Raw genomic sequence first — 115,343 nt, 5'->3', positions numbered from 1 at the left:
GTCCAACAGGAGCATTCCCTACAGTAGTTGATGGGGGAACAACGCGGGAAGTAACGTCCATCACTCCGGAAGAGGAAGATCTAACGATTGCTTCTTATAATATTGAAAACTTCTATGCCGGAATTGAAGAAAGTAAAGTTGAGAAGATTGCTGACTCAATTGTTTCGAATATGAAAACGCCGGATATCATTGGTCTGGTCGAGGTTCAGGATAACAATGGACCTACAGATGATGGTACGACAGATGCAAGTGCATCATATGAGACAATCATCAAGGCCATTGAAGAAGCAGGCGGACCAACGTATGAGTTCACCGATATCGCTCCTGTCGATAAAACAGATGGCGGGCAGCCGGGTGGAAACATCCGTGTAGGTTTCATCTACAACCCTGAACGTGTCCAATTGACTGATAAAGAAGCCGGGGATGCGGTGACTTCCGTAGGGGTAAATGAAAATGGACTTACTCATAACCCGGGACGCATCGATCCAACAAACGAAGCATTTGACGATTCCCGTAAAGCCCTTGCAGCTGAATTCATGTTTAACGGTGAAAAAATCATCGTCGTCGCTAACCACTTTAACTCAAAAGGTGGAGACGGAGCTTTATTCGGTGCAGATCATCCGGTTGTGCTTGGTAGTGAGGTACAGCGACTGAAACAAGCTGAGGTACTAAATGATTTTGTAAATGATGTGAACGAAAAGGTCGAAGGTGCAAACGTTGTGGTTCTTGGTGACCTGAACGACTTCGAATTTTCTGCTCCAATCAATACTCTAGAAGGGGACGTCTTGACCAATATGATGGAAAAGCTCCCTGCAGAGGAACGCTACACGTATATTTATCAAGGAAACTCTCAAGTGCTTGATCATATTCTAGTGACGAATAATCTGGCAAAGACAACGATGATCGATAGTATCAACATCAACTCTGATTTTAGTGAAGAAGATGGACGTGCGAGTGACCACGATCCTGTCCTGGCCAAGATTCAGTTTGAAAATAAGGTAGAACGTATTTCTGGTGACGACCGTTACCACACAGCTATTGAAATATCGAAAAAAGGCTGGGAGTCCGCAGACACAGTGGTCATTGCCAGAGGCGATCAATTCCCTGATGCCCTTGCAGGAGCTCCACTTGCATACAAACATGATGCGCCGATCTTATTGACACAGCAGGACAGTTTGAATGCTGAAGTACAAGAAGAAATCAAACGTTTAGGTGCGAAAAAAGCGATCATCCTTGGTGGTGAAGGTGCTGTATCCAAGTATGTTCAATATCAGCTTAAAGGATTAGGTTTGAAAACAGACCGTATTTCTGGTGACGATCGATTTGAAACAGCGGCCAATATCGCTGCTAAATTGGATGGTGATCCTGAAAAGGCGATCGTGGCAAATGCATACCAATTCGCTGATGCTCTTTCCGTTGCTTCTTATGCAGCACAGAATGGATATCCGATTGTACTATCTGCTCAAGACAAATTGTCAAAAGCATCAAATAAAGTATTAAAAGACATTGACGAAAAAATCGTCGTTGGTGGCAAAAATGCGATCAGCACTGAGATTTTCGACAGTTTTGAAGAAGCGACTCGCTATAGTGGCTTGAACCGTTACGAAACATCAGCTGAAATTGCGAAACACTTAACTCCTCAAACTAATAAGGCAATTGTGGCAACTGGTACTAATTTTGCCGATGCTCTTGCAGGTTCTGTCCTTGCAGCAAAAGAAGGTGCTGAAATTCTTCTTGTGAAAAAAGAGGAAGTACCAGAAGATATTATGGAAGCAATTGAAATGGATGATATTTACAACTTCCGTGTTATTGGTGGGGAAAATGCAGTTAGTCAAGAAGTTGTAAAGCAATTAAAGAAATAGAGTGTAGAAAAAGGCAGGGGATTTCCTCCCCTGCCCTGGTATGTAAAAAGAACCAGATTTGTTTTAATATTTAGTAAAATTATCACATTTTGTCATAAAATTACTATATAATGGGTTTTGTGGATGAAGTTCCGACAAAAACCTATATAAGAAAGGGAAGGGATTAACCAAATGAATATTAAAAAACCTTTATACGGTGTATTATCAACTGCAGCTCTGGCCGCTGCGATTTTTGCAGTATCCCCTGCAACTTCGGCTTCAGCAGAAGGGGAAGAGTTTGATTTAACGATTATGCATACCAACGATACGCATGCCCATGTGGAAGGCTATCCACGTTTAGTGACGGCAGTAAACGAGCTGCGCACTGAAAAAGCGAATTCTTTACTGGTAGACGCCGGTGACGTATTCTCGGGAACTCTGTATTTCCGACAATACCTTGGACAAGCAGACCTGCACTTTATGAACGAGCTTGAATTCGATGCAATGACTCTTGGTAACCATGAATTCGATAAAGACTCTAAAACTCTTGCAGACTTTATTAAAAATATGGAGTTCCCAATGGTTTCATCCAATGTGACTGTGACAGGTGACAAGGATTTAGAGCCACTTTTCAAAAATGAAATCGGCCAACCTGGTGACGGCGGGAATGTCTACCCTGCAATGATCAAAGAAGTAGATGGAGAGAAAGTGGGAATCTACGGATTGACGACTCCAGATACAGAATTCATCTCTAATCCTGGTGAAAATGTCGTCTTTGAAGATGCAGTTGATAAATCAAAGGCTACGATAAAAATGCTTAAGGATAAAGGTGTCAACAAAATCATCGTCCTTTCTCACCTTGGATATGCAAATGACTTAGAATTGGCTGAGAAAGTGGATGGACTTGATATCATCGTTGGTGGTCATTCCCATACAGTTCTTGAAGAGCCTGTAGTCATTGACAAAGAAGAACCGACCCTGATTGTTCAAGCTGGTGAGTATCTGAACCTGCTTGGATTATTGGATGTAACATTCGATGATGAAGGTGTCGTAACAAGTCATAACGGAGAAGTGCTGGACCTTGAAAACTATGAAGAAGATGCTGATGCCCTCGCGAAGGTTCAAGAGTACAAAGCCCCTCTTGAGGATATGAAAAAAGAAGTTGTTGGGAACACCAAGGTAGCTCTTGATGGAGAACGTGCCGATGTACGTCGAAAAGAAACAAACCTAGGAAACTTAATCGCGGACGGTATGGTTGCTAAAGCGAATGAATTCGTGGAAACGCATATTGGTCTTCAAAATGGTGGCGGGATCCGTGCTTCAATCGATGCCGGTGAAATCACACTTGGGGAAGTATTAACCACCATGCCATTTGGAAACAACCTGGTCACTCTTGATTTAACGGGACAAGAAATTATGGATGCCCTTGAGCACAGTGTAGCCAGAGTTGAAGGGGAAGACGCACCGGGTGAATTCCTTCAAGTTTCAGGGATTAACTTCAAGTATGATGTAAGCATGCCTGCCGGGGAGCGAGTATGGTCCGTAGAAGTGAAGACAGACAACGGATTTGAAGAGATTGACCCTGAAATGATGTACTCTGTGGCAACAAACGCCTTTACTGCAGATGGAGGAGACGGTTATTCAATGTTCAAGGAAGCGAAAGAAGATGGGCGCCTGACAGAATTATTCGTGGTCGATTTTGAGGTGTTCACGTCTTATCTTGAGAAGAACAGCCCTATTTCACCAGCTGTTGAGGATCGAATCGTTCAAGAAGAAGCACCTGAAGTAACACGCCTGACTGGTGATACTCGTTACGAGACAGCCGTTGAAATTTCGAAAAAAGGTTGGGAAACGTCAGATACAGTTATCCTTGCCCGCGGTGATTCATTCCCTGACGCACTTGCAGGAGCACCTCTTGCATACAAACATGATGCGCCGATTTTGTTAACTGAAAATGGTACGTTAAATGCTTCTGCAAAAGCAGAAATCGAGCGTCTTGGTGCAAAGAATGTCATTATTCTAGGTGGAAAAGGTGCTGTGAGTAACTATGTGAAATATCAGCTTGAAGGAATGGGTCTTGATGTTGATCGTATCGGCGGAGATGATCGCTGGGAAACGGCTGTGAACATCGCTGCTAGTCTTGGAGGGGCACCGGAGAAAGCAGTAGTAGCGAACGGCAAGAACTTCCCTGATGCTCTTGCTATCGCTTCATATGCAGCGAGCAAAGGATATCCAATTCTATTGACGGATTCTGATAAGCTTCCAGCTGAAACAAAGAAAGCTTTAAAAGGAATCGACAGCACGATTGTAGTCGGTGGAGAAGCTGTAGTAAGCAAGGACGTAATGGAATCACTTCCTGAAGCGACTCGTTACTTCGGTCAAGACCGTTACGGCACGGCAGCAAAAATCGCGACAGACCTTTATCCATCAACACAAGTATACGTGGCAACTGGAAAGAATTTCGCAGATGCATTAGCCGGTTCTGTACTTGCAGCAAAAGATAATGCTTCTATGCTATTAGTACATCCTAATGACCTGCCTTCTGTCACTTCTGATGCAATTGATGAATTAAAAGCGAAGGATTTCCATATTCTTGGCGGTGAAAATGCTGTAAGTGAGACAGTAGCAGAAAAATTAATGAAATAATTTAATTCAAGAGAAGAGCCATCGATTTTTTCGATGGCTTTTTCTTTTTCATAAATGATGTTAAAACAGCTTTAGATGGTCAACGCTAAACACATGGGGAGTGATTAGCGTTGCGTTTACTATTGGCTTTAATCTATTCTTTTTTTGTATTTATCCTGACTTGTACTCAGAATATCACCAAACTTGCCGTTGAGGGACCATCCTTTCAATGGAATCCTGATCCGGATATTATGAGATTCTTTGATTTTCATTCATATCCATTTCATACCCAAGCTTATTTAGTCCAGAAGTCAGGGCATTTCATCGCCTTTTACTTTCTTGCATTCATGATTCATTTTACTATCAGGAAGGGTTCTAGAGGATTTAGTCTTTCAGTCGCTTTTGCGTTGTTTACTGAAATCGCACAACTTTATTTCTCAAGGACAGATTGTTTGCTTGATGTAGGATATGATGTACTTGGAATTTCACTATATTTCATTTTATATACGGTTAATCAAAAAATCATGTTCCTTTCCTCAAAAGCACAAAGTGGATGAAAGGCAATCTAAAAAAGACCTGGCTGATTTCAGCCAGGTCTTATCAGGTATTCATTAGATTTTCGCTGTTTCCTTCTCGTTTTCAATCACTGCCAAACGCTTGGATACTTCTTCCTCCGTCAAACCATGCTCTTTAATGTAGCGGTTTTCGGGGCTATTGCGGCATTCATCCGAGCAGCTTCTCATATACTTATGCTCGTTTTCTTCAGAGCAAAGAATTTTTCGGTTACAAGGCGGGTGGGCACAGTTTACGTAGCGCTCACAAGGTTCACCTGTGTAGTAGTCTTTTCCGACAACGACATGCTCTGTCTGGTTGACCGGAACACCGATACGCTCGTCGAATACATAAAGCTGACCGTCCCATAGCTGACCTTTCACTTCAGGGTCTTGCCCGTAAGTGACGATTCCACCATGAAGCTGTGCTACATCCTCGAAGCCTTCTTTCACTAACCAGCCTGAGAATTTTTCACAGCGGATACCACCTGTACAATACGTGATGATTTTCTTGCCTTCCAGTTTATCTTTATTATCACGGACCCAATTCGGAAGATCACGGAAGTTTTTGATATCCGGCTTCACGGCTCCTCTGAAGTGTCCCAATTCATATTCATAGTCATTACGTGCATCAAGAAGAATCGTATCTTCCTGCTGGATTTGTTCAAAGAAATCCTTTGGCTCAAGGTATTTACCTGTGAGTTCATTCGGATTCACATCATCTTCAAGACGAAGTGTTACGAGCTCTGGACGGTGCTTTACTTTCAATTTCTTGAAGGCATGACCATCAGTTTCGTCAATTTTGAACACAGTGTCCGAGAAGTGAGGATCCTTTCTCATCGCTTCCATATAAGCATCTGTCTGTTCAATCGTACCGGAACATGTTCCGTTGATTCCTTCAGATGAAATCAGGATACGTCCCATAAGGCCAAGCTCCTCGCACAATTGTTTATGCTGGGCCGTAACCTCCTCGGGATTCTCAATGGCTACATAGTTGTAATACAGTAGTACTCGGTAATTTTTCATGTTTATTTCCACCTATCGATATATATTTGCAAGATATAATCTTAGGATTCTGTTCCTTATTACTCTTACGATGTACTATTATAACAAATTTTTAAAGAAATGCATTATGTATGGGTGAGAAAAGCTGGGGATTGTGAGGAAAAGGTGGTGGATATTGGGTATTAGGCTGGGAGATTGGTGCTCATACCGGCTTTGGCGGAGTCTTATGTGCCATATTTGAGATTTATCTGCCGTGTTTCGGATTTGCTTGCCATTTTATGAACTTATCTGCCAAATATCAAATATATCTGCCACCATTCAAAATACGACAAATTTCGCCAGCTTTTCAGGTCATCATCATAACCTAGAAATACAAGCATATAGATACATTAAATTTGAAAATATTTGTTATTTTTGAAAGAATTAGAAGTGAGATGAAAAGTCTAATATAGGGGTTGTCGGTACATATGTTTAGAAAAGTCATGTTGGTTTGTCTCTTTGTCACTTTCAGTCTGTTGGTTGCCGGATGTCAAGAAAAGCCAAAGCCTGATGATCGCTTGCAGGAGTATGTCGATCTTTGGAATAAAGAAAAGTTTGATAGCATGTTCAACGAGTATCTAAACTCGTCAACTAAAGAGTCGTTTAAGAAAGAAGGTTTCGTCACAAGATACAAGGACATTTATGAAGATTTAGAAGTGAAGGATGTAAAGGTAACTTTTAAAAAGCCGGAAAAAGATGTGGACTGGGACAAGGAAACAAAAGCGGGATTTCCTTTGACTATTTCATTCAACACGTTGGCTGGTGAGGTGTCCTACGATAAAGAAATCACTTTAACCAAAGAAAAACAAGGTGAAGATGAAAATTGGTTTGTAGACTGGCAGCCTTCTTTTATCCTGCCGGAAATGGAAAAGGGAGATAAAGTAGGTGTGGAAAGTATATCCGCTAAGCGTGGGGATATACTTGACCGGAATCAACAGCCCCTTGCGATGAATGGAGAGGCATTTGAATTGGGGATTGTACCGAAAGAGTTTAAGGAGAGTGACTTAAAGAAGCTTTCATCCCTGCTTGATATGTCAGCGGAATCGATTCAGGGTAAGCTTGATCAGAGCTGGGTGAAACCGGAATTTTTTGTGCCGATTAAAAAAATTGCCCTCAGCGAACGACCTTTAGCTCTGGAAGTTATTGAATTAGGAGGTCTGTACTCTAAACGGGTGCCTGCAAGGGAATACCCATATGGGGAAGCGACCGCCCACCTGACCGGTTATATTGGAAAACTCACAGCAGAAAAGCTGGAGAAGCTAAAAGGTGAAGGCTATACAGCTCAATCATTGATGGGGCTCAGCGGTGCTGAAGAAGTATATGAAGACCAATTAAGAGGAAACGATGGACAGCGGATTTATTTGAAGAAAGAAGAGTCTGAAGAAGTCGTGACCGTTGCAGAGCAACCGGTGGAAGATGGCGAAAACATCACCTTGACCATCGACGCCGAAATGCAAAAGAAATTATATGAACAAATGAAGAGTGAAGCAGGGACAGCGGCAGCCCTAAATCCTCAAACGGGTGAAGCATTGGCCCTGGTCAGTACGCCCGCCTATGATCCGAATGATTTTGTATTGGGCATGTCCTCTGAAGCATATAAAAAGTTGGCGGACGACCCCAAAAAGCCATTACGTAATCGTTTTCCCATTGCGTATTCACCTGGATCAACCATGAAGGGAATCACTGCTTCCGTTGGATTGAAATCCGGAAAGCTAGATCCAAATAAGATTTATGATATTACGGGGAAGAAGTGGCAAAAGGATGATTCGTGGGGGAAATACAAGGTCGTCCGTGTCTTTGATAATGAAAGTAAGGTGGACTTGGAAAGTGCGTTGAAATTCTCGGATAACATCTATTTTGCCAGAGTGGGATTAGAGATGGGGGCAGATACCTTTATCGCAGGATTAAAGGACTTTGGATTTGGAGAGGAAATTCCATCTTCCTATCCAATTTACAAGTCGCAAATCTCCAATGACGGAACCATCTCCAAAGAAGTCCAACTGGCTGATTCAGCCTTTGGTCAAGGGGAAGTTCTCATGAGCATCGTTCACCTGGCCAGCGCCTATGGAGGAATCATCAACGATGGAAAAATGATGAAGCCAAGACTCTTAATGGACGAAGAACATGAAGTGTGGAAAGAAAAGTTACTGACGAAAGAGCAAGCAGATATGCTAAAAACCGATCTGCGAAAAGTAGTCACTGAAGGAATTGCCGGAAAAGCCAGTGTTAAAGGGAAAGCCATCGCCGGAAAAACCGGTACGGCAGAGATCAAGGCCGAACAGGGAACAACCGGGACTGAAAATGGATTATTTGTATCCTATGACCAGAATGACCCGACGATGTTGCTCGCCGTGCTTCTTGAAGACGTAGAAGAAGCGGGAGGCAGTACGCATACGGTAGAAGTGACGAAAAGATTTTATGATAGCTGGTAAAAAGAAGAAAATAAGAATCAAAACGGTGAGCAGGAAGAGCTCATCGTTTTTTTCTATATAAGGTCCGAAATAAGAGAGGGACGGACCTCTAGAATCAGGAATAGGAGGTCCGTCCCTCTCTTTCATTTTGACATCATGTTCCAACTCTCTCATTAACCACGATTCCGCTTTCAATATGTGCTATGATAGACAAAATGGCCCTAGAGGTTGAAATTCAACAGGAGTGATCAATTTGAATTTGTTTTTAACGGGATCGACAGGTTTTCTTGGTGGGAGGCTCATCAAGAACCTTTTACAACATAAACGTAACGAAGTCTATATTCTAGTAAGAAATGTAGAGAAGGCTGAAAGATTAAGAGACTCCTTTCAAGTGGATGAACAAAAGAGAATTCATATTTTCCAAGGGGATATTACCATTCCCAATGCCGGCTTGAGCAGGGATGATCTTGAATGGTTAACAGGGAAGATCGATGCGATTTATCACCTCGCTGCTCTTGTGAAGTTTGATTTGGAATTACGTGATGAGTTGTTTGCTGCTAATTACGATGGGACTAAGCATATTCTTGAATTGGCTTCACTCCTGCAAGTGAAGAAATTTTATTATGTGAGTACGGCTTACACGGTCGGGAAGCTTAACAAAGGGGTGGAGGAGCTCTATCCGGCTGAGGGAGAATTCCATAACCCATACGAGGAAAGCAAAGTGAAATCGGAGCATCTTGTTTTTTCTTATCGAGACAAAATGGATGTGTCCATTTTCCGCCCAGCTATTATTGTAGGAGATTCTAAAACGGGGGAAGCGGACTCTCAATTCACACTGTACGGATTCATGCGCGCTCTCGGGGTGTTTAAACGTAAGACTGCAAGACGCCGGGGGGAAGAACGGACCTACAGACTCGTTGCGGCGAAAAACGGTACTTCCAATCTTGTACCCGTGGATTATGTGGCGGACATTCTAAGCCTGGCTCCAGAAAAAGCCCAAGCGAACAAAATCTATCATATTACGAATCCGAATCCTCCTGAGAACATCGAGCTTTTGAAAATGTTAAAAGAAGCACTTCAATTTGAAAACTTATCGGTCGTCGAAAACACGGGGGAGTATGAGTTAGATGAAGAGGAAGTAAAGCTTAATAGCTTAATAGATGTGTTCAAAGTGTATTTGGCAGGGGCGTTGACGTTTGATGATCGCAATACTAAAGAGTTGATAGAAAGTACCGGGGTATCTCATTTGGATATGTCGAATGAGACGATTGAGATGATCATACGGACGGGTTGCGAGCCTAACGGTGGAAAAGTTACGGTATAAACAGAATAAGCAAAGCCCCAATGGTACGAGCCATTGGGGCTTTGTATTTTTATAGTGCGGTAACCAATCCGCCATCAACGACAAGGGATTGACCGGTTAAATAAGTGTTGGCGTCTGAAACTAAGAAGGTAATGGCCCGGGCAAATTCTTCAGGCTCGCCGTACCTTCCCATCGGAATAGCTTTTTCACTTTGCTTCTTAAATTCCTCAAGAGAAACATTATGTTTCTCTGCGTTTAATTGATCCAACTGAGCCACTCGTTCTGTTGCGATCCTACCAGGGCCTACCGTGTTGATGAGAATGTGATCCTGGGCCAGTTCCCTTGATAAGCTCTTCGATAACCCGACAATTCCTGTTCTGAAGGTGTTTGATAGTATCAGACCATCAATTGCCTGCTTCGTGGAGGAAGAAGCGATATTGACGATCCGTCCGCCCTTATTCTTTTTCATATGGGGAATAACCTCTCTGATGGTACGGATATAGCTAAGCAGGTTAAGCTCAAAGGCATATTGCCAGTCCTCATCATCGAATTGCTGGAAGCCTCCTGCAGGTGGACCTCCTGTGTTATTGACGAGAATGTCGACTCCTCCAAGTTTATTTACCGCTGTTTCAACGAGTGCTCGAATGTCTGCTGGTTTCGTCATGTCACATGTTGCAAAATAGACTTGGTGATTCCCTGACAGTTCAATGATCTCTTTTGCAGTAGATTGAAGCTCTTCTTCATTTCGACTGGAGATAAGCACGTGAGCCCCTTCTTTTGCAAGCTCAAGTGCCGTTGCTTTACCTAATCCTTTACTGGAAGCAGTGACAATCACTGCTTTATTTTTTAAACCAAAATCCATTAAAGTCCACCTCGTTTAATTGGGAATATTGATCTCCTTCTTCATCGGTTTACCCTTTCCTTGGTAATTCCAAAACAGAACAAAGACGAAGACGGTGAAGCCGATGATATCCGTCATCCAGCCAGGATAGATCAGGAGAAAAGCGGCTGCTGCACTTATCAATCTCATACTGACAGGGATTTTCTTCTTGAAATATCCCTCGATGGAAACCGACAACAGGAACACTCCGATAACAGATGTGACGGTCAGGACTAGAATACTCGTAACAGATGCGTCCACCATCAGCATTTCATGGGAAAACACAAACATAAACGGTACGATAAATCCTGCAATGGCAAGCCTCATCGCCTGGAATCCGGTCTTAGTCGGATCACCGCCACTGATGCCTGCTCCGGCAAAGGCTGCCAGTGCGACAGGCGGAGTGATATTTGCAAAGATCCCAAAGTAGAAGACAAACATGTGAGCAACAAAAACCGCCGTTTCCGTCGACCCGGCCAATTCACGGAACAGTGGCAGCTGTAAAAGGATCGGTGCAGCCATGGTACTCGTGATGATATAGGTTGGGATACTTGGTAAACCCATTCCCAACACGATGGAAGTAACCATTGTCAGCAGTAACGTAATGACGAGCTGAAGGAGCGGGCTGTCGATCATTTCACCAATTCCGACAATGCTGTTGGCGAGCTCCAGTGCAACTCCGGTCAGTGAGGCAACTCCGACGACGATTCCAACAGCACCGCAGGCGACTGCCACCGGAATCGTCGTTTTCGCTCCTTCTTCCAGTGCTTGTACGCAATCCTTTAAGCCAATTTCTTCAGCTTCCAGATCCATTGTTTTTCTAACGAGATTGATGACCAATGGTATCACCACGATCAACAGTAGTTCCCACCATCCGCTTTTAAGAGGAGGGATGCTTCCTCCTGAAAGGACGCCATTCACCTGTGGTTGGAAAATGAAAAATACTCCGAGAAGGGTTGATAACGTCAGAACCTGCTTCGAACCGGAAATGATAATCGTTGCCAAAATCGACCAGAAAGCGGCATAGAACGGTGTTTTTCCTGAGAATAATAAATACAGGAGAATTACCATCGGGATGATTAAATGTCCTCTTTCGGCCAGCACTGCTTTCACCGACGGCAACTCTGATTTTGGTACTCCGTGCAATCCGCGTTTGGATGCTCTAAAGTGCACCTGAAGCAGGATACCGATGTAGAATAGCAGTGCAGGGATGATACCTGCCATGATCACTTTGGTATAAGGAATATTCAGATTCTCTGCCATAATGAAGGCGGCTGCACCCATGATGGGAGGGAGGATCTGCCCACCGACACTTGCCGCTGATTCGACGGCCCCTGCAAATTCTTTCTTATAGCCGATTTTTTTCATCAATGGAATGGTGAAAGCCCCTGTTGTCACGACATTGGCAACAGCCGAACCATTTATGGAACCTAGAAATCCACTGGCAATCACCGCAACTTTAGCAGGCCCGCCTTTTGTGTGTCCTGCAACTGCCAGTGCCAGGTCATTAAATAATTTCCCCATTCCTGAGCGGCTAAGGAATGCCCCGAATAAGATAAAGAGAATGATGTAGCTTGCTGACACGCCGATCGCTGTACCAAGGATCCCCTCAGTAATATATACAAGCTGTGAAATCATTTTCTTTGTCACTGTCAATGTGATTTGAGAATTCAATTCCGGATAGATGGCCAGCTTTACATAGAGACCATAGATTAAAAATCCAAGGGCAAGGAGGGTCAGTCCCCAGCCGGTGACACGCCTTGTCAGTTCGAGAAGAAGGACAATGACGAGTATTCCGACGATGAAATCGGTATCGTTGATCTGTCCCCCCATTTTAATGATTCGCTCCGCACTGAATAACATATAAATACCTACGAATAAGGACAAACCGCTTAAGATATAGTCATAAAAAGGAACAGGGAGGCCTTTCTTTTTACTAATAATAGGGTACAGAATAAATCCAATGGCCATCAATCCATATAAGTGGATGCTTCGCTGCTTTACATCGACTAACGCACCTGCATAAGACGTGTATAAATGGAAGAGAGAAATCCCTGCTGCCAATACTAAAATAAATAGACCGATCACTTTGGGAAACCCGCTTCTCGTATTTCCCTCCCGATCCAACTCTTCCACAGATGTGTTCTTTTGTTTTCTCATCATGAGTCACCTCGCTTAATCATTAACAATCATATAAATCAGTTCATACATAGGGACGGACCCCACGGTTAGTTGGTAGGACCGCTGAGAATCGAGTACTAGAGTTCGTTCGTTTAATGAAATACGATGATTCGTATTCTTACCTGTCTGGAAGCGCAATGTGTCTCCAACCGGTTGATGGATATTCGTCATATACACCCAGCCATCTTTGATATAGGTGTCCTCGCCTGCGTTATCCGGGACACCGGCACCAAACGTTTTGAAACGGGTGGAGGTCAAGTTGATGGTATGATCTTTTATGTGGAAAAATTCTTCCCAATCTTCTTTTTCAACAGAATGTGTCCAGCGGATGGAAAATTCCTTTTGGTTGAAAACAGGCTGCACTACTATATTTTTATTCTCATAGGATAAGACCATCGTGTTCATCGGGAAAATGGCGAGAAGGGTAAGAAGGAGCAAGGCAGAGGCACCCAGGATCCTTTTTCTCATAGATAGAATGAAAAGGGCACCAGGATTGATGCCCTTTCTCTATTATTCCAGTAACCCTTTTTCTTCATAAAACTTCTTCGCTCCCGGGTGCAGGGGAGCAATGAGGCCCTTCGCCATTTCATCCCGGTTCACTTCTTTAAGCGGTGCAACCGCCACTGCGTCTGTTCCTAAGTAGTCGTAGTAGCGTTTTGTTAAGTCGTATACTGTGTCTTCACTTACGTCCTTCGATACAATCAGCATATTCTGGATCCCGACGGTTTCAACTTTCGAAGCCAGGTTATATTTTGCCTCGTCACCTGACTCAATCGTAAATGTTTTATAGAACGGATATTTTTCCATTAGCTTATCAGCAAGATCTCCTTTGATTTCAACAAACGATACATCATTTTGCTGCATTAGGTCAGTAATATTACTGTTCGGTACACCTGAAGTGAAGAATGCAGCATCAAGTGTGCCATTTTTCATTTCCTGTACAGAATCCGCGTACCCTGTGTGAGTGACTTTTTCAAGGTCATCATACGTTAAACCGGCCGCTTCCAAAACTTTCTTCGCGCTTTGTTCCACGCCGGAACCTACCTGACCGACTCCCACTTTCTTACCCTTTAAATCTTCAATACTTTTAATTCCACTATCAGACATAGCGACTACCTGTACAACGTTTTGGTACATGCCTGCAAGAGCCTGAACCTCTACTTTATTGCCTTCGAACTGACCTTTTCCTTCTGCCGCATCATAGGCAACATCGCTCATGACGATCGCCATTTGATTAAGACCATCTGTAATGTTCTGGATATTGGCAACAGAAGCTCCTGTCGATTCTACTGTTACATTCCCGATCGAATCACTTTCCTCGAAAATCGGTTTTAATGATCCGCCAATCGCATAATAAGCACCGGACGTTCCACCTGTCCCGAATACGATTGATTGGCTTGAAGAATCATCGCCACTGCTTGAATCACCACCGCTTGCGCCATCACTGCCACATGCCGCTAGTAGTAATGAAATGATGGCCACCATCGAGATCCATTTTAATTTTTTCATCGTTTCGTCCTCCTTTACGTTACCTATTAAATATGGTAACGCTTACATATTGAAATGAGAATATTTAGAACTTAAAGGACGTTTTGGTCTTTTTGGTCCGGGATTGCGGTTGAGGATAATAAAAAAAGAATGAGGTGTGTCCTCATTCATCCTTACTGCCATTGATATCGATTGATCGGGCGTCCAATACCACCATATTCGATCATGATTTGAACCTGTCCTGATTTCTGTAAGTAGTCTAAATATCTTCGGGCTGTTACACGGGCAATGCCGATTCCTTCAGCGGTTTCTTCTGCTGATAAGGGGCTTTTCTGGTCTTTTATAAATTGTATGATCTGCTGTAACGTTTGCTGGTTCAACCCCTTTGGTAATTCTTCCTTCACCGAGGGGGATTTAATGGTAGAGGGAACAGCCTGAAGCTGATCTAAATCCTGCTGTCCAACCGATCCCTCCCCAGTCATTTGATGTTTAAACAATCGGTATTTCTCAAGAGCTTGTTTCAATCGTTCAAACTTAAAAGGCTTAATGATGTAATCGAATACTCCCAGTCTCATCATCTTCTTGATGGTTTCTTTATCCTGTGCCGCTGATATGACAATTACATCTACGTCTGTATCGTGGTTTCGGAAGCCTTGTAAGGTTTCAAGGCCATTTTGTTTAGGCATAAAGTTATCCAAGAGGACAAGGTCGGGTTGATAGGAAGCAGCCTTTTCCGCTCCTTCCTTTCCATTTCCTGCAACGGCACACACTTTAAAGCCGGGTACCCGTTCTATGAACATTCGATTGACTTCCTGAACCATGGGATCGTCTTCAATAAGTAGTACGTTAATCGGTTCCTTCATGATTGTTCCCTCCATTCATTGGAAAAGTAAGTTGGAACAACGTCCCTTCACCCGGGGTTGACTCCACTTTAATATGACCGTCTGCTTTTTCTATAATGCTATGAATCAAGTAGAGACCGATTCCTGACCCATCATTCCCTTTGGTCGTGTATCCTTTTTGAAATAAGTGGGGAAGCTGTTCTTTCGTCATCCCTGTTCCATTATCTTCTATTTCAATATGAAAAGTGTCAGGGTCTTCTTTTAAATAGACAGTAATGACTTTGGTATATTCTCCGGAATCTTTTAGGGCATAAAAGCTATTTTCAATCAAGTTACCCAAGATGATGACAAAATCATGTTCATCGAGAAGAGGGGGGAGGGTTGATAGGTAGCTATCGGGGTCTATCATTACTTCAATCCCCATTTCATTTCCTCTCCTGATCTTGCCTAATAGTAATCCTGTCAAACTATCAAGCTTGATCTGCCGCGCCAGGGAGGCGGTGAGATGTTCCTCTTCTTGACTGGATTGAAAGATATAATCGAGAGCTTTCTCTCCTTCTTCTAATTGAATCAGACCGGCAACGGTATGTAATTTATTCTGGTGTTCGTGGTTTTGGACCCTCAATGCCTCAACGAATTCTTTCACTCCAGTCAGCTCTTCTGCCAGTTGAGTCATCTCTGTTCGATCCTGAAACACGGCAACGGCCCCGATAATGTTTCCGTTTACCAAGATGGGGACCCTGGAGCTTAGTACAATTTTGTTCTCTAATCTCATTTCTTCATGATAAATCGGTTCCTTCTTGTGTAACACATCCGGTAATTTTGAAGAAGGAAGTACCTCTTGAATGGATTTTCCGGTGGGGTCTCCGTTTAACACCAATATGTCTTTGGCTTTCTCATTAAAGACGGTGATCCTTTTTAAATTATCAATGGCAATGATGCCTTCATTCATGGCTTGAAAAGTAGCGGTCCTTTCCACCAGGAGTTTTCCAATTTGGTGTGGTTCCAGCTGAAAGGTATCTTTCTTTATTTGTCTTGCTAATAACCATGAACCCATGATGCCGAAGAGGAGAGTGATCGCACCTATAATGATAAGTTCATTTTGAAGATTCCTCATTATATCGAGTGTAGAGGGGAGCAGGATGCCTACAATGACCACACCGATTTGTTGGTGCTGTTCGTTCATGATCGGAACAAATCCCCTGACCGCCGTACCGATTTCTCCCTTGGCTGTCGTCACATAACTATGCTCGGCAAAAGCAGGGCCTTCATCCTTTCCGGCAGAGATGGTCCCAAGCTGCTCATCGGACGGGTGTGAGTAACGGATCCGGTTCATATTGAGGACGACGATGTAGTCAGAGCCATTTACAGTCCTGATATTTTCTACAATGGGCTGGATTTCACCCCATCCCCCGGAATCCTCGAGATGGCTCTGAACGGTAGGAAGATTCGCTACCGTCCTGGCTGTTATAAGTGCCTGGTTTCCCAACTCTTCTTTCTTCATTTCAATCGCTTTTCCTACAAATATAATAAATCCAATGATGAGCGCAAACAGGACTACACCAAAGGATAATATCGTCATTTTCCAACGAATGGGCATTTGTTTTCGATTCATTCTGAATATTCCTTCCTCTTCATTCAAAGTTATTGTACCATTTTTAGTAGAACGGAGAGAGGGGAGGTCCAATTATTGAGAACATTTTTCTTTATAGGGTTGTTCATTTTAACAGGGATTGCTACAGCCTATTTTGTTGGATTTCATTCTCAGGCCGGCTTTACCTCGGAATATGATGACGATCAAGAGAAGCTGAAAGATGCCATTGTCATTAAAGTCAGTCATGTTGTTTCCGAAAACACACCGAAAGGAAAAGCAATCAGGCGTTTTAAAGCACTGGTAGAAAAGAATACCAAGGGAAAAGTGAAGGTTGAGATCTACCCGAACGGCTCGCTCTATTCGGATATCAGTGAATGGGATGCTCTTAAAAATAATAATGTTCAAATGATTATCCCCTCCACGTCTAAAGTCTCTGCTTATGTTCCAGCGTATAGTGTATTCGATTTACCCTTTGCGTTTGATAGCTATGACGATGTTCAACGGGCATTTGAGGGGAATATAGGAGAGATATTACTTAAAAAGGTAGAAAAACAAGAAAACGTGAAAGGACTTACTTTTTGGTATAACGGATTTAAACAAATCACCAATAGTCAGCGACCCTTGATCAGGCCAGGTGATTTCAATCGGCTCCACTTCCGTACAATGCCGGGTGAAGTGATAAAGGATCAATATCAAAGGATGGGGGCTGCCGTAAGTCACCTGCCTTTTAATAAAACATACGAGAACTTAGAAGTAGGATTTATAGATGGACAGGAAAATACCATTTCGAATATTTACTCGAAGAAGCTTTATGACCATCAATCCTATCTTACAGTCAGCAATCATACATACTTAGGCTATGTTGTCTTAATGAACGAAGAGTTTTGGGATGAGTTGCCTGAAGAATACCGGGTAGAAATTGAAGAAGCGATGAAGCAAACGACGGAGTGGATTCGCAGGCATTCGATTGAAATCAACGATGATCATATGCGTGAATTAAAGAGAAATACTGATTTGGATATCCACATTCTGTTGAATTCGGAAAAAGAAGAATGGATGAAGAAGCTTGATCCTCTGTATGAAGAATATGAAGATGAAATTGGGAAGGAATTAATGAGGGAGATAAGTGAAAGAAACGGCAGACCTCAGTAAAGGTCTGCCGTATTGTATTCAAAATCGAACTCTTTTAACATTTCATTGGTTTCTTCCAAATCGAATTCTTCAGGATCATGATCACCAAACCGTTCTCTGAAGAACTGGGCGTCCTCGTCCATTTTTTCAGTATTTAATAGAACCTTTAAAGCATGTTGATAGCGATCAATGCCTCCGCTGTCTTCTAAGGGGCAATTTCGCTTTCCTTTTATACAAACGGGGAAGGTCAGTCTTTGGTCCCTTGTGATTTTCTCTAGGAGAATCTGATGTTGCCAATAGTCTCCGAAATCATAGGTATAAGAGATCGTATCTTTCTCACTCACTAAAAAGTTTCCAATGATGGCTATTTTGGAATCACGTGCTAAATCTGAACGAAATTCATATTCTTCGTCAGGGTATTCAAAAACTCCCTGTATTCCCTCGAATGAGTATAAATGTGAATTTGTCCAGCCCATCGATGTTTGGATTACTTCATGAAGCTGATGAAAGGATAATGTATTAGGTATGAGCACCCGTCTCCAGATGGGTGGTTTTGCACCCTTTATCGAAATTTTTAATTGAAAGGTTTTTTTCTCTAAAATCGTGAATTTTTCATCTTCATCAATTTCCTGATACGTTTCCTCATGAAGAATTTGGTTTACATCCGGGGCGAGGAATTGCTCATTTAAGGCAGATTCAAGTCTGTTCTGGTCTTGAGCGGAAAGGTGATTGAATTCATCAGTGGTCTTTACTTTATTGATGAGACGATGCAGGAGATCGTTGCGGTTTAGCATGGGTATCCTCCTTTGGTTTGGGGAAAATAAATGGATACATAAGATTTTATAGTTGGGATGCATCTTGAGGTAGTGTTCACAGAAGAGAAAAGAGTGGGAGTGAAAGGTTCTGAGGCTATTGCTCCATCCCCACCCGTCGTTTTACTTTATGGAGATCTTTTTTGTGATCCCAATTTTCTTTTACCAGAATCGTGATGTTATCCTGGGTATCTTGTTGATTTTCTTCGAGGACGGTCATCCTGGATTCGAGCTTGTCCATACGAGTTTCTAATTTCGCCATATGTGCATTCATATTGTCTTCAAAACGTGTCATTTGCCCTTGCAACTCCCTAATGGCCTGTAAAACTTGATCCATACTATTTGTCACCTCCTTTTCCCATAGTATATCACAGAATCTGGGAATATTGCCTTCATAATCATTGGAAAAAATCTTAACGAACGGATACGGTTTTGCTTTTAAATATGGTAATATAAGAAAATGTAAAGAGAGAAATCAATGATGACCATTACATAGAGTTAGGAGAATGAATATGAGTAAAACACTTATTTTCGGACACAAAAATCCAGATACAGATACGATTACATCTGCACTTGTATATGCTGATTTGAAGACAAAAATTGGGATGGACGTTGAGCCTGTTCGCTTAGGTGACGTGAACGGTGAAACGCAATATGCCCTTGATTACTTTAACGTTGACGCACCACGCTTGGTTGAGAAGGTTGCCGGTGAAACGGATACGGTTATCCTTGTTGACCATAATGAGCGCCAGCAAAGCGCGGTAGACATCGAGGAAGTACGCGTTCTTGAAGTGATCGACCACCACCGCATCGCCAACTTTGAGACGGCAGATCCATTATACTACCGTGCAGAGCCGGTTGGATGTACGGCAACGATCTTAAATAAGATTTACAAGGAAAAAGGAGTAGAGGTAACGAAGGAAATGGCTGGATTGATGCTGTCAGCAATTATTTCGGATTCCCTTTTATTCAAATCTCCAACTTGCACAGATGAAGACGTAGTAGCAGCGAATGAACTGGCTGAAATTGCTGGCGTTGATGCTCAAGTGTACGGTCTGGAAATGTTGAAAGCCGGTGCGAACATGAGCACGAAATCAGTTGCTGAGCTTGTAACCCTTGATGCGAAAGAATTCTCCATGGGTAACGCGAAAGTTGAAGTAGCGCAAATTAACGTTGTGGACACGAATGACGTATTCGGACGCCAGGCAGAAGTGGAAGCTGCGATGGAAACAATGATCAAAGAAAAAGGATTGGATCTTTTCCTACTGGTTGTGACTGACATTCTGGAAAATGACTCAACGGCATTGGCTCTTGGAAGTAAGGCTGCTGAAGTGGAAAAGGCATTTAATGTAACCCTTCAAAACAATACAGCCCTATTAAAAGGCGTTGTATCACGTAAGAAACAAATCGTACCTGTGTTGACGGATGCGATGAAATAATAGGTAACGAAGAGGAAGCAGTTTATGTGACTGCTTCTTTTTCATTTTTATAAAATACAGGAGGTACCTGTCACCATATGAACTTTAGAAAAATACATCACATTGCTATCATCTGCTCTGATTATAATAGATCAAAAAACTTCTATGTCAACAAACTGGGCTTTGAGGTCATACAAGAGGTTTACAGAGAAGAGAGGAATTCTTACAAGCTAGACCTCGCGTTAGATGGGGAATATGTTATCGAGCTATTCTCCTTTCCCGATGCTCCAGCACGTCCAAGTTATCCGGAAGCGCGAGGGTTACGTCATTTAGCATTGGAAGTAGAGGATATTGAAGAGACTGTAAGACTTCTTAAAAAAGAAGGTATTGAAACGGAGGAAATAAGAATAGACCCTTATACTTACAAACGATTTACTTTTTTTGAAGATCCGGATGGACTCCCCTTAGAACTCTATGAAAGCAAGTAGAGGTCCGTCCCTAAAAAAAGAGCACTTCCCATAAAGAGAAGTGCTGTCCAAAGGTATTGTAATTTGTCGTTAAGATCATTAAAACATAAATAGAATAACTATGAATTATGGATGTAGAACGATTCTCCTTGAAAAATGGAGGAGTTCCTTACGAATATCTTCTTTTTCTATATTAATATAAAAATATTAATATTTTTGCTTGTCGCTAAGTGTCTAAAAAAAAGAGCACTTCCCACAAGGAGAAGTGCCATCAAAAGGTATTGTAATTTGTCGTTAAATCTATTAAAACATAGATTTTAAATGCATGTATTGGCGATTTTTAACCTTAAGAGGGAATATAAGCGGATATCCCTAAAAAATTTGCATGTTTCCTGTTAAAATATAAAAATATTAATATTTTCGGGAGGTGGGTTTTTTGGACTATTCTGTCATCGGTAAAAAAATTAAAGAGTTGAGAAAAGTCGTGGGTTTGACTCAGGGTGAACTAGCAGACGGAATTTGTACTCAAGCCCTGATTAGTCGAATTGAAAAAGGGGATATTTATCCGAGCGCTACGTCTCTTTATCAAATTTCCAAGAAACTTGGTGTTGATGTGAATTACTTTTTCGAGATTGGTACGACTCCCCGCCTAGAATATGTAAAAGAAGTTGAACGTCAACTAAAGAAGTTAAGAGTGAAATTGAAATATGATGAAATCATCGAGATTGTTCGAACAGAAGAGAAGAATCCCTTATTTTTAAAAGATGAAACAAATCTTCAGCTTCTCTACTGGCATAGGGGAATATATGTGAATGAGGTCGAGCAAAACAAAGAGGAAGCATTGATCATTTTAGAGAAGGCACTCTCCCTGACCTATAATCAGAAAAAGGCCATGTCTGAGCGTGAAATGAATATTTTCATCAGTATGGGGATACTGGAATTCAGTCGTCATAATTATGATCGGGCAATAGAAATTTATCAAGGTGTAAATGATGCTTTAACATATAACGACCAACTTCACGACAAGTCCATTAAAACGAGGCTCTTATATAATATCGCCAGGGTATTGACGAGGCTCGGAAACTATCAAGAGTCTATCCAGTATTGTGAAGAAGGTATCCGGTGGATTATTCAAGAAGAAACTTTATATGGATTCGCGCAATTAAATTATCATATTGGGTATAACCTGGAGTTGCAAGAGAGGTATCAGGAAGCGCTGCCTTATCTGGATAAAGCAGCGATGCTTTTTGATATACAATACAACCCGAAGTTATCCAATTTCATTAAAGGGAATATAGAAAAAATAAAAGAAAAGATAGATGAAAATGATGAAATTCAGGCTTAATCACTTTTTTACTAAATAGTACTTCTAGGGAGGAAGACTTGTGGATTACTCCATCATTGGTAAAAAGATAAAGGAGCTGCGTCAGGTTGTTGGTATAACTCAAGGAGAATTAGGAGATGGGATATGCACACAGGCACTTATCAGTCGGATTGAAAAGGGAGACATCTATCCCAATGCCACTTCGCTTTATCAAATTTCCAAAAAGCTTGGGGTGGATGTGAATTATTTCTTTGAGATTGGAACAACCCCCCGTCTGGACTATATAAAGGAAGTTGAGCGCCAATTGCGTCACTTAAGAAAAAAACATAGATATAAAGAAATGATTGAATTGGTGAGAGCAGAAGAAAACAATCCACTTTTTAAGGAAAGGGAAAACCTTCAACTCCTTTATTGGCACAAGGGAATCTATATATTTGAGATAGAAAATAATCAGGATGAAGCTTTTCAACTGTTAAATGAAGCCTTTTCTCTTACGGGAGACAGTAAAAAAGCGTATTCGGAAAGGGAAATGGAGATTCTCCTAACCATCGGAGGTTTTTATGTAGGGACAGAGGACTATGTCAAAGCTCTTCAATATTATGATCAAGTTAGGGATGCTATCCATACTACTGGACAACTAAGCGATAAATCAATTAAAACCCGATTGCTTTATAATAAAGCAAGGGCGTTAACAAGATTAGGAAATTACAGTGAGTCGATTGATCATTGCAGGGAAGCAATCAAATGGTGCATAGAAGAGGAACACTTATATGGTTTAGCACAACTACATTATCATATTGGTTATAATTCTGAGCTGGAGGAGAACTACGAACAAGCATTATCGTATATAGAAAAATCCATATTGATGTTTGAGATGCTTGGAAATGATGAGCATAAGACCTTTCTAACTGATAAGAAAGAGCAATTATACGTCAAAACGCTGTCATAATATTTCGGTTTCATACATTCAACATGTCCTTCATAAGCATGATTATAGATGAGGAGTGTTGGATGTATGAGAAGGAAAAGCCCGGTTCCTCTATTTATCGGAGCGGTTGTTACCATTCTGCTTGTTGTGGCTCTATTTATGTTTATTGGAAAAACCCAGGAACCAGATTCACCAGAAGAAGTGATCGAGGAATTTTATAATTTTGAAAAAGACGGTGACTTCGGTAACGCATGGGAGCTGTTCCATTCAGAAATGCAAAATAAGTTCCCAAAATCCTCCTATATCCAAACGAAAAACCATGTATTCATGGGACATATGGGGGTTGATGAGTTTGAGGTGGAGGTCGGCAGTATTGAAAAGGAGAATGAGTTTACGTTTAACGAAGAAGGGCTTCAATTTAAAAATGTCCGAAAAGCGGAAGTGAACTTGTATTTTGATAGTCAGTTTGGTGAACTAATGATCACACAAACCTGTTTTGTAGCAATCGAAGAAGGAGAATGGAGGATACTATGGAACTATAACTTCTAAAGTAAATGAAATTTTTCACTGAATTTGGTTTTATCTAGAATTTTTCGGGTAAAAAGAAACTAATATTTTTACAAAGGAGGGCATTAGCTGTGTCGCTACTCTATTTTAAGGCTCGTGAAGCCTATGAACTGGATGCGAAGGTATCTCAATCCCAAATCACAAGATTGAGAGAGTTTCGCAGAACCAAGCCCGCCCCTGTTGCCAAAAAGAGATAGCGAATGATTCTTTGAAAATGGAAATTAAGCCCCTGCTCAGTCTAAATTCGTTTAGACTGTTTTTTTATGTTTTACATTTACGCATAAAAAAGTCAGGAATCCAATGATTCCTGACTTTTTATTCCAAATCTTCTCCGATGATGCGTACTTCCCGTTCAAGTTCCACATCAAATTTTTCTTTCACTGTTTTTTGAACGTGTTCAATGAGTGAAATATAATCAGAGGCTGTCGCATTGTCTTTATTCACGATGAAACCGGCATGCTTCGTGGAGACTTCAGCGCCGCCAAAGTTCGTTCCTTGAAGCTCACTGTCCTGAATAAGCTTACCTGCAAAATATCCTGGTGGTCGTTTGAAGACACTTCCGCAAGATGGGTATTCTAGTGGCTGCTTGGATTCCCGTTTATCTGTCAGATCATCCATAACGGCCTTGATCTCTTCGTAGTCGCCAGGCTTTAAGCTAAAGGTTGCTTCCAGTACAATATCGCCTTTTTCAGAAATATTGCTGTGACGGTAATCAAGCTCTAATTCTGCGGCTGTACGTTTTACCAGGTTCCCTTCGCGGTCGACGACATGGCAATAATCCAGAACATCTTTAACCTCACCGCCATAAGCTCCGGCATTCATGAATAGAGCACCACCAACGGTACCTGGAATCCCACAGGCGAATTCGAGTCCTGATAACTTTTCAGCTAACGCGCGTCTCGATACATCGATGATTGCTGCACCACTTTGAGCGACGATCAGTTGATCCGTCGTTTTGATGTCTTTAAAGTTTTTCAGATGAAGAACAATTCCACGAATTCCACCATCTTTTACAATCAAATTCGATCCGTTACCTAACAAGGTAAATGGGACATCCACTTCATTTGACAGCTTCACGATATTTTGAACTTCTTCATAAGTGGTTGGCGTTAAGAAGAAATCAGCTCTTCCGCCTAACTTCGTATACAGATGCTCTCGTAACAATTCATCACGTTTGATATTGTCAGAATGCATGACCTTTGATAATTCTTCAAATACTTTTTCCTTATTGTACATTCTATATCAGTCCTATAAAGTAATTTTCGTCTTCTCTAAGTTAAATCCTACCCCACCATTATATGATGAAAACTCATGAAAGTTAAATGGTTTCAGTTGGCAGTTGTGAATCCCCTTCGAATGAACCTCATTAATTGGAAAAGAATGCTTTATTATAGGTCAAAAATATGAAAAAAGAATGTTCCCATCTTAAGAAAAGTAAGATAGGATAGAACTAACAAAATATGTTATAACGTCTATTTAACTATTAAATTATACAATCTAGGGAGGAGGAAGCGAAATGGCGAGATTATATGTAGCCTTAATTGGTTTAAGTCTCATTTGGGGGATGTCGTTCGTTTTTATCAAGTGGCTGGTGGATCCTGTTGGTGTGTGGGGGACGGTATTTTTACGGTGTTTAGCCGGGGCGCTTGTGCTTCTTCCGATCTTTTTCATACAGAGGAGAAAAGGGGAGAGGAAATCGCTCCCTATTTGGAAACTGATCGTTGTTGGGATTGGTAATGCGGCGTTACCATGGACCCTGATCGCTTTAAGTGAAACACAGATTAATAGTAATACAGCCTCCATTTTAAACGCAACGACTCCCATTTGGACGGGGCTTGCAGGATTTTTGTTTTTCTCTGTCATACTCACCGGGTATCAATGGATTGGAATTGTCGTTGGGTTTATGGGGATTCTTGTCCTGATGAATTTCGAGGTGAGCGGGATCTTTACTTCTGATTTTGTAGGGGTGGGGACGATGGTGCTTGCCACCATGAGTTATGCGTTTGCTTCTCAGTTCACCAAAAAGTATCTGGCCGGAACGAGTGTGGTTGTCATTTCTACATTCCAGTTGTTGATAGGGGCAGCGGTAGGTTTTGCGGGGATGATGTTGACCAATCCGATCTCTTTTGGAGACTTATTAACAGGAGAGGTGATCTTGGGGATAGTAGGGTTAGGTTGTTTAGGTTCTGGTGTAGCAACGCTTCTTTATTTCTATATCATGACGAATGGAAGTCCGGAATTTGCTTCGACAGTGACATACTTGATTCCGGGTACCGCGATGATTTGGGGATTCGTTCTTTTGAGGGAGCCTGTCACGCATAACCTGATCTTAGGCTTACTCATTATTTTTGCAGGAGTATTCCTATCGTCAAGAAAATCGAAAAAACTGATCACCTCGCTGCCTGTTGGCACGAGGTAAGACCTTTAAACAAACGTTTGATTAGGACATGGAATCCCTTGTACCATATGGGCTCAGAGTCTTAAACAAACGTTTGTTTCATTTTGTGGAAACGAAACTCCCGAGAAACTAATGCAAACCAATTTGTTTTCATATAAAATGAAAAGGATACATAAGGTAGACTAGACAAGCTCGCAGCACGGGCTATAAAAATAAACAATAAGGATGGTAATTCTATGAAAACGGCAATTGTAACGGATAGTACCGCCTACATCCCGAAAGAATTGCGTGATCAACTGAACATACATATGATTCCTCTCAGCGTCATTTTCGGAGGAGAAACCTATCAAGAAGAAGTTGATATTACGGCAAGTGAATTTTATGAAGAGGTCAGCACCCAGGAAAAGCTTCCAACCACTTCACAACCTCCAGTCGGAAAATTCGTCGAGCTATTCGAAAAGCTTTCAAAGGACTACGATGCCGTCATTTCCATCCACTTATCAAGTGGAATCAGCGGGACGTATCAAGGTGCCGTTCAAGCAGGGGAAATGGTCAAAGGTATTAAAGTATATCCCTATGATTCGGAAATTAGCTGCATGATCCAGGGCTTCTATGCCATTGAAGGGGCCAAACTTGGCCGTGAAGGGAAAACGGCTGAACAAATCGTTGCGTTATTGGATGAAATGAAGCAATCGGTACAGGCATATTTCATGGTAGATGACCTGGCTCACTTGCAGCGCGGAGGCAGGCTATCACAAGCTCAGGCGATCATCGGAAGCCTTTTGCAGGTGAAACCATTGCTTCATTTTGTTGATAAAGTGATTGTTCCGTTTGAAAAAATCCGTACGAAGAAGAAAGCCTTGAAGCGGGTGGAGTCTTTACTTGAAGAAGCTGTGGCTTCCGGAGAAGAGTTTCAAGCTTCGATTATCCATGCGAATCGTGAAGAAGATGCGATTGAGTGGAAGAATGAGCTTCAAGAGAAGTATCCGAATGTGGAGTTTAATGTTAGTATTTTCGGTCCTGTGATCGGTACTCATTTAGGTGAGGGCTCGATGGGAATGGGTTGGGCTCGGAAGATGAGTCGGTAGTTTTTATTGTACCTGGTACAAATTGGGCTTTTTGTACCTGGTACATTTCCCACGATTTGTACCAGGTACAATTTAGTCATCACGTACCAGGTACAATCACGAACTCCCAGGTGCCAGGCACAAAACAACGTTTTTGTGCCTGGTACCTTTTTTATATCAGGCAGGATTTTCACCCCTTTATGTAGAATACATCACTATCCAAAAAAGGAGTGATGTGTTTGCGCTTTGCTTTTGCAGATAATGGATTAATACCAGAACCCCTTATAGAACACGAAACCCCGGTTCTACAAAGGATATCAGAATTCCCTCTCCTTCCACCTCAACCTCTCAACAAGTCATTTCGTTTTTCTCCAGAGCTTCAATCCTTTCTTAGCGGACGTTCATTGCTACTGGACGAGCTCCCATTTTCAATCGACAACCTTCAAGATCACTATGTGAATGGCTTTGTATCCTATCAAAAAGGTGTGGAAAAAAGCTGTTGCCACCGTTGTGGAAATACCAGACCTCATTTATTCGCTACATTTTCCTGTTCCAGATGCCACACCCCTTGCACCTACTGCCGTAACTGCATCATGATGGGCAGGGTATCGGAGTGCACACCGCTTATAGTCTGGAAAGGACCTGCACCAGCGTCAGAAGCGACCCCTACTTTCAAATGGTCCGGCACTCTATCAGAAGCACAAAGGTCAGCTTCTCAACAAATGGTTTTGGCCGTTAAAGAGCGAAAGGACTTGCTCGTTTGGGCGGTGTGCGGGGCTGGAAAGACCGAGGTTCTCTTTGAGGGGATCCATAAAGCTCTTCGGGAGAATAAACGGGTATGCATTGCCGCACCTCGAACGGATGTCATCCTCGAGCTATCTCCACGTATTAAAAAGGTGTTCCCTGATACATCGGTGACAACCCTTTATGGAGGATCGGAGGAACGGAACACCTATGGCCAGCTTGTACTTTCCACCACCCACCAGTTGTACCGATTTCAGGACGCCTTTGATGTCATGATCATTGATGAAGTCGACGCCTTTCCATACTCCTACGATTCTTCCCTGCAATGGGCAGTGGAAAAAGCTCGTGAACCCCGGTCCTCGATTATTTACCTTACCGCTACCCCGGATAAAAAAACACAGAAGCAGTGCGCCAAGGGGAAAAGAAGCTTTATCCAGATCCCGGCCCGTTTTCACCGCCATCCCATTCCTCTCCCAAAGTTTGTATGGTGCGGTCTTTGGAAGAAATCCTTGAAGAAAAATCGAATCCCTCATCCTTTGAAAAAGTGGACAATATCAAAACTCCAACAATCCAAACAAGCCCTCATTTTCTTCCCGACTGTCGAACTTATGGAAAAAGCCCTGCCGTTATTTCAAGAAATGTATCCCCTTATTGAATCCGTCCATGCCGAAGACCCAGACCGAAAAGAGAAGGTGTTGAAAATGAGAAACAAAGAGACTCCGATTCTATTAACCACCACCATTTTAGAGCGGGGTGTGACGATTCCAAATATCGATGTCGCCGTTCTTGGTGCAGAAGAAAAGATTTTTACTGAAAGCGCCCTCGTGCAAATCGCTGGAAGGGTAGGGCGCAGTGCTGACTATCCCAAAGGAGACATTATCTATTTTCATTACGGCCGAACGAGTGAAATGATCAAAGCCCTTCTCCATATCGATCAGATGAATAAAGAAGCCGGGAAAAGAGGATTGCTTCATGATCAATAACTGTTTGAATTGTGGTGAGGAACTGGTTGAGGTGGTGTCCTGGAGAGGCTTGTTTTACAGAGAACCTCAATTTTTGTGTTATACGTGTGATAAACAGTTGGTGAAAATAGAAGGGAAGCGTTGTTTGGGGTGCTCCCGATCATTAGGTGATCTGGATCCACAATTTATTAAGGATGATGGTTGCCTGGACTGTCATCGATGGGAAGTGGGTCCTGAGTGGAAAGGGATTCTACATCAGAATTTTTCATTCTATTTTTATAACGATTTTCTTAAAGAGTATTTGGCAAAGTATAAGTACCGCGGGGACTACGTGTTGGCAAAAGCCTTCTCTCATACTATTAAAACGTATCTTACTAAAGTGGATTACGACCTCATCATTCCCATCCCTCTAAGTGATGAACGGCTCTATGAGAGAGGGTTCAATCAATCTACCGCTCTATTGGAAGAAGCAGAGGTCCGTCCCTCCAATATCCTTACACGCTCGCATTCTGAAAAACAGTCGAAGAAGACACGGAAGGAGCGGCTGAGTAAGGAACAGGTTTTTCAGTTGGTTGAATCCGATCTGAACGGTAAAACGGTTTTGCTTTTTGATGATATTTACACGACGGGAACGACCTTGAGGCAGGCGGCGAAACTCTTGAAAGATGCAGGGGCTGAAAAGGTATCTTCCTTAACTCTTGCCAGGGGTTAAAGCAAACTCCTTTTCTGCCGATATAACGGATAAGAGAAGTTTTATCGGGAGGAAACAATTATGTCAGAAATCATCAATTGTCCACGCTGCAACGCGATTTTTATGAAAAATAAATTCCGTGATGTATGCGATAAATGCTATAAAGAAGAAGAAACGATGTACGAGACTGTCTATCAATTTTTAAAAAAGAGGGATAACCGTGCTGCCACTATGGATCGTGTGATTGAAGTGACGGGCGTAGATGAGGAACTTCTATATAAATGGGTGAAAAAAGGCCGTATCCAGACGCGACAATTCCCGAATATGGGTTATCCTTGTGATAAATGCGGGAAGATTATAGGGACGGGTAGGATTTGTAGTGATTGTTCATCTGAACTTGCTAGTGATTTGAAAAAGTTCGAAACCGAGCAGGAATGGAAGAATAAATCAAAGGAATCCGGTCAGAGAACGTATTACACTATGAGAGATAAGCACTAGAAGGTTAGCACATAAATCAGGAAAAACTAACCAGACTTTAAAACTAAACAAACCGCGGTTTTATCCGATATACTAGGTAGAAACAATGGACGTGATGAAAGTGAGGAGAAAATGATGAAGATTAATAATATCGGAAATCAGAACATCAATCCTTATAAACGCAATCTTAACAAGATGGACCAGGTCGGCAAATCGGAAAAGAACGCATCGGACAAAATTGAAATTTCTTCTGCTGCAAAAGAAATGCAGGAGGTTTCCAAACTCGGCAAAGAGCGCCAGGCAAGAGTGGAAGCTTTAAAAGATCAAGTTGAGAGCGGGAACTATACCATCGACCCGAGAGCCATCGCTAAAGGATTGAAGAATTTCTATAACGGACAATAAAAAAGGGAGCGAACAAACATGTCAGCAACCAATCTAACGACAACTCTTGAAAAACTATATAAGCTGCATAAAAGTTTGTTCGATCTTTCAATGGATAAAACGGACGTCATCAAAAAAGGTGATATGAGTAAACTCGATCGTGTATTGAAGGGTGAACAAAAGCACTTGGCTGCCATCAATACGGTGGAAGCTGAGCGGCAGCGGGAATCCAGTCACTATCTTCAATCACGGGGAGTGCCTTTCAACGAGGCACCAACAATATCTCAGTGCATCGAGCACAGTTCACCCCAAGAACAAGAAACCCTAGCCTATTGGCAGCGAAAACTGATCGACCTCATAGAAGAGTTGAAAGTCCGAAATGAGCTGAATCAAAAGCTTGTCTATCAATCTCTTCAATTCGTGAATATGAATCTATCCATGACGCAACCGCAGCCGGATCAATCAACCTATTCACGGCCAAACGGTGAAAAGAAATCACCGACTGGACGATCCATGTTTGATTCGAAAGCATAGCACTTACTAATTGAAACGGAGGCAACACCATGCGATCCACTTTTATGGGCCTGGAAACGGCAAAACGAGGCATGTACACCCAGCAGGGCGCCCTTTATACAACTGGTCACAATATCTCCAACGCCAATACCCCTGGATATACCCGTCAACGAGTCAATTTTGAACAGACGACACCTTATCCTGCCCCCTCCATGAACCGTCCGCAAATCCCAGGCCAAATCGGAACCGGAGTCGATGCCGGTTCGATTCAACGCGTGCGTGATTCTTTCTTGGACATGCAGTATAGAGGTGAAAACCAAAAGCTTGGCTACTGGGAAACAAAAATGGAAGCCATGAAAAAGATGGAAGAAGTCATGAACGAACCATCGGATTCAGGTTTGTCGAAAACGATGGATATGTTCTGGCAGTCCCTTCAGGATTTAGCGGTTAACCCGTCCAACTCAGGTGCACGGTCAGTCGTTGTCGAAAGAGGAAAAGCCGTTGCTGAAACATTCAACTACTTATCGTCATCCTTAACAAGTGTCAGAGGCGATTTGAAAAATGAACTGTCTGTCAGTGAAAAGCAAATCAATTCCCTGTCGAGACAAATCGATAACATCAATAAGCAAATAGCCGATGTTGAACCACATGGCTATCTCCCGAATGATCTATACGATGAACGAGACCGATTGATCGATGAACTTTCACAGCATGTTTCCATCCAAACGAGCTACCAGTCCAATGGAGGTGCGTCTTCACCTATCGCAGAAGGTGCGGTCACGGTCACATTGGTCGGAAAAGACGGAAACCTGGCCGTCAACCTGGTCGGACAAGGTGGAGTCAATGAATTAAAGCTTACCTATGATGGTCCTCAAAATACAGTGGACACCGTAACGATTGGAAACCAGACACTCGACGTCAAAGACTTCTTATCACAAGGCGAAGGGAAACTGAGAGCCCTTATCGATACATACGGCTTCAAAAATAAAGACGGTGAAGCAGAAGGCTCCTACATCAGCATGCTCGATGAACTGGACAGCATGGCGTATGAATTCGCCAAAGCATTCAATGAACAACATCAAAAAGGCTTCACACCTGAACAAATGAACGATCCAAACTTTGATCCTGACAACGATACTCCGGATACACCGAGGTTCTTCCAGGATGCAAAGAATGCTGCAGCAGAATTGAACGGTGTGCCTAAAGCAGGCTTCGCTCAAAGAATGCAGGTGTCAGGTGAAATGAACAACCTCGATAACATCGCGACAGCGGGTGCAGATAATCCCACACTTGGTGACGCATCAAACGTTTTGGCACTTGCCGACATCATCACAACGACTAAACTGCCTTATGGTGAAAAAGAAGCCTCATTCCAAGGGCACTTTGAATCCGTGATCGGAAAAATGGCCGTTGAATCACAAGAATCCGTCCGACTCGCAACCAACTCCAACGTATTAAGAGGAGCAGTGGACGAACGCCGCATGTCCGTCAGCGGTGTGTCCCTTGACGAAGAAATGACCGACATGATCAAATTCCAGCATGCCTATAACGCTTCTGCCAGAATGATCACACTACAGGACGAAATGCTCGACAAAATCATCAACGGCATGGGTACCGTTGGAAGATAGGTGGGTGAAATGAAATGCGTGTTACTCAAAGTATGCTGACTGCAAACTCGATGAGGAATCTCAGCTCCTCCTATGGACGAATGGGACAGCTGCAGGATCAGTTGGCGACCGGAAAGAAGATTACAAAGCCATCGGATGATCCGGTTGTTGCGATGAAGGGGATGTTTTATCGTTCGAATTTGACCGGGATTGAGCAGTATAAGCGGAATCTATCCGAGCTTTATTTATGGATGGAGAACTCTGAGTCTGGTATTGAACAGGCGAATCAGGGGTTGCAGCGTGTTCGTGAATTGACGCTTCAGGGGAAAAATGGAACGTTAAGTCCGGAAGACCGGAAAGCCGTAGCTGTTGAGATTGAACAGATTAAACAGGATTTGGTTAGTGTCGCTGAAACGAAAGTGGCAGGTAGATATATTTTTCATGGAACCGATGTTGGGAATTCTCCGATCAAGGATGGGAATCCCGCAGACGGAAGTGCTCCACAGGTCGCTGACAATTTAGGCAGCAGTGCGATCGATGCTTATCCTGTAGAGGTTTCACAAGGTGTTTCTTTAAAAGCCAATGTTAATCCTAATAAGGTCTTTAATCAGGAACTGTTCGACACAGTGCACAATATTCAAAAAGCATTGGAGTCGGGAGATGACGCGGCCCTTGATACAGAGCTTGAGAATCTGGATAATGTCATGAACACGTTATCAGCAGAACGTTCCGAACTCGGTGCCCGTTATAATCGTCTCGAAATGGTAGACGACCGACTGGGTCAACAGGAAGTAACAGCAAGCCGAATTCTTTCTGACAACGAAGATGCTGACATTGAACGGGTCATCACGGATTTGAAAACGCAGGAAAGTGTCCATAGAGCGGCCCTCAGCGTTGGAGCTAGAATCATTCAGCCGACACTAATGGATTTTCTACGATAAAAGCAAGGGGACTGACCCTTTAAGGTGTTTTGTCACCTTAGGGTCTAGTCCCCTTTTATATGGAGGTGACTATGTGTGAACGTTCCACAAATAAGATTGCAGTCCACATCAGCTGCCCTGAGCATCCGGACCACTCCAGGCCGTATGGACATTGAGCAGCCACCGGCAGAATTGGATATCCAACAGCCGCAGGCAAAGATGGAAATTGAACGGAAGCCATCCAAACTGACCATCGACCAAACTGAGGCACGAGCTGATATGGACTTGAAATCAGTGCGCCGCAGGATAGAAGAATATTCCCAACAAGGATATGAAGACTGGCTGGCGGGACTTGCCCGTGTCGCCCAGGACGGGGATGAACTGATGATGATCGAGAATGGTGGGGGTGCGATTGCCGCCCAGGCTAAAAGGAATAGTGAGGATCCGATGTATGAATTCAATATCGGATGGATTCCATCTGCAGGGAGCGTCAAAATCAGCTATGACCCTGGAAGTGTGAAGGTGAGCATTGGACCTCAAAAAGTCGTGAATAACTCTCGTCCACAAAAGCCTAATATACAGTATACACCTGCCCAAGTGGATGTCAGTTTGAAGCGGTATGCAGACTTACAAATTGATTTTGCTAATTTGAAGCACGTCGGGATTAACTACGAACAAGAAATATAGGATGAAGGGATGAAGCGGATGAAAATCGATACGAAATATCATGGAAAAATCGAAGTGGAGTCGGAAGATGTTCTGACATTTGAACAAGGGATCCCGGGATTTGCAGAAGAGAAACAGTTTGTACTGTTGCCACTTCCGGAAAATGAGTGGTTTCATATATTGCAATCGGTACAGACTCCTGAGCTTGGGTTTGTCGTGACAGATCCGTTTGTGTTTTTTAAAGAGTATGATATTGAACTGGATAAGGCGAGTGTGGAGTTACTAGATAATCCTTCTGAAAAAGAAGTACAGGTGCTTTCTATTCTTACCGTACGTGAAGTGCTAAATGAATCTACCGCGAATTTGCAGGCACCGATTATTCTTAATCGCGCAAATCGTAAAGGAAAACAAGTTATCTTAAACAACACAGACTATCAAACCAAGCACCTGATCTTTGCTCAGCCTGCAGGAAAGAAGGGATGAGGGGATGTTAGTACTGACAAGGAAGACGGGAGAAAGTATTCAGATTGGGGATGACATTGAGTTAACGGTCATTTCTGTTAAAGGTGATCAAGTGAAACTCGGGATCAACGCACCAAAGAATGTAGATATCCATAGGAAAGAAGTCTACTTCTCTATCCAGGAAGAAAACACCGAAGCTTCGAAAGGAATCGACAATCTGTTTAACCTTTTGCCAAAAAATGATTAATTATTTTTAGGAAACTATTAAACAGCAGTCGAAACGACCGATAATAGTATTGTAAGCAATGAGGAGAAGGGCGGCCGACCTTTGTGACTTGTTGTAAACTAAAAATTAGATAGTTCACATGGATGTGGGCTTACTTTCAAGGAGGAAATTATTGTTATGAGAATTAATCATAATATTGCGGCGCTTAACACATATCGTCAGTTAAATACTGCGTCTACAGCTCAATCAAAATCTATGGAGAAATTATCTTCCGGTATGCGTATCAATCGTGCTGGAGATGATGCGGCAGGTCTAGCTATTTCTGAAAAAATGCGTGGGCAAATCCGAGGGTTAGAGATGGGTGCTAAAAATGCTCAAGATGGAATTTCTTTAATCCAAACTGCTGAAGGTGCTTTAAATGAAACTCATGATATTCTACAAAGAATGAGAGAATTAACTGTTCAGGGCTCAAATGATACAAATGAAGGTGTAGACCGTGAAGCAATTAAAACAGAATTAGACCAACTTAGTGAAGAAATAAAAAGGATTGCTGACACTACACAGTTTAATAAAAAGAACTTATTAGATGGATCATTTGGAGTTAAATTAGATGCTGTCAACACAGATGTTAATACTGTTGGTGGGGTAGCGGGTGTTAATATTCAAGGAATGAAGGCTAATTCCGATATAACGCTTACAGTAACAGGAACTGAAATAACTGCAACTGATGGTAATGGAAATGCACAAGTAATCGATGCTGGAGCTGCTACTTATACAGGTACATTAAACTTTGACAAGATGGGCTTCTCATTAGAAACTAATGGTGCTACTGTAGCTGATTTAGCTAGTGCAACAATTGCTACTGGTGCACAAGCTGATGTAAATCTTCAAATTGGAGCTAATGAAAATCAAAAATTGGGCTTCAATATTTCTGATATGTCGGATGTGGGTTTATCAGTAACAAAAACAGATCTTAAAGTAGATACTTATGATAATGCACAAGCTACTTTAACTAAAATTGAGACAGCAATTAACGATGTATCAGTGCAACGTTCAAATCTTGGAGCCATCCAAAACCGTTTAGATCATACAATCAATAATTTGAACACGTCTTCTGAAAACCTAACTGCTGCGGAATCTCGTGTCCGTGACGTAGATTATGCTTTAGCTGCCTAGGCAGTGACAAGCACAGTCGTCCTGGCTGGTAACGGTTAGAGATAATTATTGGGTGAATTGCTGGAAACCCCTGAGAGCTTTTCTTGCCACAACGTAGTTGGAAACGACAAGCGTGATGGCTATAACAAAAGAAGAGATTGGGCAATCAGCAGCCAAGCTCCTGACTTGAAAGAGTGGAGAAGGTTCAACGACTAGGATAGACCATCTAAGGCGAGAGCTATGATGATGAAATCCGTAGGTGAAGCAATGGTCATCAGCATTGTGAATCCGAAGTGCCCAACCCCTACTATTAATAGAGGGTGAAGATATAGTCTGGTCATTTATGAAAGTAAATGTTCGCACGATGGCGAAAGAAATGATGAACCAAACGAAGAATTCTATTCTTTCTCAAGCTGCTCAAGCTATGCTAGCGCAAGCCAACCAGCAGCCTCAAGGAGTTTTACAACTTCTTCGTTAATATTGACTTCTTTATTAGAGACTCTAGTATCACTAGGGTCTCTTTTTACTTTGAGAATATAGGTTGTACCTCCATAAAGCATATTTGAGCCAAAATACTAGCATTTAATCCGGTCATTTTATTTAATATAGAAAGGTTCTGAAGGTTTTCTTCAGAAACGACAATTTGATAGGGTTTCTTGGTAACAGATGTTTTAGTAGACTTGATAAATGTTAGTAACTCATTAGTATAAAAGTCACTACCTTTAATGGGCGTAAAAATATCTGGAAGCATTGATAGCTTTTCATTAATCTCTCTTGTAGGAGAAATTAAATTTATGTGGTCCGGTAAATAAATGGTAGTTCGCTTCGAATTTGAAATCCGATTATATATTTCACAAGAGGTAATAGACTTTCTGTACATGCATGGGTGGAGGTAAGGACTGATTAAATAGAGAAAGTAATGAATCTGAAACTGATCATAGAGAATGATCCGATTTTGTTTGTCTATTGAAAAGAGTAATGAGTATTTACCTTTCAATAAATGGCATAATTGATTATTCTCAGTAGGTGTAAAACTGTCAGTCGAAAGTATGATTTTTCGAGGAATAGTAGAGTCTTTCTTGAGATGGCCGTCATCTTGATACCATCATGAAAGTGCGAGAGGAGTCAGATGTTTCATTAAGAACTCAAAAGGTATAACTTTCTTTCCATTCTTGTACCAGATTGATCTTAAGGTGGTTATGTGTTCATGAGTGCGCGATTGTACGTAATATGATTCTGTATAACCTTCCTTAACACGGTTATCTTCAATTCTTTTATAATGTGGACCTGTTAAGGGTAGGTAGTCTTTAAGCTTAGAGTAACAGTAAGAACACCATTCTTTGTCTTTGATTGAATGTATGAATTGGAAACGAGGTTTTCTTCCTTCTTGTTTTACAATGCATCCATCACCTAGCAATTTTCCACAAACCATAGATAAGAATTCTGCACACGCCAACATTTACTCCCACCTTTCAGCAGAGAACGCTTGTTCTTTTTAATTATACCCTCTATATAACTGATATAACTCTAAATCCCACTTATTTCTGCTAATCTAACCTAAACTTCCCCAAAAAAACTCCGATATAACCCATATAACCCTCAGGAGGATCAAAAGATGATTGATAAAGTGACAGGCAGAGTTTCAGGAGTACAATCATTTACTAGATTAGAGAACCAAACAAGCGAAGTAGTGAAACAAATTCAAGCGCAGGAACGACACCATGAAGAAACTACAACGAAAGAACCTGTCACTAGAGAGAAGATGGAAGATGTCGTTCATGGGATGAATGAGTTTATGTCCACTTCGAATACACACCTCAAATTTGAATTTCATGATAAATTGAAAGAATACTATGTGACCATTGTTGATGATCGTACGCAAGAGATAGTGAAGGAAATACCAGCAAAGAAAATGCTCGATATGCATGCCGCGATGACAGAATTTGTTGGATTATTGGTCGATAAGAAGGTTTAATGGAAGGAGATACATATGGCTGATATGCGAATTGGTGGCCTTGCCAGTGGTATGGACACGGATCAAATTATAAAGGACTTAATGAAGGCGGAGAGAATCCCTTTAGATAAATTGGAACAGAAGAAACAGTACCTCGAGTGGCAGCGTGATGATTACCGGGATATGAATAAGATGATGTTTGATTTTAGTAATCTTATTTTTGACGGGGTGATGAAGCAGGGGACGTATACGCAGAAGTCAGTTACGGTTTCAAATCCAAATGAAGTTTCGATTAAAAACATCAACTCAACTACCGATTTTACCGGAACATTAAAAGTTGAGAAGCTGGCTACTACTGCTACTATGTACAGTTCAAGCATTACTCAGTCTGATGGTGGAGCATTTGATTCTAAGAAAAAATTGAGTGAATCATTCGGAATGACTGGTGAGCAAAGTATTAAAGTAAAGGCAATCAAAGCAGACGGAACGATGGCTGCTGATTTTACTGAAATTAAATTTAATGCTGAAGATGAAACACTGGACAGTTTAATATCCAAGATCAATGCGCAAACAGGTGTAACGATGTTTTATGACCAGCATACCAAGCAAATGTCAGTGATGAGTAAAAATACAGGAAGTAATGCCGATGGTCCTGAGATTGAGTTGCAGGGTGATCTATTTACCACTCACCTGAAATTGGATGCGGATAATGATGCTGCCATCGCTAATAATCGGGGTTCCATTGGTGAAAATGCCAAATTTACATACAACGGAATGGCAACTGAACGGTCGTCTAACACGTTTACCATCAACGGTTTTGAACTGACCCTGAAGAACGCATCCAATACAAATGTAACTTTTGCTTCACAACCCGACACCGACAAAATACTGGAAAAAATCGTCAAATTCGTCGGTGAATATAACAAACTCATCGAAAAAGTAAACGGTGAAGTAAATGAAAAGAAATACCGTGACTTCCAACCACTGACTGCTGAGCAAAAAGAGTCAATGGAAGAAAAGGAAATAGAACTTTGGGAAGAAAAGTCACGCAGTGGTACACTGCGCAATGATTCTGTCTTAACTTCAGGTTTAAATAAAATGAGGACAGACATGTACACACCAATCTCAGGTGGAACATCAGGCGTTGACCAATTAGCTCAAATCGGAATCAAAACATCAAGTAACTACCTTGATCGTGGAAAGCTGATTATTGATGAAAGCAAGCTGAAAGAAGCGATCTCAAAAGACCCGAATGCAATCTATGAGATTTTTGCTAAAGATGGTGCGACGTCAAATGAACAGGGAATAGCCCGTCGTTTACGTGATACGTTAAAAGATACAATGGACAGCATTGAGCAAAAAGCAGGAAAAGCTTCGAGCACCAATAATACATTTACCCTTGGCCGTTTACTAAATAATATGGACAGCCAAATGGACCGATTCGAGGATCGGCTGATTCAAGTCGAAGACCGCTACTGGCGTCAATTCACCGCCATGGAAAAAGCCATTCAGCGTTCCAACCAACAATCCATGTTCCTCATGAACCAATTCGGCGGCTAATCATAAATAAAGGAGTGTCACTATGGCCATCAACAACCCGTATGCAGCATACCAGAACAACTCTGTCAACACCGCATCACCAGGTGAACTCACCCTTATGCTCTATAACGGAAGCCTGAAATTTATTCATATTGCGAAAAAGGCGATTGAAGAGAAGAATATCGAGCTGAAAAATACCAATATCCAAAAGACCCAAGCCATCGTAAATGAGCTGATGGTGACGTTGAACACGGATCTTGAAGTATCACAAAATCTCATGTCCCTCTACGACTACATCAACCGTCGCTTAACAGAAGCCAATATCAAGAATGATGTGGCAATTTTAGAAGAAGTAGAGGGTCTCATCACTGATTTCCGTGATACATGGAAACAAGTCATTCAACTGAACCGCCAGAAGCAGCATGCCGGACAAGGTGGACAGGCGTAATGAGCTCGGTCCTTTTGTGCTATACGATCACGAAGCAATTGAAAGAAGCATTGGAACAGGTGAATGATGAAAACAGGGAAGCTACGATTGAGGAAGTGGAAGCTCTTTTAGAAAAAAGACAGAGTGTACTTGGGACCGTCAAGCCGCCTTATACTCAGGATGAGCAGGACCTCGGCAAGCAGATGATTACCTGGAACCAGCAGATTGATCGGCAGTTGACGCAACTGCGTTTGGAAATCAAGAGAGATATGAATGGGTTAACGAAGAAAAAAACTTCCGTTCAAAAGTATTCAAATCCATATGAATCCCTGCAATATGATGGAATGTTCTACGATAAAAAGAAATAGGTGATTCTTTGACAACGAAACTAGACGAAAAACAGTACGAATTGGTCAGCCAATACGTCGGGATGGTCGACACAATCGAAGAAGCACTGAACTATGTGGTAGCAAGCTTCACAGATTTTAGCAAAACAGAAGGGGACCGGGTTCTTTCGGATGTCTTCATGGCGATCGGTCAGATTTCAGAAAGCAATCTCTTGTTGAAAGAAATGTTTGATGGGCGGGAAGGCATTCAGAAAGCTCTATCCGGATTTGATACTGTGACAGATCAGGCGTGGAAACTGGACGGACAGTTAGACAATAACGCAGTCAAACAAAGTATCGTGCAGGAAGAAGTGTCACCAGCTTTTTCTATATGGAAAACGTCGATTGAAAAAGAACTAAAACCTTATCTAACACATTAAGTCTCGAATTTTCGAGGCTTTTTTCTTTTTCCAAATACTCTCATGCTATAATAATAGAAAAAATGCTGGAGGAAGACTTGATGAAAAATAGTCTGGTAGAAGAAATCAGAAGTCTTTGCGTCATCTACCCTGAAGTTCATGAACATATAGACGGCTTTGGACACACTTCTTTCCGGGTGAAGGACAAGCCATTTGTGATCATAGGAGAGGAGAACAATCTCTCCCTATCAATTAAAACGCTCCCCACCACTCAAGAAATCTTACTCGAGCAGCCAGGCTACACAAAAGCACCCTACATCGGAAGACATGGATGGGTGTTAGTAGAGACAGAGGAAGTAGGCTGGCAAGCAATTGAAGCCTTGATTCACGAAGGCTATTTGAGAGTGGCTCCCAAGAAACTGGCAAATCAAGTACGAAACGGATGAAGACACATGATCAACTTAGTCACCAATGAACTCTTAAAACAACTATCCCGTCCCAGCATGTGGGTCTCCCTCGGGGTCATCGTATTCATCAATTCCATCGCATCCCTATTCGTCTACATGCTATTCGAAGGAATCCAATTTTCCTTCTGGGAGTATATGCGAATCAGCTCAAACCTTATCATTGTTTTACAAGTCTTCTGCCTCATCATAGCAGGTGACATCGTATCCAATGAGTTTTCGTCAGGTACCATCAAGCTACTGCTCATTCGTCCGGTTAACCGTGTGAAAATACTGCTCTCCAAATACTTAGCCGTTGTCGTCATAGCAACCATTCTTACGTCTGCCCATTTCTTATTTTCTGCCATACTGGGTATTCTTTGGTTCTACGATAGCTTCTTTGAATTCAACGTAAACTTTTTCCTGGTAGCCGGTGCTTATGTCCTGAGATTCCTTGAACTGATTGTCATCTGTTCTGTGGCTTTCACTTTGTCTGTGCTGACGAGAAGCAGTTCCTTTGCCATTGGAACGACTCTCTTTCTGACGTTTTCCGCAGGAACGTTAATGATTGTCATGAATGAGCGGGGAATGGAATGGGGGAGGTATTTATTGTTTGCGAATACCGATTTGCAGCAGTATTTCTTCGGAACTCCGCCGTTTGAAGGGATGACGTTTTTGTTTTCTGTTGGGGTGATTGTGGTGTATTTGATTGGGTTTGGTGGATTGGCCGGGTGGTTTTTTGGGCGGAGGGATGTGGATGTTTAGTGGATCTGTTTTTGTACCAGGTAAAATCGACATCATTTGTACCTGGTACAAAAACGTGCAACTGTACCAGGTGCAAAATAAATTACTCCTTCCAACCACACCCTATTAGGCAGGGGAATTTCGAATTATGTCGAATAGGAATTGTTGTACCTTTATTAGAGAAAGGAAGAGTCTATGACAAGAAACCATAGAGTTTGGTATCCTGGAGCTATTTATCACATAACTGCACGAGGTAACAGAAAGAACAATCTTTTTCGAGATAGAAAAGATTTTAATCATTATTTAGGATTAGTGCAAAGAGCAAAAGAAAAAAACCCGTTCATTCTCCACTCCTATTGCCTCATGCCCAATCATGTTCATCTTATTATTGGGACACTCGATAACTCTCCTTCCGACATTATTCATTACATCCATTCGATCTATGCAAGGTATTTTAACCGGAAATACAATTATGTTGGTCATGTGTTTCAGGACCGGTATTATGCCAAGTTAATTAATAACTCTAAGCAGCTTATTGATACAAGTAGTTACATTCATTTGAACCCGGTGAAATCCAAGTACTCTAAACAACCTGAAGACTATCATTGGAGCAGCTATAAGAGTTTTATTACTGCAGGTGATAAATCCATTGTTGATACACAAAAGATTCTTTCAAATCTTGGTGATCATCCATATGAGAAATATAAATTTTATGTAGAAACAAAATATAATATAAAGGATTGGAGCCAACTGATATAACGGTTGATTTCATTTTGTACCAGGTACATTAGGAAGTATATGTACCTGGTACAACGAACCTTGATTGTACCTGGTACAATCTGCAGCATTTGTACCAGGTACAAAAAAATCAAACACACCAAAGTGTCAACTCACACCTTCACAAAACCGCCCCAAACCATTCACAAAACCTCCAAACTCCCACCGTTTAAACCCCTCAAAAAATGAGAAAATAATAATATAAAGAGTCAAAGGTGAATCTAGAAACTCGCATCCATCACCTCACTCTTTCATTCTCCAATCCCACACCCATCAACACTCTCGACACCATATAACAAACTTTACGAAAAGTTGACAAAAAATTTAGAAAGTTTAAGGAGGATTCATAAAGGGAATGGAGAATATATAAACATAGCTTTATTTTTAAAAGGAGGAGTTTACATGTTGAACTACAACATTCGAGGCGAGAACATTGAGGTAACTCCAGCGATTCGCGAACACGTGGAGAAGAAGATTGGCAAGTTAGACCGTTACTTTAATGAAACTCCTGATGCAAATGTACATGTTAATTTAAAAGTGTATCCTGATAAAAATACGAAAACTGAAGTGACTATTCCAATGCCGCAATTAGTGTTACGTGCAGAGGAACGCAACACGGATATGTATGCGGCCATTGATCTGATTGTAGATAAATTGGAGCGTCAAATTCGCAAACATAAAACAAGAGTGAACCGTAAGATGCGTGAGAAGGGCAGCCCGAAGGAGTTTTTCGCGGCTCAGGAAGATCTGAATCACGTTTCTCCAAATGGTGCAGCTGCGGTTGAACTGGAGGAAGAGGACGATACGGAAGTAGTAAGAACGAAGCAGTTCAATCTTAAACCGATGGACAGCGAAGAAGCGATCCTTCAAATGAACATGCTGGGTCATACATTCTTCATATTCACGGACGCAGAGACTAACGCAACGAATATTGTGTACAAGCGTCGTGACGGAAAGTATGGCTTGATCGAAACAAACTAATACCCTTACATCCTGCGGTCACTGCGACCGCAGGATTTTTCATTTCTAAAGGAGGTTTTTTCCATTATTTTGTCGAAGTTTGAAGGTAGACAAAATTTAGGGGGATTCCAAGTGAGAGATCCGAGATTAGAGAGGTTGGCAGAGGTACTACTTACCCATTCCTTGAAATTAGTAGAAGGGGAGAAGCTTTTTATTATGGGAGAGTATTCGACAAAACCGCTTGTAAAGGAGGTTCTTCAGAAAGCGTATGAGATGGGAGTGATTCCTTATTATGAGCTCGGCGATCAGGAGTTAGTGCGTATCATGGCCACTCATGCGAAACAGGAACAGATGATACTGCAAAATAAATGGAATATGGAAAAGTATCAGGATATCGACGCGTTTCTCAATATTTCAAGCGAAGCAAATGATGCAGAGATGAGTGAAGTACCGGCTGAACAGTGGCAGCTCCTCATGCCTCATATGAAAGAATCCAATGATTACCTTATTCAAAATAAGAAATGGGCTCTATTAAACTATCCCAACCCGTCACTCGCCCAGAAAGCGAAGATGAGTTATGACACGTTCTTCGATTATCTTCTGGAAGTCTGTACGGTGGACTACAAGCAGATGGAAGAAGCCCAGAAGCCTCTTAAAGAGCTGATGGATAAAACCGATAAAGTCCGGATTACCGGCGAAGGGACGGACCTTACGTTTTCCATCAAGGATATTCCGTCTGTGATGTGCTTTGGAGAGCGGAATATTCCGGACGGGGAAGTGTATACAGCCCCCGTGAAGGATAGTGTAAATGGGACGATTACATATAATACGCCGACACTGTACCGCGGATTTTCTTTTGACAATGTTTCTTTGACGTTTGAAAACGGTAAGATCGTGAACGCAACGGCAGATAAAACGAAGGAACTGAACGATATTCTGGATACAGATGAAGGTGCCCGTTTCATTGGGGAGTTTGCCCTTGGTGTGAATCCGAAGATCAATGAGCCGATGCTCGACATCTTATTTGACGAAAAAATAAACGGAAGCTTCCATTTTACACCGGGACAGGCTTATGAAGGGGCGGATAATGGAAACCGTTCGAATGTACATTGGGATATGGTCTGTATTCAGCGTCCGGAATATGGCGGAGGAGAAATTTACTTCAATGATGTTTTAATTCGAAAAGATGGGTTATTTGTAGTAGAAGAGCTAAAAGGATTAAATCCTGACGCTTTAATTTAAAGGAGGGCTTCATCATGACGTATTCCATTGTAGGCTATGACCCGGAAGAGAAAGAGTGGGGGATTGCGGTACAATCCAAGTTCCTATGTGTTGGTTCTGTCGTACCTTTTGCGAAAGCGGGAGTGGGAGCCGTGGCGACTCAGTCTTACGCTAATACTTCCTACGGGCCCCATGCACTTCAATTAATGGAAGAAGGGAAGACGGCAGAGGAAGCGCTGGATATCATAACAAAGGATGATCCCGAGCGTCCATTACGACAGGTGGGATTGATTGATGCTGGTGGAAATGCTGCCACTTTTACAGGGGAAGGATGCTATGACTGGGCTGGTGGACAAACTGGAAAGCACTTCACAGTTCAAGGGAATATTTTAGTAGATGGGAATACCGTAAAGGCGATGGCAGATACATTCGAGTCGACAACCGGATCTCTTGCTGAACGATTACTCCATGCACTCGATGCCGGGCAGGACGCTGGTGGCGATTCACGGGGCATGCAGTCTGCTGCGCTTTTAGTAGTGAAAGAAAGCGGCGGATATGGTGGCTTCAATGATCGGTACATCGATCTCAGGGTGGATGATCACGCGTCTCCCATTAAGGAATTGAAACGAATCTATTTGATGCATCAGCTCTATTTTAAAGAGTCAGAGCCAGGTAGAGTCGTATTGCTGGAAGGTGAAATCCATGATGATGTGGAGCGGGAACTTACACGTCTTGGTTATGCAAAAGAAAGACAGTCCCTTTATCAGAGCTTGAAAGACTATCTCCATACAGAAAACTTTGAAATGCGGGAGCAGGATGAGAACTATATTGATCTGGACGTGCTGGATTATATGAAAAAACAAGGACGATAGATCCCGAGAGAACCAATCCCAAAGCGATTGGTTCTTTTTTCTTGTTCTAAAACAGTTTAAGGAACGCCAGAAATGTTATATAATGAACATTTGTGTACGGGACTCAAGAAGTTGGAGGTAAATACAAACATGAGTACAGTCGGAAGAAACGAACCATGCCCATGCGGCAGTGGGAAAAAATATAAGAAATGCTGTGAAAAAGAAAATGTTGTGAATATAGATACATTGGTGAGTCAGGAGCTTGATGTGCTTCAGGCGCAGCTCTATGACTTCATCGCTACGGCGCAGTCTGCCGAGATGGAGGAATCCTATCATCACTACTTAGCGAAAATGGATCTGATGCAAGCGGATCCGGATATTTATGAAATGGCATTTGTCAGCTGGTACGGAGCGACTCAAAAGGATGCTGACGGTGTTCGTTTGATCGAACGTTTTGTTGATAAGCAGTTGAGCACGGTGACTCGTCCTCAGACTGCTGAAGTACTGGAGTCGTGGAAGAACGTGCGTGTGACGGCCGGTACCGTAGAGAAGCTGGATGACAATACGTTACGTGTGGAAGAAGCCATCACCGGTGATGTGCTGGTTGTAACGGAAAAGTTCGGTAAGCTAGAGGAGAATAGTTTCTTCTTGGGGCTATTGTTGCCGAATGGGGAGAAGTATCTTCCATTCGCCCAGTACTTCATTTATCCTGCGATAGAGAAAGCAGCGATGGAACTGGTGAAGATCCGATTTGAACAAGGTGAGTTTGGAAATCTTCATGACTACTTATCAGGGCAGTACTTGGAAATAGCCGATGTCGGATTCGTCCTTTATAGTGCTGAAAAGAAAAAGGCCGGAAAAGCAGCAGCCACTATAGCCACGGATGAAACAGATACTTCAAAGGATTCGGATGAGAATTCCGAAGAAGCAATCGAAGGAGTAGAAATCTGGAAAACGCCGGAATACGTTGAAGCGATCACATCCCTTCAAAGCTTCCTGACTGAAAAAGGGGAAGACAAAAAAGAAAGTGAGCTGCTGGTAGCCGTATTGGAAAAATACTTCTACACAGAGCGCCCAACAATCCGCAATCCGAAAATCTACTCGGGAGCACTGGTGGACATGGCGAAAAACATCGACGAAATCAGTATCCGCCACGTCCAAAAAGAACTGGCTGAATACTTCGATGTCTCCGCCAATAGCATCTCAAGACGAAGCAAACAAATCTGGGAAAGCTACCAGGACACCGTCAACGAACTACTGAAAGCAACTAAAGCCTGACCATTCACATACACAACATCTAAAAGTCGTCTGCATAGGCGGCTTTTTTGTATTTGAGGGACGGACCTCGGATTTCAGCAAATATATGGGGGATTGCTGTAAAGTCGCCATTACTAGACTAATTAATGTAGCAGGTGAGGTCCGTCCCTCAACCTGAATCGACGTTATTTCAAGCAGAACGGACCTCGCATTTTAAGAGCAATCCAGGAATACCGCGTGATAGTAAAGCACCCAACCATTAAAAGCACTGTGAATAAGAGGTCCGTCCCTCCTTGAGTTGTAACCCATATAGGATAGTGGTAAGATTGGTAGGGAATATATCGTGTTTTTGTGGGAGGATATTTGGATTTTGTAGCGAATTTTAAGTAGAGTGATTGGAAACGGATATAGGTGACTTTTTACATGGATTTTTCATGATTCTCATCTGAATTTCATTTTCTTTCGTTATTCTAGTGACGTTCGGCTCTCATTTAAACACAGATAAAGGAGCGTTTATACATGCTTGGTCTATTAAACAAAGTGTTCGATGCGAATAAAAGAGAATTAAAGAGGCTTGAAAAACTGGCTGATCAAATAGAAGAATTAGGCCCCGATATGGAGCGATTGACGGATGATGAAATCCGTGAAAGAACAGAACGATTCAAGGAGCGCTATCAAAAAGGTGAAGACCTTGAAGATATGATGATTGAGGCTTTTGCTGTCGTGCGGGAAGCGGCTCGCCGCGTACTCGGATTATATCCGTACCGCGTTCAGCTTATGGGTGGTGCCTCCCTTCATGGCGGTAATATCTCCGAGATGAAAACCGGTGAAGGTAAAACGCTGACAGCGACTATGCCTGTGTACTTGAATGCCATAACTGGAAAAGGCGTTCACGTTATCACAGTCAACGAATACCTGGCAAGCCGTGATGCTGAGGAAATGGGCAAGCTATACAATTTCCTGGGACTCACTGTAGGCCTGAACTTAAACTCGATGTCCAAAGACGAAAAACGTGAAGCGTACAAAGCGGATATAACGTATGGTACGAATAACGAATTCGGATTCGACTACCTTCGTGACAATATGGTCCTGTACAAAGATCAAATGGTGCAGCGCCCTCTTCATTTTGCCGTAATCGATGAGGTTGACTCAATTTTGATCGATGAAGCGCGTACACCTCTGATCATTTCCGGTAACGCTCAGCGTACGCCTCAGCTTTACATTCAGGCAAACGCTGTTGTTCGTACCCTGAAAAAAGATGAAGATTACACCTATGATGAAAAAACAAAAGGTGTTCAATTAACGGAAGACGGTATCAGCAAAGTGGAAAGAGCTTTCCACATTGATAACCTGTTCGATATTTCACACGTAACCCTTAACCACCATATCAATCAAGCGTTAAAGGCTCACGTCAGTATGCACCGTGATGTGGATTATGTGGTTCAGGAAGGCGAAATCGTCATCGTTGACTCTTTCACAGGACGTCTGATGAAAGGTCGTCGTTACAGTGACGGACTTCACCAATCAATCGAGGCAAAAGAAGGTCTTGAAATCCAGAACGAAAGCATGACGATGGCAACGATTACGTTCCAGAACTACTTCCGTATGTATGAAAAGCTTTCCGGTATGACCGGTACGGCGAAAACGGAAGAAGAAGAGTTCCGTAATATCTACAATATGAATGTCATCGTGATCCCAACGAACAAGCCAATCGTTCGTGATGACCGTGCAGATCTGATCTATGCTTCTATAGAAGGAAAATTCCTTGCTGTAGTCGAGGATATCAAAGAGCGCCATGAAAAAGGACAGCCTGTGCTGGTTGGTACGGTTGCCGTTGAAACGTCAGAGCTTATCTCTAAACTATTGACGAAAAAAGGCGTACGCCACAATGTATTGAATGCGAAAAACCATGGCCGTGAAGCGGAAATCATTTTAGAAGCCGGGCAGCCTGGTGCCGTAACCATCGCGACAAATATGGCCGGCCGTGGTACGGATATCAAGCTTGGTGAAGGCGTCATCGAAAGTGGCGGGCTTGCCGTTATTGGTACCGAGCGCCACGAATCACGCCGTATCGATAATCAGCTTCGTGGACGTTCCGGACGTCAGGGAGATCCTGGTGTGACTCAGTTCTATCTTTCAATGGAAGATGAATTGATGCGCCGATTCGGATCTGACAATATGAAGAGCATGATGGAGCGCCTTGGGATGGATGACACTCAGCCAATCCAAAGTAAAATGGTCAGCCGTGCTGTAGAATCTGCTCAGAAACGAGTGGAGGGTAACAACTTCGATGCTCGTAAGCAGCTTCTGCAATACGATGATGTTTTACGTCAACAGCGTGAAATCATCTATAAACAGCGTTATGAAGTAATCGACTCAGAAAACCTTCGTGAAATTGTTGAGGGAATGATCAAATCAGCGATCGAACGTCAGGTAGCAGCACATACAGCAGAAGAAGACATGGAAAACTGGAACCTTCAAGGCATCGTTGATTATGTGAACGCGAATCTTCTTCCTGAAAACGACGTAACAGTTGATGATCTTCGTGGAAAAGAGCCGGAAGAAATGATGGATCTGATCTATGAAGATGTGAAACACCGTTACGATGAAAAAGAAGAAGAGCTAACTCCGGAGCAAATGCGCGAGTTTGAAAAAGTCATCCTGCTTCGCGCTGTTGATACAAAATGGATCGACCATATCGATGCCATGGATCAATTGCGTCAAGGAATCCACCTTCGTGCCTACGGTCAAACCGACCCACTGCGCGAATACCAGCATGAAGGATTTGCCATGTTCGAAAGCATGGTACTCGCCATCGAAGAAGACGTGGCAAAATACGTCATGAAAGCTGAAATCCGCAACAATCTTGAACGTCAGGAAGTAGCCAAAGGCCAAGCGGTGAACCCGAAAGAAGAAGGCGGTAAGGCTAAGAAACAACCTGTCCGCAAGCAAGAAGACGTAGGGCGCAACGAACCATGCCCATGCGGAAGCGGCAAAAAATACAAACACTGCCACGGCATAACTGGATAAATTAAGAGATGCTACCTGGTGCTTATTTTGATAAAATAAGTGCCAGGTACTTTTCCGTTTTTTATGGGTGCCTGGATAGAGTTTACTAATAATTGGATTTTTCTTGTAATAGTGTTTTTATGTAGGTTAGGTAATAGCATAACTTTTAAGTTGATTGGAGCGGAAGGTGCTCGACTCCTGCGGGAATAGCGGGGAAGTTGAGACCCCACAGGGCAAAGCCCGAGGAGGCTCAACTCACGCCCCGCGGAAAGCGAGCACCTGGAGCGGAAATCAACCATTACAGTCTAATAATACAGGGCCACACTATTCCAGCTATCATCAATACAAAATACATTCAACAACCCAAATAATTATAGAGGTGACCACACATGGAACTATCAGAAATCAGAGCAGAGTTAGAAAAATCAGCTAAAACATTAGCGGACTTCAGGGGGTCTCTTTGACTTAGAAAACAAAGAGGCGAGAATTCAAGAGCTTGACGAAATCATGGTTCAACCCGACTTCTGGGATGACCAACAGAAAGCTCAAGGATTAATCAATGAAGGAAACGGTTTGAAGGATCTTGTAAATGAGTACAAATCATTGCTTGAATCCCATGAAAACCTTGAGCTTACCCTTGAACTTATCAAAGAAGAGCCCGATGAAGAACTTCAAAATGATCTTGAAGAAGAGCTGGGTGATTTGGTCAAACGATTAAATGACTACGAACTACAGCTTCTTCTAAGTGAAGAACATGATAAAAACAATGCGATACTTGAACTGCATCCCGGGGCTGGTGGAACGGAGTCACAGGATTGGGGTTCCATGCTGCTTCGCATGTACACGCGTTGGGGTGAGAAACGAGGTTTCAAAGTAGAAACCCTTGATTATCTTCCTGGCGATGAAGCGGGAATCAAGAGTGTGACCCTTGCCATTAAAGGGCACAATGCGTACGGTTACTTAAAAGCTGAAAAAGGCGTACACCGTCTTGTTCGTATTTCACCATTCGATTCTTCAGGACGTCGTCACACTTCCTTCGTGTCTTGTGAAGTCATGCCTGAGTTTAATGAGGAAATCGAAATTGAGATCCGTACGGAAGACCTGAAAATTGATACGTACCGTGCAAGTGGAGCCGGTGGACAGCATATCAATACGACGGACTCGGCTGTCCGTATCACTCACTTACCGACGAATGTCGTGGTAACGTGCCAATCTGAACGTTCTCAGATTAAAAACCGAGAGTCAGCCATGAAGATGCTGAAAGCGAAGCTCTACCAAAAGCGAATCGAAGAGCAGGAACAGGAACTTGCCGAGATTCGTGGAGAGCAAAAGGAAATCGGATGGGGAAGCCAGATCCGTTCCTATGTCTTCCATCCTTACTCCATGGTCAAAGACCACAGAACCAACACAGAATCAGGAAACGTACAAGGCGTCATGGACGGAGACATCGACCCATTCATCAACGCTTACCTTCGTTCCAAAATTCAATAGTCATACTCAAGCTGGATCCTCCATTCAATTGGAGGGTCCAGCTTTTTTGAGGGACGGACCTCAAAAAGTGATTTGTTTCTTCCATTATATGTATACCTGTGTAAGTGCAATATACTTTATCACCACACGCCGACTACTGGTATGATCACTTTTTACAGAAAGCGGAATCTAATAATACTGTTGCAGAAATCCCAAATTGAAATCTAAAGCCTTTCATTAATCAAGGTCCGTCCCTCACCACAACAACACCCCAACTTATTAATGCTTTACCACGTTATTGAAGTGTTATTTACACCTCCAAGTACCCATGCTATACTCTCAAAGGTTGATACAGAGCGTGTTTGAAGGGTGGAGAAGTAAGTTTGCACCTGGTTCATACCTATGCTTCTCAACTATATCAAGCGAAATTTATGAACAATTTTCATCCTGAGAGGTTCAAGACAAGACCAATTAGAGGTCCGTCCCTCTGCATACTCTGCATGAATGGAAGAGGTTGTACTCATACTATAAATACATAGGTTAAAGGAGTCGTACTGGATGGGTTTGAAAGAGAGACGTCGTGGGCAGGCATTTAATCCACGGAAAGAGAAGTTGTTAGAGTATTTGTTTGTTGTGTTTGGGTCAACGATCGTTGCCCTTGCGTTTAATGTGTTCTTACTTCCGAATGAGGTGGCTTCAGGAGGGGTGAGCGGGATATCGACCATCCTGAAAGGTCTGTTTGATTGGAAACCTGCCTTCGTTCAATGGGCATTTAATATTCCGTTGTTCATTGCAGGGTTAATCTTCCTAGGCCTTCAATTTGGTGTGAAAACAGCCATCGGTACGGTTTTCCTGCCGTTGGTAGTATTTTTAACAGAAGACTGGAAGCCGTGGACGGAAGATCCCCTGCTGGGTGCTTTATTTGGTGGAATTGGTGTAGGACTAGGATTGGGAATCGTCTTTCGAGGTAAAGCATCTACAGGAGGGACGGACCTGGCAGCACAGATTGTAAACAAATTCACCGGGCTGTCCTTAGGCACGTGTGTTGCGCTTATCGATGGAATGATTGTTCTTTCTGCTGCGATCGTGTTTGACATCGAACGTGGTTTATATGCGCTTATCGGCCTCTATGTGACAAGTAAAACGATTGATTTAGTCCAGGTCGGCATCAGCCGTTCAAAAATGGCACTGATCATTACAAACAGACAGGAAGAAGTTCGTGAAGGAATCCTGAATAAAATTGATCGTGGTGTGACAAAACTATCTGCATACGGTGGTTATACGGACGATGAGCGCCCGATCCTTATGTGTGTGGTCGATCAAACAGAATTCACAAAACTGAAACAACTGGTCAAAACCATTGACCCCTCTGCTTTCGTCGTCACAATGGACGCTTCAGAGGTGTTAGGTGAAGGTTTCAAACGGGTTTAACCTTGGTATAATTAAGTAATAGAGGGACGGACCTTGATACATCCCGTACCTCTTAAAAAGTTTTCCTAGGGGGATAATAATGAAGAAAAAGCTACTTGGTATTGTTTTTGGCGCTTCATTGGTACTTGCAGCCTGCGGTGGTGGTGGCGAAGAAAGTACAGAAACAAGCTCCGGTGGAGTAGACCCTGAAAAAATCGTAAACAATAAATGCACCAGCTGCCATGGTGGAAACCTTGAAGGTGGTATGGGGCCAGCCCTTAATAAAATAGGTGCTGAATTAAACAAAGATCAAATCCTGGAAGTCATTCAAAATGGTAAAGGTCAGATGCCTGCAGGACTCATCGAAGGTGAAGAAGCAGAAGCAGTGGCAGAGTGGTTGGCGAATAAGAAGTAAGTGTGGAAGAAGAGTCCTGAACAGGGGATTCTTCTTTTTTGTTTTATCCACAAGCTTTTCCTAACCCTTCTTTAAATAAATGTTACAAAAGCTCATCTAATTAATATATCAAAAAATCAACAATTGAACCTCAAATAATTATAACCTAGTAACTTACTGAGATTAGCATCATCTTAAGGTTTACCCTCTTCTTATCATCAAACTTTCTTACTTGCTTATAGTACCAGTTCATAGATAAAAATACCTACGTTTGTAACGGTAAATAGGTATTATCGACAGTAAAAAAGGTAAAATATACACATTATTTCAATCTTTGAAACGTAAATGTAATATTTTTTTTCCTTAACAACGTACAAAGTGATGTTATAATAATTTTCGGGAGAGCAATTCGAGGTTTTTCGTCATTTCTTGTCTAATTATGGTAAAGACGTCGAAGTGTTCCAACCATGTACATATGTCGATAACAGCCAAGAGGGTAACTACATAATACAAATTAGGTGATTTTAAAATGATAGAAATGAAAGACGTGTATAAGCAGTATAGCAACGGTGTCATGGCTGCGAATGGCTTAAACGTCCACATTAAGCAAGGTGAGTTTGTGTATGTTGTCGGTCCAAGTGGCGCCGGGAAATCTACTTTCATCAAGATGATGTACCGCGAAGAAAAGCCTTCTAAAGGTGATATCATCGTAAACGGTATTAATCTCGCAAAACTAAAAAATAGTAGAGTTCCATACTTACGAAGAAACGTTGGAGTCGTGTTCCAGGATTTTAAGCTGTTACCAACTCTTACAATCTATGAGAACATTGCCTTCGCACTTGAGGTAATAGAAGAACATCCAAAGCAAATAAAGAAAAGAGTCATGGAAGTACTGGATCTGGTAGGGTTAAAGCATAAAGCAAGAATGCTTCCGGATGAATTGTCAGGCGGAGAGCAGCAGCGTGTATCGATCGCACGATCCATCGTGAATACGCCGAAGCTTGTGATTGCCGACGAGCCTACGGGTAACCTGGATCCGGAAACATCCTGGGATATCATGAACATCTTAGAAGATATCAGCAATCGTGGAACAACAGTGATCATGGCTACTCATAACAGGGAAATCGTAAATACCATCAAGCATCGGGTAATTGCCATTGAAAATGGCCGAATTGTTCGTGACGAACAGCGAGGTGACTACGGTTATGAAAGCTAGGACGTATGGTCGACATCTAAGAGAAAGCTTCAAAAGCATCGGACGTAATGGCTGGATGACATTCGCATCCGTGAGTGCCGTTACTGTAACCTTGCTACTTGTTGGTGTATTTATGGTACTTATGCTAAACATGAACAAGGTTGCAACCGATATTGAGAAAGACGTTGAAGTACGCGTACTACTTGAGATCGGTACTGAAAAAGCTCAAGTAGAAGAGATAGATAAGAAGATCAACCAAATAAGTGGAGTGGAATCCGTAGAATATTCTTCTAAAGAAGAAGAACTTCAAAATCTGGTAAAGGATTTAGGAGACGATTTCAGGTTATTCGAACAGGACAATCCATTATACGATGTATTTATCGTAAAAGCGGAAGATCCCCGTGATACTGGGAAAATCGCCGCTGAAGTCAGCAAGTATGAAGGTGTGAACGAAGCACTTTATGGTGAAGCGAAGATAGAAAGATTATTTAATGTACTGGAAATGAGTCGAAACGTTGGATTAGTGTTAATCATCGGTCTATTGTTTACCGCCATGTTCCTCATCTCAAATACAATCAAAATCACCATTGTCGCCAGAAGAAGGGAAATCGAGATAATGAAACTCGTGGGTGCAACCAACTGGTTTGTACGCTGGCCATTCATTCTAGAAGGATTATGGCTTGGAATTTTAGGTTCTATTATCCCGATCGCTCTTGTCACAACAGGTTACTACTATGCTTATGAATTTATTAAACCAAAACTACAAAATCATTTTATTCAGATATTAGATTTTACCCCCTTTATCTATCAAGTAAACGGATTAATTCTATTAATGGGTTGCCTGATCGGGGCTTGGGGAAGCTTTATGTCTGTACGTAAATTCTTAAAAGTGTAAAATTTGATAGGTTGATAGAAGCTGAAAGGAGCATGCCGCTTGAACAAGAAGTATTTCGTATCATTATCAATTGCAGCAGCATTAACAATCGGAAGTCTACCAACGTTAGGGACAACTGCTAACGCTCATTCCCATTCTGTGGAGGAATTACAAAAGCAACAAGAAGGCATTTCTTCCAAAAAAGAGGAAATCAACGGCAAGATTGATGAGAAAAAATCTCAAATTAATCAAAATATCAATAAACAACAAGAAATCCAATCACAAATTGCTGAAATCAGTACAAAATTAAAAGATACTGAAACAAAGATTGCTGAGAAAACAAAAGAGATTGATGAAACAACAGCAGAAATCAATAAACTTAAAGAAGAGATTGAAGTTCTAAAGCAAAAGATTGAAGAACGTAACGAACTTTTAAAAGAACGTGCCCGTGCGATCCAGGAAAAAGGCGGCTCTGCAAATTATCTTGATGTACTACTTGGTGCGGACAGCTTCGGTGACTTCATCAACCGTGTAACAGCAGTTAATACCATCGTAAGTGCAGATAAGAAGATCATGGACGAACAAAAACGTGATCAGGCAGAATTAGAAAAGAAACAAGAAGAAGTAGAAGGCAAGCTTGCAGATTTACAATCTACTAAAGCAAGCCTGGAGTCTCTGAAAAAAGATCTTGATAGTCAAAAAGCTAAAAAAGCGGATTTATTCAAGCAATTAGAAGCGCAGCAGGCTTCTTTGGAAGTTGAGAAAAAAGACCTTCAACAAGAATCGGATGAGCTTGCTAAAATGGAACACCAACTTGAAGGTGAAATCCAGGCTGAACAAGCACGTTTAGCTGAACTTGCACGCCAGCGTGAAATCGAACGTAAGCGTCAAGCGGAAGCTGAAGCGGCAGAACGTGCAGCAGCACAACAACAAGCAACAACAAGCAGCAGTGGCGGTTCTTCTTCAACACCCGCTGAAACAGCTCCAAGTGCACCAGTAAGTGCCGGTGCCTGGACATCTCCAGCTTCTGGAACGATTACAACGAACTTCGGCTGGGATGTATTAAACGGTAAGAAACGGTTCCACTATGGTACGGATATTGCGGCAAGAGGCAGTGTTCCGATCTCAGCAGCAGCTGATGGATATGTCATCAAAAGTCAGTATAGCTCAAGCTATGGAAATGTCGTTTACATCACTCACTCAATCAATGGTCAAACGTTCACAACCGTTTATGCCCACATGTCTTCTTCATCTGTAAGCCAGGGACAAGCAGTGAACAAAGGTGACAGAATCGGTTACATGGGTAATACAGGATATTCTTTCGGACAGCATTTACACTTTGAACTTCATGCAGGTTCTTGGAATGCGTCTAAATCAAATGCTGTAAACCCACGTCAATATATTAACTTTTAATTAGAAAACCCCGCCATCTGCGGGGTTTCTTTTATTGGATATCATATATTTGATCTGCATTACATTAAAATGTAAGGAAATGGAATGGAATATTATTCTCCTGCCTGTTTTCTTATCTTTTTTCTTCTAGTATAATGACAACTATATTACCTAAATATTAAAACAAATGATTTGTATAGTCCTTCGAAAAGGCAAACTAATTGAAAGATTAGGACGCAAAACCACGGGTCTTCTATTTTTTATAAGAAAATAATGATCGCCGGGTTACCGAAAACAATGGATTACAATGAATACTAATTAGGACGTTTTATTAGTATCATTTTACCTGCCATTTTGGTGGGGTTTTTTAATCTATACGTCCAGTATAGTAGGATTTGAATCTGTAGTAAGGATGATGATGTTGGAATTGACTGAATTAAAAAGGGAATTAAGAAGTTTTTGCAGGAGAAACCGTACCGCATTAAAGTATACGTATGTTGGGGAACTTTCAGCGGAAGAAATAAGTGAAATGCTTATCCAGAGTCTGGGTGCTGAAGAAGTTAAGAGGATTCTGGATGATATTGATATTATCAATCGCCGCAGGGGAGATACAGTTAAATACTTTATGCTAATTTTAGAAGGACTGAAAGCAGCATAAGAATACATAAAAGCCGAATGCCGGTCTTAAATGGCATTCGGTTTTATCTATGTTTTCATTAGTGCGTAAGTCGGGGAGTTCTCTTCTATAGGTTTTAGGCAAATATCATTGCAAAATGAAATAGAGTGTGTTTTAATAACGATATGTTGTTTTAAAACGTAATCATTACGATTAATGAAAAAGGAGTGAATCACTTTGGCGAAGAAATCAAAGGTAGTAAAAGAGAAGAAGCGTCAGGAGCTTGTTCAGAAATATGCAGATTTGCGCAGGGAGTTAAAAGAAAAAGGTGATTATGAAGCGTTAAGAAAGCTGCCGAGGGATTCCTCACCGACACGATTAAACAGTCGGTGTGAAGTGACAGGGAGACCGAGGGGGTATCTCCGCAAATTTAAAATGTCCCGTATTGCTTTTAGGGAGTTTGCTCATAAAGGGCAAATACCAGGTGTCAAGAAATCAAGCTGGTAATCCACGAAACTATAAGGAGGAATAAGAATGAAAAAAGAACTTCATCCAGAGTATCAACAGGTGGTATTTATGGACACGAACAGCGGTTTTTCCTTTTTAACGGGATCTACTAAAAGTTCTAATGAAACGATTGAGTGGGAAGACGGGAACACTTATCCCTTATTAAAAGTGGAAGTAAGTTCAGACACGCATCCTTTTTATACAGGGCGACAGAAGTTCTCAGATCGTGGAGGCCGTGCAGAACGCTTCTTGAAAAAATACAACATGAATTAGTGCATGTGTGGCTGTCAGAAAGAATATGTTATGGTATAGACCCATGCCGAGGTGACTATGATGAACGAACACTTAATGGAAATTGTCGCAAGGGATATTGTTGAAGGCTTGCCAAAGGAAAAACGGAACATCTATCAATATGTGGTCGGTCTTGAAGATGAATTGGCGAGCCGGTCGGAGACTTCAGAGGAATACATGGCATTACTTGTGAAGCATGCTCCTCATCAGCAGGCAGCCTCTCATTTTAACATGACCTTTGGAGAGTTGATGAAACGGATGAGGGACATTGAGAAAGAGATTAATACGAAATTGGATCAGAAGCTGAAGCATGCTACCTGGATTGATTATACAGACACCATACGGTCGATGAAAGGATCAGAAGCAATAAATACAAGCTACTTCTTCTTTTCCATGGATCATGCTTATACTAAATAAAAAGGTGAAGTATAGAGTTTAAATCGGAATCATTACGTTATAATGGATTCTCGATGAGAATACGGATATCAATGAACAAGGGGGTTCACCATAGAAAAAACTTATACAAAAGCCCCGAATGAAGGAACAAAGGACTCTCCCGTTATGGAGGGTCCTTTTAATATTCATAATTTCGACACACAGTTCCCCCGGACTATCTGTAATAATTCTTCTATAGGATACACTATGAGTAAATAACTTGCTTGTAAATATAAAATTTAAGATACTAATACATAATAGGGTATTATCACTGAACGGAGGAATCCCGATGACCGGAGATTTATATGAACATCACAAAGCTTCAAAGCTCCTCGATCCCAAACGTCAAGAGCTCGTACCGGTGGACAAAGTACTCGAACTTCTCAAACTCAATAAAGATGATATCGTCGCCGATTTAGGTTGTGGCAATGGCTACCTGACCCTTCCAATTGCAAAAATGGTTGAAACAAAGGTCCAGGCGGTAGATCTGCAACAGGAAATGCTGGAGTATCTGAAACACCGTGCCACTGAAGAGAATGTAGATAATATCATTTATGAGAAATCATCCCTTGAATACCTCAGCTTCAACAAAGGTACTTTGGATAAAATCGTATCCGGATTCGTTTTACACGAAGTTCCCGACTTGATCAAAGTATTTCAAGATTTACACGATATGCTGAAGGAAAATGGAATTTGGCTGATTCTGGATTGGGAGAAGGTAGAATCAGAAATGGGACCGCCTTTAGATCATCGGATTTCTTCCGAGGAACTCGATCGACAACTCAATTCATCCGGATTCCATACAACAGTAGGTCACTTGCATCCATCGGTTTACTATATTGTCGTCAGAAAGAGTAATAGATAAGCCAGAAAGTATCTGAAGGGAGGGGAATGCCTATGACTGAACAATGGTATACGATAGGCTCCTTCACATTTCCGGCTTCATGGGCAGCTATTATCGCTTCGTTCATACTCACTTTCTTGCTTCTGTACTTCTGGAATAGAAAGGCGAGCGACTGGTATTCGAATTGTATTTTTACTTTTTTACTCTTCTGGAAGCTTAGTGTGATTGTGGTTGATTTTCAAACGGTTATGGAACATCCTTTGACGATCCTCTATTTTCACGGAGGAATCATTGGGTACTGGTTAGGAATGATAGGGGCTCTAACGTACATATTTGTTAAAAAAGTAGATCATCCGTCTACTCTCATCATTTCATGGATGGTCACGGTTCTTGTATTTGAAGCTGTCTTTCATATGCTTCATCACAACTATCTTCTAGCTGGTATTCAAGTACTATTGAATCTATTGATCCTTGTCTTTTTCTTTAAAAAAACCAGTGATCCCGGCGCAGATATCTGGGCAGGACAGTTATTGGTCATGTTTACTTTAGTTCAGTTATTTTTAAGTGCTTTCATTGGTGGATTTGAATTGACCGTCACCACCTGGACGTATTTGATCATGATGACTTATCTCATCTTTCTTTTAAACGTAAGGAGGAAACACAATGAATAAACGAAATTTTGCGTTGGCGATCGTTGCGCTTCTGATCGGCATTTTCTTAGCGAACTTTTTTCAGGATCAGCAGGAAAAGAAGGCAAGGGAAGAGGCTGCTCAATTAGCCAATGAATCCATGGATCTGTCTAATGCAGCGCAGGGGCTTGCAAAAGGGGACCGCGCTTCAGATTTTGAATTAACCACCTTAAATGGTGAAGCAATAAAGCTTTCAGATTATCAAGGTAAGAAAGTGATTCTGAACTTCTGGGCTACCTGGTGTCCACCATGTAAAGCTGAAATGCCCCATATGCAGAGTTACTACGAAGAGAATGCAGAGAAAGAAAACGTTGAAATCCTTGCCGTCAACCTGACGTCCATGGACGATGGGGAAAAGGCTGTTCAGGAATTCATCGACGGTTACGAACTCACTTTCCCCATCCCAATGGATGAAAAGGGAGAAATCGGGGACGAATACCGGGCGTTCACCATTCCGACCACCTACATGATCGATACCAAAGGCATCATCCAACACAAAATCGTCGGCCCCATGAACGAAGAAATGATGGGTAAAATGGTCGGTGGAATGGAATAATGGAGAGGGACGGACCTCTGACTATCGATGTTTGACCTTATACGCTATGAGGTATTAACAGTATGTGAAAGAAAAAGGAGGAGATGTGAACATGTTTCATTACACTAAAGAAGTATCGATGAGTGTGAAAGAAGCAGTGGAAGCGGTAGAATCCAACCTTAAAGATGAAAGCTTCGGTGTACTATGGAATCTCGATCTTGCCCAGAAACTGCAGGATAAAGGCCTTGATTTCAATGAAGAAGTAGTCGTATTAGAGGTATGTAATCCTCATGAAGCCAAGAAGGTGCTGGAAGAAAGCATGCTCGTAAGCTACTTCCTGCCTTGCAAAGTAACGGTATACACAGAAGGCGGTACAACCAAGATCGGTATGGCAAAACCAAGCAAGCTAATTGAAATGGTGGATAACGATGAACTGAAAAGCCTGGCATTGGACATTGAAAATCGTCTGATCGGATGTTTAGATAATGTTCAATAAAAGGCGAGCACCTGTTGCAATTGGGCAGGTGTTTTTTATTTCTTGCCATACATCCTACTCCTCACAATCTTCTGAATATGATACACTTTTAAAAATACATAGATTCAGGAAGGATGACAGAGATGAAGTTCACAACGAAGGTCGTACATAGTCAGTTAAAAGGGACTGAGGAAATCCGCAGTAAGACGACTCCCATTTATCAAACATCTGCCTTTTCTTTTACATCTTTAGAAGAGTTGGAGGGTTTCTATGAAGGGAAATCCCCTTATCTCTATACGAGAACGGGAAATCCAAATACAGACGAGCTTGGTAAGATGGTGGCAGACTTGGAAGGAGCTCCAGCAGGTGTCGCGACTTCCTCTGGATTATCGGCCATCCTTGTTGGAATCCTCGCTATAGTGCAATCAGGCGATCATATCATTGCCGCCGAAGATTTATACGGCGGTACGTTCCATATGTTGAAGGAAGAGCTTAAGACATTCGGCATTTCGACTTCTTTTGTTGATTTTACGAGTGTTGAAGAGGTCGAGGATGCTCTAACACCGCATACGAAACTCCTATACAGTGAGACGGTGACGAACCCGTTTATGCGAGTAGAAGATATTTCAAGAATGGTTGAACTTGCTGAGAAACATAACCTGAAAACAATGATCGATAACACGTTTGCCACACCGTTTCTGCGCCAGCCTTTCTTAGAAGGGGTGGACCTGGTCGCTCACAGTGCCACGAAGTATATCGGAGGACACAGTGATATTACAGCAGGAGTCGTAGTTGGAAAAGAAGAATTTGTTCAAAAAGCGAGAGAAAAAGTCGTCAACATCGGGTCGAACTTGAGCCCATTTGAAGCGTGGCTGACTTGCCGTGGAGCGAAAACATTGGCTCTTCGTATGGGAACCCAAGCAAGAAATGCAGAAGTTCTTGCGGCGGACCTTCGAGCAAATGAATATGTAAAGAAAGTCTATTACCCAACCGATTTATCCGGTAAAGGAAATGGAGCAATCGTAACAATCGAGCTATCCAACACATGTGATATAAGCACATTCTTCAAAACACTCGGATGGATTAAAATCATCCCTTCCCTTGCCGGTGTAGAGACAACGGTTTCTTACCCATTGGGAACGTCTCATCGTGCTCTACCGAAGGATGCGCAGGAAAAACTCGGAATCAACACACATGTCGTCCGCATATCGATAGGGATTGAAGACGGAGAGGACATCGTCGCTCAATTTAACGAAGCGATTGCAGCTTCTGTTAAAAATTAAATAATGTAAAAATTCTAAAAATACTCTTGACGTTAAGGTCGGTTACCCCTTATAATTCATCTCAACGCAAGAATTTTCACATTGACAACTACATGCTCTTATCCAGAGAGGTGGAGGGACTAGGCCCGATGAAACCCGGCAACCTTCATGTGCGCAGAAATGCGTCACATGAAAAGGTGCTAATTCCTGCAGGCAATCTGCCTGAAAGATAAGAGGAGGACCCTATTAAATTAGACCCTCTTCTTAGGAAGAGGGTTTTTTATTTTTTCCTCTTCTTCTTCTTAGAAAAACACATTTCAGACGTTGGGTGAGGGATTTAAGCAGCTGAAAAAACCATCTATTTTGACAGCTGAATGTGTTAACCGCAGTAATGAAACAAACCCAATCCAAATCAAAAAAACCATTCAGGAGGAATTCTCAATGACAAAATCATTCGATTTCGACACACTACTACTTCACGGTGGCCAGGAGCCGGATCCATCCACTGGCTCGAGGGCAGTGCCGATTTATCAAACGACATCCTACGTTTTCGACAACAGTGATCATGCTGCAAAATTATTTGCCCTTGAAGAACCGGGTAATATTTATACGCGTATCATGAACCCGACTGTAGACGTGTTGGAAAAACGGCTTGCTCTTTTAGAAGGGGGAATCGGAGCACTCGGTGTTTCATCGGGAATGGCTGCTATCTCTCTATCAATCTTAAATATCGCCGGAGCAGGTGATGAAATTGTAGCGGCCACCAATCTTTACGGCGGAACCTATAATTTATTTTCGACCACACTTCCGAAATACGGAATCAAGGTTCACTTTGTAGATCCGACAGACCCGGAAAATTTCCGCAAAGCGATCACGCCTAAAACGAAAGCCGTATTCGCTGAGACAATCGGAAATCCAAGTCTACACGTGCTTGATATTGAAGCGGTAGCAAAAGTGGCTCATGACCATCACATCCCATTGATCATCGATAATACCTTTGCCACTCCATATGTATGTAAGCCAATCGAGTATGGAGCTGATATCGTCATCCACTCTGCAACAAAATGGATCGGTGGTCATGGAACGGCCATCGGGGGAGTCGTCATAGACGGTGGGAAATTCGATTGGAATCATGAAAAGTTCCCGGGATTCACGGAAGAGGACCGGAGCTATAATGGACTGCGTTATGCACAGGATGTAGGTCCGGCAGCCTTCATTACGAAATTAAGAGTGCAGCTGCTTCGTGACTTAGGGGCGTGCTTAAGTCCACAGAACGCATTCCTTCTGTTGCAGGGATTAGAAACGCTGCATCTTCGCATCGAACGTCACACAGAGAATGCCTTGAAAATTGCGGAGCATTTAGATCAGCATAATGGCGTTGCGTGGGTATCTTATCCAGGATTGCCTCATCATCCCTCTCATAAACTTGCACAAAAATACTTGAAAAATGGAGCGGGATCCATCGTCGTCTTTGGTATTAAAGGTGGTAGAGATTCCGGACGGAAAGTAGTCGATAACATCTCCCTGTGGTCTCACGTTGCGAACGTAGGGGATGCGAAATCACTGATCATCCATCCGGCTTCCACGACCCATCAGCAATTGAACGACCAGGAAATCCGCGCGACAGGGGTAACCGAGGATCTTGTGAGACTTTCCGTTGGATTAGAGTCTGCGAAGGACCTGATCCAGGACTTGGATCATGCCATAGAAGTGGCGTTGGAAACATCAAGGGTATAATAGGAGATATTTTTAACCAGCGGGGGTATACCGAGAGGAATCCTGATCACCCCCGCCACAACACCAAAAAAGGAGGTGGAGGAGTGGAGAAACCATACACATATGAAGTTGGCTCCATTGCCATCCCATCCCTAACATTAGAGTCAGGCACCACGTTGAAACATGTAGATCTTACGTATGAACGAACAGGAAACAAAGAAGGACCGACCATCCTGGTTTGCCATGCCCTCACCGGGACCCATATCGTAAAGGGGACGAGTGAAGACCGCGGCTGGTGGGATGGACTGATTGGTCCGGGGTTGTATATTGATACCGACCATTTTAATGTGATTGCCTTTAATGTATTAGGAGGATGTGAAGGTAGTACGGGACCGGCGTCCACCAATCAAGACACGGGAGAGCGTTACGGTCCGGACTTCCCTGGTATTACGATAAGGGACATGGTCCATGCCCAATATAAAGCACTCCAACACCTTTCAATCGACCACATCGAAGCAGTCATTGGAGGCTCTTTGGGAGGGATGCAGGCATTGGAGTGGGGTGTCCTCTATCCTGCCTATATTAATAAAGTATTCGCTCTTGCCGTCACCCCTGCCTTAAATGATTACGGTCTCGCCTTTAATCACATCGGAATCACGGCGGTTGAAGGGGACCCTGAGTTTCAAAAGGGGCATTATCCACCAGGCTCCATTTTAAAAGGGTTAGAGATTGCCAGAATGGTTGGTATGGTCACGTATCGGACACAGGAACTGTTCGACCATCGTTTCCAGCGAGAAAAGCAAAACGAACAATTCAATGTCGAAAGCTATCTCGATTACCAAGGAAAGAAATTAGGGAAGCGCTTTGACCCTAACAGCTATCTTACCTTGCTGAAAGCGATGAACTCACATGATATCGGAAGAGGAAGAGGAGGAACAGAAGTGGTAGCGAAGAACTATCAGTGCGAACTGATTTCGATCAGCTATGAAGGAGATTTAATTTATTCATCTCAATATTTAAAAGAGTTTACTCAGCTTGTACCAAAGAGTGAACACTACTTTATCTCCACTTCCTTTGGTCATGACGGATTCCTGGTAGAATTTGAAAAGTGGGGAGGAATCATTGCTTCTCATCTCAAAAACCATCACGTTGAAAGAGTTTTTACCGGTTCAAAATAAGAGCTCTCTTATCATAACTCGTCCCCCTCCGGCATATAGTTAGATAAGCAAAGACATCGCACCGCCTTAGCGCGTTTTTGTGTGGTGTCTTTTTCGTTGGATAAGAAAGGCTGGCGTCCTTAATCGCACCACTCTTATCTATACAAAGACCAACAACAAGCTGGAGGGGAATATATGGAGTGGACGGGCAGAAAGCTCATCATCACAATCATCATTAGCATGCTGATCGGTGCTGGAGGAATGTATGGCGGCTTGGAATGGACGGGCAAGGATGGGGAAGAACTTGCTCAGTTTGACGGAAAAGGCGCGCTTAATGACAAACTTCATAAAGTGGAAGTGGCTTATGATCTGATCAGTGACAAGTTTTTTCAGGATGTGGACAAGGGGCAGCTTGTGGAAGGGGCCATTCAAGGGATGTTGAAGACCCTCGATGATCCATACTCGGTTTACATGAATGCCGAGACTGCCTCCCAATTCAATGACGCATTGGATTCTTCCTTCGAAGGAATTGGAGCAGAGGTCACGATCATGGACGGAAAGCTGATCATTGTTGCTCCTTTTAAAAATTCTCCTGCGGAAGAAGCGGGACTGAAACCGAATGACCGTATCATTAAAGTAGATGGAAATAGCATCGAAGGACTTGACCTGTACGAAGCTACTTTGAAAATCAGAGGGAAAAAGGGTACGGAAGTTGAATTGGAAATTACGCGGGAAGGACTGACGGATCCGATCAAAGTATCTGTGAAACGTGATGAGATTCCTGTCGAGACGGTCCTCTCTGATGTGAAGGAAGTCAATGGGAAGAAAACAGGATACATCCAGATTACTACTTTCTCAGAAAATACGGCCGTTGATTTTAAAAAGCAATTAGAAGAACTTGAAAAGAAAAAAGTAGAAGGATTGGTCCTTGATGTGAGAGGGAATCCAGGAGGACTACTTTCAAGTGTAGAAGAAATCCTCAAAGAATTTGTAACGGAGAAAAAGCCGTATGTGCAAATTCAAGAGCGAAGTGGAGAAGTGATGAAATCCTTCTCAAACAGTAAAGCAAGAAAAGCATACCCAGTTGTGGTGTTGATAGATGAAGGAAGTGCTTCGGCTTCTGAAATCCTGGCTGGAGCGCTAAAAGAAGCGGAAGGGTATCCACTTATCGGAACGAAGAGCTTTGGGAAAGGCACCGTGCAACAAGCCGTTCCGATGGGAGATGGAAGTAATATCAAGCTGACGATGTTCAAGTGGCTGACACCAAATGGAAACTGGATTCATAAAAAGGGAATCAAACCGGATATCCCTGTCAGACAGCCGTCCTATTTCTATGCCCACCCGCTTCAAGTTGAAAAGCCCCTTAAAGAAGGGATGAACAATGAACAGATTCAAAACGCCCAGGAAATGCTACAAGGACTTGGATTCTCCATAGACCGTGTGGACGGATATTTCAGTAAAGAAACAGAAAGGGCTGTAAAGGATTTCCAAAGTCAGGAAAGCATTGACGTGACAGGGATCATTGATACTGTAACCGCGGAAAAATTACAGGAAGAAATCTTTGAAGCGGTTAAGAATGAGAAGAATGACCTGCAGCTGCAGGCGGCTTTAGAATATATTGAAAGAACAGCACAGCGTTAATAATTTGGGGCCGACCATCAGATGATGGTCGGCTCTATTTTCATTTTGAAAATCACACATAATCACTTGTTTTTCCTGTCTATCCGACATCATTTCCCGGGAAAATATGCAGAATGCTGTCGGAAATGAAATCGAATCGTAAAACTATCAAATAAAATTGCAATAGGTTTTAGGGGAGTCTTTTGATAAAATAGTAGATAATGCAAATTTTCTTAAAAAGGTGGTGACGGATCATTGGTTGAGCTTTGGTTGCTTGAGGTTGTGAAGGGATTTGGAAAGTTATTTCTTCATCCTGTATTATATTTGTCTATGTTTTTCGCTATCATGACGGGCTATTATCGTGTCAAAAGAGAGCGAAGAGACTTTAATACGAGACTGCTGGACGGTTATCATGATACGCGGGTTTTATTATCATATGGAATTGTACTTGGGTTGCTATTTTCTGTCGTAACTGTTGGAGCGGGGGTTGTGATTCCTTTCGCCGGAATCATGCTCATAGGATTGGTGTCCATCCTGTTTGCGTTGACGAGTCGTTTTCAGCTCATGTCTGCGACCATGACGGTAGGGTTTTCGTATTTTATCCTGGTTGCGGTGGATTATTTTCAGTGGGATATCCCTTATGTGAATACATATGTTGAAAACTTGGATGTAGGGCTGCTGAGCTCCATCGTTGTGCTTCTTGGTGTGTTGACGATGATTGAAGGAAGCCTGATTCGATTGAACGGGTGGAAGCATACTTCACCCCGTCTACTTAAAAGTGCACGTGGACTGAAAGTAGGTGCCCATCAAGGGAAGAAACTGTGGCTTGTGCCGATGTTTGTGCCGATTCCTACCGGGTCATTGACGCTTCCATTTGAATGGTGGCCGGTATTTACACTGGGGACAGAGACGTATTCTCTCCTTTGTGTGCCGTTTCTCCTTGGTTTTCAGCAGCTTGTTAAAAGTACTTTGCCTGAAGTTGCGATTAAGCATACTGGTTATAGGGTTTTCTGGCTTGGAGCATTTGTATTAACGCTGGCTGTAGCAGGAATCTTGGCACCTATGTTTTCAATCGGAGCAGTGGTTGTGGCAGTTGGTGGACGGGCATGGATTGCCTATCGCTACAGAATCTCTGAGGATTCTAAACCATATTTCTTCAAAAGACAGCCTCAGGGAGTCATGATCCTGGGAATACTGCCTGCTTCTCCAGCGAGGAAATTGACACTGGAAGTAGGAGAAATCGTCCTGAAAGTGAACGGAGTCGAAGTAAACACGGAAAGAGCGTTTTATGAAGCCCTTCAAAAGAACGGGGCGTACTGCAAGCTTGAGGTACTAGGGACAAACGGGGAGAACCGATTTACGCAAGGAGCACTCTATGAAGGTGATCATCACGAGTTGGGTATCATTTTTGCGGATGAGTCTTCGGGTTGGGAGCATCACCAGGTTTCATAGACCTGCAAGCAAACTACTTTTTGATAGTAGTTTGCTTTTTTAATAGAAATAATCTTCATTGAGTGAAATTTATATGATCAAAAAGGAAGGTCAAGCGAGGAGAAGATACCAATGAAAAGTGGAAAAGAAACGTTGCAAAACCCTGTCATCATCAACCACCACTTACTAACCTGCTCCAAGAATCAAATCATCCTCCAATCACCACTCCCACTAAAAACAGTCTCCTCAGGCGTCACCAATGCCGGAACAGGCTGGTATAAAACATTTGTGAATCGCCATGTATCGAAAAACTACAAGAGTGATAACCATTATGAAGAGATGCAAGGTTATCTCCTGCAAATAGGTGCAAAAAGAGAAGAAACGGTCGGGATGATGACGGCTGTTCAATTGGAAGATGTGTGCTGGGGGTTATATGAGGAGGAGACATTTTCTGTATTCATTGTCGTTACAGCAGGAGTCGGCAATGCGGTTGATGCGAGTATGAGTGACCGGCATTCGTTTGATCATTCACCCGGCACGATTAACATCTGGGTGTTTATAAATGGAAGAGTATCGGAGGCGGCAAGCATCCAAGGGGTTATGACTGCAACAGAAGCCAAGGTGAAAGCTCTTGCAGCTCATAATGTAAAAGACCCCGTTACAGGGAGCGGGGCAACGGGTACCTCTACTGACAGTATATTAATCGCGAGCACTGAAGAGGGAGTTCTTTTGGAATATGCAGGAACGATTACCCCCTTGGGAAAAAGGATTAGTAAAGGAGTTTATGAGTGCACCGTCCACGCGATTTCCAAGTATAAGAAAAGGGTGGGTACCTGATGATTCATCACTTGTTTGCTATAACAATCGCCTATTTGCTGGACCTATGGATTGGAGATCCGCCCCACTGGCCACATCCTGTTAAATGGATGGGAAAGGCGATTTCCCGTTTAGATCATAGGTTGAATAAAGGAGGATTTCTAAAAAGGAAAGGGATAGTGATGGTATCGATATTGGTAGTGGCGGCATTTATTCTTACCTCTTGCCTTATTTGGGCAAGTTACTCTATGCATACAATCTTAGGGGTCTTGGTAGAAGCCATCGTCATCACGACGACCATCTCCCAAAAGAGCCTTAGATTGGCTGCTTTAGAAGTATTACAACCACTTGAAGAAAACAATCTGAAAACAGCAAGAGAAAAGCTTTCATATATCGTGGGCAGAGATACAGAAAACTTAAATGAAAGTGAAATTGTAAGAGGGACTGTTGAAACCGTTGCGGAAAATACAAGTGATGGGATAACGGCTCCTTTGTTTTGGGCATTGATTGGCGGTGCCCCTCTTGCCATCGTGTACAGATGCGTGAATACGTGTGATTCCATGGTGGGATACAAGAATAAGAGGTACATAGACTTTGGTTGGGCATCAGCCAAGCTGGATGACCTCCTGAATTGGATTCCGAGTAGAATCACAGGATTCATCTTATTTTTCTGTATACGTCCTGTATATTTCACTTACAAAGAAGGATTTCGAATTCTACTGGAAGATGCCAAGAAACACCCTAGTCCAAACAGCGGCTGGGGAGAAGCGGCAGTGGCGGTGAGTCTAGGGGTTCAACTGGGCGGCCTCAACACGTATAAAGGGATGGTTTCCCAACGAGAGAAAATGGGAAGGAAGGTTTTTGAATTAGAACGGAATCATATCCCTGCAACCATTAACCGAATGCAGAAAGCATGTCTCATTTTTATCATGATTCTTTGGATAGGGGGAGTACTTGTTGAAATTACCAGAACATGGATCGAATCCGCAATATACATATAGAGCAATGGATATTTCGATGCCTGATCAAATCGTCGACTTAAGTGCAAATATTAACTCCAGCGGTCCGCCAGATCGTTTAAAAAAGATATGGCAGGGTCTATTAGAGGAAATCGTGACGTATCCGGATCCTCACTCTGTATCTTTACGAAGAAAAATTGCCCGTGAAGAAGGGGTGTTGGAAGAAGAAATTCTTATAGGGAATGGTGGTGCTGAACTGATCCATCTTATTGGGAGATGGTTGGCCCACTCGAATGTTCTCATCATTCATCCCACCTTTTCAGAATATGAGAAAGCTTGTCAAATCAATGACTGCACCATTCATCACCTACTTCTGGAAGAGGACGACTGGGATCTTGATTCAAAAAAGTTGGCAGCGTATCTTTCAAAGGTGGATGCTGTCTTCATATGTAATCCGACCAATCCGACAGGTGTGTTATATTCAGCTTCACAGATAAAAGAGATTGTCAGGGAAGCTCATAAAGAACATTGCTATGTGATTGTGGATGAAGCATTTTATGATTTTCCATTGGATGAGGTAACGGTAGCCCAACTGGTAAAGGAATACCCAAATCTACTTGTGTTAAGAAGCATGACAAAAATGTTTAGCATTCCCGGGATACGCTTGGGTTTTCTGATGGCTGGTGAGAAACTCGTAAAGGAACTGGGAGACTATCAAGTTCATTGGAGTGTGAACGGAATCGCTCAAAAAGTAGGGGAAACACTCTTGGAGGAAACAGATTTCGTTCATCATACTAAATACATGGTGAAAAAGGAGAGGGAGAAGCTGTTTGCATTTTTCGACCGATCCCAATTTGACTATTCACCAAGTCAGACAAACTTTTATCTCTTAAGGGATCCGAAGCTTAACGATCAAACCGATTTATTTCGTTTTCTGTTGGAAAAGGGTATTGTGAGCCGCCATACCCATAATTTCAAAGGGCTGGATGGAAGGTGGTTAAGGTTTGCCGTTAAGGGAGAAAAAGAGCACGGAAAGTTAATGGCCGTCTTAACGGAATGGAAATCCCGTCCTTAATAAAAAACAAGCTTGAGGCCGACTCAAGCTTGTTTTTTATTTGATATTTATATGGAAGCTCCTTCTTGATTGTCTCTGTTCTCCGTCTTATCAATAATCGACGTACCAACCAAATCCCCCGTCACATTAAGAGCCGTACAACCCATTCCAACAAGAGCATCGATCGCCGTCAGCAGGGCAACGGTCTCCATCGGTAACCCCAGCTGGGCGAATACAGTGGCAATCATAATAATGCCTGCTCCCGGAACACCGGCAGTTCCGATTGAAGCCAGTGTTCCTACGAGGACAACGACCAGCATATCAGTCAAGTTTAATGGATTGCCGATTACGTTTGCAGCGAAAACAGCTGAAACGGCGATCCGGATTGCAGCGCCATCCATATTGATCGTGGCCCCCAGTGGTAAGCTGAATCCATATAAGCTTTTAGGCAGACCAAGATTTTTTGCTGCGTTTAATGTTAGAGGCAGGGTACCTGAGCTGCTCTGAGTCACAAATGCTGTGATCATCGGTGTCCGTGCCTGGGCAAAGAACCTGCCTGGACTGATCTTGAACACGAGCAAAGCACCAATGTAGATGGCAATTTGGACAAACAATGCAATGTAAAGGACCAAAATCATATTTCCTAATGATAACAATGTGTCTATTCCCTGTTTCCCGACCGTTTCCGCCATGATGGCAAAGATTCCGACCGGCACATATTGAAGGATCACCTTCATGATGACTAGGGTTGCTTCGTTTAACCCGTTCACGACTTTATACACCTGTTCGCCCAGTTCATGATGTTCCGTTGATGACCTTAAATAAGAAATGGCAATACCAAACACAATGGCGGTAAAGATGATTCCCAGGAGGTTCATTTCCGTGAACGCCGTGACGATATTCTCTGGAATGATATTCAGTAGTACGCTGGTCACCCCTGGATTTTCCGGTACTTCGAATTTCTCCGTCGTATCGAGGGTCATGCCCGTTCCCGGGTTGAAAATACTTGCAACAGCAATCCCTACCACGATCGCTAATGCTGATGAGAATAAATAATATAAGAACGTTTTTCCTCCCATTCGTCCGAGTTTGCTCACATTTGTCTGGTTCACGCCAACCATCAATGTAAACAGGATAAGAGGGATGATAAGAAATTTCAGCAAGCGAATCAATAGATCGCCCAGGGGAGAAAGGACGGATGCATCTTTGCCGAATATCAATCCGACCGCAATCCCCAATACGAGAGCGACGGTTAATTTCACAATAAGGGATGTATCGAGATAGCCTCTCCAAAGAGATTTCATTGTAGCCACTCCTTCTATTTAGTAGTAGATTTCCCCAAACTCTCCAATATACATATTTATAATTCTTATTGGTTTAGTAGGAATTCATTGTCATAAGATACAATAGAATGAAAGGAGTGTCAAAATTCATGCCTGATCCATTATAAAAAAAGAGCCTGGATTCAAAATCCAAGCTCTTTAAGAACGTAAGGGAATGGTGAAACCGGCAGTTGTACCTGAGCCCTTTTCACTTTTCACAAACAATTTTCCATGGTGCAATTCAATGATATTTTTACAGATTGCTAATCCTAACCCTACCCCATCTGAATTCTCCCTCTCCTTATAGAATAAGGTGGCAATATGTTGCAGGTGTTCCGGGTCGATTCCCTGCCCCTCATCTTCTATTTCAAAGGTAAAATGGGAATTCGCCTGGATATAACGAATGAAAACCGTTGAATTCGGGTCTGAGTACTTAATTGCGTTATCTAAGAGATTGATCAACACTTGTCGGATACGATTTTCATCGGCGAATAGATCCACTGTCTCATCGCTTTCCAGCATAATGGATATCCCTTTTTCTTTCCGTTTTTGATCCAGCTGAAGAATGACGTCATTGAGAGTACGATTGAAAGAAAAGGTAGTGAGGTGAATCGTAAAAGATTCATTTGAAAAACGAGAGAAGTCCAATAGCTCCTCTACCAATCCAATTAATCGATTCGTTTCGTTTGAAATGATGGTCAACCCCGTTTTGTTTTCCTGGACATTTTGTAAATCCCCCGTCAGCAATGTTTCGCTCCATCCTTTGATACTCGTAAGGGGAGTGCGAAGTTCATGGGAAACGGAGGAGATGAACTCATTCTTCATTTTCTCTGTTTTAAGGAGTTCCCTTGCCATATCATTAAAGGACGTACTCAAGGTTCGGAATTCGTCCTTATACTTTCCGACAATTCTCGTTTCCAATTCTCCTTTGGCAAGCTTCTGTGATGCTTCGGTCAGTTCAATCACAGGTTTCGTTAAATTTCGGGCAAAAAGTGTACTCACCATAAAAACGATAAGCAAAATAACGAGTCCTATTAAAAATAATGAAAGCAAGATTGTTCGAAAATTGTTATCCAGTGATTCCAGGGATGTTATAAACCGGATCAATCCAATGGTGTTATTTTCTCCATTTAATGGTACCGACACAGCCAAAATATGCTCACCTGTAATGGGGTGGTTACCGATCCAAGTTCCGCTGTCATTTCGAAATGCCTCCTCAATATCCTTGAAGTCAGGCTTTTCATCCGGAATAAAACCAGTCGAAGAGGATAATAAGTCTCCATTCGCGTTCAATATTTGTGTTTCGGCTTGAGGGATGGAGAAGTTATTTTGGAGATTAGTCAATTCATTCCTCAAAGTAAAGGAATGAAGGTTCATATATTTATTGGCAAACTGTGAAGAGTTGACAGCATGATTCTTCAACATATCTATTGTACCGTTGTAGTAATAAGAATAGATTCCTGAAACGAGAATGCCCAAAAATAACAGAATGGTCAAGGTGATAAGGGAGACGTTCTGAATGAGTAATCTTCTTTTAATTCCCATGTTCGTCATTCCAGCGATACCCATATCCCCAAACCGTCAGGATATAGTGAGGATGGGAAGGGTCTTTTTCAATTTTTTGACGGATTCGCCGAATATTCACGTCTACAATCTTCGGATCACCTGCGTATTGAAGTCCCCATACTTCATCCAACAAATCATTGCGGGAAATCGCTTCTCCGTTTGCCTTGAAAATGATGCTGAGTAATTCATACTCTATCGGGGAAAGGTCAATCTTCTTTCCTTGAACAAATAGAAGTCTCTTCTGTTCGTGTAGCGTGATGGGGGATTGGCTTTCCTCCTTGAACTGATGAACATTCATTCTTCTCAGTAATGCTTCGATTCGAGCAATGAGCTCATTCGGACTGAATGGTTTCGGAATATAATCATCTGCCCCGTTCATCAATCCGTGAACCTTATCCATTTCCTGTACTTTGGCCGTTAACATGATGATTCCTATGGATGGATTCCAATTTCTGATCTCTTTACATGCTTCAAATCCGTTCATACCAGGGAGCATGACATCAAGTAAGACAATATCGATTGGGGGGTGTGCATTCTTGACCAGGTCGATTCCTTCCTCTGCGCTTCCAGCTTGCAAGACAGCGTAACCGTATCGCTTTAAGTTAATCTCGATAAAGCCACGGATGGATTCTTCATCTTCAATAATCAAAATGTGCTTCATCCAACTACACCTCCATTTTCTCATCAGATAGGCTGGACGAGACGCTTGCCTATTGCCGCTGAGTATTTTGTTATATATGTGAATTGATTCGTTTCATATAATAGATTCCACCCTTTTGGCAGTGGTTGACCTTTGTCAATCGCGTATACATCATATAGCACGCTGCCATCTTCCATGGAAAGAAATTTCACATAACGTCCGTCTTCTGATTCCTCCACTTCTACAGAGGGCCAGTCCTGTGGGATCTCGAACCTGTATAAGTAAGCTGCATTGTCGTAGTATCGATGAATGAGCTCGGCTTGTTTTTGGTCGCTGAGCTGATAATACTCATTGATGAAAGGCATGTCAGAATAGGCGAGATGATCATCGCTTGCCTCTTTTTGAAGAGTGAATTCAAGGATTCCATCTCCGTTCGAATCTTCACTATTCACGGCATAGGCTCTGAAAAGCTCTTCCTCTTCTATGTTTTCCGGTAAAATATTCATCAACTTCTCGTCCTCAACACCAATAATGAATGACGTAGATGAATGTGCACCTACACCTGCATCCAGTATCGCTCCTTTTAAAGAAGGGGAGATGGACCCGGCTAAGGAATGGTAGTAAGGGTATACATATGGATCTAATTTCAGCTCATCTAATACGTTCATTTTATGATGGCTGAAATGATAAAGACGAACGGAATGAGACTGGTTTGGTACCAGTGACGCGAGGAGGATTTCCCCACGATCATCTTTCGTGAAGTTTCCTGAAAAAAACGCACTATATTGGGATTCAAACAGCTTCTTAGGCTTATCTTTATTCAGGTCGTACACGATCAGTGCTTTGTCTGAGGCGTCTTCTGAGAAAGAGAACCCAATCAGTATTTCTTGGTATCCATCTTGATTTAAGTCGAGGAATTCAACTTTATGTAGTTCCCTTCCAAGTTCCTTCAATTTCATTTTTTCCTTCCATTCTCCTTTTTCTTCCTTTAGAACAATGGCTTCCAATTGAGAGGTTTGATCAGGTAGTCTATAAAATACGATCAATTCGTTCGTTTGATCGTGATTCAAATCTGCTTCAATCATTTTGTTTGCTTGTTTGTCTTCAATCGGTGACACCCATTCCGCCTGTGGCGGAACATATTTTCCAATCGCTTGTTTCACTTCCTGCTGTTTAACCGGAAGTTCAGGCGGCTTCAATAATGATGTATTGGATTGGAATAATGAGCAACCCGTGCACATCAAGAGACACCCCATTAGGAACAAAACTTTCTTCAATTGATCATCACATCCTGCCTATAGCTTTCACTAGTATAGTGTAAACTCAATCGACAAAAGTAACAAAAAAGTTACAAAAGTCGCCCTTGCTTTGTAACCAGGAAGTAACCTTTTTCATCGCCTATGATCCTATCATTAAACGTAACAAGAAAGCAGAAAGGTGATCGAGATGGGGAGACAAGGGAAAAAAAGAAAATGGATCAAGCCCATAGAGTTGGGAGGATTGGCAGGAGTGATCGTGCTATTACTCATTCTTTCAACTTCGTGGGTTTTGGACATTGGGGAAGCGAAGATTTCGAAGGAAACAACCACTCAACAGAAAGTAGTGGTCCAGGAAGAATCATCTGAAGAAGTGAAGGGCGAAGCAGCACACTCTGAAGTCGGGAAAGCGGATACTGGCAGCAATACTCAAGAAGAGGAACAAGAAACAAACTCCAGTGAAGTGGTGATCGAGGATGACGACAAGTCAAAGGAGGAAGAGGAAATAGAAGACCATTCGACCGATGTGAATGAACATGGGAACTTCGAGGATGAAAAGACGGTTTACATCACATTCGATGATGGTCCGAATGAAAATACGGAAGAGATTCTGCAAGTACTTAATCAATATGGGGCAAAAGCGAGCTTTTTTATGCTGGAACCGAATATGAATAAACATAGTGAGGCCGTTCGACAGATGGTGGAAGAAGGGCATAGTGTCGGGTTGCATGGTGTCACCCATGATGTATCCGAAGTCTACCAATCTAGTGAATCGGTAGTAGGGGAGATGCTGACGGCCCAATCTACGTTAGAGTCCATTACAGGTATTCGAAGCGAGTTGATTCGCGTTCCTTATGGGTCCGTACCCAACATGAAACCGGAATATTTGAAAGCAGTTAAAAGAGAGGGATTTAGTTTATGGGATTGGAATGTAGATAGTGAAGATTGGAAATATCATAGTGGGGAGTATGTTCAGAATGTCATGGATCAGTTAGCTTCTTATGCATATGAAAACCAGCCAAAGGTCATTCTTATGCATGAAAAACCTGCGACACTCGCTTATTTAGATTCTTTACTTCAGAAGTTGACTGATCAAGGATATAATATGGAAGCTTTAACAGAAGAAATGGAGCCAGTTACATTTTAACAGTGTTGCCAGAAGAAAAAAGGAGCTGCCCTTCGGCTGCTCCTTTTCATTCTTAATAGATGCTCATATGACGGTTTTTCCCTGTTAAAATTTGAAACACGCCGTAAAGGATCAATCCTGCCGCTACAATTCCCAGCAGCCATTGTCCATAAGGTTGTTGAGCTATCTTGGAAAGTGCTCCATCCAGACCTTGTGTTTTATCAGGATCGGCTGTGATCGCCGTTTGAATAAAGAAATAACCGATCAGTAAAAAGACCATGCCTCGGGAATATAACCCTAGCTTTCCTGTCTTTCTTCCCAATTCCCATTCTTTCTCGGACATTTCATGCCGTTTAAATTTATTCGTGTACTTTTCAGTATAAGCATTATGAATTTCATAGAGTGCATAACCAATAATGATAAGTCCGACAATTCCTACAACCCATTGACCAAAGGGCTGAGACAATAACTTAGCAGATAAGGTCTGTTTAGATCCAGAACCGGAGCTTTTGGCATGCATCGCAATGGCGAAAGCATTATAAGTCAAAGAACCGTAAGCAATCCCGGTGATGAGATTAGCGAGTCTTCTAAACATTGATTTACCGTCATTTTTCACGTGTTCAGGATCTTTTACGACTTGAATGAGGTGCCAAAGAACAATTCCGATCAGGCCGAGACCTAATATCCAAAGGAGGACTTCCCCAAAGGGTTTGCTGGCCACTGCTGCAAAGGCACCACTCGAGTCTGAAGTGCTTCCTCCTATTCCGAGAGCGGCCATAACGGCCAATGTGCCAATCAGTATATAAACAATCCCTCTTGAAATAAATCCAATTCGTGCAAACCCTCTAATCCAAGGTTTTATATCATTTGATGAAACAGATGAACTGCTTGATGTTGTAATGGATGAAACTCCGGCCATATACACTACTTCCCTTCTGGTTCTATTTTCTTAATACCTATGTATGCTATTCCCCTGATATAGAAAACAGAAACCTTTTTAACGAACAGTAAATGCTGGATGGATTCATTTAATTTTGCCTTTTTTTCTTTTAAAAATTTTTACATAAAACCTATTTACAACGAATTAGGAGAGGAGTAATATATCTATCATCAAATGAATATTCTTTATCGCTTAATTCATTTTTGAAGCGGGGGACCCAAGTATTTTAAAGGGGTGAATCCTTTCTATTGAAAGGTAGGGCTACTTCCATAACCCGAATCCGTCAGCTAACCTCGTAAGCGTATTGGGAGAGGATGATACTTGTGATCGATTATGGATGACCACAGGCTTAGTTCCTGCTGGTCTTTTTGCGTTGTTTAGAAGTCCGGATCCGGAGGCCGGAGGTCATGAGTCAAACCTGCCATAAAGGCACAGGAAGCCCCGACAGGTTCGCCTTATGTTACCTCCTAAGTTCGAGCCGTATGGGCTTTTGTTGTAATGAAGAAGTACTAGATGGTTAAGCTATTAAAAAGGTTTTGGAGGATTTCATCATGAAAAAGCAGTTTGCAGTTATTGGATTAGGAAGATTTGGAGGGAATCTGGTTCAGGAATTGGCTGATCTGGATGTTGAAGTGTTAGCCATTGATATTCATCATGATGTCGTCCAGCATTATATAGACATTGCCACGCATGCCGTGCAGGCGAATGCCATGGATGAATCTGTATTGAAATCCCTTGGGCTCAGAAACTTTGATCACGTGATCGTGTCCTTTGGGGATAATATAGAAGCAAGTATTCTTACCACCTTACTTTTAAAAGAATTAGGGGTTAAAGAAGTATGGGTCAAAGCTTCGAACTCCTATCATCAGAAGGTGTTGGACCGGATCGGGGCCGATAAAGTCATTCACCCTGAACGTGACATGGCGCGAAGAATTGCCCATCACATCACGTCAGAAAAGATCATTGATTATATCGAACTCTCCAAAGAGCACAGTATTGTTGAAGTGCGTGCGTCTAAAAAAGTCGCGGGCAAAACGTTAATTGATCTGGACGTCCGGGCGAAATTCGGTTGTAATATCATTGCCATTCACCGCGGGGAGGAAGTTATTGTCTCTCCTTCTGCCGATGAAGTCATCAAAATGGAAGATCTATTGATCGTCATTGGACATAACAGGGATATCAATCGATTTGAAAAAGAAGGTGTATAACCTATGAAACATAAGGTGATCCGGTTAAGCCCTCCTCAACTTCTCGTTGTGACATTTCTATTCTTTATCATAGTAGGAATGGGTTTGCTCAAGCTGCCGTTTGCCACCACAGAATCGATTACATGGCTTGATGCCTTGTTCACGACGACTTCCGCCATGACGGTTACAGGGCTTGCAGTTGTTGATACAGGAGATGCCTTCACCCTCTTTGGAGAAGTGGTCATTATGAGTCTGATCCAAATCGGGGGACTGGGCATCATGTCCTTTGCCGTCTTGATCTTTATGATGCTTGGTAAGAAAATCGGGTTTAAAGAACGACTTCTTCTTCAACAGGCATTAAATCAGACGTCTGTAGGAGGAGTCATCAAGCTTGTAAAATATTTATTTATCTTTTCCTTCCTTGTTGAAGGATTTGCCGTTCTATTACTGGCGTCTGAATGGGTTCCTGAATTCGGTTGGAGAAGAGGGCTTTACGTCAGTATATTTCATTCGATTTCCGCGTTTAATAATGCAGGGTTCTCTCTCTGGTCCGATAGTTTAATGGGTTACGTGGGAAATCCCATCGTCAACATCACCATTTCGTTTCTTTTTATTGTAGGAGGGATCGGATTCACTGTTTTAGTGGACCTATGGAAATCGAAAACGATTCGCAAACTTTCACTCCATACGAAAATCATGGTAGTAGGGACATTTGTCATCAATGTATTCGCTTTTATGATGATTTTCATCCTGGAGTATAATAACCCGAATACACTGGCTCAGTTACCTTTCCTTGATAAGCTGTTCGCTTCCTATTTTCAAGCGGTCACCCCCCGTACGGCCGGTTTTAACTCGCTTGATTATGGCAGCATGGAACGCTCCACATTGCTGCTCACGATTCTTTTGATGTTCATCGGGGCCGGAAGTGCTTCAACGGGTGGAGGAATCAAGCTGACCACTTTTGTTGTGATTTCATTGAGTGTGTTTGCTTTCTTGAAAGAGAAAAGAGAGATTCGTATTTTCCGTCGTACGATCGATCAAAACTATATTTTTAAAGCTTTGGCAGTGTCGATGATCAGTGTCCTCCTTGTTTTTACGGCCCTGTTTTTCCTTGATATGACAGAAAAGAATGCTTCTTTCCTGGCTATTCTCTTTGAAGTGGTATCAGCCTTTGGAACGGTGGGCTTGTCCATGGGGATTACAGGATCTTTGACAGCCATAGGTAAATGGATCATCATCACCGTAATGTTTGTAGGGAAATTAGGACCGCTCACACTGGCCTTCTCCCTATCCAGACCAGACAAAGAAAAGATCCGCTATCCAAAAGAAGATATTCTAACAGGCTAATACTCAACCAACCGGTTCCCTCCATTTTGCCCTTCGCGGGTAAATGGGGGAGCCGGTTTTTTTATGTCATTTTTCAAAAACGACAAAGAATCAATCCATAACCACGCATAAGTCTAAAAACAGTTTTGTTAAGCGTTTTCATCATTGGTTTTTGATATTGACTAAACCACTGTGCGCGATTATACTGTTGAAAAATTCTGAACTTTAGGCGGTGCTGTTGTTGAAGCGTGTGTATAATTTTTCTGCTGGTCCTGCGGTGTTACCTGAGCCTGTTCTGAAAAAGGTTCAAGGCGAATTATTGAACTATCAGGAAACGGGTATGTCTGTGATGGAATTGAGTCATCGATCTGCTCCTTTCCAAAATATAATAGAAGAAGCTCAGAGTTTATTGCGTGAACTGCTCTCGATCCCGGATGATTACCATGTCGTATTTATGCAAGGAGGAGCATCCCTGCAATTTTCCATGATTCCTCTAAATTTACTGGGTTCAGATCAAGAAGCTGACTATGTCCTGACAGGCAGCTGGTCGAAGAAAGCTGTCAAAGAAGCGGAGAAGGTTGGGAATGTCCGAACTTTATCACTTCAAGAGAAGTTCGAAATCCCTGCTTATACACCAGAAGATTTTTCACCACAGTCAAACTATGTACATATTACCTCCAACAATACAATTGAAGGAACGCGTTACCATAAATGGCCAGAAACAGGAGGCATTCCACTAATAGCCGATATGTCCTCTCATATCCTTTCTGAGAAAATAGACGTATCCTCCTTTGGAATGATCTATGCAGGTGCTCAAAAGAATCTGGGTCCGTCGGGTGTAACGGTGGCGATCATTCATGACAGTCTGGTCGGTCAAGCATCAAATACCTGTCCAACGATGCTGAATTACGAAACATATGTAAAGCATGATTCACTCTTTAACACGCCACCGACCTTCTCTATTTATGTTTTAAAGCTTGTACTGGAGTGGGTGAAAGAAAATGGCGGAGTGGAAGGGATGCAGGCTGAAAATGAGAGGAAGGCCGGTCTCTTATACACCTGTATAGATGAATCATCGTTATTCCATAACCCTGTCCCGGAAAATAATCGTTCCTTAATGAACATTCCTTTTTCAACACGTGATGAGGAGCTGGACTCCCGGTTTCTAAAAGAAGCCAAGGCAGAAGGGTTTGAATTTTTAAAAGGGCATCGTTCCGTGGGCGGAATGCGAGCGAGTTTATATAATGCCATGCCGCTTGAAGGTGTGGAAGCACTGATCGGTTTCATGAAAAAATTTGAGTCTGAGCAAGGGGGAGTATGAAAATGATTTCAATCAATACGTACAATGCCATAAGTCAAAGCGGACTTTCACTGATCGAGGATGACCTGAACTACCATCTGAATGGGAATGGGGATCCCGATGGAATCCTTGTCAGATCGAAGAACTTGCATGATTACTCTTTTCCGGCTTCAGTCAAAGCCATTGCCCGGGCAGGTGCTGGGGTCAATAATATCCCGATTGATCACTGTACGGAAAAAGGAATTGTTGTCTTTAATACTCCGGGGGCCAATGCAAACGCCGTGAAAGAGCTCGTACTGGCTAATTTGATCGCTTCTTCACGTAATCTATATTCTGCTGTCGGCTGGACAAACACGTTAAGAGAAACAGAGGAAGATGTACCAAGTGTCGTAGAAGCAAAGAAAAAAGAATTCGTAGGAAGTGAGATTAAAGGGAAGAAGCTCGGTGTCGTAGGCTTGGGAGCGATTGGCGTCCTTGTCGCAAATGATGCCTTGGCCCTTGGGATGGATGTGGTCGCCTATGATCCATTTATATCAGTGGACGCAGCTTGGCGTTTATCACAGGATGTAAAGCGCGCTCATCATATTGAAGAAGTATGGGGAGAGTGTGATTTTGTAACACTGCACATTCCATTATCAGACAAAACGGCAAGCTTTGTGAGTGAAGAAGGCTTCACGAAGATGAAAAAAGGTATGACGATCTTAAACTTTTCAAGAGGTGAGCTAGTGGAAGAAGATGCTCTGGAGAAGGCCCTTGAAGCAGGAATTGTCCGTAAATATGTGACGGATTTCCCTAATAAAAAGGTATTGAAAATGAAAAACGTCATCCCTGTTCCTCACTTGGGCGCATCTACCGTAGAATCGGAAGAAAACTGTGCCATCATGGCGACAAAGCAGCTGAAAACATATCTTGAAACGGGTAATATTAAGCATGCTGTGAACCTGCCTGACGTGGAGTTGCCTTATAGCGGAAAAATGCGTGTAACGGTCATGCACCAAAACATCCCGAACATGGTCAGTCAAATTGCCAATGTTCTCTCCGGGTATGCGGTCAACATTGCAGATATGATCAACCGGAGTAAACATACGTGGGCTTATACCATGATTGATCTGGATCAGAAACTCCTCGAACAAGAACAACATCAAGTGAAAAGCAGGATGAAAGAAATACACGGTGTGGTTTCCGTCCGCCTCATTTAAATAAAGTGACTAGAACTCCCTTAACCCGAGAACAATGTGTAGTAAAGCGGTTGAGGGAGGATTTATTTTTATGGCAATGATTCATTTTAACGATAGAGACCTATATTTTGACGATTTAGGAAAGGGGACTCCCCTAGTCTTGATCCATCCCCCGGGCATGGGAAGGATGACCTTCATAAAGCAGCATGTGCTTTCCAGGCATTTCCGCCTTATTATTCCAGATTTAACAGGTCACGGGGACTCCTTTACTATGGATCAGAATATCAGTATCGCTGAGTTTGTAGAGGACATAAAGGCGGTCCTCGACCACCTGAACATTTCTGCATGTGTGATGCTTGGATATTCTGCAGGAGGTATAGTAGGACAAACATTCGCCTGTACCTATGAAGATCGGGTTTCCTCCCTCATACTAGTTGGGGGATACCCGAAAGTCACGAATCCCAAGCTGAAATGGATGCACCATATGGGCATGAAAATGGCTCGTGACAAACCGGCCCGCCTATCCGGGATTATTTCCCGAGCGCATTTCAAGGACAAGCTTGAGCGTGAGAAGCTCAGGGATCATATGAATAAGGCGAACCCCCATATTTGGTATCATTTCTACGAGCAATCCCTTCATTATGATGGGATAAAGCAAGTCGAGAAGCTTCCCATCCCGCTACTCTTGATTTATGGGGAAAGGTCGGATTGGATCAATTCTCATCTTAAACTGTATAACGATTGCTATCCTAAGAAAATATATGTGATCCCAGGAGCCTCACATCAGATTCCCACACGTTATCATGATGCTCTAAATAATATACTGTTAGGAGAAATAGAAGGGTTGGAAGCCAAGGAGTAGTGGATAATCTTTGCCCTTGTTCCTTCAACTTGATACTATTTTCATAAAATAAAGTCGATCAACGAGAGGAGAATAACATGGGAATTCATCATTATTTTAAGAGCTTATCGGATCTAGAAACCCTCATTCGCTGTCCGGGGCGATTTAAGTATCATGAGCATAACGTAGCCAGCCACTCGTTTAAGGTGACCAAAATTGCACAGTTTTTAGGAACGGTGGAAGAACAGAGCGGGAAAGAAATTGACTGGAAAGCACTATATGAAAAAGCTTTGAATCATGATTACGCGGAACTTTTCACAGGTGATATCAAGACCCCTGTAAAGTATGCATCGGGAGAGTTGCGTGAGCTCTTCAGCCAGGTAGAAGATCAGATGGTCAATAAATTCATTACGACAGAATTTCCCCCGCCATTTCAAGAAGTGTACAGAGAACGCTTTAAAGAGGGGAAAGACGATACCCTTGAAGGAAGGGTCCTATCTGTCGCAGACAAAATTGATCTTCTGTATGAATCCTTTGGAGAAATTCAAAAAGGGAATCCGGAACCTCTATTTATTGAGATCTATCAAGAAGCCCTGTCGACTATTGTGAAATACAAGGACCTGGAGTGCGTACAATACTTCTTGGAATACATCCTGCCTGATATGCTTTCTGAAAAATTCATCCCTCATAGTGAGTTGAAGGAAAGGACCCAAAGATTAATTCAGCAGGGTGAGGAGTAGGAAAACCCTTTCCAGATAGGGGAAACTTCGGTAGAATATGTGTTATTCCCTTATCCTTAAGGAGAGTTGAACGTGTCTAAAATCATTTTAGGTTTATTTTTACCAGGCTTGCTTGTCGTTCTGTTCACACGGGTAACGTATAATCATTATGTTGGATTGATCTTGACCGTAGCCCTCATTGCGGCGTCGGTTTCAAAGGGTTATACGGATTCATGGTTCCTTATTGTCGTGGATGCCGCTTCGTTGACCGTCGGATTCTGGTATAGCGACCGGATGATGAAAAGAGCGAAGAGAAGTGCATAATTTTTGGTGACAGATGAATAGAAGTATTTAAAAACAGGCTCTATCTTTTAAAAAAAGATAGAGCCTGTTTTTATCCCGTAGAGCTTTCATATATTCCTTTGAAAACGTCGGGAGGGAAATGATGTGGAAAGAAATATCTTAATTGTGGATAAATAAAGAATAGTGTGAATAAGCAAGGGGGTGGACCTGTTATTCACAGATTGAATCCGCATTCATCAACATTGTGCACAAGAAATTTGACGAATTGTGAATAAGTTTAGGTATTTTCCACAAAGAATATCGACTTATACACATAGTTGTACACAGGGTGTGTATAGAAATGCTCGGATTATGTCGAAAACTTCTTATATGCTCCTTGCTGCCTCCCGTAAAATGTCGAAATTATGATTTAGGCCTTTAAACTGTTCCTTCTTAAAAAGTTATCCACAACCAAGATGGTGTTATCTCTACAAAAATAAAAAACGAACTTTTGTTCGCTTATTGTTGGTTAATACTGTAGGAAATGTGGTAGAATGTGTATAGAAGAATGGACAGTGTTTAAGATGGATATAAGTAGGTAAATACAAGGTAGCAGTCCTTTATAATAGGAGGTTTCACGGTGAAAGATCAATTCGAGCTCAAGTCTAGATATAAACCAGAGGGAGATCAGCCCCTGGCAATTGAAAAATTAGTTCAAGGCATAAATGAAGGGAAACGTCATCAAACCTTACTTGGAGCTACAGGGACAGGAAAAACATTTACTGTCTCCAATGTGATCAAGCAGGTTGAAAAGCCGACCCTCATCATTGCTCATAATAAAACATTGGCGGGGCAGCTCTACAGTGAATTTAAAGAGTTTTTCCCTGATAACGCCGTTGAATATTTTGTCAGTTACTATGACTATTATCAGCCGGAGGCATACGTTCCTCAAACGGATACGTTTATCGAGAAGGATGCAAGCATCAATGATGAAATCGATAAACTCAGACACTCCGCCACATCTTCTTTGTTTGAGCGAAAAGATGTCATCATCATTGCCAGCGTCTCCTGTATTTACGGTTTAGGTAACCCGGAGGAATACCGGGAGCTCGTTCTTTCCCTGCGTACAGGAATGGAAATCGAACGAAATCAATTGCTGCGTAAGCTTGTGGATATCCAATATGAACGAAACGACATCGATTTTCAGCGTGGAACCTTCCGTGTGCGAGGCGACGTTGTGGAAATTTTCCCGGCTTCCCGGGATGAACACTGTATGCGTGTAGAGTTTTTCGGAGATGAAATTGACCGGATTCGTGAAGTGGATGCCCTGACAGGTGAAATCATGGGCGAACGAGATCATATCGCGATTTTCCCGGCTTCCCACTTCGTAACCCGTGAAGAAAAATTGCAGGTGGCCATCAAGAACATTGAAAAAGAACTTGAAGAGCAATTAGTCATCATGAAAGAAGAAAATAAACTGCTCGAGGCACAGCGTCTGGAGCAACGGACACGTTATGATCTTGAAATGATGAGGGAGATGGGCTTTTGCTCGGGGATTGAAAACTACTCCCGTCACCTCACACTAAGGCCGTCAGGATCGACTCCGTACACTCTTCTGGACTATTTTCCAGACGATTTCTTAATTGTGGTCGACGAGTCCCATGTGACATTACCTCAAATCAGGGGGATGTTTAACGGGGACCAGGCCCGTAAAAAGGTGCTTGTGGATCACGGCTTCCGTCTGCCTTCAGCCATGGACAATCGTCCCCTGCGCTTTGAAGAGTTTGAGAAGAAAACCCAGCAGCTCCTCTATGTTTCGGCAACTCCAGGACCATATGAGTTGGAGCATAGTCCTGAGATGGTCGAGCAGATCATTCGTCCAACAGGACTGCTGGATCCGATTATCGAGGTACGTCCCATCGAAGGGCAAATTGATGATCTGTTAGGTGAGATCAATGAACGGATCGAGAAAAACGAGCGTGTCCTAGTGACCACCTTAACGAAAAAAATGTCCGAGGATCTCTCGGCATACTTAAAGGAAATAGGTATTAAAGTTCAATATTTGCATTCAGAAATCAAAACCTTGGAACGGATTGAAATTATTCGAGACCTCCGCCTAGGTAAATATGATGTATTAGTGGGAATCAACCTGCTTCGTGAAGGATTGGACATTCCCGAAGTATCGCTCGTCACCATATTGGATGCCGATAAAGAAGGCTTCTTGCGTTCTGAACGTTCCCTCATCCAGACGATTGGACGTGCAGCTCGTAATAGTAATGGTAAAGTCATCATGTACGCGGACAAAATGACCGACTCTATGCAAAAAGCACTGGATGAAACAGAACGTCGCCGGACGATACAGGAAGAATATAATGAGAAACACGGCGTTACCCCGACGACCATACAAAAAGAAATCCGGGATGTCATCAGGGCAACTCATGCCGCAGAAGAAGCAGGGGTTTATGAAGGAGAACAGACAAAAGTTTCGAAAATGTCTAAACCGGAGCGACAAAAACTTATTGCTAGCTTAGAAGTGGAAATGAAGGAAGCAGCCAAGGCATTGGACTTTGAGCGAGCTGCACAGCTTCGTGATACCATTCTTGAGCTCAAGGCGGAAGGATGAACGAACTATGGCGCGAGATCAAATAATCGTACAAGGAGCTAGAGCTCATAATTTAAAGAATATAGATATTAAAATCCCCCGGGATAAACTGGTCGTTTTAACGGGGCTTTCAGGTTCAGGTAAGTCATCCCTTGCCTTTGATACTATTTATGCAGAAGGACAAAGACGTTATGTCGAATCCCTTTCTGCCTATGCCCGTCAATTTTTAGGTCAAATGGATAAGCCTGATGTCGATGCCATCGAAGGATTGTCCCCGGCGATTTCCATCGATCAGAAAACAACGAGTCGTAATCCACGTTCGACTGTAGGAACGGTAACCGAAATTTACGATTATCTAAGACTGTTGTTTGCAAGAGTGGGGAAACCGATTTGTCCAAATCACGGGATCGAAATCTCATCCCAAACAATTGAACAAATGGTCGACCGTATTCTTGAATACCCGGAAAGAACGAAGCTTCAAGTTCTGGCACCTGTTGTATCAGGCCGTAAAGGAACTCATGTGAAGACCCTTGAAGAAATCAAGAAGCAAGGGTTTGTTCGAGTGCGTATCAACGGAGAAGTCCAGGACCTTGGAGAAGAAATCTCCCTGGAAAAAAATAAAAAGCACTCCATCGAAGTGATCATTGACCGAATCGTCGTGAAAGATGGTGTGGCAGCTCGTCTGTCTGACTCGCTTGAAACTGCACTTAGACTGGCAGACGGTCAAGTAATCATTGATGTAATAGGTGAAGATGAACTTTTATTCAGTGAGCATCACGCCTGTCCATACTGTGGTTTCTCTATCACAGAGCTTGAGCCAAGAATGTTTTCCTTCAATAGTCCATACGGTGCCTGTACAAGCTGTGACGGATTGGGAACAAAACTTGAGGTGGATAAGGAGTTGATCATCCCAAATTGGGATCGCACTTTGAACGAGCATGCGATTGCACCGTGGGAACCGACAAGCTCCCAGTACTATCCGTCTCTTCTTAAGGCTGTATGTGATCACTATGAAATTCCGATGGATATGCCAGTAAAGGACATTCCGAAACAACAAATGGATAAGGTCCTATATGGATCGGGCAAAGATGACATTTACTTCCGTTACGAGAACGATTTCGGCCAGGTTCGTGAAAACTATCTTCGTTTCGAGGGAGTCATCCCGAATGTTGAGCGCCGTTACCGTGAAACAAGCTCTGATTATATCCGTGAACAGATGGAGAAATATATGGCGCAGCAGGATTGCCCGACTTGTAAAGGCCACCGTTTAAAAGAAGAGAGTTTAGCCGTAAAAGTAGATTCTCTTCATATAGGGGAAGTAACGGCCTTTTCGATTGAAGAAGCAGAGGAGTTTTTCCAAAAGCTTGAGCTATCGGAAAAAGATATGAAGATTGCCAATCTTATTTTAAGGGAGATTCGTGAACGCCTCGGATTCCTGGTCAATGTTGGACTTGAGTACCTCACATTAAGCCGGGCAGCAGGAACGCTATCTGGGGGAGAGGCTCAACGGATTCGATTAGCGACTCAAATCGGTTCACGTCTGACGGGGGTTCTCTACATACTTGATGAGCCGTCCATCGGATTACACCAGCGGGACAATGACCGACTGATCGACACCTTAAAGAATATGAGGGAAATAGGAAACACCCTGATCGTAGTCGAGCATGATGAAGATACGATGATGGCAGCTGACTACCTCATCGATATCGGACCCGGAGCGGGTGTTCATGGGGGAGAAGTGGTGTCTGCTGGAACACCACAGGAAGTGATGGATGACTCGAACTCATTAACGGGTCAGTACCTTTCAGGGAAGAAGTTCATCCCTCTTCCGCAGGAAAGACGTAAACCGGATGGCCGGTATTTGGAGATTGTGGGAGCGAAAGAAAATAACCTGAACAACGTCAAAGTGAAGCTGCCATTAGGAATTTTCACAGCTGTGACTGGAGTATCGGGATCCGGCAAAAGTACGCTGATCAATGAAATCCTGCATAAGTCACTGGCTCAAAAGCTTCACAATGCGAAATCAAAACCTGGTGAGCATAAAGAAGTGAAAGGGATGGAACACCTTGATAAGGTCATCGATATCGATCAATCACCGATCGGTCGTACCCCAAGATCCAACCCGGCAACTTATACCGGGGTATTCGATGATATCCGGGATGTATTTGCCACAACCAATGAAGCGAAAGTACGTGGCTATAAAAAGGGCCGTTTCAGCTTTAATGTTAAAGGCGGACGTTGTGAAGCATGTCGCGGAGACGGGATCATCAAGATCGAAATGCACTTCCTTCCTGATGTGTACGTTCCATGTGAAGTTTGTCACGGGAAGCGATACAACCGGGAAACGCTTGAAGTGAAATACAAAGATAAAAATATTTCTGATGTCCTTGAGATGACAGTCGAAGACGCAGTGAAATTCTTTGAAAACATCCCGAAGATCAAACGTAAGCTGCAAACCATCTTTGATGTCGGACTTGGCTACATCACATTAGGTCAGCCTGCCACTACGTTATCAGGGGGAGAAGCCCAACGTGTGAAGCTTGCTTCAGAATTGCATCGTCGTTCTACCGGCCGCTCTCTCTACATTCTGGATGAGCCGACAACCGGACTTCATGTGGATGACATCGCCAGACTTTTAGTTGTTCTTCAACGCCTTGTTGAAAACGGAGATACGGTCCTCGTCATCGAACACAATCTCGATGTCATTAAAGCAGCCGATTACCTTGTAGATCTTGGCCCTGAAGGTGGGGACAAAGGTGGTACGATTGTTGCCAGCGGAACCCCTGAAAAAGTGGCCGAAGTACAAGGTTCTTACACAGGAAAATACCTGAAACCTGTGCTTGAGCGCGATCGTGAACGGATGAAGAAGAAGATTAGGGAAAAAGAAGAAGTAACCAATTAAAGATAGAGGGAGATGCTTTATGTATCTCTCTTTTTCGTTTGGGGTGAAAATGCAGGCAAGGTTTTTAAAGATGTTTTTGTTTCTATGTAGTCATTAAGTAATTCATGCTTAGAAAGTTGATTGTAGCGGAAGGTGCTCGACTCCTGCGGGAATAGCGGGAAAGTACTAAAAGCAGAGGCGGCTCGACCAGCCCCGACAAGCATAAGATGAATGGACCGGGAAGGCGTTTTTTGCCTTCTTGGGCCATTTAGCTTATGACCTCGAGGGGCTAGCCGCTGGAGCTAGACAGTTGAGACCCCACAGGGCAAAGCCCGAGGAGGCTCAACTCACGCCCCGCGGAAAGCGAGCACCTGGAGCGGAAATCAAGTACTATTTACTTCTTTTTAAAAGGGCCTGAAAATGATGCCTGTTAATGGTGGCACCACCAAAACCACAACTCCATACCTACCTAAAATCAGCCTCAAGTTGGAGTGAAGAACATTCCCTCTATGTGAAAATAAGATTACAAACAAATGCATTGAAACCTTTTGCTTCACGTATCGTAAATAATAGTAGAGGAGATGATGAAGATGGAGACCAATAAGGTATTATCAGCCCTGTGCTATTTCAGTATATTTTTTGCAGGCTTCCTTTTTCCGCTGATCGTTTATTTTGTATCAGATAATCCTTATGTGAAAAAGGACGCAAAAGCTGCCTTTTTATCTCACTTATTACCGGTCGTTGCGGTGCCCCTTGTGATTGCAGGCTTGTTTTTGGATATGGGGGTTTTCGCGAGTGGTGCGGGATTGCCGATATTCACCGTCATCATGATCGGTTTAGCCATATTACTCAGTGTTGTCGTGGTCATTTGGAATGTGTATAAAGGCATTAAAGTACTTTTATAATCAACAAAGGGGATGAAAGAGTATGAATGAAGAACGTAAACGCATTTTGGATATGTTGGAAAATGGGACGATTTCGGCACAGGAAGCAGTGGCATTATTGGAAGCACTCGACCAAAAGCCAAAAACATCAAAGGAAAAGCCAAAGGAAAAAGATTTCCTTGATGAATTTGTGTCCATCTTTCAAGAGGATAAAAAGGGTGATAAAGAACACTCTACTCATTCGGGAAACCCGAAAGATAAGCTTCTTGATTTCATGAATAGTGCGTTGAACAAGATTAAGAATTTTGATTTCGATTTCCAGTGGAATCAATCGGTGGAGCTGTCTCATGTGTATCAGCAGCCCATCACGGATTTCGAGAAAATCGATGTGGATGTGGCCAATGGAAAGGTGGAACTGATCCCTTGGGATGGTGAAGAAGTCCGTGTGGAGTGTGAGGCAAAGGTTTATCGTACGGAAGATCATGAAGAAGCGAGAAAACAGTTCATGGAGAATACGTCCTTTGCTGTAGACGGGGATACACTGTATTACTCCACGCAATTAAAATGGATGAAAGTGGACTCTAAACTCTACATTCCGAAGCATCAATATAAAAGGATTTCTGTCCGTTTATTCAATGGAGGGTTAAAGGCAGAGCATTTAGATGTCCAGGATCTTCGTGCCAAGGCTGCTAATGGAAAGATTCACATCGATCACCTGACAGCGAAAAAAGCAGAAGTGGAAACATCCAACGGTGCGATTTCAATCCTGAACGCCAAGGCCCACCATGTTGAAGCAGAATCCATTAACGGAAAGGTCCATGTCGAAGGGGATATCTCAATCTCAGATGTGCAATCCCTGAACGGAAACGTGGTTTGTGCCTTGACCGGGGAGAAAGCCGATACGCTTCACGCAAAGACGGTAACGGGCAACATCGATTTATTCGTTCCTGAAAACATCAACATTTCCGGAGAGGCAAAATCAAACTTTGGTGGTTTTAAGCTTGAACTGCAGGGTATTGATGTATTGGAAGAAAAAAATGAAGTGGTCCAAAAGTCGATTCGTTTCAGTCGTAAAACCGATTCAGACGATAAGCTTCATCTTTTTGCGGAAACAAAAGCAGGATCTGTCCTCATAAAAAAGCATGAACAGAAGAATGTTAATAAGGACAACGCATAAGATGAGAAAGAAGGAATAGCGATGAGAAAACAATTAGCACGATCAAGGTCTGACAGAAAGCTCGCCGGGGTGATTGGAGGTTTGTCCCGGTATGTGGGGATCGATGCAACGATTCTAAGGGTGATTTTCATCGTCCTGCTCATACCGACGGGATTCTTCCCTCTGGCCGTCGTATACGGTTTATTGGCCTTCGTGCTGCCAAATGAGGAGGAAGCCATCAAATAATGAGATGGATTATTGGAATTTTAATCAATGCAGTAATCTTTATTGCATTGGCAGGATTTTTTGAAGGATTTGAAGTATCCGGGTTTGGGGCAGCGGTAGGAGCCAGCTTTATTCTTTCGGTACTGAATGTTCTGGTGAAACCGATTTTGATTATCCTGACTCTGCCGGTGACGATTTTATCTCTGGGGCTGTTTCTCTTCGTCATTAACGCCATTACGTTACTGCTGACGGATGGTCTGATGGGAAGCAGCTTTGAGTTATCCGGCTTTGGTATGGCTTTACTGGCATCGATTATTTTGTCCCTTGCCAACCTGGTGATTCAAAAAACGGTGATGGATCCGATGAAAGAGAAGTAATTAGGAAAAGACTCCGGCTTGATTGTAGAGCCGGAGTTTTTTTGTGGGTAAAAAAGGGGGTTTCTTTATTAGTATAGAAATAATTGGAAAGAGGAGGGGTGAATCATGAAATTTACATCGGATGTAATGAAGGGGTATCGGGACATCGAAGTACCTTACACGTTAATATCCCAAGTAGAAGAGGCGGAAGGAATCGCCATCATCATGCCAGGGTTGGGATACACTGTGCAGGCACCTTTACTTCACTATTCAACGGGAATCTACTTACATAAAGGATATGATGTGCTACATATTAACTATCAATATACAACACCCGACTATGAAGGATTTTCTATGGAAGAAGTAGATGATGCGTTAAAGTACGATGTGAAGGAAGTCATCGATCAGGTTTTACAAGATAAAAACTATTTACATATTCACCTGGTGGCTAAATCATTTGGCACCATCGCATTAAGTAATGAATTAACAAGAGAATCTTTTCAGGATGCAAAACTCATCTGGTTAACCCCGTTACTAAAAGAAGATGAGGTATTTCAAGCGATGCTGGGTAGTGAGCAGGAAGGTATCTGTATTATTGGAGATGCGGATCGTCACTATGAAGAAGCTCGATTCCATGAATTAAAATCGAATCACCGCCTGCGCATGCATCTAGTAAAAGGGGTCAACCACAGCCTTGAACATGATTTTCAAGTCCTCGATTCCATATCCACACATAAAGAGATCATGTCGATCATCGACGCATTTATAAAAGCGTAGCCGTGGCTGCGCTTTTATTCATTTGTTTCTTGGCTCGCCTCCAAGTAAGCTGCCTTGCGCTTTTTTCTATAATTGCTAAAATAGGTTAGAGTAAGAATCGTTTATAAATATGAAGCGAGTGTAACGTGAAGGAGGAGCTGCATGTGGCAAAGGTCCGCACGAAAGATATTGTCGAGAAGTTTAAATTAGAGCTTGTCGGTGGAGAAGAAGGCTTACATAGACCCATTACAACGAGTGACATTTCCCGTCCAGGCTTGGAGATGGCCGGTTATTTCAACTACTATCCTGCAGAACGGATACAACTATTGGGAAAAACCGAGTTGTCTTTTCTGGAGTTATTAGATGAAGCAGAACGTAAGCGCAGAATGGAGGCGCTCTGTACAGATATTACGCCTGGAATCATCATTTCAAGAGACCTGGAGATCCCGCCTGAATTAGTCGAAGCAGCGAATCGTTATGATGTTCCTGTCATGCGTTCTTCCATGAAAACAACCCGATTCTCTTCGAGGCTGACAAACTATCTGGAAAGTAAGCTTGCCCCAACAACGGCGATCCATGGTGTACTGGTCGATATTTATGGAGTCGGAGTGTTGATCACCGGAAAAAGTGGAGTTGGTAAAAGTGAAACCGCTCTTGAACTAGTGAAAAGAGGCCATCGCCTTGTAGCGGATGATTGTGTCGAAATTCGCCAGGAAGACATGGATACGCTCATCGGCAGTTCTCCTGAATTGATTGAACATCTGTTGGAAATCCGCGGTTTGGGGATCATCAATGTCATGACATTATTTGGTGCAGGAGCGGTCCGCAGCCATAAGCGCATTACCCTTTGCATCAATCTCGAGCTATGGGATAAAACGAAACAGTACGACCGCCTTGGACTGGAAGAAGAGACGATGAAAATTATCGATACGGATATCACTAAATACACCGTACCTGTTCGTCCCGGACGAAATCTCGCGGTTATCATTGAGGTGGCTGCCATGAACTTCCGTCTGAAACGAATGGGCGTAAATGCAGCAGAGCAATTTACAAACCGGTTGTCTGATGTGATTGAAGATGGAGAGAATGAAGATATCTAATCCTTACATAGAACGTGAATGAAGTTAACATTCACATGCTATCTTAATGGAAAAAAAGGAGAGACAAAATGAACGAGAACATTACGCCAATCGATCCCATTGCCATTTCACTCGGCCCGATCCAAGTACATTGGTACGGTGTCATCATCGGACTTGGGATTGCATTAGGACTCTATTTAGTCATTCGTGAGAGCAAAAGACTCGGCCTTCACCCCGATACATTCATCGATTTGCTCGTTTGGGCGATCCCCATCGCAATCATTTGTGCCCGTGCTTATTATGTCATCTTTGAATGGGATAATTATTATGCCGATCACCCCGGGGATATCATTAAAGTCTGGAATGGTGGAATTGCCATCCATGGTGCATTGATCGGTTCTGTCCTCACTACGATTGTGTTTGCCAAAATAAAAGGGCTGTCGTTCTGGAAACTTGTTGATATTGCAGCACCGAGCATTATTTTGGGTCAGGCAATCGGTCGCTGGGGGAATTTTGTAAACCAGGAGGCCCATGGTGGAGAAGTCTCCCGTGCGTTTCTTGAAAATCTGATGCTCCCTGATTTCATCATTAATCAAATGTATATCAATGGAGTGTACTATCACCCAACATTCCTTTATGAATCTCTTTGGAGTTTTGCCGGGTTGATTCTTCTTCTTGTCCTGAGAAGAAAAGCGAGCAGTCTTCGTCGTGGAGAACTGTTCTTAACATATGTGATTTGGTATTCCATCGGTCGATTCTTTGTTGAAGGATTGAGAACGGACAGTTTGATGATGGCGTCTTTACGATTCGCACAAGTGATTTCGATTGTTCTTATCATTGGAGCGATCGGTGTATTCTTTTACAGAAGAAAAGCCGGCCTTGCGAAGAAGGCATACGATGAAAAGACGGATAGCGTAAACGCTTAACAAAAGGAGAGTAGGGCATATGTGGATGTCATCTTTGAAAAATGGCGGACTTACAGGCTTGAAAACAACGTGGTCACTGGGGAAGGTCATCTTTCCGGTCACGCTGATCGTGTTTTTGCTTCAATATACACCTGTCCTTCCTTGGGTCATGGAAAAGATTTCTCCGTTCATGAAACTTATCGGGCTTTCAGGTGATGCGGCGATTCCTCTAGTATTGGGCAACTTTCTTAACTTGTACGCAGGAATCGGTGGAATCCTATCCCTTGATTTAACGGTGAAAGAAGTATTCATCATTGCCGTGATGCTCTCCTTCTCTCATAATTTACTCATTGAATCAACGGTAGCCGCGAAGGTGGGCGTGAAGATTTGGCTGATTGTCGCTGTAAGGGTCGGGTTGGCCCTGGTATCGGCGGTTGTTATCAATCTGGTTTGGAACGGTGGATCTGAAATCGCCAAGTACGGAATGATGCCTCCACAACAAGTCGAGCCGGACGGGTGGGGGGAAATCATACTCCTGGGACTTGAAAAAGCAGGATTTGGTGTCCTCCAATTAGCTCTTATCGTCATTCCTCTTATGATGATTATTCAGGTGATGAAAGATTTGAAATGGATGGATGTTTTTTCACGCTGGATGTCCCCTGCCACCCGGGCACTTGGGATGAATGCAAATACATCATCCACGATGGTAGCGGGACTCGTCATCGGGCTGGCATACGGAGCGGGAGTCATGATCCAGGCAGTAAAAGAAGATGGAGTGAGTAAGAAGGATGTCACGATCGCCTTCATCTTTTTAGTCGCATGCCACGCAGTGGTGGAGGATACGTTAATCTTTCTTCCACTCGGCATCCCTATACTGCCCCTTCTGATCATCAGGCTGGTCACTGCCATTTTGTTAACGATGGCGGTTGCCTACATTTGGAACAGGGTCGATGCAAAGAAAGAAAAGGAGAGACATTATGAGCAGGATTACAACAATATTATTTGACTTAGACGGAACATTGATCAATACCAATGATTTAATCATTTCATCCTTTTTGCATACATTGAATCATTATTATCCAGGGCAATACGAGGAGAAGGACGTTCATCCTTTTATGGGTCCACCATTGGAAGAGTCATTTGGAGGGTTGGATCCAGATCGTATGGGAGAGATGTGTGCCCACTACCGTGCTTATAATCATGAGCATCATGACGCACTAGTGACTGAGTTTGAAGGGGTGTATGAAACCGTTCAAGCCCTCTACGAAAATGGATATAAATTAGCAATTGTCTCAACGAAAGTCCGTGATGTTGTGTTAAAAGGACTGGACCTTATGAATCTTCGTCCCTTCTTTGAAGTCATCATCACCCTGGATGAAGTAGAGAACGCTAAACCTCATCCTGAACCGATTGAGAAAGCTCTCGTGGCATTGGGGTCCCCGCCTGAAGAAGCCATCATGATCGGGGACAATCACCACGACATTCTAGCCGGGAAAAATGCAGGAGTGCTGTCGGCAGGTGTCGCGTGGAGTGCAAAGGGAAGAGAGCATCTGGCTCACTACGAACCGGACTTCATGCTGGATAATATGAAAGACTTATTACCGATTGTTGGAGTTCCGACTGCATGAGACGAACGACCCGCTACCCTGTAGAAGGAGCAAATTCTCTCTGGCATGTTTACAAAACCGTTCCTTTCGGGAAGGTCGTCAAAAATTTCATCGTGATTCAACTGGCAAGGTACACACCCTTTTTGGGGATGAAAAACTGGTTGTACAAGACTTTTTTGAGGATGAAAATCGGTGAACATACGTCATTTGCCCTTATGGTGATGCTTGACGTGATGTTCCCGGAGAAAATATCGGTTGGGCGTAATACGGTCATCGGGTACAATACGACGATCCTCGCCCATGAATACCTGATCAAGGAATACCGATTAGGTGATGTGAAAATCGGTTCGGAAGTCATGATCGGGGCCAACACCACGATATTACCGGGGATTCAGATTGGAGACGGAGCCATCGTATCGGCAGGGACCCTCGTACATAAAGACGTCCCTGCAGGAGCGTTCGTCGGTGGGAATCCCATGCGGATCATCTACACCAAAGAGGAACTTGCCGAACGCTGGCGAGAAGATGCCATCTACGGATTGAAAAGAGAAGAATAAGGGAAAAGGCAAAGATAGATTGAGTTCTATTGTTGCCTTTTTTTTGTTTTGTAAAAGATGTTTTCTAATAGATTGAAGTTTTTATGATTTTTTATTTAAGAAACCGATACTCAGAAAGTTGATTGGAGCGGAAGGCGCTCGACTCCTGCGGGAGAAGCGGGACAGGTGAGACCCCGCAGGAGCGCAGCGACGAGGAGGCTCACCGCCCGCCCCGCGGAAAGCGAGCGCATGTAGCGGAAATCAACTACTACATGCCCAGTGAAATGACACCGATTGCAAAATGACTGTGGCAGATGACCAATGACTATGTAAGCAACGTACGCTCAACCATTCCCTCAAAAAAATCCACATATCAAACGGTTGACGAATAAAAAAAGAAACGCTACACTACAAATAACTTTATTTTATTAGCACATTAGCGAACTAAAGGATTTCTGAATAATCGAGAATTAGTAGCAATCTCCAAATCGGGGGAAAATAGATGAATTAATACGCCAAAGGTGGTTCTTATGACTAAGTTATTCATGTTCGAGAAGCCATTGGGAATGAGAGATACATTTCCTGATTTATATGAAATCAAAGATCAGACGAAAAAGAATATGGAACAGGCGATGAAGTTGTGGGGTTACAAGTTTATTGAGACTCCCAGCCTTGAATATTATGAAACCGTTGGTGAGGCATCGGCTATATTAGATCAGCAGCTATTCAAGCTTTTGGATCAACAGGGTCATACCCTTGTGTTAAGACCGGATATGACAGCGCCGATTGCAAGGATTGCTGCTTCAAAATTATTAAAGGATGAAGCACCGCTGCGACTGGCATACTCGAATTCTGTGTTCAGGGCCCAGCAGCGGGAAGGCGGGCGTCCGGCAGAATTTGAACAAGTGGGAATCGAGTGTATCGGTGATGACTCTGTCAGTGCCGACGCTGAGGTCATTGCCCTGATGGTATCGGTTTTAAAAGAAGCAGGTTTGGAACATTTCAAGATTTCCATCGGCCACATCGGATTTGTTCAGGAACTGTTCACTCAAATCGTCGGGACAGAAGAACGTGCGGATACGTTAAGAAGATATTTATATGAGAAGAATTATGTTGGATATCGTCAGCATGTCAATGAGCTGTCTCTTTCATCCATCGATAAGCAGAGGTTGTTCCGTTTCCTGCAATTGCGGGGTTCAGAAAATGTGCTGGGTGAAGCCCATTCTCTTCTAGAAGGGGAAAAAGGATTAAAGGCATTAAAACAGCTGAAAGATTTATGGAGTATTTTAAAAGATTACGAAGTGGAGCAATATGTGAAGTTCGACTTGAGTCTGGTCAGTCACATGAGTTATTATTCCGGTATTTTATTTGAAGTGTACGGGGAAAATGTAGGGTTTGCGATCGGAAATGGCGGCCGTTACGACAAGCTACTTGAAAAATTCGGGAAGAACTCCGGTGCAACAGGCTTTGGATTGCGTCTCGATTATGTGCTTGAAGCGATGCAGGTGGAGTTAACTTCGACTCTTCAGCAATGTGTGCTGTTCAGTGATGAGCGGAGGAAAGAGGCTATTGGCCTTGCTCATGAGCTGCGAAGTGAAGGAGTCAAAGTGGTGCTGCAGAACTGGAAGGGCGTAGGAGATGTGGACGAGTTTACGAAGGGCTTCAGCAATGTTCACTTCGTAGTGGGACAGGACCCGAAAGGCGGTGAAACATCATGAGTGCGCTAACCATTGCCATGCCTAAAGGCAGGATATTTGAAGAGGCCGTGGAACTATTAAGGAAGGCAGATTACAATCTGCCGCCTGAATTCGATGATTCGAGGAAGCTGATCATCGAAGTACCTCAGGAAGATTTACGATTTATCCTGGCAAAGCCCATGGATGTTCCAACCTATGTGGAGCATGGAGTCGCTGATTTGGGGATTGCCGGTAAGGACGTTATGTTGGAAGAAGAGCGGGACGTATATGAGCTCCTGGATTTACGGATCAGTGGCTGTTACTTGGCAGTCGCAGGGCTGCCGGATACAAAAATGAGTGATGTGGCACCGAAAATTGCCACGAAATATCCGAATGTTGCGTCTTCCTATTTCCGCGAGCAGGGTGAGCAGGTGGAAATCATCAAACTAAACGGTTCCATAGAGCTTGCTCCATTAATCGGACTTGCTGACCGCATCGTTGATATCGTCTCAACGGGAAGAACCCTGAAAGAAAATGGTCTGGTGGAATATGAAACCATCGTTAACATCACCTCCAGACTCATCGTCAACCCCGTCAGCTACCGAATGAAAGACGAAAAAATCGAAGACCTCGTCACCCGGCTGACACGCATCATCGGATAAGAGGGACGGACCTTGCCTGAAGCAGGTCGATACTGGGATATCAACACTAATAAAGAGACTCTGAGGTTCGGATGCTTGTTAAATCAGGCAAGGTCCGTCCCTCTCGAAGGCTGGTGAAAGGTATGAAGATTGTTAAGGATATAAGTGGAGCGTCGATTAAGCGCTCGGTCGACAGTGGTACGGAGGAGCAGCGAAGAGCGGTTCAGGGGATTATTTCTTCGGTGCAGAAAAATGGTGACCTGGCAGTCCGTGAGTATACGGAGAAATTTGATAGGGTTCAATTAGAGAACTACAAAGTTTCCCAGAGTGAAATTGAGGAAGCCTTCGCTTCTCTGGATTCTGAGATGATCTCCATCATTGAAGAAGCAGCGGATAATATCCGTGACTTTCATGAGAAACAGAAAAGGTCTTCTTGGTTTACAACGAAAGAGGATGGGACCATGCTTGGTCAAAAGCTGACGCCCCTTGATTCAGTCGGCGTGTACGTGCCGGGTGGGACGGCTGCGTATCCTTCCTCTGTATTGATGAATGTGCTGCCTGCTAAAGTCGCCGGAGTCCAACGAATCACGATGGTTTCTCCGCCTGGAAAGGATGGGAAGCTATCACCCGGCGTGCTGGTTGCAGCGAAAATTGCCGGAGTGGAAGACATCTTTAAAGTCGGCGGTGCCCAAGCCGTAGCCGCACTGGCATATGGAACTGAATCCATCACTCCCGTGGATAAAATAACTGGACCGGGGAACATTTATGTCGCCTTGGCAAAACGCGAAGTATTCGGAGATGTAGATATTGATATGATCGCCGGCCCGAGTGAAATCGTGATTCTGGCCGATAAGCATCAGCGTGCAGATGAAATTGCCGCTGACCTTCTTTCACAGGCAGAGCATGACGTGTTTGCCTCTGCCGTTCTCGTGACGAATTCGTCTGCATTGGCAGAAGAGGTATCCTTACAGGTAGAACGACAGCTCTCTTCCCTTCCAAGAGAAGACATTGCCCGGCAGTCCATCAGTGATTTCGGGGCCATCTACGTGACGAGAGATATAGAAGAAGGCATTGATGTTGTGAATCAACTCGCAGCGGAGCATTTAGAGATATTAACGGAGAATCCGTTTGAAACGATGGCGAAAATCCGTCATGCCGGAGCGATTTTCCTTGGCCGATACAGTTCCGAGCCTGTAGGTGATTACTTTGCAGGGCCGAATCACGTACTCCCTACGAACGGGACAGCGCGTTTTTCAAGTCCATTAAACGTAGATGAATTTATGAAGAAGACAAGTGTCATTTCATATAGTGAAACAGCACTGCAGCAAAATTATCAAAAAATCGCAAAACTTGCCCGCTTGGAAGGTCTCGAAGCCCATGCAAGGGCAGTGGAGATTCGGTTCGATAAAGAAAAATAGGGAAGAGGGACGGACCTCTGCAGAGGTCCGTCCCTCCAATTAGGAGGACATCATGGTGAGAAGTGCAGAGATTGTGCGAAAGACGAATGAGACGGACATTCGCTTGAATTTTGGAATCGATGGTGAGGGGAACGCTAAAGTAGAGACAGGCGTCCCATTCATGAGTCATATGCTGGATTTATTCATTAAACATGGACAATTTGATTGTACGATCGAGGCCAATGGCGATATTGAAGTGGATGACCATCACACTACTGAAGATATCGGCATTTGCTTGGGGCAGGCGTTACTTGAGTCACTGGGAGACAAAAAAGGGATCAAGCGTTACGGCTCAGCCATGGTTCCCATGGATGAAGCCCTTGCCCAAGTCGTGGTGGACCTGAGTAATCGTCCTCACCTCGAGTTTCGTGCAGAACTTCCAAGTCAGAAAGTCGGGACCTTCGATACGGAACTGGTTCATGAATTCCTTTGGAAGCTTGCTCTTGAAGCACGAATGAATCTTCATGTCATCGTTCATTATGGTCACAATACCCACCATATCATTGAAGCGATCTTTAAAGCACTGGGACGTGCCCTGGATGAAGCAACCACGATCGATCCAAGGGTAAAAGGGGTTCCGTCAACGAAGGGAATGTTATAGTTCATGATCGGTATTGTAGACTATGGGATGGGGAATCTGTTCAGCGTCAGTAAAGCACTCGAACGATTGAACGTTCCTTATTTTATCAGTGATCAACAAGAGAAATTACTGAACGCAGATGGGTTGATATTACCTGGAGTGGGAGCATTTAAAGATGCTATGAACCTTCTGGAAACGACTCATTTAAAAGAAACCATCCTTACTTTTGCCCAAAGCGGAAAGCCGCTCATGGGAATTTGTTTAGGCATGCAGCTTCTTTTTGAAGAAAGTAAAGAGAATGGGTCAACAAAAGGATTGGCTCTTCTACCAGGTGAGGTGCTTCACATCCCGAAAGAGGACAGCCAGGGAAACTCATTCAAAGTCCCTCACATGGGCTGGAATCTTCTGCGTTACCAAAATAAATCCCCTCTTTTAGAAGGGTTATCAGAAGGCTATGTGTACTTCGTTCACTCCTATTATGTGCACGAAGGATCCAAGGACGTGATAGCGGCAAGTGCTGACTATGCAGGAGTTGAAATCCCTGCCGTGGTGAGTCGGGAAAATATATACGGAATGCAGTTTCATCCTGAAAAAAGCGGAGAGCTTGGAATGAAACTGTTAGAAAACTTTACAAAACGAGTGAAGGAGGCGGTCTCATGAGTTTTACGATTTATCCAGCCATCGATATGCGGGGCGGAAAGTGCGTTCGTCTTGTTCAAGGTGACTATAATCAAGAAACGGTTTATGGAGACTCTCCGTTTGATATGGCGAAGAAATTCGCCGATGAAGGGGCCGAGTGGATTCACATGGTAGATCTTGATGGGGCAAAGGAAGGCTCACGGATCAATGATGAATTCGTGATCGCCGTTGCAGAAAAGCTGGATGCCAAAGTGCAGATTGGTGGAGGTATCCGCTCCAAAGAGGATATCGAGCACTATTTAAGCCGGGGCGTCGACCGTGTCATCATTGGAAGTATAGCGGTTTCCAATACTGAATTAGTAAAGGAATGGCTTGTGGAATATGGTGATAAGATTGCCATCGGACTTGATGCAAAGGATGGCTATGTGGCAACTCATGGCTGGTTGGAAACCTCTGCGCTTAAAGCTGTCGATCTTGGAAAAGAATTGGCTGAAGCCGGCGCGGAGACGTTCATTTTCACCGATATTGCCACAGACGGAATGCTATCTGGTCCCAATGTTGAAGCGGTTGTCGATCTTGCCGAACAAACCGGGAAATCAGTGATTGCGTCTGGAGGCATTAGCTCACTTGAAGATTTGAAGACATTAAAGCAATACGAAAATCAAGGCGTCTCCGGTGCGATTTGCGGAAAATCACTTTATACAGGAAAGTTCACGGTGAGCGAGGCAATAAACGAGGTGAAAACATGTTAACGAAACGGATTGTCCCGTGTCTGGACGTAAAGGATGGACGAGTGGTAAAAGGCATTCAGTTCGTGGAGCTGCGAGATGCGGGAGATCCCGTTGAGCTTGCTAAAGTGTACGATGAGCAAGGTGCCGATGAACTCGTCTTTCTGGATATTTCAGCCTCACATGAAGGTCGGAAAACGATGGTGGAAGTCGTGCAGCATGTAGCGGCGGAATTGGCGATCCCTTTTACAGTAGGTGGAGGGATTAACTCAGTAGAAGATATGAAAGCCATCCTTCGCGCAGGGGCTGACAAGGTTTCTCTTAACACAGCAGCCGTCCTGCGTCCTGAGCTTGTCCGTGAAGGAGCCGATTACTTTGGATCTCAATGTATCGTAGTGGCCATCGATGCCAAATTTGATGAAGAGAGCAAAGGTTGGAAAGTTTATACCCATGGAGGCAGAAAGCTGAAAGACCTGGATGCCGTTGAATGGGCGAAGGAAGTCGAATCACTCGGTGCGGGAGAAATCTTGTTAACGAGCATGGATAGCGATGGAGAGAAGCAGGGGTTCAATCTGGCCCTGACGAAGGCAGTCAGCGAAGCGGTTTCGATTCCGGTGATTGCTTCAGGCGGTGCAGGAAATGCCGTGCACTTCAAGGAAGTTTTCACCGAAGGCAAAGCCGATGCGGCCCTTGCAGCCTCCATCTTTCACTATAAAGAAACGAGCGTTGAAGAAGTAAAGAGCTACTTAAGAGAGCAGGAGGTGCATGTACGATGACAAATGAAAATTGGACCGCATCCGTGAAGTACGATGATAAAGGATTGGTACCTGCCATCATCCAGGACGCTTCGACAAAAGAAGTTTTAACACTGGCCTATATGAATGAAACGTCTCTCAAGAAAACGGTTGAGACGGGAGAAACGTGGTTTTACTCCCGTTCACGCCAGGAGCTGTGGCATAAAGGTGAGACAAGCGGGAACACCCAAACCGTCAAAAACATCACATGGGATTGTGATAAAGACGCCCTCCTTGTCCTCGTCGATAAAAAAGGCCCTGCGTGTCATAAAGGGGAAGAAAGCTGCTTCCATGAAGAAGTATATGGTGAGGAAAAATCATCAACAGAAAATATCCTTCTCACTCTGGAGAAACTCATTGAAAACCGTGAAATCGAGAGGCCAGAGGGAGCGTACACTACCTACCTTTTTGAAGAAGGTGTAGACAAAATCCTTAAAAAAGTAGGCGAAGAGGCGTCAGAAGTGATCATTGCGGCGAAAAACAGAGACAGTGAAGAACTGAAATGGGAAGTCGCCGACCTGTTCTACCACGTCCTCGTCCTATTAAGAGAGCAAAAACTTCCACTCGAAAATGTATTGGAAGTCCTTGTGGAACGTCATAATAAATAACTCCCTGAGGGACGGACCTTCGCGCACGCGCAAAGGTCCGTCCCTCAAAATATGGTAGTTTAGTACAGGGGTATTGTATGATATACTACTGTAGTTATACTATGAACGTTTCGGAGGACTTTGATGAGAAAAGGGTCAAAATTAGGTAGTGAGCAAGCGAAAGTGTTGTCTTTTGTCCCGACTGGCGAGTATTACTACAACAAAGGGATGAAGGCTTATCAACGTCGAGAGCTTAAGAAATCGTTAAAATATTTAAATAGAGCATTTCAATTAGAACCAGTAGAACCGATGATTGCCTGTCAATTATCGATTGTGTATACAGAACTTGGTGAATACAAGCGTTCCAATGATTTATTGCATCAAATTTTGGATGATCTGGATCCCCGCATGGCAGAGTGTCATTATTTTCTGGCCAATAATTATGCCCATTTAGGTTTATTTAAAGAGGCGTACGAACAGGTTTCAGCTTATCTTGACAAAGAAGAATATGGTGAATTCGTTGAGGATGCAGAAGACTTATTAGAGCTTCTGGAGCTTGATTCCGATCTGATTGTGGACGATTTATACGAGCATGATGAGCTCATCGTCCAACAGGAGAAAGCAAGAGATCTTCTAGAGTCCGGGCATTTTCAAAAAGCCGTGGAAACTTTACAGAAGGTCATTGAAGATTATCCGGAATTCTGGTCAGCTTATAATAATTTAGCACTTGCCTACTTCTATTTAGGAGAAGTCGATCAGGCAGCTGCTACGTTGGAAGAGGTGCTGGAGAAGAATCCTGGAAATCTTCATGCCCTGTGCAATACGGCTGTTTTTTATTTCTATCAAAAGCGTCATGACGAGCTGGATGAATTGATCCAGGGTCTTGAGAAGGTCCGTCCCTTACTTCATGAGCATCGTTACAAGCTGGGGGCTACGTTTGCGCTTGTTGGTCATTCGAAGCGGGCTTATGATTGGTTGAAGTCCCTTCAGAAGATTGGCTTTGAGGGCGATGCGAGCTTCTATTATTGGCTGTCGTATTCTGCTTATGAAACGGGTCATGAGGATACAGCCCGTAATGCGTGGAAAAGGGTATTGGAAATCAACCCAGAAAAAGAAGGACTCGAGCCTTGGAACGATAAAAAGCAGGATGAGGGGTTTGAAAATCACGTCACATCGATATTGAAGAAGCTTCAAAGTGAATATACCGAAGAGAAATTATTCGGTCTGTTTCTAACGTCTATTTCGGATAATCAGAGAGCCATCCTCACGCATGCTGACTTTTGTGATGTGGAGGACCTGTCCATTGTCGAAAAGGTTTATTTAGCACAAGTGTTAAACAGCAACGGAAACAGCTCGATTAAAGTGAACCAGGAGATTCAGAATATGCATCAAGTGGCTCTGCACCTTTATGGGGATCATCGTCCGATCACAAGCGTGGAGTCCGGATTGTTCCTTACTTGGTTTACGATCGCATACAGAGGCATAAAAGAACGGGAAACCTTCAAGAATGCTAAAGCTTTTGCAGCGGCAACAGAATTCGTATGGAATCGGCTGCGAAATGAAAAGGTCACGAAGAAGCAGCTTTGTGATCGATTCAATTTATCTGCAAGTACACTGACAAAATATATCTCAGTCGTTGAAAGTTACCTTCCGTGAGCATATTTTTGGACGATGAGACCCTATTTTTTATAGGATAGGTGTAGGAAGTTAATACTATGGATGGAAGGCTCAAGCACCATTACTACCTCTAACCATAGTATTTTAATAAAGAATATGCTTACGACTGTTTCGGAAGGAGAATGTCATCATGTCTGAAGAAAAAATCTATGATGTAATCATTGCAGGTGCAGGCCCTGCAGGTATGACTGCAGCTGTTTATACGTCACGTGCAAGTCTTTCAACGCTTATGCTTGAAAGAGGAGTACCAGGCGGACAAATGGCGAATACGGAAGAAGTGGAGAACTACCCGGGCTTCGACCATATTCTGGGACCTGATCTTTCTAATAAAATGTTTGATCATGCGAAGAAATTCGGTGCGGAATACGCATACGGAGACATTAAAGAAATCGTTGACGGAGAAGAGTTTAAAGTTGTCAAAACCGGTTCGAAAGAATTCAAAGCCCGTGCCGTGATCATCACAACGGGTGCAGAGTACAAAAAAATCGGTGTACCTGGTGAGAAAGAGCTTGGCGGACGCGGAGTTTCTTACTGTGCAGTATGTGACGGAGCATTCTTTAAAGGAAAAGACCTTGTTGTTGTAGGTGGAGGAGACTCTGCTGTAGAAGAAGGGGTTTACCTGACAAGATTCGCTAACAAAGTAACGATCGTTCACCGTCGCGATGAGCTACGTGCTCAAAAGATCCTGCAACAGCGTGCCTTTGATAACGAAAAAGTTGATTTCATCTGGAACCATACGGTGAAAGAAATCAACGACAAAGATGGCAAAGTGGGAAGTGTGACCCTTGTATCCACTGAAAATGGAGAAGAAACTGATTTCCAGGCTGATGGTGTCTTCATCTACATCGGAATGCTTCCGCTAACGAAGCCGTTTGCTAACCTTGCAATCATCAACTCTGAAGGTTACATTGAAACAAACGAACAAATGGAAACAAAGGTTCCAGGAATCTTTGCAGCCGGTGATGTCCGCGAAAAACAACTTCGCCAAATCGTGACAGCAACGGGTGACGGCAGTATCGCCGCTCAAACGGCTCAGCATTATATCGAAGAGCTGAAAGAGAAGGTCAAAAACGGTTAATCAAGAAAGCCTTACGAAAGGGAGCTTCCCTTCGTAAGGCTTTTTTTGTTGAATTCAACTTTTCTTATGCTTATTAAACACATACACCAACTCCGACAGCGTCAGCTTCTTCAACCCCTCATCACATGGCTTGTAAACACCAGCTTCTACTAACCGACGAATAAATTGCTGCCTCTGTCGTTCAACGGCATCACGTAAAAATGGCATCCAGGTTCACTCCTTTTGGATTGTTATCCATAGTGTAGGGGGATTTTGAATATAAATCTGCTACTTCGTTAAGTTTTCTTCCAATTTAGAATTCTTTGTCAGGTTTTCTAACATAATAGTCCAAATCCGTTAGAGGGACATGTATAATCAATATATTCCCTGCTCAGGAGGATGAGGAGAACGTGGATAATGAACCTTCCTATAAGGATAAAAAAGTGATATCAATTGGTGTCGTCAGTGAATTGACCGGATTAACCGAGAGAAAGATTCGTTATTACGAAGAGAAGAATCTGATCTTTCCACAGCGTTCCAATCGGGGATATCGCAAATACTCCTTTTCCGACGTGGAACGATTAATGGACATTGCCGACCAGCGAGAAGAAGGGGTCACCACGAAAGAGATCAAACATGAACTATCGAGAAAAGAGAGAAAAGAAGCGAAACAAAAAATGATAAGAGGTCAGCTCAATGCGCGGTTCGGGGTTCAGAAGAAATAAGGGGACGGACCTCTGGAGTGGATGAAATGAAGAACGGTGTGATTGTCCGATAACTTCCATAAATAAACAGGAGTACAACCCTCTAAAAAGGGAATAAGCAACATGATGAAAGTCATCCTAGTTTATTTCGGAAGGTCGGATCATGAATGAAAATATGGAAAATCGTTTCTTTAGTAGCACTGTTTGCCCTTATCCCCATCGTGTATTTTAGTTTTTTTGCCGATGAGACCAAGTCATCATCTAAGAAGCGGGTGATTGCATTGGGAGATTCCCTCACCTATGGGTATGGGGATAAAAAAGAAGCGGGTTATATTGGACGTTTAGAAGAGAAGGTAAATAAAGAGCATACAAAGATATCATATAGCTTTCAAAACCTCGGAGTGCCGGGACAGCAATCGGATCAGCTCTTGGGACAGATTGTAAAACCAGAGGTAGCAGAAGATTTAAGTGAAGCGGATGTGTTTATCATAAACATCGGGACCAATGATTTGATTAAAAACAATGGTGGAGATTTATTTCCTCTTCATCATGATGAGATTGTTGAGGCCAAAAAGGATTACCTCGACCACTTGGATAAAATCTTAAACATCGTTGGAACCGCCAATAAAGATGCCGACATCATCGTATTAGGTTTGTACAATCCTTATCCAGATAAAGATAGTGATAAAATTGAGGCATACGTGGACGATTGGAATGAATCCATGATAAAAGAAGCCGAAAAACATGAGAACGTGAAGTACGTCTCAACGAATCCTTTATTTAAAGGGAAATCCAAGGAAAACTATTTCCATGATTCCCTTCATCCAAATGGTAAAGGGTACGAATTACTTGCAGATCAAATCATGAAAAACTATAAATTTTAACCCTGAAATGACAATGTTCAACAGAATCTGTGAAGTTTCGCAAATCTGTCGTGATACATTAACAATTCCGTAATACCGTTTTAAATCTGTTGTAACACTAGTGAAACAATTTTCGGGTAATATAAATAATAAGAAATTGACCCCCTTTTAAGTAATAAATCCCGTAGACGACACAGGACTCGCCTGTGTCTATTTTTTTTGCTTTTTCCCCTGTTATAGTGCCACCCCTATATCTGTACCTATCCTCTTCTTGTAGAAACATGTCCCAATATCTTTCGATTTCAATCGACATCCTTCAAACAGCAAGCCAAGACATTGTAGCTTGTCTTCAATCATAGTATAATATAAGGAATGAGAATGACTGAAAGTGGGACTAATGTATTCATTGGCTCCCTAATCATCAAGATTGAGGTGAAGGCAGTGCAACGTGTCACAAATTGTTTATATCTGGATGGAGACAAAGTGCTCCTTCTCCAAAAGCCAAGAAGGAATTGGTGGGTCGCTCCAGGTGGGAAAATGGAGTCCGGCGAATCAATCCGGGATGCTGTCATTCGTGAGTATCGTGAGGAAACGGGCATCTATTTAAAGAATCCTGATTTGAAAGGTGTCTTTACGTTCATTATTAAAGAAGGCGATCAGATTAAATCGGAGTGGATGATGTTTTCTTTCTTTGCAACCGAAGCGGATGGGGTCAACCTTCAGGAATCGGAAGAAGGTAAGATTAAATGGCATCCGATCGAGGATATTAAGGACCTTCCGATGGCTGAAGGAGATTATCATATTCTGGACTACCTCTTACACGGAAAGAATACGATTTATGGAACGTTTACCTATACTCCTGATTTCAAGTTATTGTCTTATCGATTAGATCCAAGTTGATCAACAAACTTTTCATATACAACATTACGATAAAAGTGGGGGAAGAGTATGAGTACAGGTTCTACAAACGATGTTCAATTAGTAATCATAACAGGGATGTCCGGAGCCGGTAAGACGGTTGCCATTCAGAGCTTCGAGGATTTAGGATTCTTCTGTGTGGACAATCTGCCGCCGACTCTTCTGCCAAAATTTTTGGAACTGATGAAAGAGTCCGGTAATAAAATGAATAAGGTCGCCCTTGTGATGGACCTTAGGGGAAGGGAATTCTTTGATCATCTATTTAAAGCATTGGATGAATTAGCGGAAACCTCCTGGGTGACACCGCAGGTTTTATATCTTGATGCAGATGATTCCTCTCTTGTCAGACGATACAAGGAAACGCGCCGTTCTCACCCACTCGCTCCTTCAGGTCTGCCTCTTGAAGGGATTCGTCAGGAGAGAGAGTTACTTGAAGAACTAAAAGGACGTGCGCAGTTAATATATACAACTTCAACCATGAAGCCAAGGGAGCTTCGGGAAAAGATTCTAACGGAATTCTCGGTGAACAAGAAGACGATTTTCACGGTGAATGTCGTGTCTTTCGGTTTCAAGCATGGTATCCCGATCGATGCTGATTTGGTGTTTGATGTACGCTTCCTTCCAAATCCTCACTATATTGATCATATGAGACCGAAAACGGGGTTGGATGAAGAAGTGTCCACTTACGTATTGAAATGGAATGAAACGAATAAATTCATCGAGAAAGTAACCGATTTATTGTCGTTCATGCTTCCTCAATACAAGCGGGAAGGAAAGAGCCAGCTTGTGGTAGCGATAGGATGCACAGGCGGGCAGCACCGATCGGTTGCATTAGCAGAGTATCTTGGCCATCATTTTGAAAATGACTATCAAACGAAAATTTCTCATCGGGATATTCAGAAGAGAAAGGGTCTAACAACATGACACATACACCCAAGGTCGTCGTGATCGGAGGAGGAACGGGATTACCTGTCCTTCTTCGGGGTCTGAAACGGCACCCTATTGATATTTCGGCCATTGTCACTGTCGCTGATGACGGTGGCAGCTCAGGTCGTTTGCGTGACAGCCTGGATATTCCTCCCCCGGGAGATATACGGAATGTCCTGGCTGCTCTTTCAGAAGTGGAGCCACTGGTGGAACAAATGTTTCAGCATCGATTTGAAACAACGAATGAACTTTCCGGTCATGCTTTAGGGAACTTGATTATTGCAGCCCTTGCTTCCATTACAGGTGATTTTGTCCATGCGATTCAGGAAATGAGCAGGGTATTGAACGTGAAGGGGAAGGTGCTGCCTTCAGCAAATCAAAGCGTCATCTTAAAGGCAGAGATGGAGGATGGAACGATTGTCACAGGAGAATCGACCATTCCAAAAGCCGGGAAGAAGATTAAAAGAGTCTTCTTAAAGCCGGATAGCATCAAGCCACTTGGTGAAACCTTACGGGCCATCAAGGAAGCCGACTTAATTGTGATGGGTCCGGGAAGCCTATATACTAGTATTTTACCGAATCTTCTTGTTCCGGGTATTGGCGATGCTGTATGCAGGGCGAAAGCGAAGAAAATGTATATTTGCAATATCATGACCCAGGCAGGGGAAACGTTGGATTACTCAGCAAGTGACCATGTAAAGGCATTATATGATCATTTGGAAGCACCAAGTATTGATTATATCCTGGTCAACAAAAAGCAGGTACCCGATGAGGTGCAGGCCCGATATAATGAAGAACAAGCAAGCCCGGTCCACTTTGATGTGGATAAATTGAAATCCATGGGCTTAGAAGTGATTGCAGAAGAGATTCTCTCCTATGACAACCATCTTGTTCGTCATAACACGGAGAAGGTCGCTGATATCATATATTCTTATCTTAAAAAATCAACCAGCTAAACGACAAAAATTTCTTTTGTATAAGGTTGTGCAAGCGTTTGCTAGGAGGTGATGGGGATGTCGTTTGCGTCCGAAACAAAAAAAGAATTGACCAATATTGAAGTGAAAGATTGCTGCGCGAATGCAGAATTATCCGCATTGATCAGAATGAATGGCTCGTTGTCATTCTCAAATCAAATGCTCGTCGTCAATATTCAAACCGAAAACGCCGCCATTGCCAGAAGAATCTATACATTGATCAAAAAAGGGTACGACACCCCGGTAGAGCTTCTGGTACGAAAAAAGATGAGGCTGAAGAAAAACAATGTCTACATTGTACGAATCAAAGAAGATACAAAGAAGATTCTTGAGGAACTGAAAATCCTGGGTGAAAATTTCACCTTTATCCATAATATATCGGAAGACTTGATCCAAAAAAAATGCTGCAGACGTTCATATTTGAGGGGAGCGTTCCTTGCAGGCGGGTCGGTTAACAACCCGGAAACCTCATCGTATCATTTAGAAATCTTTTCTCTTTATTCTGAACACAACGATGCGTTGTCCGAGCTGATGAATTCCTTCGGGTTGAATAGTAAAACCCTTGAACGAAAAAAAGGTTTCATTACGTATTTGAAGGAAGCAGAGAAAATCACAGAGTTCTTGAATATCATCGGTGCTCACAATGCCTTGCTGCGATTTGAGGATGTACGGATTGTCAGGGATATGAGAAATTCCGTTAACCGTCTTGTGAACTGTGAGACGGCTAACCTGAATAAAACAATCGGTGCGGCTCTAAGACAGGTCGAAAACATTAAGTTTATTGAAAGGCATGTAGGCTTACAGATATTACCCGATAAACTAAGGGAGATAGCAGAATTACGGGTGAATTATCAAGATGTCACGTTGAAAGAACTAGGGGAAATGGTGTCAGGCGGCACCATCAGTAAATCAGGGATTAATCACCGATTGCGTAAAATTGACCAGCTTGCTGAGAAACTCAGAGCGGGAGAAAAGATTCAAACCTAAATAAGGACAAAGGGGAGAGAAATGATTATGGTGGAAAAACAAGTAGAAGTGAAATTGAAGACAGGTCTTCAAGCACGACCGGCTGCATTATTCGTACAGGAGGCGAACCGCTTCTCATCTGAAATCTTCTTGGAAAAGGATGGGAAAAAGGTAAATGCGAAAAGCATCATGGGCTTAATGAGTTTGGCTATTTCCACGGGTACTTCCATTACGTTGGTAGCGGATGGAAGCGACGAAGAAGAAGCACTCGTTGCCCTCGAAGGATTCGTCCAAAAAGAAGCATAAAATCAATTTCATACCCTTGAAAAGCTGATGACCAGGGAGTGGTCATCAGCTTTTTTTAGTTCGTTTTTTGTCGAGGAAAGATCAACTACTCCTTTAGAACCCTTTTCCATATATTTCACATCGAGGATGGATGTCTGCCCGCTTTTTTGTTACATTGTACTTTTCAGGATACTGAAAAAAATAGCAAAAAAGCCATATAATATTTCCAATCCCCACCTATTAAACAAGAGGATGCGGGAGTATAATGAAGTGAGTTTGGAATAAATACACTACATCAAATTATTTTATATTAAAAGCTCATTTCGTGTAAATATTGTATTTGTGTATAAAATTGCCAAAAGTGAATTTCTTTTTTAGATGAGTAGTAGTGTGAAAACGTGGGCCGTTCCTTTCCGCTCCAGGCACAAGATTCCCCGGGGAGGAAGTCGAGCCTCCTCGACGTTCCGTCTGTGGGGTCTCGACTTTTCCTCTATCTCCCGCAGGAGTCAAGTGTCTTCCGCTACAATCCACTCTGTGCTATTACATTCTGACTGTTATAAGTATGGATACACAAACGAAAAAATACTCCTATTGTAAATAGGTTGTGCATTTATTTCCAAAATAGACAATCCACCAAGGAGTAAAAGTAAATTTAATATTAACTCATAGATCGGTGGATCATCTAACAATCGATGTACCGCGGAAAAGGACCTCTATTAAAGAGCTCAGTAGTCTGTTTTCTATAGATAGTTTTTGTCACTTTTAAGCTCTGTCACGAAATTTTCTTATTGATGGTGAGGGGAACTGCGTAGACTCCTGCGGAAGTACGGTCGTGCCGAGACCCCGGAAGCGAAGCTGAGGAGGCTCGGCCGGACGTCCGCGGAAAGCGGAGCAGTTCCCCTCACCATCAAGCACACGCTTGTTGACAGTGCTCCTAGCTGATCTTATGTTACAAAACAATATTTTTTGCAAATAGACCCTTATTAATTATAGAAGTTTACGATAAAGGAAGACGATGCCGAATGGAAAAATACACAAAGCATTTCTTTAATAATATTCGAAAAAAATTAGAAGAATGGGAAGCAACAGAAGCCATCCCACATGAAGATGTTTACCGGTTCATCCATTCCATGGCGGGCTCGGCCTCGATTCTTGGATTACATAAAATGGGGGATTGTGCCCGGGAATTGATGGATCAGTACAAAGAAAAAGAAGATCGGACGTGGACGATTGCAGAAGTGAAGGAGGAGCTCTTCGATATTATCCAATTCTGTTATCACTATGAGGAGGATTCCACTGAAGTATTCCCCGGCAAACAAAGCAGAACAGGGGAAGAGCCTGTCGTACTTATAATCGATGATGATACATCCTTCCTCATGTACATGAAAGATGAGTTGGAGAAAGTCGGGTGGTATGTGGTCCCGATTGCCAACCCGGAAAAGGCCATCATGTCTTATTACGACGTAAGGCCGGACTGTGCCATTATCGATATCTATATGAACGGGACAAATGGGTTTGAGGTGCTGGATTTTTTCAAGAAGAAGTTAAAGCAGCAGTTTATTCCAACCGTCATGGTGAGCGTGGACGATAGCAAGGAAGTCCGGATGAAGTGCTATCAGATGGGAGCGGATGATTTTATCCCTAAGCCATTCGAGCTGGATGAGTTTATTGTGCGCGTGGAAAGACAGATGGAGCGAAAGAAGCAAATGGAAGAGCTCGTGCTGATCGATGAATTGACCCTTGTGTATAATCGCAAATACTTGAGTCAGGCGTATGCCCAGGTTCAGAGTGACTGGTCTCGTACTGGGGATTCATATTGTGTGGCCGTTCTCGATATTGATCATTTTAAAGGTGTGAACGACCGGTACGGACATCTTGTAGGGGATGGGGTGCTGAAGGAGTTCGCTTCACAATTAAAGTCCAAAACCAGAATTCAGGACATTGTTTTTCGCTTTGGAGGGGAAGAATTTGTCATTCTATTCCCTAACACATCCCTTAAAGAAGCCTGCTCGTTTGTAGATGAAATACGTGAAGGGTTCAGCCAGCACGCGTTTGGGGAGAATCCTTCCTTCTCCTGCACATTTTCCGCTGGGGTGGCAGAAATTTCAGATCCGATGAAACCGTTTGATACGTGGCTGAAGCTTGCAGACAATGCACTTTATGAAGCGAAAAGCAGTGGCAGGAACCTTGTGAAAATGGACAGTAAAGCAAGTGAACATGCTCCTCATAAACGTATTAAAATTGCCATTGTAGATGATGATTCCATCATACGGACAGTGATGAAGGATATTGTGTCGAAGCTGCCTTCTGAACAGCATATTCAGTACGATATCCAGACATTTAAAGATGGAGCGGCGTTTATAGGGTCGGACTGGCATAGGGAAGATCCTTGTCTTGTAATTTTGGACGGGGTCATGCCGAAGATGGATGGCCTGGAAGTACTGGGGAAGCTTCG

The 115,343-nt window shown here is 42.9% G+C and carries 114 protein-coding genes, 2 pseudogenes and 3 riboswitches (2 of these 119 cut by a window edge); of the genes and pseudogenes, 99 read left to right on the top strand and 17 right to left on the bottom strand.

Features of this window, described 5'->3' with window-relative positions; translation table 11 throughout:
• The 3 genes from ACXAF2_RS09480 to ACXAF2_RS09470 all read left to right on the top strand — a co-directional run.
• On the top strand, window positions 1–1,862 hold the 3' portion of the coding sequence (locus ACXAF2_RS09480) for a cell wall-binding repeat-containing protein (protein WP_475138325.1). Its footprint begins 2,110 nt before the window's first position; 1,862 of the gene's 3,972 nt are visible here — the last part of the coding sequence; the start codon falls outside the window, past its left edge; its stop codon occupies window positions 1,860–1,862.
• A gap of 171 nt (window positions 1,863–2,033) precedes the next feature.
• Window positions 2,034–4,487: a cell wall-binding repeat-containing protein gene (locus tag ACXAF2_RS09475; protein ID WP_475138324.1), complete on the top strand. Its 2,454-nt coding sequence runs from the start codon at window positions 2,034–2,036 to the stop codon at window positions 4,485–4,487.
• Between the two features lie 110 nt (window positions 4,488–4,597).
• The gene (locus ACXAF2_RS09470) at window positions 4,598–5,023 is read left to right on the top strand and encodes a VanZ family protein (protein WP_475138323.1); all 426 of its coding nucleotides are present in this window, start codon (window positions 4,598–4,600) and stop codon (window positions 5,021–5,023) included.
• A 54-nt stretch (window positions 5,024–5,077) separates the two neighbouring features.
• Here ACXAF2_RS09470 and trhO read toward each other — a convergent pair whose 3' ends face one another.
• Window positions 5,078–6,043 carry an oxygen-dependent tRNA uridine(34) hydroxylase TrhO gene (gene trhO, locus ACXAF2_RS09465; protein ID WP_475138322.1) on the bottom strand — a complete coding sequence of 322 codons (966 nt, stop codon included), beginning with the start codon at window positions 6,041–6,043 and terminating at the stop codon, window positions 5,078–5,080.
• Window positions 6,044–6,489: 446 nt separating this feature from the next.
• Here trhO and ACXAF2_RS09460 point away from each other — a divergent pair, with 446 nt between their 5' ends.
• Window positions 6,490–8,493, top strand: a complete 2,004-nt coding sequence (locus ACXAF2_RS09460; protein WP_475138321.1) for a penicillin-binding transpeptidase domain-containing protein — start codon at window positions 6,490–6,492, stop codon at window positions 8,491–8,493.
• A 232-nt stretch (window positions 8,494–8,725) separates the two neighbouring features.
• Window positions 8,726–9,796, top strand: coding sequence for an SDR family oxidoreductase (locus ACXAF2_RS09455; RefSeq protein ID WP_475138320.1), 1,071 nt, complete (start codon window positions 8,726–8,728; stop codon window positions 9,794–9,796).
• Window positions 9,797–9,845: 49 nt separating this feature from the next.
• On the opposite strand, the gene ACXAF2_RS09450 is transcribed toward ACXAF2_RS09455, so the two are convergent.
• The 6 genes from ACXAF2_RS09450 to ACXAF2_RS09425 form a co-directional block, all read right to left on the bottom strand.
• A complete protein-coding gene (locus ACXAF2_RS09450) occupies window positions 9,846–10,637 on the bottom strand; it encodes an SDR family oxidoreductase (protein WP_475138319.1) in 792 nt (263 codons plus the stop codon).
• Between the two features lie 15 nt (window positions 10,638–10,652).
• Window positions 10,653–12,815, bottom strand: a complete 2,163-nt coding sequence (locus ACXAF2_RS09445) for a TRAP transporter permease (protein ID WP_475138318.1) — start codon at window positions 12,813–12,815, stop codon at window positions 10,653–10,655.
• A gap of 15 nt (window positions 12,816–12,830) precedes the next feature.
• Complete coding sequence (locus ACXAF2_RS09440) at window positions 12,831–13,274, bottom strand: DUF1850 domain-containing protein (protein ID WP_475138317.1); 444 nt, start codon at window positions 13,272–13,274, stop codon at window positions 12,831–12,833.
• A 72-nt stretch (window positions 13,275–13,346) separates the two neighbouring features.
• Entirely contained in the window at window positions 13,347–14,345 is a 999-nt protein-coding gene (locus ACXAF2_RS09435) for a TAXI family TRAP transporter solute-binding subunit (RefSeq protein ID WP_475138316.1), read from the bottom strand.
• A gap of 152 nt (window positions 14,346–14,497) precedes the next feature.
• Window positions 14,498–15,187: a response regulator gene (locus tag ACXAF2_RS09430; RefSeq protein WP_475138315.1), complete on the bottom strand. Its 690-nt coding sequence runs from the start codon at window positions 15,185–15,187 to the stop codon at window positions 14,498–14,500.
• Window positions 15,171–16,781, bottom strand: a complete 1,611-nt coding sequence (locus ACXAF2_RS09425; RefSeq protein ID WP_475138314.1) for an ATP-binding protein — start codon at window positions 16,779–16,781, stop codon at window positions 15,171–15,173. Before ACXAF2_RS09425 ends, ACXAF2_RS09430 begins: the two co-directional genes overlap by 17 nt.
• Window positions 16,782–16,856: 75 nt before the next feature.
• On the opposite strand from ACXAF2_RS09425, the gene ACXAF2_RS09420 reads away from it, so the two are divergent.
• A complete protein-coding gene (locus tag ACXAF2_RS09420) occupies window positions 16,857–17,912 on the top strand; it encodes a DctP family TRAP transporter solute-binding subunit (protein ID WP_475138313.1) in 1,056 nt (351 codons plus the stop codon).
• Here ACXAF2_RS09420 and ACXAF2_RS09415 read toward each other — a convergent pair.
• Together ACXAF2_RS09415 and ACXAF2_RS09410 are read right to left on the bottom strand one after the other, a co-directional pair.
• Complete coding sequence (locus tag ACXAF2_RS09415; RefSeq protein ID WP_475138312.1) at window positions 17,906–18,685, bottom strand: plasmid pRiA4b ORF-3 family protein; 780 nt, start codon at window positions 18,683–18,685, stop codon at window positions 17,906–17,908. The genes ACXAF2_RS09420 and ACXAF2_RS09415 overlap by 7 nt on opposite strands.
• 115 nt (window positions 18,686–18,800) lie before the next feature.
• Window positions 18,801–19,040, bottom strand: coding sequence for a hypothetical protein (locus ACXAF2_RS09410; RefSeq protein WP_475138311.1), 240 nt, complete (start codon window positions 19,038–19,040; stop codon window positions 18,801–18,803).
• A gap of 175 nt (window positions 19,041–19,215) precedes the next feature.
• Between ACXAF2_RS09410 and ACXAF2_RS09405 the strand changes: the two genes are divergently transcribed.
• The 6 genes from ACXAF2_RS09405 to ACXAF2_RS09380 all read left to right on the top strand — a co-directional run bounded on the left by ACXAF2_RS09405 (window position 19,216) and on the right by ACXAF2_RS09380 (window position 23,604).
• Window positions 19,216–20,142 (top strand): manganese-dependent inorganic pyrophosphatase, encoded by a 927-nt coding sequence (locus ACXAF2_RS09405; protein WP_475138310.1) that lies wholly within the window; start codon window positions 19,216–19,218, stop codon window positions 20,140–20,142.
• 77 nt (window positions 20,143–20,219) lie between these two features.
• Complete coding sequence (gene gloA2 / locus ACXAF2_RS09400; RefSeq protein WP_475138309.1) at window positions 20,220–20,609, top strand: SMU1112c/YaeR family gloxylase I-like metalloprotein; 390 nt, start codon at window positions 20,220–20,222, stop codon at window positions 20,607–20,609.
• Between the two features lie 415 nt (window positions 20,610–21,024).
• Entirely contained in the window at window positions 21,025–21,933 is a 909-nt protein-coding gene (locus tag ACXAF2_RS09395; RefSeq protein ID WP_475138308.1) for a helix-turn-helix domain-containing protein, read from the top strand.
• Between the two features lie 40 nt (window positions 21,934–21,973).
• Complete coding sequence (locus ACXAF2_RS09390; protein WP_475138307.1) at window positions 21,974–22,861, top strand: helix-turn-helix domain-containing protein; 888 nt, start codon at window positions 21,974–21,976, stop codon at window positions 22,859–22,861.
• Window positions 22,862–22,927: 66 nt separating this feature from the next.
• Window positions 22,928–23,389: a hypothetical protein gene (locus ACXAF2_RS09385; protein WP_475138306.1), complete on the top strand. Its 462-nt coding sequence runs from the start codon at window positions 22,928–22,930 to the stop codon at window positions 23,387–23,389.
• A gap of 89 nt (window positions 23,390–23,478) precedes the next feature.
• Window positions 23,479–23,604: a hypothetical protein gene (locus ACXAF2_RS09380; RefSeq protein WP_258549747.1), complete on the top strand. Its 126-nt coding sequence runs from the start codon at window positions 23,479–23,481 to the stop codon at window positions 23,602–23,604.
• A 118-nt stretch (window positions 23,605–23,722) separates the two neighbouring features.
• Here the strand turns inward: ACXAF2_RS09380 and murB are convergent, their stop codons facing one another.
• Window positions 23,723–24,643: a UDP-N-acetylmuramate dehydrogenase gene (gene murB, locus ACXAF2_RS09375; RefSeq protein ID WP_430314243.1), complete on the bottom strand. Its 921-nt coding sequence runs from the start codon at window positions 24,641–24,643 to the stop codon at window positions 23,723–23,725.
• A 280-nt stretch (window positions 24,644–24,923) separates the two neighbouring features.
• Between murB and ACXAF2_RS09370 the strand changes: the two genes are divergently transcribed.
• The 14 genes and pseudogenes from ACXAF2_RS09370 to ACXAF2_RS09305 all read left to right on the top strand — a co-directional run.
• The gene (locus ACXAF2_RS09370) at window positions 24,924–25,826 is read left to right on the top strand and encodes a DMT family transporter (protein ID WP_475138305.1); all 903 of its coding nucleotides are present in this window, start codon (window positions 24,924–24,926) and stop codon (window positions 25,824–25,826) included.
• A gap of 215 nt (window positions 25,827–26,041) precedes the next feature.
• Window positions 26,042–26,893 carry a DegV family protein gene (locus ACXAF2_RS09365; RefSeq protein WP_475138304.1) on the top strand — a complete coding sequence of 284 codons (852 nt, stop codon included), beginning with the start codon at window positions 26,042–26,044 and terminating at the stop codon, window positions 26,891–26,893.
• Window positions 26,894–27,105: 212 nt separating this feature from the next.
• A complete protein-coding gene (locus ACXAF2_RS09360) occupies window positions 27,106–28,599 on the top strand; it encodes an ATP-dependent helicase ComFA (RefSeq protein WP_475138303.1) in 1,494 nt (497 codons plus the stop codon).
• Window positions 28,589–29,290, top strand: a complete 702-nt coding sequence (locus ACXAF2_RS09355; protein WP_475138302.1) for a ComF family protein — start codon at window positions 28,589–28,591, stop codon at window positions 29,288–29,290. Before ACXAF2_RS09360 ends, ACXAF2_RS09355 begins: the two co-directional genes overlap by 11 nt.
• A 60-nt stretch (window positions 29,291–29,350) precedes the next feature.
• Window positions 29,351–29,767 (top strand): TIGR03826 family flagellar region protein, encoded by a 417-nt coding sequence (locus tag ACXAF2_RS09350; protein ID WP_475138301.1) that lies wholly within the window; start codon window positions 29,351–29,353, stop codon window positions 29,765–29,767.
• A 114-nt stretch (window positions 29,768–29,881) separates the two neighbouring features.
• Window positions 29,882–30,148 (top strand): flagellar biosynthesis anti-sigma factor FlgM, encoded by a 267-nt coding sequence (gene flgM, locus ACXAF2_RS09345; RefSeq protein WP_475138300.1) that lies wholly within the window; start codon window positions 29,882–29,884, stop codon window positions 30,146–30,148.
• Window positions 30,149–30,166: 18 nt separating this feature from the next.
• On the top strand, window positions 30,167–30,661 hold the full coding sequence (locus tag ACXAF2_RS09340; RefSeq protein WP_475138299.1) for a flagellar protein FlgN: 495 nt from the start codon (window positions 30,167–30,169) through the stop codon (window positions 30,659–30,661).
• Window positions 30,662–30,690: 29 nt separating this feature from the next.
• Complete coding sequence (gene flgK, locus ACXAF2_RS09335) at window positions 30,691–32,268, top strand: flagellar hook-associated protein FlgK (RefSeq protein WP_475138298.1); 1,578 nt, start codon at window positions 30,691–30,693, stop codon at window positions 32,266–32,268.
• A gap of 14 nt (window positions 32,269–32,282) precedes the next feature.
• Window positions 32,283–33,188, top strand: coding sequence for a flagellar hook-associated protein FlgL (flgL, locus tag ACXAF2_RS09330; protein WP_475138297.1), 906 nt, complete (start codon window positions 32,283–32,285; stop codon window positions 33,186–33,188).
• 75 nt (window positions 33,189–33,263) lie between these two features.
• Complete coding sequence (locus ACXAF2_RS09325; RefSeq protein WP_475138296.1) at window positions 33,264–33,854, top strand: DUF6470 family protein; 591 nt, start codon at window positions 33,264–33,266, stop codon at window positions 33,852–33,854.
• A gap of 18 nt (window positions 33,855–33,872) precedes the next feature.
• Window positions 33,873–34,316, top strand: coding sequence for a flagellar assembly protein FliW (fliW, locus tag ACXAF2_RS09320; protein WP_475139167.1), 444 nt, complete (start codon window positions 33,873–33,875; stop codon window positions 34,314–34,316).
• A gap of 4 nt (window positions 34,317–34,320) precedes the next feature.
• Entirely contained in the window at window positions 34,321–34,542 is a 222-nt protein-coding gene (gene csrA, locus ACXAF2_RS09315; RefSeq protein ID WP_475138295.1) for a carbon storage regulator CsrA, read from the top strand.
• 156 nt (window positions 34,543–34,698) lie between these two features.
• On the top strand, window positions 34,699–35,697 hold the full coding sequence (locus ACXAF2_RS09310; protein ID WP_475138294.1) for a flagellin N-terminal helical domain-containing protein: 999 nt from the start codon (window positions 34,699–34,701) through the stop codon (window positions 35,695–35,697).
• 340 nt (window positions 35,698–36,037) lie between these two features.
• A pseudogene (locus tag ACXAF2_RS09305) lies at window positions 36,038–36,154 on the top strand (flagellin); the annotation flags it as partial.
• 45 nt (window positions 36,155–36,199) lie between these two features.
• On the opposite strand, the pseudogene ACXAF2_RS09300 reads toward ACXAF2_RS09305, so the two are convergent.
• Window positions 36,200–37,108: pseudogene (locus ACXAF2_RS09300) on the bottom strand (endonuclease).
• Window positions 37,109–37,291: 183 nt separating this feature from the next.
• Between ACXAF2_RS09300 and flaG the strand changes: the two are divergent.
• The 35 genes from flaG to cobD all read left to right on the top strand — a co-directional run bounded on the left by flaG (window position 37,292) and on the right by cobD (window position 70,766).
• Window positions 37,292–37,651 (top strand): flagellar protein FlaG, encoded by a 360-nt coding sequence (gene flaG / locus ACXAF2_RS09295; protein ID WP_475138293.1) that lies wholly within the window; start codon window positions 37,292–37,294, stop codon window positions 37,649–37,651.
• A 15-nt stretch (window positions 37,652–37,666) separates the two neighbouring features.
• Window positions 37,667–39,190 (top strand): flagellar hook-associated protein 2, encoded by a 1,524-nt coding sequence (locus ACXAF2_RS09290; RefSeq protein WP_475138292.1) that lies wholly within the window; start codon window positions 37,667–37,669, stop codon window positions 39,188–39,190.
• Window positions 39,191–39,212: 22 nt separating this feature from the next.
• The gene (fliS, locus tag ACXAF2_RS09285; protein WP_475138291.1) at window positions 39,213–39,617 is read left to right on the top strand and encodes a flagellar export chaperone FliS; all 405 of its coding nucleotides are present in this window, start codon (window positions 39,213–39,215) and stop codon (window positions 39,615–39,617) included.
• Window positions 39,617–39,964 carry a flagellar protein FliT gene (gene fliT, locus ACXAF2_RS09280; RefSeq protein ID WP_475138290.1) on the top strand — a complete coding sequence of 116 codons (348 nt, stop codon included), beginning with the start codon at window positions 39,617–39,619 and terminating at the stop codon, window positions 39,962–39,964. Before fliS ends, fliT begins: the two co-directional genes overlap by 1 nt.
• Window positions 39,965–39,972: 8 nt before the next feature.
• Window positions 39,973–40,362 (top strand): DUF8042 domain-containing protein, encoded by a 390-nt coding sequence (locus tag ACXAF2_RS09275; protein ID WP_475138289.1) that lies wholly within the window; start codon window positions 39,973–39,975, stop codon window positions 40,360–40,362.
• Window positions 40,363–40,442: 80 nt separating this feature from the next.
• Window positions 40,443–40,787, top strand: a complete 345-nt coding sequence (locus ACXAF2_RS09270) for an MmcQ/YjbR family DNA-binding protein (protein ID WP_475138288.1) — start codon at window positions 40,443–40,445, stop codon at window positions 40,785–40,787.
• Between the two features lie 6 nt (window positions 40,788–40,793).
• Window positions 40,794–41,549, top strand: coding sequence for an ABC transporter permease (locus ACXAF2_RS09265; protein WP_475138287.1), 756 nt, complete (start codon window positions 40,794–40,796; stop codon window positions 41,547–41,549).
• 174 nt (window positions 41,550–41,723) lie between these two features.
• On the top strand, window positions 41,724–42,287 hold the full coding sequence (locus ACXAF2_RS09260) for an REP-associated tyrosine transposase (RefSeq protein WP_475138286.1): 564 nt from the start codon (window positions 41,724–41,726) through the stop codon (window positions 42,285–42,287).
• 420 nt (window positions 42,288–42,707) lie between these two features.
• A complete protein-coding gene (gene hpf / locus ACXAF2_RS09255; RefSeq protein ID WP_113971339.1) occupies window positions 42,708–43,286 on the top strand; it encodes a ribosome hibernation-promoting factor, HPF/YfiA family in 579 nt (192 codons plus the stop codon).
• A 111-nt stretch (window positions 43,287–43,397) separates the two neighbouring features.
• Entirely contained in the window at window positions 43,398–44,507 is a 1,110-nt protein-coding gene (locus ACXAF2_RS09250) for an aminopeptidase (RefSeq protein WP_475138285.1), read from the top strand.
• Window positions 44,508–44,521: 14 nt separating this feature from the next.
• Window positions 44,522–45,358: a DUF1028 domain-containing protein gene (locus ACXAF2_RS09245; RefSeq protein WP_475138284.1), complete on the top strand. Its 837-nt coding sequence runs from the start codon at window positions 44,522–44,524 to the stop codon at window positions 45,356–45,358.
• Window positions 45,359–45,487: 129 nt separating this feature from the next.
• The gene (locus tag ACXAF2_RS09240) at window positions 45,488–46,615 is read left to right on the top strand and encodes a YecA family protein (protein WP_475138283.1); all 1,128 of its coding nucleotides are present in this window, start codon (window positions 45,488–45,490) and stop codon (window positions 46,613–46,615) included.
• 498 nt (window positions 46,616–47,113) lie between these two features.
• On the top strand, window positions 47,114–49,624 hold the full coding sequence (gene secA, locus ACXAF2_RS09235; RefSeq protein ID WP_475138282.1) for a preprotein translocase subunit SecA: 2,511 nt from the start codon (window positions 47,114–47,116) through the stop codon (window positions 49,622–49,624).
• 368 nt (window positions 49,625–49,992) lie between these two features.
• Window positions 49,993–51,094, top strand: a protein-coding gene (gene prfB, locus ACXAF2_RS09230) for a peptide chain release factor 2 (RefSeq protein ID WP_475138281.1) whose coding sequence is annotated in 2 segments (ribosomal slippage) — window positions 49,993–50,064 and window positions 50,066–51,094 — 1,101 coding nt in all. Because the reading frame shifts where the segments join, the coding sequence is not laid out codon by codon here.
• A gap of 537 nt (window positions 51,095–51,631) precedes the next feature.
• Window positions 51,632–52,504, top strand: coding sequence for a YitT family protein (locus ACXAF2_RS09225; protein ID WP_427599333.1), 873 nt, complete (start codon window positions 51,632–51,634; stop codon window positions 52,502–52,504).
• Window positions 52,505–52,583: 79 nt separating this feature from the next.
• Window positions 52,584–52,898, top strand: coding sequence for a cytochrome c551 (gene cccB / locus ACXAF2_RS09220; RefSeq protein WP_113970798.1), 315 nt, complete (start codon window positions 52,584–52,586; stop codon window positions 52,896–52,898).
• A gap of 508 nt (window positions 52,899–53,406) precedes the next feature.
• Window positions 53,407–54,093, top strand: a complete 687-nt coding sequence (gene ftsE, locus ACXAF2_RS09215; protein WP_475138280.1) for a cell division ATP-binding protein FtsE — start codon at window positions 53,407–53,409, stop codon at window positions 54,091–54,093.
• Complete coding sequence (gene ftsX, locus ACXAF2_RS09210; RefSeq protein ID WP_282138595.1) at window positions 54,083–54,967, top strand: permease-like cell division protein FtsX; 885 nt, start codon at window positions 54,083–54,085, stop codon at window positions 54,965–54,967. The genes ftsE and ftsX overlap by 11 nt, the downstream gene beginning before the upstream one ends.
• A gap of 39 nt (window positions 54,968–55,006) precedes the next feature.
• The gene (locus ACXAF2_RS09205; RefSeq protein WP_475138279.1) at window positions 55,007–56,359 is read left to right on the top strand and encodes a murein hydrolase activator EnvC family protein; all 1,353 of its coding nucleotides are present in this window, start codon (window positions 55,007–55,009) and stop codon (window positions 56,357–56,359) included.
• 180 nt (window positions 56,360–56,539) lie between these two features.
• A riboswitch (cyclic di-GMP riboswitch) is annotated at window positions 56,540–56,631 on the top strand.
• A 128-nt stretch (window positions 56,632–56,759) separates the two neighbouring features.
• Complete coding sequence (locus ACXAF2_RS09200) at window positions 56,760–56,996, top strand: hypothetical protein (RefSeq protein ID WP_475138278.1); 237 nt, start codon at window positions 56,760–56,762, stop codon at window positions 56,994–56,996.
• A 195-nt stretch (window positions 56,997–57,191) separates the two neighbouring features.
• Entirely contained in the window at window positions 57,192–57,461 is a 270-nt protein-coding gene (rpsN, locus tag ACXAF2_RS09195; protein WP_044338339.1) for a 30S ribosomal protein S14, read from the top strand.
• A 27-nt stretch (window positions 57,462–57,488) separates the two neighbouring features.
• Entirely contained in the window at window positions 57,489–57,734 is a 246-nt protein-coding gene (locus ACXAF2_RS09190) for a type B 50S ribosomal protein L31 (protein ID WP_475138277.1), read from the top strand.
• 60 nt (window positions 57,735–57,794) lie between these two features.
• Window positions 57,795–58,169: a hypothetical protein gene (locus tag ACXAF2_RS09185; protein WP_475138276.1), complete on the top strand. Its 375-nt coding sequence runs from the start codon at window positions 57,795–57,797 to the stop codon at window positions 58,167–58,169.
• Between the two features lie 307 nt (window positions 58,170–58,476).
• The gene (locus ACXAF2_RS09180) at window positions 58,477–59,052 is read left to right on the top strand and encodes a class I SAM-dependent methyltransferase (RefSeq protein ID WP_475138275.1); all 576 of its coding nucleotides are present in this window, start codon (window positions 58,477–58,479) and stop codon (window positions 59,050–59,052) included.
• 32 nt (window positions 59,053–59,084) lie between these two features.
• Window positions 59,085–59,702 (top strand): hypothetical protein, encoded by a 618-nt coding sequence (locus tag ACXAF2_RS09175; RefSeq protein WP_475138274.1) that lies wholly within the window; start codon window positions 59,085–59,087, stop codon window positions 59,700–59,702.
• Window positions 59,695–60,276 carry a redoxin domain-containing protein gene (locus tag ACXAF2_RS09170; RefSeq protein WP_475138273.1) on the top strand — a complete coding sequence of 194 codons (582 nt, stop codon included), beginning with the start codon at window positions 59,695–59,697 and terminating at the stop codon, window positions 60,274–60,276. The genes ACXAF2_RS09175 and ACXAF2_RS09170 overlap by 8 nt, the downstream gene beginning before the upstream one ends.
• 91 nt (window positions 60,277–60,367) lie before the next feature.
• Entirely contained in the window at window positions 60,368–60,751 is a 384-nt protein-coding gene (locus ACXAF2_RS09165; protein WP_475138272.1) for a DUF302 domain-containing protein, read from the top strand.
• A 122-nt stretch (window positions 60,752–60,873) separates the two neighbouring features.
• The gene (locus ACXAF2_RS09160) at window positions 60,874–62,013 is read left to right on the top strand and encodes a trans-sulfuration enzyme family protein (RefSeq protein ID WP_475138271.1); all 1,140 of its coding nucleotides are present in this window, start codon (window positions 60,874–60,876) and stop codon (window positions 62,011–62,013) included.
• A 95-nt stretch (window positions 62,014–62,108) separates the two neighbouring features.
• Window positions 62,109–62,228: riboswitch (SAM riboswitch) on the top strand.
• Window positions 62,229–62,433: 205 nt separating this feature from the next.
• A complete protein-coding gene (locus tag ACXAF2_RS09155; protein WP_475138270.1) occupies window positions 62,434–63,729 on the top strand; it encodes a homocysteine synthase in 1,296 nt (431 codons plus the stop codon).
• An 83-nt stretch (window positions 63,730–63,812) separates the two neighbouring features.
• Window positions 63,813–64,886, top strand: coding sequence for a homoserine O-acetyltransferase MetX (gene metX, locus ACXAF2_RS09150; RefSeq protein WP_475138269.1), 1,074 nt, complete (start codon window positions 63,813–63,815; stop codon window positions 64,884–64,886).
• Window positions 64,887–65,060: 174 nt separating this feature from the next.
• A complete protein-coding gene (locus tag ACXAF2_RS09145; RefSeq protein ID WP_475138268.1) occupies window positions 65,061–66,506 on the top strand; it encodes a S41 family peptidase in 1,446 nt (481 codons plus the stop codon).
• 234 nt (window positions 66,507–66,740) lie between these two features.
• Window positions 66,741–67,937, top strand: a complete 1,197-nt coding sequence (locus ACXAF2_RS09140) for a PDZ domain-containing protein (RefSeq protein WP_475138267.1) — start codon at window positions 66,741–66,743, stop codon at window positions 67,935–67,937.
• A 111-nt stretch (window positions 67,938–68,048) separates the two neighbouring features.
• Window positions 68,049–68,753, top strand: a complete 705-nt coding sequence (locus ACXAF2_RS09135) for an adenosylcobinamide amidohydrolase (protein WP_475138266.1) — start codon at window positions 68,049–68,051, stop codon at window positions 68,751–68,753.
• A complete protein-coding gene (cbiB, locus tag ACXAF2_RS09130) occupies window positions 68,753–69,733 on the top strand; it encodes an adenosylcobinamide-phosphate synthase CbiB (RefSeq protein ID WP_475138265.1) in 981 nt (326 codons plus the stop codon). The genes ACXAF2_RS09135 and cbiB overlap by 1 nt, the downstream gene beginning before the upstream one ends.
• The gene (gene cobD / locus ACXAF2_RS09125; protein WP_475138264.1) at window positions 69,690–70,766 is read left to right on the top strand and encodes a threonine-phosphate decarboxylase CobD; all 1,077 of its coding nucleotides are present in this window, start codon (window positions 69,690–69,692) and stop codon (window positions 70,764–70,766) included. Before cbiB ends, cobD begins: the two co-directional genes overlap by 44 nt.
• 47 nt (window positions 70,767–70,813) lie before the next feature.
• Here the strand turns inward: cobD and ACXAF2_RS09120 are convergent, their stop codons facing one another.
• The 4 genes from ACXAF2_RS09120 to ACXAF2_RS09105 form a co-directional block, all read right to left on the bottom strand.
• Complete coding sequence (locus tag ACXAF2_RS09120; RefSeq protein WP_475138263.1) at window positions 70,814–72,049, bottom strand: dicarboxylate/amino acid:cation symporter; 1,236 nt, start codon at window positions 72,047–72,049, stop codon at window positions 70,814–70,816.
• Between the two features lie 177 nt (window positions 72,050–72,226).
• On the bottom strand, window positions 72,227–73,621 hold the full coding sequence (locus tag ACXAF2_RS09115; protein WP_475138262.1) for a sensor histidine kinase: 1,395 nt from the start codon (window positions 73,619–73,621) through the stop codon (window positions 72,227–72,229).
• Window positions 73,602–74,294: a response regulator transcription factor gene (locus ACXAF2_RS09110; protein WP_475138261.1), complete on the bottom strand. Its 693-nt coding sequence runs from the start codon at window positions 74,292–74,294 to the stop codon at window positions 73,602–73,604. Before ACXAF2_RS09110 ends, ACXAF2_RS09115 begins: the two co-directional genes overlap by 20 nt.
• A gap of 23 nt (window positions 74,295–74,317) precedes the next feature.
• Entirely contained in the window at window positions 74,318–75,514 is a 1,197-nt protein-coding gene (locus tag ACXAF2_RS09105) for a hypothetical protein (protein WP_475138260.1), read from the bottom strand.
• A gap of 205 nt (window positions 75,515–75,719) precedes the next feature.
• Between ACXAF2_RS09105 and ACXAF2_RS09100 the strand changes: the two genes are divergently transcribed.
• Window positions 75,720–76,676, top strand: coding sequence for a polysaccharide deacetylase family protein (locus tag ACXAF2_RS09100; RefSeq protein WP_475138259.1), 957 nt, complete (start codon window positions 75,720–75,722; stop codon window positions 76,674–76,676).
• A 52-nt stretch (window positions 76,677–76,728) separates the two neighbouring features.
• Here ACXAF2_RS09100 and ACXAF2_RS09095 read toward each other — a convergent pair whose 3' ends face one another.
• A complete protein-coding gene (locus ACXAF2_RS09095) occupies window positions 76,729–77,574 on the bottom strand; it encodes a DUF1206 domain-containing protein (RefSeq protein ID WP_475138258.1) in 846 nt (281 codons plus the stop codon).
• Window positions 77,575–77,774: 200 nt separating this feature from the next.
• Window positions 77,775–77,913, top strand: a riboswitch (cyclic di-AMP (ydaO/yuaA leader).
• 233 nt (window positions 77,914–78,146) lie between these two features.
• On the opposite strand from ACXAF2_RS09095, the gene ACXAF2_RS09090 reads away from it, so the two are divergent.
• The 29 genes from ACXAF2_RS09090 to trxB all read left to right on the top strand — a co-directional run bounded on the left by ACXAF2_RS09090 (window position 78,147) and on the right by trxB (window position 107,272).
• Window positions 78,147–78,803 (top strand): potassium channel family protein, encoded by a 657-nt coding sequence (locus tag ACXAF2_RS09090; protein ID WP_475138257.1) that lies wholly within the window; start codon window positions 78,147–78,149, stop codon window positions 78,801–78,803.
• A gap of 3 nt (window positions 78,804–78,806) precedes the next feature.
• The gene (locus ACXAF2_RS09085) at window positions 78,807–80,129 is read left to right on the top strand and encodes a TrkH family potassium uptake protein (RefSeq protein ID WP_475138256.1); all 1,323 of its coding nucleotides are present in this window, start codon (window positions 78,807–78,809) and stop codon (window positions 80,127–80,129) included.
• Window positions 80,130–80,349: 220 nt separating this feature from the next.
• Window positions 80,350–81,429, top strand: a complete 1,080-nt coding sequence (serC, locus tag ACXAF2_RS09080) for a 3-phosphoserine/phosphohydroxythreonine transaminase (protein WP_475138255.1) — start codon at window positions 80,350–80,352, stop codon at window positions 81,427–81,429.
• Window positions 81,430–81,431: 2 nt separating this feature from the next.
• The gene (locus tag ACXAF2_RS09075; RefSeq protein WP_475138254.1) at window positions 81,432–82,607 is read left to right on the top strand and encodes a phosphoglycerate dehydrogenase; all 1,176 of its coding nucleotides are present in this window, start codon (window positions 81,432–81,434) and stop codon (window positions 82,605–82,607) included.
• Window positions 82,608–82,677: 70 nt separating this feature from the next.
• The gene (locus tag ACXAF2_RS09070) at window positions 82,678–83,448 is read left to right on the top strand and encodes an alpha/beta fold hydrolase (RefSeq protein WP_475138253.1); all 771 of its coding nucleotides are present in this window, start codon (window positions 82,678–82,680) and stop codon (window positions 83,446–83,448) included.
• A gap of 77 nt (window positions 83,449–83,525) precedes the next feature.
• Window positions 83,526–84,167, top strand: a complete 642-nt coding sequence (locus tag ACXAF2_RS09065; RefSeq protein WP_475138252.1) for an HD domain-containing protein — start codon at window positions 83,526–83,528, stop codon at window positions 84,165–84,167.
• Window positions 84,168–84,239: 72 nt separating this feature from the next.
• Entirely contained in the window at window positions 84,240–84,470 is a 231-nt protein-coding gene (locus ACXAF2_RS09060; protein ID WP_475138251.1) for a CsbA family protein, read from the top strand.
• A gap of 598 nt (window positions 84,471–85,068) precedes the next feature.
• A complete protein-coding gene (uvrB, locus tag ACXAF2_RS09055; protein WP_475138250.1) occupies window positions 85,069–87,051 on the top strand; it encodes an excinuclease ABC subunit UvrB in 1,983 nt (660 codons plus the stop codon).
• A gap of 7 nt (window positions 87,052–87,058) precedes the next feature.
• Window positions 87,059–89,932 (top strand): excinuclease ABC subunit UvrA, encoded by a 2,874-nt coding sequence (uvrA, locus tag ACXAF2_RS09050; RefSeq protein WP_475138249.1) that lies wholly within the window; start codon window positions 87,059–87,061, stop codon window positions 89,930–89,932.
• Between the two features lie 569 nt (window positions 89,933–90,501).
• Window positions 90,502–90,816: a magnetosome magnetite crystal formation protein family gene (locus tag ACXAF2_RS09045; protein WP_113970834.1), complete on the top strand. Its 315-nt coding sequence runs from the start codon at window positions 90,502–90,504 to the stop codon at window positions 90,814–90,816.
• Between the two features lie 22 nt (window positions 90,817–90,838).
• Window positions 90,839–91,972, top strand: a complete 1,134-nt coding sequence (locus ACXAF2_RS09040) for a DUF4097 family beta strand repeat-containing protein (RefSeq protein ID WP_475138248.1) — start codon at window positions 90,839–90,841, stop codon at window positions 91,970–91,972.
• A gap of 21 nt (window positions 91,973–91,993) precedes the next feature.
• Window positions 91,994–92,197: a PspC domain-containing protein gene (locus ACXAF2_RS09035; RefSeq protein WP_475138247.1), complete on the top strand. Its 204-nt coding sequence runs from the start codon at window positions 91,994–91,996 to the stop codon at window positions 92,195–92,197.
• Window positions 92,197–92,553 carry a phage holin family protein gene (locus ACXAF2_RS09030; RefSeq protein WP_475138246.1) on the top strand — a complete coding sequence of 119 codons (357 nt, stop codon included), beginning with the start codon at window positions 92,197–92,199 and terminating at the stop codon, window positions 92,551–92,553. The genes ACXAF2_RS09035 and ACXAF2_RS09030 overlap by 1 nt, the downstream gene beginning before the upstream one ends.
• Before the next feature lie 105 nt (window positions 92,554–92,658).
• Complete coding sequence (locus ACXAF2_RS09025) at window positions 92,659–93,309, top strand: alpha/beta hydrolase (protein WP_475138245.1); 651 nt, start codon at window positions 92,659–92,661, stop codon at window positions 93,307–93,309.
• Window positions 93,310–93,452: 143 nt separating this feature from the next.
• Entirely contained in the window at window positions 93,453–94,388 is a 936-nt protein-coding gene (hprK, locus tag ACXAF2_RS09020) for an HPr(Ser) kinase/phosphatase (protein ID WP_475138244.1), read from the top strand.
• A 68-nt stretch (window positions 94,389–94,456) separates the two neighbouring features.
• The gene (lgt, locus tag ACXAF2_RS09015) at window positions 94,457–95,293 is read left to right on the top strand and encodes a prolipoprotein diacylglyceryl transferase (RefSeq protein ID WP_475138243.1); all 837 of its coding nucleotides are present in this window, start codon (window positions 94,457–94,459) and stop codon (window positions 95,291–95,293) included.
• 19 nt (window positions 95,294–95,312) lie between these two features.
• Window positions 95,313–96,278, top strand: coding sequence for a nucleoside recognition domain-containing protein (locus ACXAF2_RS09010; protein ID WP_475138242.1), 966 nt, complete (start codon window positions 95,313–95,315; stop codon window positions 96,276–96,278).
• Entirely contained in the window at window positions 96,250–96,900 is a 651-nt protein-coding gene (gene ppaX / locus ACXAF2_RS09005) for a pyrophosphatase PpaX (protein WP_475138241.1), read from the top strand. Before ACXAF2_RS09010 ends, ppaX begins: the two co-directional genes overlap by 29 nt.
• Window positions 96,897–97,436, top strand: a complete 540-nt coding sequence (locus ACXAF2_RS09000; protein ID WP_475138240.1) for an acyltransferase — start codon at window positions 96,897–96,899, stop codon at window positions 97,434–97,436. Before ppaX ends, ACXAF2_RS09000 begins: the two co-directional genes overlap by 4 nt.
• 509 nt (window positions 97,437–97,945) lie before the next feature.
• Window positions 97,946–99,133, top strand: coding sequence for an ATP phosphoribosyltransferase regulatory subunit (locus tag ACXAF2_RS08995; protein ID WP_475138239.1), 1,188 nt, complete (start codon window positions 97,946–97,948; stop codon window positions 99,131–99,133).
• On the top strand, window positions 99,130–99,753 hold the full coding sequence (hisG, locus tag ACXAF2_RS08990) for an ATP phosphoribosyltransferase (protein WP_148995379.1): 624 nt from the start codon (window positions 99,130–99,132) through the stop codon (window positions 99,751–99,753). Before ACXAF2_RS08995 ends, hisG begins: the two co-directional genes overlap by 4 nt.
• A gap of 122 nt (window positions 99,754–99,875) precedes the next feature.
• Window positions 99,876–101,150: a histidinol dehydrogenase gene (gene hisD / locus ACXAF2_RS08985; RefSeq protein WP_475138238.1), complete on the top strand. Its 1,275-nt coding sequence runs from the start codon at window positions 99,876–99,878 to the stop codon at window positions 101,148–101,150.
• Window positions 101,151–101,205: 55 nt separating this feature from the next.
• A complete protein-coding gene (gene hisB / locus ACXAF2_RS08980; RefSeq protein WP_475139165.1) occupies window positions 101,206–101,790 on the top strand; it encodes an imidazoleglycerol-phosphate dehydratase HisB in 585 nt (194 codons plus the stop codon).
• 3 nt (window positions 101,791–101,793) lie between these two features.
• A complete protein-coding gene (gene hisH, locus ACXAF2_RS08975; protein ID WP_475138237.1) occupies window positions 101,794–102,429 on the top strand; it encodes an imidazole glycerol phosphate synthase subunit HisH in 636 nt (211 codons plus the stop codon).
• Window positions 102,426–103,160, top strand: coding sequence for a 1-(5-phosphoribosyl)-5-[(5-phosphoribosylamino)methylideneamino]imidazole-4-carboxamide isomerase (hisA, locus tag ACXAF2_RS08970; protein ID WP_475138236.1), 735 nt, complete (start codon window positions 102,426–102,428; stop codon window positions 103,158–103,160). Before hisH ends, hisA begins: the two co-directional genes overlap by 4 nt.
• Window positions 103,154–103,912, top strand: coding sequence for an imidazole glycerol phosphate synthase subunit HisF (gene hisF, locus ACXAF2_RS08965; protein ID WP_475138235.1), 759 nt, complete (start codon window positions 103,154–103,156; stop codon window positions 103,910–103,912). Before hisA ends, hisF begins: the two co-directional genes overlap by 7 nt.
• Window positions 103,909–104,538 (top strand): bifunctional phosphoribosyl-AMP cyclohydrolase/phosphoribosyl-ATP diphosphatase HisIE, encoded by a 630-nt coding sequence (gene hisIE, locus ACXAF2_RS08960; protein ID WP_475138234.1) that lies wholly within the window; start codon window positions 103,909–103,911, stop codon window positions 104,536–104,538. The genes hisF and hisIE overlap by 4 nt, the downstream gene beginning before the upstream one ends.
• A 123-nt stretch (window positions 104,539–104,661) precedes the next feature.
• Window positions 104,662–106,173, top strand: a complete 1,512-nt coding sequence (locus ACXAF2_RS08955) for a tetratricopeptide repeat protein (protein WP_475138233.1) — start codon at window positions 104,662–104,664, stop codon at window positions 106,171–106,173.
• A 151-nt stretch (window positions 106,174–106,324) separates the two neighbouring features.
• The gene (gene trxB, locus ACXAF2_RS08950) at window positions 106,325–107,272 is read left to right on the top strand and encodes a thioredoxin-disulfide reductase (RefSeq protein ID WP_475138232.1); all 948 of its coding nucleotides are present in this window, start codon (window positions 106,325–106,327) and stop codon (window positions 107,270–107,272) included.
• 54 nt (window positions 107,273–107,326) lie between these two features.
• Here the strand turns inward: trxB and ACXAF2_RS08945 are convergent, their stop codons facing one another.
• Window positions 107,327–107,479, bottom strand: a complete 153-nt coding sequence (locus tag ACXAF2_RS08945; RefSeq protein ID WP_475138231.1) for a Fur-regulated basic protein FbpA — start codon at window positions 107,477–107,479, stop codon at window positions 107,327–107,329.
• 182 nt (window positions 107,480–107,661) lie between these two features.
• On the opposite strand from ACXAF2_RS08945, the gene ACXAF2_RS08940 reads away from it, so the two are divergent.
• From ACXAF2_RS08940 to ACXAF2_RS08905, 8 genes are all read left to right on the top strand, one after another.
• On the top strand, window positions 107,662–107,976 hold the full coding sequence (locus tag ACXAF2_RS08940) for a MerR family transcriptional regulator (RefSeq protein WP_148995369.1): 315 nt from the start codon (window positions 107,662–107,664) through the stop codon (window positions 107,974–107,976).
• Between the two features lie 146 nt (window positions 107,977–108,122).
• A complete protein-coding gene (locus ACXAF2_RS08935) occupies window positions 108,123–108,839 on the top strand; it encodes a GDSL-type esterase/lipase family protein (RefSeq protein WP_475138230.1) in 717 nt (238 codons plus the stop codon).
• Between the two features lie 420 nt (window positions 108,840–109,259).
• Window positions 109,260–109,718: an 8-oxo-dGTP diphosphatase gene (locus ACXAF2_RS08930; protein ID WP_113970858.1), complete on the top strand. Its 459-nt coding sequence runs from the start codon at window positions 109,260–109,262 to the stop codon at window positions 109,716–109,718.
• A 48-nt stretch (window positions 109,719–109,766) separates the two neighbouring features.
• Window positions 109,767–110,660, top strand: a complete 894-nt coding sequence (gene rapZ / locus ACXAF2_RS08925; protein ID WP_113969146.1) for an RNase adapter RapZ — start codon at window positions 109,767–109,769, stop codon at window positions 110,658–110,660.
• The gene (locus ACXAF2_RS08920; protein ID WP_475138229.1) at window positions 110,657–111,619 is read left to right on the top strand and encodes a gluconeogenesis factor YvcK family protein; all 963 of its coding nucleotides are present in this window, start codon (window positions 110,657–110,659) and stop codon (window positions 111,617–111,619) included. The genes rapZ and ACXAF2_RS08920 overlap by 4 nt, the downstream gene beginning before the upstream one ends.
• Before the next feature lie 57 nt (window positions 111,620–111,676).
• Window positions 111,677–112,624, top strand: a complete 948-nt coding sequence (whiA, locus tag ACXAF2_RS08915; protein WP_475138228.1) for a DNA-binding protein WhiA — start codon at window positions 111,677–111,679, stop codon at window positions 112,622–112,624.
• 27 nt (window positions 112,625–112,651) lie between these two features.
• Window positions 112,652–112,909, top strand: a complete 258-nt coding sequence (locus ACXAF2_RS08910) for an HPr family phosphocarrier protein (RefSeq protein ID WP_148970361.1) — start codon at window positions 112,652–112,654, stop codon at window positions 112,907–112,909.
• Between the two features lie 1,001 nt (window positions 112,910–113,910).
• Window positions 113,911–115,343, top strand: partial view of a diguanylate cyclase gene (locus tag ACXAF2_RS08905; RefSeq protein WP_475138227.1) — the 5' portion only. 169 nt of this gene lie beyond the right edge of the window; the window shows 1,433 of its 1,602 coding nt (coding positions 1–1,433); it begins with the start codon at window positions 113,911–113,913; the stop codon falls past the right edge of the window.

It is taken from the genome of Rossellomorea sp. ABR4_004 (assembly GCF_056159585.1).
This window is presented reverse-complemented; position numbering and strand designations above follow the sequence as displayed.

Bases quoted from the DNA above. Each gene is read 5' to 3' on its own strand.
- ACXAF2_RS09120 (WP_475138263.1), bottom strand. From the start codon at position 72,049: ATGAAATCTCTTTGGAGAGGCTATCTCGATACATCCCTTATTGTGAAA.
- ACXAF2_RS09310 (WP_475138294.1), top strand. From the start codon at position 34,699: ATGAGAATTAATCATAATATTGCGGCGCTTAACACATATCGTCAGTTA.
- ACXAF2_RS09075 (WP_475138254.1), top strand. From the start codon at position 81,432: ATGATTTCAATCAATACGTACAATGCCATAAGTCAAAGCGGACTTTCA.
- ACXAF2_RS09245 (WP_475138284.1), top strand. From the start codon at position 44,522: ATGACGTATTCCATTGTAGGCTATGACCCGGAAGAGAAAGAGTGGGGG.
- ACXAF2_RS09175 (WP_475138274.1), top strand. From the start codon at position 59,085: ATGACTGAACAATGGTATACGATAGGCTCCTTCACATTTCCGGCTTCA.
- ACXAF2_RS09185 (WP_475138276.1), top strand. From the start codon at position 57,795: ATGAACGAACACTTAATGGAAATTGTCGCAAGGGATATTGTTGAAGGC.
- ACXAF2_RS09030 (WP_475138246.1), top strand. From the start codon at position 92,197: ATGAGATGGATTATTGGAATTTTAATCAATGCAGTAATCTTTATTGCA.
- ACXAF2_RS09340 (WP_475138299.1), top strand. From the start codon at position 30,167: ATGTCAGCAACCAATCTAACGACAACTCTTGAAAAACTATATAAGCTG.
- ACXAF2_RS09135 (WP_475138266.1), top strand. From the start codon at position 68,049: ATGAAAAGTGGAAAAGAAACGTTGCAAAACCCTGTCATCATCAACCAC.
- lgt (WP_475138243.1), top strand. From the start codon at position 94,457: ATGAACGAGAACATTACGCCAATCGATCCCATTGCCATTTCACTCGGC.
- ACXAF2_RS09115 (WP_475138262.1), bottom strand. From the start codon at position 73,621: ATGACGAACATGGGAATTAAAAGAAGATTACTCATTCAGAACGTCTCC.
- ACXAF2_RS09095 (WP_475138258.1), bottom strand. From the start codon at position 77,574: ATGGCCGGAGTTTCATCCATTACAACATCAAGCAGTTCATCTGTTTCA.
- ACXAF2_RS09370 (WP_475138305.1), top strand. From the start codon at position 24,924: ATGGCGAGATTATATGTAGCCTTAATTGGTTTAAGTCTCATTTGGGGG.
- ACXAF2_RS08935 (WP_475138230.1), top strand. From the start codon at position 108,123: ATGAAAATATGGAAAATCGTTTCTTTAGTAGCACTGTTTGCCCTTATC.
- ACXAF2_RS09000 (WP_475138240.1), top strand. From the start codon at position 96,897: ATGAGACGAACGACCCGCTACCCTGTAGAAGGAGCAAATTCTCTCTGG.
- ACXAF2_RS09405 (WP_475138310.1), top strand. From the start codon at position 19,216: ATGAGTAAAACACTTATTTTCGGACACAAAAATCCAGATACAGATACG.
- ftsE (WP_475138280.1), top strand. From the start codon at position 53,407: ATGATAGAAATGAAAGACGTGTATAAGCAGTATAGCAACGGTGTCATG.
- ACXAF2_RS09450 (WP_475138319.1), bottom strand. From the start codon at position 10,637: ATGGATTTTGGTTTAAAAAATAAAGCAGTGATTGTCACTGCTTCCAGT.
- fliW (WP_475139167.1), top strand. From the start codon at position 33,873: ATGAAAATCGATACGAAATATCATGGAAAAATCGAAGTGGAGTCGGAA.
- csrA (WP_475138295.1), top strand. From the start codon at position 34,321: ATGTTAGTACTGACAAGGAAGACGGGAGAAAGTATTCAGATTGGGGAT.
- secA (WP_475138282.1), top strand. From the start codon at position 47,114: ATGCTTGGTCTATTAAACAAAGTGTTCGATGCGAATAAAAGAGAATTA.
- ACXAF2_RS09435 (WP_475138316.1), bottom strand. From the start codon at position 14,345: ATGAAAAAATTAAAATGGATCTCGATGGTGGCCATCATTTCATTACTA.
- cbiB (WP_475138265.1), top strand. From the start codon at position 68,753: ATGATTCATCACTTGTTTGCTATAACAATCGCCTATTTGCTGGACCTA.
- ACXAF2_RS09040 (WP_475138248.1), top strand. From the start codon at position 90,839: ATGAATGAAGAACGTAAACGCATTTTGGATATGTTGGAAAATGGGACG.
- flgL (WP_475138297.1), top strand. From the start codon at position 32,283: ATGCGTGTTACTCAAAGTATGCTGACTGCAAACTCGATGAGGAATCTC.
- ACXAF2_RS09385 (WP_475138306.1), top strand. From the start codon at position 22,928: ATGAGAAGGAAAAGCCCGGTTCCTCTATTTATCGGAGCGGTTGTTACC.
- ACXAF2_RS09225 (WP_427599333.1), top strand. From the start codon at position 51,632: ATGGGTTTGAAAGAGAGACGTCGTGGGCAGGCATTTAATCCACGGAAA.
- ACXAF2_RS09035 (WP_475138247.1), top strand. From the start codon at position 91,994: ATGAGAAAACAATTAGCACGATCAAGGTCTGACAGAAAGCTCGCCGGG.
- hisH (WP_475138237.1), top strand. From the start codon at position 101,794: ATGATCGGTATTGTAGACTATGGGATGGGGAATCTGTTCAGCGTCAGT.
- ACXAF2_RS09460 (WP_475138321.1), top strand. From the start codon at position 6,490: ATGTTTAGAAAAGTCATGTTGGTTTGTCTCTTTGTCACTTTCAGTCTG.
- ACXAF2_RS09240 (WP_475138283.1), top strand. From the start codon at position 45,488: ATGAGTACAGTCGGAAGAAACGAACCATGCCCATGCGGCAGTGGGAAA.
- flgK (WP_475138298.1), top strand. From the start codon at position 30,691: ATGCGATCCACTTTTATGGGCCTGGAAACGGCAAAACGAGGCATGTAC.
- gloA2 (WP_475138309.1), top strand. From the start codon at position 20,220: ATGAACTTTAGAAAAATACATCACATTGCTATCATCTGCTCTGATTAT.
- flgM (WP_475138300.1), top strand. From the start codon at position 29,882: ATGAAGATTAATAATATCGGAAATCAGAACATCAATCCTTATAAACGC.
- ACXAF2_RS09145 (WP_475138268.1), top strand. From the start codon at position 65,061: ATGGAGTGGACGGGCAGAAAGCTCATCATCACAATCATCATTAGCATG.
- ACXAF2_RS09425 (WP_475138314.1), bottom strand. From the start codon at position 16,781: ATGAATCGAAAACAAATGCCCATTCGTTGGAAAATGACGATATTATCC.
- fliS (WP_475138291.1), top strand. From the start codon at position 39,213: ATGGCCATCAACAACCCGTATGCAGCATACCAGAACAACTCTGTCAAC.
- ACXAF2_RS09155 (WP_475138270.1), top strand. From the start codon at position 62,434: ATGACAAAATCATTCGATTTCGACACACTACTACTTCACGGTGGCCAG.
- hpf (WP_113971339.1), top strand. From the start codon at position 42,708: ATGTTGAACTACAACATTCGAGGCGAGAACATTGAGGTAACTCCAGCG.
- ACXAF2_RS09360 (WP_475138303.1), top strand. From the start codon at position 27,106: ATGTGTTTGCGCTTTGCTTTTGCAGATAATGGATTAATACCAGAACCC.
- ACXAF2_RS09270 (WP_475138288.1), top strand. From the start codon at position 40,443: ATGAAAAATAGTCTGGTAGAAGAAATCAGAAGTCTTTGCGTCATCTAC.
- ACXAF2_RS09290 (WP_475138292.1), top strand. From the start codon at position 37,667: ATGGCTGATATGCGAATTGGTGGCCTTGCCAGTGGTATGGACACGGAT.
- ACXAF2_RS08910 (WP_148970361.1), top strand. From the start codon at position 112,652: ATGGTGGAAAAACAAGTAGAAGTGAAATTGAAGACAGGTCTTCAAGCA.
- flaG (WP_475138293.1), top strand. From the start codon at position 37,292: ATGATTGATAAAGTGACAGGCAGAGTTTCAGGAGTACAATCATTTACT.
- ftsX (WP_282138595.1), top strand. From the start codon at position 54,083: ATGAAAGCTAGGACGTATGGTCGACATCTAAGAGAAAGCTTCAAAAGC.
- ACXAF2_RS09430 (WP_475138315.1), bottom strand. From the start codon at position 15,187: ATGAAGGAACCGATTAACGTACTACTTATTGAAGACGATCCCATGGTT.
- ACXAF2_RS09190 (WP_475138277.1), top strand. From the start codon at position 57,489: ATGAAAAAAGAACTTCATCCAGAGTATCAACAGGTGGTATTTATGGAC.
- whiA (WP_475138228.1), top strand. From the start codon at position 111,677: ATGTCGTTTGCGTCCGAAACAAAAAAAGAATTGACCAATATTGAAGTG.
- ACXAF2_RS09110 (WP_475138261.1), bottom strand. From the start codon at position 74,294: ATGAAGCACATTTTGATTATTGAAGATGAAGAATCCATCCGTGGCTTT.
- murB (WP_430314243.1), bottom strand. From the start codon at position 24,643: ATGTACAATAAGGAAAAAGTATTTGAAGAATTATCAAAGGTCATGCAT.
- ACXAF2_RS09025 (WP_475138245.1), top strand. From the start codon at position 92,659: ATGAAATTTACATCGGATGTAATGAAGGGGTATCGGGACATCGAAGTA.
- ppaX (WP_475138241.1), top strand. From the start codon at position 96,250: ATGAGCAGGATTACAACAATATTATTTGACTTAGACGGAACATTGATC.
- ACXAF2_RS08945 (WP_475138231.1), bottom strand. From the start codon at position 107,479: ATGCCATTTTTACGTGATGCCGTTGAACGACAGAGGCAGCAATTTATT.
- hisG (WP_148995379.1), top strand. From the start codon at position 99,130: ATGAGTGCGCTAACCATTGCCATGCCTAAAGGCAGGATATTTGAAGAG.
- ACXAF2_RS09165 (WP_475138272.1), top strand. From the start codon at position 60,368: ATGTTTCATTACACTAAAGAAGTATCGATGAGTGTGAAAGAAGCAGTG.
- ACXAF2_RS08995 (WP_475138239.1), top strand. From the start codon at position 97,946: ATGACTAAGTTATTCATGTTCGAGAAGCCATTGGGAATGAGAGATACA.
- uvrA (WP_475138249.1), top strand. From the start codon at position 87,059: ATGGCGCGAGATCAAATAATCGTACAAGGAGCTAGAGCTCATAATTTA.
- ACXAF2_RS09475 (WP_475138324.1), top strand. From the start codon at position 2,034: ATGAATATTAAAAAACCTTTATACGGTGTATTATCAACTGCAGCTCTG.
- ACXAF2_RS09365 (WP_475138304.1), top strand. From the start codon at position 26,042: ATGAAAACGGCAATTGTAACGGATAGTACCGCCTACATCCCGAAAGAA.
- ACXAF2_RS09065 (WP_475138252.1), top strand. From the start codon at position 83,526: ATGGGAATTCATCATTATTTTAAGAGCTTATCGGATCTAGAAACCCTC.
- trhO (WP_475138322.1), bottom strand. From the start codon at position 6,043: ATGAAAAATTACCGAGTACTACTGTATTACAACTATGTAGCCATTGAG.
- ACXAF2_RS09445 (WP_475138318.1), bottom strand. From the start codon at position 12,815: ATGAGAAAACAAAAGAACACATCTGTGGAAGAGTTGGATCGGGAGGGA.
- fliT (WP_475138290.1), top strand. From the start codon at position 39,617: ATGAGCTCGGTCCTTTTGTGCTATACGATCACGAAGCAATTGAAAGAA.
- ACXAF2_RS09170 (WP_475138273.1), top strand. From the start codon at position 59,695: ATGAATAAACGAAATTTTGCGTTGGCGATCGTTGCGCTTCTGATCGGC.
- hisD (WP_475138238.1), top strand. From the start codon at position 99,876: ATGAAGATTGTTAAGGATATAAGTGGAGCGTCGATTAAGCGCTCGGTC.
- rapZ (WP_113969146.1), top strand. From the start codon at position 109,767: ATGAGTACAGGTTCTACAAACGATGTTCAATTAGTAATCATAACAGGG.
- ACXAF2_RS09090 (WP_475138257.1), top strand. From the start codon at position 78,147: ATGAAAAAGCAGTTTGCAGTTATTGGATTAGGAAGATTTGGAGGGAAT.
- ACXAF2_RS09410 (WP_475138311.1), bottom strand. From the start codon at position 19,040: ATGGATCAAGTTTTACAGGCCATTAGGGAGTTGCAAGGGCAAATGACA.
- ACXAF2_RS09010 (WP_475138242.1), top strand. From the start codon at position 95,313: ATGTGGATGTCATCTTTGAAAAATGGCGGACTTACAGGCTTGAAAACA.
- ACXAF2_RS09045 (WP_113970834.1), top strand. From the start codon at position 90,502: ATGGAGACCAATAAGGTATTATCAGCCCTGTGCTATTTCAGTATATTT.
- ACXAF2_RS09085 (WP_475138256.1), top strand. From the start codon at position 78,807: ATGAAACATAAGGTGATCCGGTTAAGCCCTCCTCAACTTCTCGTTGTG.
- cccB (WP_113970798.1), top strand. From the start codon at position 52,584: ATGAAGAAAAAGCTACTTGGTATTGTTTTTGGCGCTTCATTGGTACTT.
- hisF (WP_475138235.1), top strand. From the start codon at position 103,154: ATGTTAACGAAACGGATTGTCCCGTGTCTGGACGTAAAGGATGGACGA.
- ACXAF2_RS08920 (WP_475138229.1), top strand. From the start codon at position 110,657: ATGACACATACACCCAAGGTCGTCGTGATCGGAGGAGGAACGGGATTA.
- hisIE (WP_475138234.1), top strand. From the start codon at position 103,909: ATGACAAATGAAAATTGGACCGCATCCGTGAAGTACGATGATAAAGGA.
- ACXAF2_RS09355 (WP_475138302.1), top strand. From the start codon at position 28,589: ATGATCAATAACTGTTTGAATTGTGGTGAGGAACTGGTTGAGGTGGTG.
- ACXAF2_RS09180 (WP_475138275.1), top strand. From the start codon at position 58,477: ATGACCGGAGATTTATATGAACATCACAAAGCTTCAAAGCTCCTCGAT.
- ACXAF2_RS09260 (WP_475138286.1), top strand. From the start codon at position 41,724: ATGACAAGAAACCATAGAGTTTGGTATCCTGGAGCTATTTATCACATA.
- ACXAF2_RS09105 (WP_475138260.1), bottom strand. From the start codon at position 75,514: ATGTGCACGGGTTGCTCATTATTCCAATCCAATACATCATTATTGAAG.
- ACXAF2_RS09415 (WP_475138312.1), bottom strand. From the start codon at position 18,685: ATGCTAAACCGCAACGATCTCCTGCATCGTCTCATCAATAAAGTAAAG.
- hisA (WP_475138236.1), top strand. From the start codon at position 102,426: ATGAGTTTTACGATTTATCCAGCCATCGATATGCGGGGCGGAAAGTGC.
- ACXAF2_RS09265 (WP_475138287.1), top strand. From the start codon at position 40,794: ATGATCAACTTAGTCACCAATGAACTCTTAAAACAACTATCCCGTCCC.
- ACXAF2_RS09100 (WP_475138259.1), top strand. From the start codon at position 75,720: ATGGGGAGACAAGGGAAAAAAAGAAAATGGATCAAGCCCATAGAGTTG.
- trxB (WP_475138232.1), top strand. From the start codon at position 106,325: ATGTCTGAAGAAAAAATCTATGATGTAATCATTGCAGGTGCAGGCCCT.
- ACXAF2_RS09160 (WP_475138271.1), top strand. From the start codon at position 60,874: ATGAAGTTCACAACGAAGGTCGTACATAGTCAGTTAAAAGGGACTGAG.
- ACXAF2_RS09070 (WP_475138253.1), top strand. From the start codon at position 82,678: ATGGCAATGATTCATTTTAACGATAGAGACCTATATTTTGACGATTTA.
- ACXAF2_RS08955 (WP_475138233.1), top strand. From the start codon at position 104,662: ATGAGAAAAGGGTCAAAATTAGGTAGTGAGCAAGCGAAAGTGTTGTCT.
- ACXAF2_RS09350 (WP_475138301.1), top strand. From the start codon at position 29,351: ATGTCAGAAATCATCAATTGTCCACGCTGCAACGCGATTTTTATGAAA.